Origin of the sequence: Natrarchaeobaculum sulfurireducens, from assembly GCF_003430825.1 — an archaeon.
GTDB classification, from domain to species: domain Archaea; phylum Halobacteriota; class Halobacteria; order Halobacteriales; family Natrialbaceae; genus Natrarchaeobaculum; species Natrarchaeobaculum sulfurireducens.
The window spans coordinates 2,991,088-3,102,435 of sequence record NZ_CP024047.1 but is presented as its reverse complement, the minus strand read 5'-3'; the positions used below and the strand labels follow the sequence as shown (position 1 = coordinate 3,102,435).

Sequence of the window (111,348 nt, the reverse complement as noted above, 5' to 3'; positions counted from 1 at the left end):
CGATACCTGTCCGCCGATCGCCATCTACTCGCCCGCGGACGTCGACGCCGACCTGGACATCGCCGTCGAGTGGTTCTTAGAGGAGAACGTCGGCTACGACGACGAGTCCGCCGCCGCGAGGATTCCTCGGCTCTTCAGACGGTACCGGGGCGACTTCGGCGGCAAACGCGGCATCGTCGAGTTCCTCCAGGAGTACAACGCCGTCCCCGCCGGCGTGACTCCCTCGCTCGAGTACGAGGCCCTGGACCGAGCCCCGGAGTTCGACACCGACCTCGAGTTCGACGATCTCCGTCCCTGACTTCGGCAAATCGGTACCACAGCCCGTCTCGAAGCCCGTCTCATTCCTCGTTCGATCGTTCGACGAGGCGTGCACTCGAGGCCGTCTGCATGACGCTTTTGACCGCCCGTTTGACGTTGTATTTCGAGGCGTATCCCTCACCGCCGTCGGCGACGACGTTTCCGTTCCAGTGGACCAGCCGCCAGCGCCACTCGCCAGCGCGGTCTTCGTACACTTCGAATCGACTTCGCCGCGCTGGATTTCCGGAGTCCTCAGCTTGTCGCATCCGCCGTTTTCGCGCGGAAACGACGGCGTCCGCCGGCGCTGCTGCTGAGCCTGCCTCGATCGGCGGCGTCGTGTCTGTCGACCCACCCGTCCCTGCTTGCGGTTCGATCACCGGTCCGTCGCCGGTGTCCGTCGACGCGGTTTCGTCCACGGCGGTGCCCCGGTCGACGCTCGAGCCGTCGTCATCCCACTGGAGATCGAACGTGAGCCCGGTCTGGGGTGGGTTGTCTGCCTGGTGATCGACTCGCAACCCGGCGGCGACGTGCATCGGGACCTCGAGCGTGACGCTCGTCTCGTCGTCGCTGAACGCGATCGGACCACCGCGTTCGAGCGCAACGGCGACGTCACGGAAGAGGCCTGCCAGCGCCTCGCGGTCGGTTCCCCACTCGAGCCGGAAGTCGGTCGGTGAGTCTCCCATAGTCGATCCAGGACGGCCTCGAAAATATGGTTTCGTGCTAGTGTCCCTCACTGCAGCGCGGTCAGTCGACGGCGCGGTCGGTGCGTTTTTGTCGATTCGCTGTCTTCGCTCGCTCGTGACTTCAGGCGAGTGGTCCGGCGATCGAGCCGCCGTGTTCGAGCGAGACGACGATACCTGCCGCCGGTGTGGAACGACGGCCGACGAGGACCCTGCGGGATTGTGCCTCTATCCCGTCGGCGGTGTCCCGATCGACGGCGACGTTCACGAGAGCGGGCTCGTGACCGTCTGCACGTCGTGTTTTGGGTCTTTGCACGTCGAGCCGATATCGGGGACCGTTCTCGAGCCAGCCCCACTGTTCGATCTCGTCCGGAAGACGACCGAACGCGAAGGCGTAACCGTCTCTGCGGTCGCCGCCTTCGCGTCACTGACCACCGGGCTTCCAGAGGCCGTCGATGCCGACGCGTCTGGCCTGCCAGCCGAGTCGGAGGCCGCCGCCGAGTACCGCCAGGCCCGCCGCGAGGTGTTGCTCGCGATCGACTCCGTTGACGCCGGCCTCGAGCAACTCCACGCCGTCGACGCCGACGCGCTCGAGCCGACCGTCGGCGACGCACTCGCCGGGTTCACCGGAACGGCGACGAAACTCCAATCGGAACTCCGGGGTATCGTCGCCCTCGGCGAGTCGATCGTCGTCGGCCTCGAGCGCTGTCAGGGCTGTTTCGAGCCAGTTCCCGGTGGCGACCGCGACCGCTGTTCGACGTGTGGGCTCGAGACGCGCGATATCGACGATTGGTGCCGTCCAGCCGACGACACTGTCGCGTTCGAGTCGCTGTACGAGGCGATCAACGAGACGCTACAGACGGCCTCCGGGACGACGGAAGCGTTGACCGACCGGACGACCATCGTCGCCGAGCGGTTGCACGACGCCTGATCGGCCGCACACGGCCGTATTGCGTTCGGTTTGTCGGCGTTTCACGCGTCGTTCGGGCTCGAGTCAGGCTGACGTATGGCTCGATTTATAGGTTCGTTGCGGCCTCGAGCGTGAGGTCGATGGCGCGGCCGACGTTGTTTTTGGCCTTTTCGGGGAGTTCGTCGTCCTCGGTGTCGGTTCCTTTCTGGGTCCCTTCCACGAGGTTGCCGTCGACGGTGCAGATCGCGCCAGCGCGCAGGCCCTTGCGACGTGCGAGCGTAAACAGTGCTGCGGCTTCCATTTCGACGGCGAGCAGGCCTGCGGCTTCCCAGTCGGCGACGTATTCGTCAGTTTCGGCGTAGTAGGCGTCGTCGGAGGCGATCGGCCCGACGTGGACGTCCTCGTCGTTGGCTTCGGCCGCCTCGACCAGCGCCGAGAGCACGTCGTAGTCTGGCACGGCGGGGTACTCGACGTCCTCGTAGCGTTTCGTCGTTCCCTCGTTTTTCGCGGCACCGGTCGCGACGACCATGTCACCGATCTCGATCCCCGACTGCAACGCACCGGTCGTCCCCACCCGGAGGAACGTCTCGACGCCGACGTTCGAGAGTTCCTCGACGGCGATTGCGGCGGACGGACAGCCGATGCCGGTCGAACAGATCGTCAGGTCGCGGCCGTCGTAGCTCGCGTTGACGACTTTGTACTCACGGTTTTCGGCGACGGTCTCGGCCGTCTCACAGTGGTCGGCGATGCGGTCGACTCGGCCCGGATCGCCCGGGACGAGCGCGAGATCCGTCAGGTCACCCTCCTCGACGAGCAGGTGCGGTTGCGTTCCCATACCCCCGGATTCCGGGGGTGATGAGAAAAAAGGTTCGAGAACTACGCGGCCGGCCGCGTTGCTGGTTCCCGGTTTTGCTCACTCCGTCGGTGTGATTTCGACTCGATCCGGACGAACGACGACCGTCACGTCTTCGACGACGAACTCGACGCACTGGACCGCCCGCGTGCTCCCGGTTCGCGTCTCGGCGAACAGGGCGTCTAGGGCCTCGGGATCGACGTAGTCGTACAACCGAACGGTCGAGGCTGTCACGTCTTCGCCGACGTACTCTGCAAGCGCCGTCGCCACGGCGATGCTCGGCGATTCTCCCGCAGGTGGTTCATACCGGGTGTGTCGATTACTCGAGCACCGATTTGACTCGCAGATCCTTCCTTCCGTCATGTCTCTCCGTCACGTCTCCGTGACTCTCTACTTGAGTGGCCAACGGCCCGACTCATATACGTACCGTCAGACGACACCTGCTGAGAACGACAGGGAAAGCGGTCAGTACCGTGTCCGAAGGTACTGGCCGACTTCCTCCGCGGTCGGTGCACTCCGGGCCCCCTCGCGGCTCGCGGTTAGCGCACCACAGGCGTTAGCGTACTCGAGTGCGCGTTCGACGTCGCCGCCGGCGAGCGTGGTTGCGATGAAGCCAGCGGCGAAGGCGTCGCCCGCTCCGGCCGTGTCGACTGGGTCGACGTCGAAACCCGGATGGGCGTACGAGCCCGCCGGGGTGTGGACTCTCGCGCCGTCGCTGCCGTGTTTGATGACGACGACGCGGTCGCTGAAATCCGAGCCAGCGTACTCGTCCGCGAGCAGGGTGGCGACCTCCCGGTCGTTCGCGAAGACGACATCGCTCGCCGCGAGCGCGTCGCTGTAGTCGCGACTCGCGAGCCGACGGCCAGGGTCGAGGCTGACAGTAACTCCTGTCTCCTGTGCGTAGTGGGCGAGCACTGCGGCGGTGTCGGGGCGCTGACTCGTGAGGTGGAGGTGCTCGACCGAGCGGACCCGCTCCGGGTCGACGTCTTCGGGCCCGACGGCTTCGTTGACGCCGTCGTTGCCGAGCACCGCGACCTCCCCGCTGTCGTCGACGAGCAGGTATTTGACGGCCGTTTCGGCACCCTCGACTACGCGAAGGCCGTCGAGTGAGACGCCCGCGGCCTCGAGTTCGCGACGGGCGAGCAGGCCGTTGTCGTCGTCGCCGACGCTGCCGATCAGGCTGGCATCGACCTCGAGACCGGCGAGTGCAGCGGCGACGTTGGCCGCACTGCCACCGCCAGACTGACACTGAGAGCTAATCGAGGATTCGCCGTCGGGAGCGGGCAACCTGTCGACGCGAAGCGTCACGTCCCAGTTGACGTGACCGGCAGAGAGCACCGAGAGCATACAGACTCGAACGGACGGGGGCAGCGGGCAAAAGTCTAGGCGATCATGAACAGCAACACGTTGTGGACGCCGGGACCGAGGCCGACCGCCGCGATGAACGCGAGCAACAATCGGGCCTGTCGCGGCGCTTCTTCGACGAACTCCCGAAAGAGCCCGAGGACGACCACTGCGAGGGCGACTTTGAGGAGGACGAACAGCCAGCCGGCGCCGATCACTTCGGCGGTCGGGAGTCCCTCGGCCGTCTCGAGGACGAACCGCGAGACGGGGACTTCCTCGTGGGCGCCGAGGAGATCGTAGCCGATCCCGGTCGAGACGCCGTCTAACGCGTGGCCGAAGACGACGATGACGCCGGTGAGGCTCGTGGTCGCGGCGACGTCGGTAAACCAGAGCCCGAGCCCGAGCCAGGCGAGTGCGGTGATGATTCCGGCGATGACGACGGAGATAACCGGCCAGAACGGCTCGAAGGTGCCAGCGTCCCAGCTCGTAAAGATGGCGAACATCGTGAACACGACGAAAAAGCCGGTGCCGACGATCCCCGGGAGCCGTTCGCTCGTCGCCTGGAGGCCGGCAGCGTGGAGAACGATCCCCAGCGCCCAGGCGATTCCGGCGGCGGTCGCGGTCACGAGATAGACGCCCGGCGAGGCGAACATGACTGCGATCTCGGTGGGATACGCCTCGAGCCGGTGGAGGACGTGAAGCGTAGAGCCAAACAGCATCCACGGCACGAACGCGAGCACCGTGCGGTCGGTCACCGGCGGATCGAGCGACCACAGAAACGCCACGACCCCACCCAGGATCACCAGCGTCGGCCCCAGGAGGTACCACGGCGGGAGCACGAACCCCTCTGGTAACACCATATCCCCATTGGCTCACACCAGCGACTAACCGTTTCCGATTATCACTCAGAACCTCGGATGGAATGGATCCCGAATCTGCCGACGGGACTCGAGTGCGACTCGGCTCAGGGCTCCCAGGGCTCGCCGGTGGAGCCGCCGAACAGCTCTCGCATGAGGACGACGATGCTCTCGGGTGGAAACTGGCCGCGTTCGGTTACGATCGCATCGACGTGGCGAGGTGGCGTGACGTCGAACGCCGGGTTCTCGACTCGCAGTTCCTCGTCGATGTCGCCCGCAATCTCGGCTCGCTCGGCCTTCGAGACGACCTCCGTTTCGTCGCGCATCTCGATCTCGACGGTGTGGCCGGTCATCGTATCCGGGTGCAGTTTGATCGTCTGGGCGGCGACCATCACCGCCACGCCACGCTCGCGGGCGGTGACTGCCAGTCCGCTGGTCCCGATCTTGTTGACGACGCTGCCGTCGGCGGCGATGCTGTCAGCGCCGACCAGAACGTGGTCCGTCCGATCGAGATAGCGCCGGGCGGCGTTGTCGACGATCAGCGTCACCGGAACGCCCCACTCGCGCAGTTGGCGGGCCGCGATGTGTCCCTGTTTGCGTGGGCGGGTTTCCTTGACGATTGCCTCGATCTCTTTGCCGTCCTCGAGGGCGGCCTCGACACACGCCAGTGCGTCGGTCGAGTGACAGTGAGTCATCACGACGTCGCCGTCACGCAGCCGGTTCGCTCCGATCTCGCCCAGTTTGGTCTGTGCCTGTGCGAGATCGCGCTGGAACTCCTCTGCACGGGCGATCGTCGAGGCCTGCAGTTCGGCGAGGGTTTCACCCGTCATCCCACGCAGGACGTAGCGTAACGCGTTCGGCAGACTCACCGCGGTCGGGCGAGTCTCGTAGAGGGTCTGGGCGGCCGCACGGAGGTCCTCACGAAACGCCTCAGGGCCTTCGGCCTGGGTCTGGTGGGCCTGCGTTGCGAGCGCCTCGGCAGCGGCGTCGGCGATCGTCGCGGCGCCGCGAATCCGCATCTCGGCGATGTCGGTCGCCGTAGATTCGACGGCAGGGAGCACTCCGACCCGGTCGTCTGTCATGACACCTCGTTACACCTCCCGGAACAAAAGGAATCGGGCGGGTTTTTGATGGTTCGACGAGTCGCTCCGCCATGGACCGCAGTGAACTCGCGTCGCTCATCGACCATACCGTCCTCGGGCCCGAGACGACGCCCCAGGACGTCCGAACCGTCCTCGACGAGGCCGCCGAGTACGGCATGAACGCCTGTATCCCGCCGTACGCCCTCGAGATGGCTGCCGACTACGCCCCCGACGTGACTCTCGCGACGGTGATCGGCTTCCCACACGGCCAGAACGACCACGACGTGAAACGCCGCGAGGGGGTCCTCGCCTGGAAAGCCGGGGCGGACGAACTCGACGTCGTGCTCAACGTCGGCCGCCTGAAAGCCGGTGAAGACGACGCCGTTCGGGCTGAACTGGCGGAACTCGTCGCCGCCGTTCCGACCCCCGTGAAGGTGATCCTCGAGACGGCGCTGCTGACCGACGACGAGAAACGCCGCGCCTGTGAGGCTGCCGTCGCGGCCGACGCAGCGATGGTCAAGACCTCGACCGGGTTTGCAAGCGTCGACCCGGCAGAACAACGGACGAACGGCGACGCCGTGACCAGTGGTGCGACCGTCGCGGACGTCGAACTCATGCGCGAGTACCTCCCCGTCAAAGCCAGCGGCGGCATCGGCAGCTACGAGGAGGCGATGGCCATGCTCGAGGCCGGTGCCGAGCGCATCGGGGCCTCGAGCGGCGTCGAAATCCTCGAAGGCGCGCCCGACTCGGAGTAAGCTGTCGACGCCGGTCTCACTCGGCGTCGCCGAGGATCCGTTCGATCAGTTCCGTGTCGTCGCCGCCGAGTGCCGACCGGATAAGCAGGTGACCCCCGAGCACCGATGGACTGATGACCGTGTCCGCGCCCGCCCGCTCGAGTTTCTTCGTGTTTTCACGGTCGGTCGCTGCGGCGACGATACGGGCGTCGGGGGCGAGTTGGCGGGCCGTCAGGATGGTGAGGGCGTCGTGGGCGTCGTGGTTGGTCGCGACGACGATCCCGCTCGTTCGGTCGATTTTCGCCCGTTGAAGTGGCTCCTCGTCGCTCGGATCGCCCGAGACGACGGCGAGGTCGCGGTCCGCGAGTTCGTTCGCCGCGTCCTGGTCTTTCGTGACGACGACGAACGGCTCGGCGTTTGCCGCCAGTTCGTCGACGATCGGTGCAGTCAGTTCGCCGTAGCCGAGCACCAGCAGGTGGTCCTCGAGCAGCTCGAGTTGTGAGTCGGTCATCTTTCCGAGTGTCTTGGTGATACGCGCCTGGATCGCCGGGCCGACGAGTGCCCCGATGGCGATACCGAAGCTGGCCACGCCGAGGACGAGCACGGACATCGTGAACAACAGCGCCTCCGTCGACTCCGGATCGGGCGTGATGTCACCGTAGCCGACCGTGCTCGAGGTGATCAGCGTGAAGTAGAACGCATCGAGGATGCTGTCGATCCCTTCGAAGTGTTCGCGGAGCGCGTAGCCGCCGATGGTTCCGTACAGTTGGACGCCGACGAGCGCCGAGCCGGCGGCAATCTGGGTCGCTGACAGCGACAGCGAGTTATCGAACCGCTTGCGGGTGAGCAGTAATACGGGGATCGTGACGAGCGAGAGGACGACCAGCGGCAGCGAGTACTGACTTAACTGGAGAAAGCCCTGGGCTGCGGTCAGGGGCAACAGAAGCAGCGTCGCCCACCAGCCGACGCGGAGTCCGCGCCGCAATGCGAGTGCGCTCCCGACCATCAAAAAGCCGGTTAGCGCGCCGGTGAAGCCCGCGGCGTCGCGAACGGCCTCCGGAATATAGGGCGCGAGCGGTCCGTAGACGACGTCGGTGCCGATGTTGATGATCGCCGTCGCAACCGATAACAACGCGACCGCTAGCGCGAGCGCGACGGCAACACGGGTCGTGAGTATCCGGTGCCAGTTGTCGGGCAAGCGGGATCGAGCTGTCCGGTCCGCGGCCATGTACTGCGGTGTGGGTCCCGCAATCATAAACGTCGCCTTGTCTACCGATCCCGGCCGCCGCGAGCGGTAGCTACTTGCCCCCGGCTCCGATACCGACACGTATGTCTACGGAGTGGAAACTGTTCGCCGATCTCGCCGAACGTGCGGGGGACAAACGCGTCACCGTCGAGGCGTCGGCCGGCGACACTGTCGGAGACGCGCTCGAGCAACTCGTCGACGACCGGTCCGATCTCGCCGGTCGCGTTCTCACCGACGACGGCGACCTGCGCTCACAGATCAACGTCCTTCGAAACGGCTCGAACGTCGTCGTGGAGGAAGACGGCCTCGAGACGGAACTCGAGGGCGACGACGAACTGGCGCTGTTCCCGCCGGTCAGCGGCGGCTGATCGGGAGTCGGTGTCCAGCCGGGTGCTCTGCACTCGCTCGAGCGACCCACGACGCCGATCGTCGTCGCGTTCGGTTCGACGCTTCGCTCGAGCATCCAGCGGAGTGCTGCACTGCCCGCCGTTCCTCCTCAGAGGGCGTCTGAATCGCCGGCGAGGACGCGATAGCTCTGTAGCGTCCCCGCCATCGACGGTGCCTCGTCGTCGTCTTTGCGCTGTGTGCCGTAATCCATCCACTGGCCACGGCTGTAGCTGTACATCTCGAAGGCCTCGGTCGTCTCGAGAACGACGTCGACGACTGCGTCGTCCGGCGCACCCGGCGGGAGGGCGACCGACCGAACGCCGTCGTCGTGGTCCATGACCCAGACGGCGACGACGTCGCCTTCGAGTAGGTCACTGGCGGCTGCTTCCGAGAGTGGCTCGTCGGGCCACCCCTCGGCTGGTTCTGGCTGCTCCATACTCGCCCCCACGTGCTCGACGCTCCTTCCACTTTCCCTCCCGCAGGACTCGTGGGACCCAATGACACGAAGACGCAGCCTACTGCCGTCGAGAGGCTCACTCGTTCGACCGGCGGTTCACGTGGTCGTGGAGAGCCCGATCTCGAGGACGAAATCCGGCTCGTCGGCCAGTCCAGCGCCCGCGTAGGCAGCGTCGGTGACGAACGTGGCCGTCTCCGGGATCATCACCCGTGTCCGATCGGCACCCACCGTGGCCCCATCTCGAGCGATCGCCGCGAACAGCGCGCGGGCTGCGTCGACGTCGTCCCAGGCGCCGACGCCGTACTCGGCCCAGGTCTCGGTTTCGCCGTCGTCCGTCTGTCGGTCGTAGATCCGCGTCCGATACGCCGTGCCAGCTCGTCCCGATTCGCCCTCGACCGCGAAAACGGCCGTCTCGTTGGCGAACGTCTCGACGTCCTCTCGAGTCAGTTCTCGCATCGCCCACGACTCCTCCGGGGCGAGTCCGAGGCCAGCCAGGTGCTCGCGTGCGTCACTGTGCGTCCAGTAACGCCACGCGGCCGTCGGATCGCTCGAGACCGAGTAGCCCGCGGGGGCCGTCGCGTCGGAATCGGGCTCGACGTGAGCGAACCGGAACTCGGTGCGCGGCTCGAAGCCCGCGGTCCGGGCAGCCGCGAACGACGCCGTGTTCCACGAGAAGATCATCACGCGGCCGACCGTCGCCCCCTGCTCGCGTGCCCACTCGAACAGCGCCTCGTTCAGCCGCTGGCTCACACCCTGGCGACGGTGGTCGCTCGAGACGCGCATGCTCTGGAACCAGGCTTCGTCCGCAGAGAGCATGACCGCCTGGACGATCCCCGCGACGTCGCCGTCGACCTCCGCGAGGAACGTCTTTTTACCCTCTCCGGGCCCGTCTTCGAGCCACTCGTGGTAGACGTCGGGGAGGTAGTCGCCTCCGCGGTCGGTCCAGATGTCGCTCGTCAGCTCCACAACCGCCTCGTAATCGTCCTCCGTTGCTCTCCGGATGTTCACAGAATCGTGGTTCGGGGGCAATCGTTACGGGACTATCGGTCCACGATCGGCCGCGATTTCGTTCGTCTGGGTACCCGGGAACACCCCGAAAGCCCCTGGCACGCTCGACGACTCTGAACACCTCGGAAGTCCCACCCAGCGGTGGCCAGCCCCATCAGCCGACACGGGTGGGACTGAAAGGGGCTTTCGAGGTGTTCGCAGTCGGTTCAGTCCGAGCTGTGATCAGAAACCCTGGGCCACAGTCCTAAGAACATCCGGAGAACGACGATCTTACTCCCAGGGAACGGACCGTTCCTGCAGTTCGCCGGCGAGCGAGGTCCCCATTGCCGCTTCGACGTCGTCGGCGTTCTCGAGCGCCCACATCAGCTTCACCTTCGCGGTGCCGGGGAGGGTGTCGCCGGCTTCGATCACGCCGGCGTCGAGTAGGTCTCGGCCGGTATCGTAGACCCGGTCGCAGACCCGACCCTCGAGACATTGACTCGTCATGACGACTGTCGTCCCGCCGTCGATCAGTTCCTCGATGCGAGGGATCAGGTCGGTGTGGACGTGGCCCAGTCCCGTCCCTTCGATGATCAGCCCCTCGCTTCCCTCGACGACGTCGAGGAACGCGGGGTCCATGCCGGGCGTGAACTTCAGCAGTTCGACGTCGGACTCGAGACCGGAGACGAGGTCGAGGTCTACGGCACCGCGTTCCTGATAGTCTCGGTTCCAGGTGAGTGCTTCCGTTTCGTAGTCGATCAGGCCCAGTGGCTCCGCGCCGACGGTCTCGAAGGCGTCCCGGCGGGAGGTGTGGTTCTTCTGGACGCGGGTGCCGCGGTGGAGTGCACAGACGTCGTCGGACTCGGAGCCGTGCATGCAGACGAGTACCTCTGCACAGTCGCTTTTGGCGGCTTCGACGGCGCAGACGGCGTTCATTACGTTGTCCGAGGAAGGCCGGTCAGCCGAGCGCTGACTCCCGGTAAAGACGACCGGCACGGGCGTCTCGAGCATGAATGCGAGCGCGCTGGCGGAATACTGCATCGTATCGGTGCCGTGCATGACGACGACGCCGTCGACACCCGCTTCGATCTCCTCGCGGACCGCCTCGGCGAGGTCCTGCCAGATCGGCGGTTCCATGTTCTCAGAGAGGATGTTCGCGACGACGCGGCCGCGATAGTTCGCCCGGCCCGCGAGATCGGGGACCGCACGCAGGACGTCTTCGGCGTCGAACTGCGCCGTCACCGCACCGGTTCGGTAATCGACCGTCGACGCGATCGTCCCGCCGGTCGAGATGAGCGAGATCGTCGGGAGGTCGTCGTCGAACGCGATCTCCGATGCCTCGTCGCCGACCGAGTCTTTCCCGTCGATCTCGTAGACGTCTTCCGCGAGTACGTCGACGTCCGCTTCGGCACGATCGACGCCGACGTTGTAGCCACCCTCGAGTTTCACCACGAGGTGCTCGTCAGAACTCGAGGGGAGCAAGACGCCCTCGTACGTGCGGTCGTCGCGGTCGACGCGAACGCGATCGCCTGGATTCATGCGTGGCCGTTACACGGCGTCGGACTTGAAGGCACGCTTTCGATTCGACACACGTGCCGTCGCCAACGAGGCGGAGCCGGCTACATCAGCGCGCCGACGAGTACGAGACCGAGCCCACCCAACAACAAGAGCGCGACGATGATCGCCGTCAACAGCCGGACCGACGCGAGCGCTTCGTCGACGAGCTCGAGTCGCGGATAAAGGTGGCGAGCGGCGTACAGGAGCGCGATACCGATCGCGATCGCGATGAGCCCGAAGACCACCAGTTCGACGTTCACCCGCGACGGTACCAGCCCAATCGTGATAAAACGCAGTTACGTTTCGAGTCGCGGATCGAACGGGTCCCGACTGATTCGCGTCGGTACCTGCCTAGACGTAGCCGAACTCCGAGGCGGCCCCCATGACCCCGAAAAGCAACACGAGCACCAGGCTCACGACGTAGTAGACGACCCACCCAGTCGATGGCTGGAACGCCTCGGGGAGATGTTCACGGACGATGTACCAGTTCGCCGGATAGAACAGAATCTCGGTGATCGCCAGGATCGCCGAGATCCAGATCAGGAAGGTGACGGGAACCGTTCCCAGCGCCACGACGACTGAACAACTGACGGCGACGATCCCGACGACGACGGCTTTTCTGATCCGCTCGCTGTCCAGTTCGGGGCGCTCGAGCGCCAGCGGCAGCGTGTCGGCAGTCGCCCGCGAGGCACCATCGAGCAGCGTGATGACCGTCGAGTACAGCGCTGCGAACGCGCCGATCACCATCGCGTAGTACGACCACTCGCCGAACGAGCCGCTGACGATGGTGCCGATCGTCAGCGCAAGGTTGTCGTCGGCCGGCGGCTCCGGATACAGGACGTTCGACGCCAGCACGACCATCGCGACGATCAGCAGGAAGCTGAACGCGTAGCCGATGTTGAAATCACGGCGGCCAGTCTCGATCCACTGGGCGATGTAGTCGTGGTACCGTTCGTCGGTCGGATCGAGGCCGTTCTCTCGGAGTTCGACGGCCCCGTCGCCTTTCGCCATACTCCAGCTTCCGATCAGGACGCTCGTGCTGAACCCCGTCGGGGCGAACCCGGCCGCGGCCGCGAACAGCCCGACGAACAGCGGCCCGGTCAGGTCCGGCGAGGTAAACGCCGTCGCTGCGATTACGTCGGCCGACGGCGGGCCGACGAGCACGGCGACGAGGATGAATACCCCGAGCGCGATGGTGAAGCCGATCAGGATCTTCTCGAGCAGCGAGTAGCGGGTGAAAAAGACGAGTACGCCCGCCAGGCCGACGAAGACGACGAACGACCAGGTGAACGACAGCGGCGTCAACGCCGCGACGAAGGCCGCGGTGCTCATGCCGACGGCAGCCGTAATCCCCGAGTAGGCGATCGTGAACACGGCGACGGTAAACCACTGCATCCAGTTGCCCGGCCCCGGCAAGTCGCCGTAGGCCTCGACGGGGTTACGCCCGACGCCGTAGTTGTACCGGATGCCGAGTTCCCACGCGCCGTACTTTGCGAGGTAGATGATCGCGAACACCCAGATCGCCCACAGCCCGAAGTGACCGCCGAGCGTCGGTGCGAGCACGATGTGACTGGCACCGATGCTGATCAGCGCCCATAGCATCGACGGCCCGAAGTGGTTCGCAAAGAAGCCCCGCCAGTCGGTCGCGGGATAGGTGAGGTCGGCCGCCTCGGTCACCTCCTCGGCGGACTTACTCGCCATTTTCGTCCCTCCACGTTCGTCGTCGCCCGAGTGTCACTCGAGGTGCCGACGATCGGTTCGACCCCTGTCCGTCCCCCATGTCAGCAGCGTGCATATGTCCTGACAAACTGGTCACCCACTATATATACTCTTCCAGAATATTTTGCAATCTCGGCGAACGTGATGGTGAAAAACCACGATCTGCTCAGTTTCACGTTACTGGGGGGTCGAACCAGCACGAGCCCCGAAGCGACCTGCCTCGAACGAGAGCGACCGTGGGGGAAAGGTCCATGGTTCCGGCGAGCATCCACTCGAATATGACTGATCGCTCGGAGGAACTCACCGAGAGTCGGGAGCCGGCCTCGACCGACGACCTCCTCGAGGAGACCGAGCGGCTGCTCTCCGACTCCGGCGGTGCCGACCAGGTCGACGACCACGCCGCCAGCGAACCGCTCGAGTCGTCCGACTCACGGACGGGTTCGGTCCAGCCGGCCAGTGACGCCGAAACCGACGCGACGGCGACCCGAACCGGGTCCCGACTTGGACGGCTCACCCCGTCGGTCTCGACTGGAGAGCTGTTCTCGCCGAAAGCGTTTCTCGCGTTCGTGCTCGTCCTCGGTGCCGGATTACTTCTCGGGAATACCGTGATCCCGCTCGCTGGCATCGGTAGCCTGATCGGCGCGTTCGGGATCGCGTTTCTCGCCGGGCTCGTCACCTCGAAACGGCGCTACCTCGAGTTGGCGACCGCGGGCGCTGCTGCTGGCGGTCTCACGTCGTTACTGACGACCGACCTGATGGTGGCCCTCGCGGTCTCACTCGAGATGCCGCTGCTCATCGGCGCGGCGGTCGGGCTCGTCGCGTCGCTCGCGGGCTACTACTTCGGCCGTGACCTCCGAAACGGGCTGTTCCGCGACATCGAGTAGCGCAAGTACAGTCCGTCCCCGATCGACCGTCTTCGATACTGGACGATTCGCCCGATTCATCCAGGACGATTCACCGACACAACCGGCTAGTGGGCCGACGATTTTTGACTGGAGCGACAGTAAGCGCCCGCTCACCGCGTTACTCGTATCGATACGCCGCTCGAGGGGCGACTCGAGGTCGAACCGTCGTTTCTGACGCCCCTCTATCGCTTCGTCGTCACTTCACAGCCGTCTTCGGTGACGATGACCGTGTGTTCTTTCTGGCTGACGAGACAGCCGTCGTCCTCTTTGAGGACGGGGTAGCCGTGGAGGACGTTGTTTCGCTTGAGCCGGCGCACTGCCATCTCGGCGCGGTCGGTTTCGAGCCAGCGCGTCGCGAACGGCAGCGTGCGGAACTCCTCGGTGATCTGCTCGAGCGCCTGGCGGGCCTGCCGGTTCCGAACGGTGCCTTCACGCTCGAGCGCGTAGATCTCTTCTTTGGCACCCTCGGTGACCTTCCCGCCGCCGTCGGTGGCGAACGGCTCGATGGCGACGACGTCGCCGACCTCGAGGGTCGTCCCCTGGGAGACCGCCCGATTCGGGATGTTGGGGCTGGTGTGTTGTTCCCAGTGGCCCAGTCCGTGACCGGTGAGGTTGACGACGGGGTTGTAGCCGTAGCCGTCGATGACGTCCTCGATTTCGGCACCGATGTCGCCGGTGTCGACGCCCGGTTCGACGACCTCGATAGCAGCCTCGAGCGCCTGTTCGGATGCTTCGGCGAGTTCGGGGGTTCCCGAGAGGTCGACCGTGATCGCCGTGTCGGCGAGCCAGCCGTCGACGTGGACGCCGATATCGAGGTTGACCATCTCCTCGCCGAAGGTCGTCTCGTCGTCGATCGACGGGGTCGCGTGGGCAGCCTCCTCGTCGATCGAGATGTTGACCGGGAACGCCGGCTTCCCGCCGAGTTCGCGGATGCGATCTTCGGCATACTCGGCGATTTCGAGGTGGCTCGCCCCGACCTCGACACGGTCTGCGGTCTCTTCGCGTACCTGGGCCAAGATCTCACCCGCCTCGCGGTGTTTCTCGTACTGCGTTGCCTCGAGGTCCACCTCGGATTCAGTCATGCACCGGGGTTGGACTGGTCGACAAAAAGAGGTTCCGCTCTCGAACGTTCCCGGCCCGATTTCGCGGCTCCAGTCGGCTGCGCCGACCGGCAGTGATACTGTCAGATGGCAGTTACTGAAGCGCATTCGGCGGACGGGAGCGACGAATCCTCACACGAGTTCCGTCTGCCAGTATGACTCTCGTGGTGGCCCCGTGTCTCAGATCTGTGCTCGTCGTTCGATCCACGCACATTCGGGACAGGCCGAAAGCCCTTGCACGTTCGATAGCCTTGCTCCACAGCTTGGACAGGTCCCAGTCGCACGGTTCGACGAGTTGGACATACTCGATGAGCTGTTTTCGACGATAATAAATCCCCCATACGATGATCGTCGAACTTCTGAGGCCGAACGATCGGTCAGTCCTGGTTTGCCCTCGGTCGACGATCCGGCGGTGACGGTTCAGTCGTCGCCGCTCGAGGCTCGAGCGGTCTGCATGGCGGTGCTATTGTACGCCGAACCCAGCGTTCCACGTGCGTCGATACAGATAACGCCAGCCGTCGAGCCGGTCAGTTCGGCGAACTCCTCGATGGCGAGTTCGGCGGCCACGCTGGCCTCGAGACCACGCTCGACGTGGCGTGCGACCCGGCGTGACAGGGTGACTCGGGCGATATCTTCGCCGGCTCCCGTCGCGCTGACCGCCGCCGCAGGACAGCAATAAAAGCCGGAGCCGACCTGCGGGACGTCGCCGACGCGACCCGCGAGCGCGAGCCATCGGCCACCGGTCGAGGTCGCCGCAGCCAGCGACTCTCCGTCGAAAGCGACCGCGCCGACCGTGTCGTGATCGAGGTCTGCAGGGGGCTCTTCGGTGCTCGTGTCACCGTCCTCGCGGCCGTCCGGGTCCGACCGTCCGTACTGCTCGCGGATCCACTCGAGTTCGGCGTCGACGCCCGTCGCTGGATCAAGCTCAGCCCACCGCTTGCGGGTGCGCTCGGACCAGAGGTCGACGCCGGTCTCGATCCCGTACGTTTCGGCTAGCCTGATGGCGTGCTCGCCGGAGACGAAGCCATGGGGGGTCTCCTCCATGACGACACGGGCGACGTTGATGGCGTGTTCGACGCCGGGCATCGAACAGGCTGCACCGACCGCGCGATCGTCGGTCATGATCCCCGCGTCGGTTCGGATCTCGCCGTCGCTCTGGACCGCGCCGCCCACGCCAGCGTTGAACCGCGGCGACGATTCGAGAACCCTGACGGCGGCCTCGACCGCGTCGACCGTGGTCGATTCCGCCGCGCCGTCGGCGGCCGCCTGCTCGAGAACGGCTCGTCTGGTTTCGGGGTCGTCTGGTTCGGTTCCGGCGCCACCGTGTACGAGCACCTGCATGTGACAGTGGTTCTCGAACCTGACGTATACGACGTTCGAAACGGCCGCGGTCGTCCGTCCCGAGCCACTCGAGAACAGTCGGGGTAAAACCCCCACACTTACGACGGACGGTTGTGAACCACGGCGACGATGACGCCGGTCGCCTTGCTCGTTGTCTTCTGTGTAGTGCTGGGCGTGATCGCACTGGGACGGCTGGCGTTCGATGCTGACCGGGACCGTGTAGACGTCGGGACGACGCTCGTTGTCTGGGGAATCTCCGCCCTTGCAATGCTGTGGGTGGCGCTCGAGGAGGGATGGCTGGCTGCGGGCCAGCTGGCACTGCTGGGTGGCCTCGGGATCATCCTCATCGTTACTGGCGTAGTGGTCATCGCCCGCTACTGGCGACACCCACGGCGGGACCCCGGCGAGGGGCTTCACGACGATATCCCGGACGACGTCGAGACGAGCCGCGAGTGATACTGCTGTCCGAAGCATACGCATAGTTCGTCTCGTACTCGGCAGTCTCACGTCGTACTGGACGGCGACCACTGTTCAGCGTGTACTGACATCCAACCCTCATTGCGTTTACAACCCATGGTCTCCGACGTTCCCGGATTGTCCTCCGTCAGACGACGTTTGGCCTCGCGACAATCGCCGAGACGCACACCGTCACCCGGCCTCCCGACGTTCACGATCGTTCGTCTTTTTTACCCGTCTGACGCCGGTGACGACTCGGTTTCCGGACGATTGGTGACCCCGTACTGGTTGGAGGCGGGATACCGGACCCCCTCACGGACGGAAATGGTAGGTCTTTTACCCACCGTCCGAGCACCGTACAGACGAAATGAGCTACGACAAGATCGAAGTCCCCGAAGAGGGAGAAAAGATCACGCTGAAAGCGGATTCCGAGACCGAACTCGAGGTCCCCGACAACCCGATCATCCCGATTATCTACGGTGACGGTGTCGGAAGCGACGTCGGTCCGGCCGCCCAGAAGGTCCTCGGCGCTGCCGCAGAAGCTACCGGCCGCGAGATCAACTGGATGCGCGTCTACGCTGGCGAGTCCGCCCGCGAGATGTACGACGAGAACCTGCCAGAGGAGACCGTCGAGGCGATCAAAGACCACCGCGTCGCCATCAAGGGTCCGCTGACGACGCCCGTCGGCGCTGGCTTCCGCTCGCTGAACGTCGGGCTGCGCAAGCTGCTCGACCTCTACGCGAACGTCCGCCCGACCTACCACTTAGACGGCGTTCCGTCCCCCGTCAAAGAGCCCGAGAAGATGGACATGGTCACCTTCCGTGAGAACACGGAGGACGTCTACGCCGGCATCGAGTGGGAAGCCGGCACCGACGAAGTCGAGCAAGTCAAGGCGTTCGTCGAAGACGAGATGGGCGCAACGGGCGTCATCCACGACGGCCCCGTCGGCATCGGCGTCAAGCCGATCACCGAGTTCGGAACGAAGCGACTCGTCCGCGAGGCCATCGACTACGCCCTCGAGAACGACCGTGACTCCGTGACGCTGGTCCACAAGGGGAACATCATGAAGTTCACCGAAGGCCAGTTCCGCGACTGGGGCTACGAGGTCGCCGAAGAGGAGTACGGCGACGAGGTCATCACCGAGGACACTCTCTGGGAAGAGCGAGACGGCGAAGCGCCAGAAGACGCCGTCGTCGTCAACGACCGCATCGCGGACAACATGCTCCAGCAGATTCTGACCCGCACCGACGAGTACGACGTCGTCGCGACGATGAACTTAAACGGTGACTACATGTCCGACGCCTGTGGTGCCCAGATCGGTGGCCTCGGCATCGCCCCCGGTGGCAACTTCGGCGAGGGCCGCATGCTCGCCGAACCCGTCCACGGTTCGGCACCCAAGTACGAAGGCCAGGACAAGGTCAACCCAACCGCGATGATCCTCTCGGGGCGCATGATGCTCGAGTACATGGGCTGGCACGACGCTGCCGACCTCGTCCGGGACGCCGTCGAGGAGACCATCTCCTCCGGGAAGGTCACCTACGACCTCGAACGACAACTCGAGGACGCCGAGAAACTCGCCACCAGCGAGTTCGCAGACGAAGTCGTCGCGAATATCGAGAAGCTCGCATAACCTCGCTTCTCGGGTGTTCGGCTTTCGACGGACTCATCGAAACACTGGCGTAAGCCAACTTTTCGCACCCGTACGGCACGGCCGTGATCTCTCTTCTCGTTTTTTCGTTGTGCTGTCGAGTGTAGCGACTCGTGTCGGTCGGCTCCGACTGTGAACAGTAACCAAAGCTTATGGGTCATAGTTCGTATTCGTGTGTATGTCATCTTCACCCGAGCCAGCAGACGAGATGCCGTCGTTTCTCGTCGAGCGGTTCGCCGAGCACTCACCAGCGGAACTGCAGACGATTGCGACCTACGCCGAGACGCGAGAGCCGGCGCTCGAGGTGCCCGATTACGTCGTACAAGCTGTCGCACTGCAAGACGACGCGGCGCGGACGGCGATCGCCGAGTACGCAGACCAGCTCGCGACGTACCTCGAGACGCGCGAGGAGACGGACGACCCCGACGATGAGAAAGACGTCTCCGGCGACCACGGTGGTCCTCGGATCGGTCGCTGGGACGCACTGAACATGGAGTGAGTCGGCATCGGTCCTGCAGCGGGACGGTCGTCCGTTTCAAAATCACGACGTACTAGCCACGTCGACCGGAAACGGGCGGCCCAACGCGCTCGTAGCTCGAGCGCCCGTCCGCTGAAACTCACGCATACACTACCTGGGACGTCCGGCGGCTCCAGCGACACCGATCGGCTCTCGTCGAACGTGTTTCGCTGGCCGTGAGAGTCGTAGGACCCACGACGTACGTTCTCGAAACGATCGAGTAGCGTTATCTTCGGACTCGTTGGATCGTTGTACTTACCATGCGAAATGACAACACACCATCGCCCTCGAGACGGACGTTCCTGGCCGGTGCTGCCGGGACTGCTGCACTCGGCACGGCTGCGACGGGCGGCGCGAGTAACGAATACGACCGTGAAACGCCCAAAACGGTCAACGACGGTGACCTGACGGAACACGACCTCACGATGGACGACGGCTATCGGCTCCGGGTGTGGGAGCGGACGGCCGCCGCCGATCCCGAAGAGGCGGTTATCTTCGTCCACGGGATGACCTACGGCGCGGTCCCGATGTTCGACCCGCCCGTCGCGCCGGAGTTCGGCTGGCTGCCGTACGCTGCCGAACGCGGCCAGGCCACCTTCGCTCCCGACATGCGCGGCTACGGCGAGTCAGACCGGCCACCCGAGTACGACGAACCGCCCGAGGCGAACATCCCTGGACTCTCTTTCGAACGCGAGGCTCGAGACCTCCTCGCCATGACGCACTGGCTGCGCGAGACACAGGGATTCGACCGCATTCACTACGTCGGGCTCTCGGGCGGCGTCTGGCGTGGTCGGGCCGTCTACACGCTCGGCGATCCAGAGTACGCGACCGTCACGCTCGCCGGGGGTTCGTTCGAGACGCTCGAGGTTGGTGTCGACCCTGACGGGCCGTTTTACCTTCCGCACACCCGCGACGAGTTCGACGCGGCGCTGACCGGTGAGCTCCCGGAGGAGGCGGCCGTCGACGACTGGCTCGGCGGCGAGGAATACACGGCCCAGGAGGTCTTAGATGGTGTCTGGAAGCCGATCGTCGAGTCGAACCAGCGACTCGCCGAACCGGACACGGTTGCCAACCCGCTCGTGCTCCAGCAAGCGACCTATCACCCCGAACATGTCGACGATCCGACGCTCGTCATCCGGGCCTCCGGCGACGGGACGATCGATCGCGAAGGAGCGTTGAACCTCTACGACGCCGTCGGCGCGGCCGCAGATCGCAAGCGCTACGTCGAACTCGAGGGCGGGACACACTTCGTCTTCCTCGAGCGTCGCCGGGAGCCGTTCTTCGAGGAGGTGTTCCGGTTCCAGCAACGATACTGACGGAGAGCGCGTCGGCTCCGACCGTTCCGGCTCGGTACCGCGCTCGATGTTTCAGGTCCGTAATGCTCTCGGGTTCCGGTCGCCTACGACCCGTCGATGGTCGACGTACGGGTAGTCGCCGACGAGGACGAACGGGCAGACGCGTTCGCGGTTCGACACGCGGTGTTCGTCGCCGAACAGGGCGTCGATGAGACACTCGAGTACGACGCATACGACGCCGATGCAGTCCATTTCGTCGCCTACGATGGCGACGAGGCGGTCGGTGCGGCCCGGCTCCGCGAGTACGAGCCTAAAACCGGAAAAGTCGAACGCGTTGCCGTCCTGAACTCACGGCGCGAGGAAGGGATCGGTCGCGCGCTCATGGCCGCCGTCGAGGACGAAGCCGTCGCACTCGACCTCGAGACGCTGGTGCTCCACTCTCAGACGCACGCCGCCGACTTCTACGAGGCGTTGGGGTACGACCGCTCGAGCGACGTGTTCGAGGAGGCGGGCATTCCACACGTCGAGATGCACAAAGCGCTCGTGAACTCGAGGCCGTGACGACCGTTTCGTCTCAGGGCTGTCCGGGTGTGCCAGTGTCGACACGATAGTATGGTCTGATTTTACCGGGATTCGGACTCGAGTGAGAACGCTCGTCGCGACCGGTTTACGGACATCGACGTTACGTGGTGACATACATGTCCAAGAAACTATAATTCGGCCCGAGTCGAACGATCTGGTACCATGAGAAGACGAGACAGCAACTCGAGAATCGACGACGACTGCGAACCAGTAGCGGGTGGCCGCTGATGTTCGAGACGACCGGTATGGATGTCCTCTTCTTGCTCGCGCGCGTCGCTTTCGGCGGCGTGCTCGCGTTTACGGGCGTGAACCACTTCCTCGACACGGACTCGATGGCCCAGTACGCCGAGTACAAGGGCCTTCCTGCCCCTCGGCTGTCGGTTCTGGGAAGTGGCGGGCTCTTGATCTTCGGTGGGCTCTCGATCGTGCTCGGCGTCGTGCCCGCGATTGGTGCAGGCCTGCTCGCCGTGTTCTTAGTCGCATCTGCAGTGTTGATGCACGACTTCTGGGCGGTCCCCGAGGAAGACACACAGGACGAACTGACCCATTTTCTGAAGAACGTCTACGGTGCGGGGGCTGCGCTCGCGTTCGTCGTCGCCGCTACCGTCCCATGGCCGTACGCGCTCAACGTCGGACTCTGACCGGCAGATGCGTACGCACTCCTCGAGAGCCCGCGCGTTTCACGTCCGGTCTACGCGTTCTCGAGCGTACTTCACGACGAGACCGCAGATCGCAAGCCCCATCGCGATCGCGAAGGCGACGACGAACGCCGAGACGGGCTCGGTGACGGTCTCGAGTTCCTCGAGAACGAACTCACCGGCGAGAATCGTTGCGACGGCGAAGAGGACGAGCCCGCCGACGTTCGCCACGGGCGAGTTCGTCTCCGGAACCACGTCGGGGTCGTTCAGCAGATAGAGTATCACGGCGAGCGCAAAGGGGGTGCCGACGAGCCCGAACGCGAGGACGAGAACGAGCACCTGAAAGAACGCACCACCGAGGAACGCCCCGACTGCGGAAGCGAGTGCAACGACGACGATCGCCCCGCGATATCGCGGATCGTCGATGGACTGTTCCCAGCCGAGTTTATCGGCGAGCAGGTACGGCGGAACGATCGTGTTTCCACCAAGTGTCGAGACGGCCGCACCCAGGAGACCGAGTAAGAACAACCACATCGCGTGATCGCCAGCGATCGGCCCGAGTGCTTCGGCGGCCGCGATTTCGTCGATCGTCGCTGGATCGACCCCGGCCGCGGGGAGGACGCTCGCCGCGACGAGAAAGACGGCGAGGCTGAAGACGCCAAAGGCGACGAGCATCGAACTCACGACGTCGAACGTCGCGATGTCCTGATCGTCGGCGGTCCAGCCTCGAGCCCGCATCGTGTAACTCTGCATGGTCAACAACGTGATGTGGACAGCACCGCCGAGAATGCCTGCCGCGACGACCGCACCGCCGACGCCGGGGATCTCGGGGACGACGCCCGTAGCGACCTCTGCCGGTTCGATCGGAACGACGGCGACCGACGCGACGAACGCGAGGACGACCAGCGAGACGAGCACCTTCGCGCCGAGTTCGGCGATCCGGTAGCCGCCACCGGCCAGCCCGAGTGCGAGCACGAGCGCCCACGTCACGCCCCAGAACCGAGCATCGGCCAGGAGCGCGATTCCGACGCCTGCGCTCCCGACCATCGTCGCGCTGACTTCAGCGAGCGTCAGCATGATCGCGAGCTGTGCCAGTCCTGCCGCGAGGACGACGTCGATCACGAGCACCCACGCCCAGAACGAGCCCAGATGCTCCTCGACGACCGAGACGATTCCCGCCTCGGTAAGCAACCCGAGCCGCATCGCGAGATACTGCCCGAACGTCCCGAGCACCGCCGAGAGGACGACCACCCACAACAGCGTGTAGCCGAAACTCGCCCCAGCGACCAGCAGACTGACCATCGTCGCCGGTCCGGCGGCGATTGCACCTGCAAGCCAGGTCGGCCCCAGTCGTCTCACGTACTCGCCGACGCGTCCGAACGTCACCGATCGCTGCTCGGTTGCCATCGTCAGTCCTTGTAACGGGGCGTATAAAACTCCGTGGTATTCGTGAGTGTTTGCTACGATGGCCGTGTCCTCGAACCGGTCAGTCGTCAGCCGCGGCCGTCGATTCGGCTCTTGCCAACCGACGCGACTGCGGACTCGAGACGGCCGCGAGCGTGAGACAGCCGAACGCAAGCATCACGAGAGCGACCGGGCCGGCCATAGCGCCGTAGCCAGCGGTCGGGTCGATCCCGATGACTGCTGCGCCTGCGAGGAACACGACGCCGACCGCGACAGCCGGCAGCGACGCGGCGGTCGGCACTGCCGGGGGACGAGCGGTCCGCCCGGCGACGGCGTCGAGACTGGCGTGTCGGCCAGCGAGCGTCGCCGCAACGATGGCGCTCGCGAACACGAGCGGGGCGAGTCGAACGAGTCCGAGCGCCGTCAACGCCGTGAGGTAGACCACCGCGACGGTGCCGGCGACTCGAGTTCGGTAACCGACCAGCAATGCGACGCCGACGGTGGTCTGGACGGCGGCGAACGCGAGCACCCAGGCGCTCATCGCCGGTAACACGGCGAGTTCGATGAACGCTCCCACCGGCGCGACGTGGGCCTCGGCGATTCCTGCGAACACCTCCGTCTGTGCCTCGACGCTCGCCCAACCCGGTAGGGCGTTCGCACCGGGTTCGGACCGGACGACGATCTCTTGGAGGAATCGGTAGCCGACGAACACCCGGAGGGCGTCAGCGGCGACCGTCACCGGTTCTCGGCCGCGATAGACGAACGAGAGTCCGCCGGCGACGAGTCCGGCGAGGACGGTCATCTCGAGTGCCGTGAGATGGACGCGGGTGTCGACCATCTCGGGAATCGTCAGCAGGTAGTAGACGCCGACGACGGCGGCGATGGCGGCGAGGCCTGGATACCACTCACGTCGAATCGGTAGCGGTGCGTTGACCGCTCGCGTCGCTCGTCCGAGTGTACAGTCTCGCTTCCAGAGGAGCCCGTCGAGGCCGTAGTAGCGCCCGGCGTTCGCGACGAACGCGAACGCGACAGGAACGGTCAATAGCGGCGATGTTCGGATCATCCCGAAGTGAAACACCGGCAGGAAGTACAGGATCGTCACGAGCGCGGCGGGCCGGGTCCAGAAACCGACGATCAACGCGATGGCTGCACCGAGCTGTGCGAGCAACGCGAGCGCCGCCCAGAGTTCGGGTGCCGGTAGGACCACTGCCTCGAGGAGCGTTTCGAACCAGCCGTACGTTCCCTGGTCGATGGCCTGTTCGGCGACCGATTGCACCTCGGCCCCGACGAACGGACCGAGGTCTCCCCCGCTGAGGTCGATCCAGTCGGGGTTCGCTCCGGTGGTCGGCCAGCCGAGTTTCCACCACCCCCCGAACGTGATCTCATAGAGGAGCAAGAGTCCGACGAAGACTCTGGCGAAGGCGATCCACGGACCTGCTCGTTGGTCGATCGACGACGTCTCAGTTTCGTCTACATTTCCTAGCATATTTGAATTCTATTTTAACTACTATTATTATCTTGAATATCAAATTTATTAATATAACGATTCGACTATCGGGGCTATCGCTGAAGTGAAGCTGTCAAAGCACACAGGACGCCCGAACGGTGGCAGGTTACATCGCTATAAAGTCAGGTTTAGCTAACTAAAGTATAGTTGTTCTGGTGTCGGCCGATCAACTGTGGCCCAGATCGTCCAGGCCACACTATGATCGCGAACCGATGGTCCAACGGAACGAACACAGCCACTCTCCGATGATCATCGGTGGGGGACACCGCACCCGACGGGCCTCAGTGGCTACTCGCTGTCCCCGACCGGACGTCGGTGCAGCGACCCGATTCAGTCGTCCTGCCAGCTCGGGTCGTCCCGCGGTGGACTGAAGACATCGATTCCACGGACGGGCTCTTCGCCGCGGTTTTCGGCCGCGTGGGGCTGTCCACCTGGAATCGCGTAGGCATCCCCCGGTCCGCAGACGACTTCCTCACCGTTGCTTTCGAAAACCACTTCCCCCTCGTAGATGAAACCGGTCTGTTCGTGCGGGTGGCTGTGTTCGTCGACTGTCGCGCCGGGTTCGATCTCGAAGTGCTGGACGTTCATCTCCTCAGCGCCAGCCATGAGCGCGAGGTGGACGCCGTCGGCGGCCTCCGACGGCTCACAGTCGGACAGTGAAATGCGTTCCATACACCTCGAGCGAGGGTCCAATCACCTATTATTCTACGGTTGCCCATCGCTCGAGCAGCCCTTCGTCGGCGACTCCGTTCACCGCGGTCGCCAAAGGTTGAATTACCGGCAGCCCGCACCTCGAGACGAGACATGTACGCGGTCGTCGGCTGTAGTGAGTGTTCGCACCTGTGGATGATCGAGGGTCGATCGAAGACGACGCAGTGTCCCCGCTGTGGCTCCCGTCGGGCCTACGAGAAGCGCAAGAAGTTCGTCGAGACCGACGACGCAGACCACGCCCGCGAGGTGCGCGCGTCGATGCTCGCGAACCGCCAGGGTGAGGGCGAGGCGTTCGCCGAACTGCCCTCGTTCGGGGACTTAGCGACCGACGTCGCCGACGGTGTCGTCGACGACGACGAGTACCTCGAGGCCTCCGGATTGGACGTCGACGAACTCGAGGCGGCGGGCGACCGTGACCCGCGGGGTTCGACGGCGACCGGGAGCAAGAAAGAAATCGTCGAGGCCGCCCTCGCGGATCTCGAGGAGCCGACCGAGGCGGACGTGATCGCCTACGCGGGCGAACGTGGCGTCTCGGCGGGCTACACCGAGCGCGCGCTCGAGAAACTGGTTCGACGGGGGGCGGCGAGCGAGAGTCGCGGGCGCTATCGGCTCCTCTGAGGACTCGACCCGGCCGACACTCGAACGGCAGGGCTTTGGGCGGGGCGACCCAACGAAACGCCAATGGACGAGTCGGAGGACGTACAGGGGACGGTCATCGGCATCGGAACGGTCGTCGCACTCGGCGCGTACGTTTACGGTCGGTTCGTCGGTGACTCGATTTTCGGTTTCGATCCGACGGTCGTGGCGATCACCGCCTTCGGCGCGACGTTCGCCGCCCTCGCCGTCCTCCACGGGGCCTACGGCCGCCGGGACTTCGCGCTCGCCTACGGTGTCGCTGGCGTCGGCCTCTTCTCGCTCGCGCCGGCCTCCAGCGGGCCGCGGATGCTCGCCGGCTACCTCCTGTTGCTCGCTGGCGGAGTCTACATCGCCGTCGTGACCCTGCGGGTTCGACGTGCCCAGCGCGACCTCGCCAGTTGACGACTCTCTGATCGGCCTTCGGCTGGCGCTGGCCGCCTCGTCGAATGTGGGAACGGCGTCGACGGTACTATCGTCAGTGGCTTCCCGTGTCGCCCTCGAGTCGGTCTTGCCACTCCTGGACCTTCGCGACGAGTTCGACGGGTGGCGTCCGGGTTACGTCGACGGACTCGAGGTCCGCGAGCACTGCCTCCGTCTCGGGATCGATCGGGGTGTCGTCTGCTGCCGATCCGTCGGCTCGCTTGCCGCCATCGGCGTCGACCGAACCGCGGAATTGGCCGCTCGAGAGGTCGAAGACGGTCTGGACGGGCTCGTTCGAGGAACTGCCTTTGGCTTCGATGGCTTTCTCCTCGCGCAGGCGCTCGAGGACGACCTCGGCGCGGTCGACGACGGGGTCGGGGACGCCCGCGAGCTCGGCGACGTGAACGCCGTAGCTGCGATCGGTCGGCCCTTCGCGGACGGTCCGAAGGAAGGTGACGTCGCCGTCGCGTTCGTCCGCAGCGACGTGGACGTTGGCGACGCGGGGGAGGGTTTCAGCGAGGCCAGTTAGCTCGTGGTAGTGGGTAGCAAATAGCGTCTTCGCCGCGATCTCGTTGTGTAGATACTCGGTCGCGGCCCAGGCGATCGAGATGCCGTCGTACGTCGCCGTCCCGCGGCCGACTTCGTCCAGAATGACCAGCGACTCCTCGGTCGCCGCGTGCAGGATGTTCGAGAGTTCGCTCATCTCGACCATGAACGTCGATCGTCCCTGGGCGAGCTCGTCGAGCGCGCCCACGCGGGTGAAGATGCCGTCGACGAGGCCGAGGTTCGCCTCACGTGCGGGGACGAAACTGCCGATCTGTGCCAGCAGAACGATACACGCGACCTGGCGCATGTACGTCGATTTACCGGACATGTTGGGTCCAGTCACGACCAGAAAGCTCCGTTCGCCATCCAACCCGACGTCGTTCGGGACGAACTCGGTGGTCTGTTCGACGACGGGGTGACGACCCTGGTCGATCTCGAGTCGATCCCCTCGGTGCAACTCGGGTTTCACCCAGCGGTTCGCCGCGGCGTGGGTCGCCAGACTCGCCAGGGCGTCGACGGTCGCGAGCGCCCGACCGACGTCCTGTAACAGTTCGGCACCCGCGGCGACGTCCTCGCGCAGTTCCTCGAAGAGGTCGTACTCGAGATCGCCACGTTGTTCTTCGAGTCGGAGGATCTCGCGTTCTTTGGCCTCGAGTTCGTCGGTGGTAAACCGTTTGGAGTTTTTCAGCGTCTTGATCTCCTCGTAGTGGTCGGGGACGCCGTCGGCGGCGGATTTACCGACCTGGATGTAGTAGCCGTCGGTCCGGTTGCGGTCGACGGTGACGTGTGAGAGGCCGTACTGGCGCTTTTCACGGTCGGCGAGGGAGTCGAGCCACTCACGAACCGCCTCGTGGCGGTCGATGAGGTCGTCGAGTTCGTCGTCGTAGCCACGCTGGAAGAGTTCGCCCTGGGTCACCGTCGACGGCGGCTCCGCGGCAATAGCCGTTTCGAGCGTCTCGCGTAGCTCGCGGGCGGCCGCCCGATCCGGCCGCTCGACGATCTCTGACAGCGGCGAATCGGCGAGGTCGGGCGTCGCGGCGATCGTCTCGGCCACGGCGGGCAGAACGGCCAGCGTCTCGCGGACCGCGATCAGATCGCGCGCGTCTGCGCTCCCGTGACTGGCCTTCGACGCCAGCCGCGCCAGATCGTAGGCCGCACCGAGGGCGTCGCACAGTTCGTCGCGTGCAAGCGCGGCCGACGCGAGCGCGGCGACAGACTCCTGACGGCGCTCGAGCACCTCGAGCGAGCGGCGGGGCCGACAGAGCCACTCCTTGAGCAACCGGCGGCCCGCGCTGGTCTCGGTGTGATCGATGGTGGCGAACAGCGTTCCGTCGCGCTCGCCCTGCATGGTCTCGGTTAGCTCGAGGTTGCGCTGGGTGGTCGCATCGAGCGTGACGTGGTCGTCGCCGTGGTGGGCCTGAACTCGCGTCATCGAGGCGAGCACGCCCGCGCCGGTCTCCTCGACGTACGAGAGAACGGCTCCGGCGGCCGCGACCGCTCGCTCGCCGACGGGGAGTCGATCGACGGTCTCGGCGCCGAACTGATCGCGAACCGCGTGGGCGGCGCGTTTCGGGGCGAACGCTTCCGTCTCGTGGAGTGACAGCGTTGCGTCGAAGCGCTCACGGACGGTCTCGAGCAGGCGGTCGTCGGTTCGGGCATCGGGGCCGGGGAGGACTTCGACCGGGTCGAAGCGGTAGAGTTCGGTCAGCGCGCCGTCGACGTCGTCGGCTTCGGCGACGAGAAACCGGCCGGTCGTCACGTCGGCGAACGCGAGGCCGTAAGCGGCGTCGGTGGACGACCCTCGAGCGGACCGTCCGTCCGAACTGTCGGCGGCGTCGCCGACGACTGCTGTGAGGTACTGGGCGTCGGCGTCGGTGGTCTCGAGCAACGTCCCCGGCGTAACGACGCGGACGACCTCGCGGGCGTGGCCGGAGTCGGTTTCGTACTGGTCGGCGACGGCGACCCGGTAGCCGCGTTCGACCAGCGCCTTGAGATACGGCGTCAGGTCGTCGAGTGGAACCCCAGCCATCGGATACGACTGGCCTTGTGAAGACTTCGAGGTCACCTTGAGGTCCAGTTCGTCGCCGACCAGTTCCGCGTCGTCGCCGAAGAACTCGTAGAAATCCCCACACTGCATCGCCAGCACGTCAGCGTCGGTGCCCGCTTTGAGCGAGAGAAACTCACCGACGATCCCCGTCGCCTCGGTCATACCCGGTGACTGTCCTTCCACCGCTAAAATCCTGCGGGTTCGACAGCGGTCGTGATCGGGCGACTGCTCGGGGCCGTCGGGGTACTATTAGGCCAGCCGTGGTAGGTCACACCTCCACCATGGCTGGGCCTCGAGATCATCGCGTTCTGCTCCCGATTGACGTCCTCGGCGGCGAGGCAGTACCCGAAACCGTCGTCGAGGCCTTCGCGTCGGTTCCCATCGTCTTGCTCGGCTACCGAGAGCTTCCCGACCAGGTCGGCACCGACCAGGCTCGCGACCAGTACGGCGAGCGCGCCCACACCGACCTCGAGACGCTCCACGACGTCTTCGAGGCCGCTGGCTGCCTCGACGTGACGACCCGACTCGTATTCACTCACGATCGGCTCAAAACGTTCGAACGCGTCGCGGTCGAAGAGCGCTGTGACGCCGTACTCGTGCTCAATCCCGCGCCCGTCCTCGAGTCGGTGCTCGTGGCCCTCCGCGGCGACGTCGCTCTCGAGTACATCGCCACGCTCGTCGGGACGCTCTTAGAGGGGACCGACCTCGACGTGACGTTCTTCCACGTCGTCGACGAGAGCAACCGCGAACACGGACGGACACTCCTCGAGACGGCAGTCGACGAACTCGCGGTCACCGGCGTCGACCGCGACCGAATCGACACTGCCCTCGTCGCCGATGGTTCGCCGACGCGACGGATTCTCGAGGCCGCAGCCGACCACGACTTGCTCGTCGTCGGTGAAAGTCGACCCTCGATACGCCGGTTTATCCTCCGTGATCGGGCGAAGACGCTCGCGAAGGGAACCGTCGATCCGGTGCTCGTGATCCGCGGTGAGTACCTCGAGCAGGACGGCACAGCAGCCGAGGGCGGTCACGACGCAGTCGAAGAAGAGCCGTAAGCGGGGTAAAAGACGCGATGGCAGCGACGAGACTCGAGCCCGGACCGAATCGTCGTCCGCGCAGCCTCCGTTCGACTACCGATCGACGCCGTGGTTGACCGCACCCGGCCCGTGCCCGACGTCGTAGTGGTGCTCGACCGCCCGGGCGAGGAAGTCCGTGGCCCCGCCGACGGCCCCCTCGAGATCCTCGCCGCGGGCCAGTCGTGCAGTGATAGCGGCGGCGAGCGTACAGCCGGAGCCGTGGGTCGCCTCGGTGTCGACGCGCTCGTGTTCGAACGTCGTCGTGCCCTCTGGGGTCACGAGGTGGTCGCGGACGGTCTCGCCGGGCACGTGGCCGCCTTTGACGAGCGCGGCGTCGGCCCCCAGCTCGAGCAGGGCCTCACCAGCGTCCCGTGCGCTCGCATCGTCTTCGACGGCGATGCCGGTCAGCACCTCGGCCTCGTCGGCGTTCGGGGTGACGAGCGCCGCCTCGGCGATCAGGGCCTCGTAGGCCGTTTCGGCGGCTTCGTCGAGCAGTCGATCACCGGTGGTCGCGACCATCACGGGGTCGACGACCAGCGGGAACGCAACGTTGCTGGCGCGCTCCGTGACGAGGTCGACGATCTCGGTGGTTGCGAGCATTCCCGTCTTCGCTGCGCCGACGTCGAAATCCCCGAGGACGGCCTCGAGCTGGGTGGCGACCTCCTCGGACGGCAGGACGAACGAGGATTCGACGCCGCGGGTGTGCTGGGCGGTCACGGCGGTGATCGTCGTGGTGCCGAAGACGTCGTGGGCGGCGAACGTCGCGAGGTCGGCCTGGATACCCGCACCGCCACCGGAATCGCTGCCCGCGATCGTCAGCGCGATGGGTCGGTGCTCGGGGGCTGGAGCTTTCATATGCTCGAATATTACGCGATTATACAAAGCGGTGATGGTCGAACATCGCGTCGGGAGCGACGGTCGATCGCCGACCCGTTCGGTCTTATGCGATTCCGAGCAGCGAGAGCCCGTACACCGAGGCGACGACGAAGACGACGGTCCAGACGCCGATGCTGACAGTGGTCCACCAGGCGACGGCTCGAGCCTTGCTCCCGGCGGCGAGTCCGACGAGTGCGGCGATATGGATGCCCGTAACGACCGGTCCCGCGAGGGCGAGTCCGGGCAGTCCGTACCGATCCCAGATTCGCCGGGCTCGAGCGCGTCCACCCACGCCGTCACCGTCGGCCGCCGTCCCACGTCGTCGGTGCCACCACGTTGCGAGTCGTTGCTGGAAGGCGACGAGTAACACGACCGAGGCGGTGTTGCCGGCGAACGCGGCGACGCCGGTCACGAGTGGATCGAGCCCGAGCCCGATCGCGATCGGGATGACGACGAAAATCTCGACGATCGGAATCGCGGCGAACAGCGCCACCAGCCCGTATTGAAGTAATCCCGACGTCTCCTCGAGTTGCGTGCCGACCTCGATGAATAGCTGTGTCGTCGTCATTCGTACGCTCCGTAGTCGCTGTGCCTGAACGCGAGGCGGACCGCGCTCGCTCGGTCGCAGACACTGTGCCTAGCCGAGCCGTCGCGAAGAATCATTCGGTTGCCAACTCTGCGTACGCATCCCACGACGGATCCACACCCGGATGCTCGAGTGGCTCGCCGTCGACGGAGACTCCCGGTGTCGATCCCGACGCGGACTCGACGCGGCCGACCTCGGCGACGACCGTCCCCCGGTCCTCGAGCGCGGCGACGACGTCGTCGGCCCCGTCGGGATCGACTGCGATCACGAGCGAGCCACAGCTCGTCGCTGCCCAGGGGTCGATCTCGAGGGACGCACAGACCTCGGCGACGCCGGGGCGCATCGGAACGGCCTCGCGGTCGATGGTAAAACCGACGCCCGCGCCGTCGGCCATCTCACACAGCGCGCCGGCGAGGCCGCCCTCGGTGACGTCGTGCATCGCCGTCACGGGACCCGCAGCGGCCGCCGTCAGCGCGTCCCGGACGCAGTACACCTCCTCCAGCCGGTCCTGGGCGTCGGCGACGACGTCGTCGGGAACCTCGAGCTGCTCGGGAAAGAGCGTACTCAGGAGTCCGACGGATTCGACCGCCGGGCCGGTCGTCAGGAGGAGTCGATCCCCCTCGCGTGCGCCGTCGGGGCGGACGATCTCGTCGTGGTCGCCGACGCCCATCGCGGTCGCGCCGCCGACCCATGGGTACGACGGGTCGGTGTACCGGGCCGTGTGGCCGGTGACGACGGCGACGCCGAGGTCCACACACTCGGTGTGAATCGTCTCCCAGACGGTGGCGAACTGCTCGTCGGTCAGCTCCTCGGGGAGCGTAAAACAGATCGAGAGGTGCGACGGCGCGATTCCGCTGACGGCGACGTCCGCGAGCACGAGATCGAGGGCAAATCGGGCGGCGCGCTCGAGGCCCAGCGGCGGGAGGATCGAGATGGGGTCGGTCGCCGTCACGAGGGCGCGGCCGTCGACGTCGACGACACCGAAGTCGACGCCGTGGGTTGGCTCGAGCGTGACGTCGTCCCGGTCGGCACCGAGTCGTGGGGCGATCGTCCGTTCGAAAACCGTCCGGTCGATCTTTCCGAGGTCGGTCATGGTGCACGACGGTTTCCGAGCCGTCTTAGGCGTGCTGATCACGGCTTCTCGTCGAGCCGGTCCACCACCCCTCGATGCGCTGTGAGTAGCTGCCTGTAATCGCGACCGTTCCCACGCGACTCTACCAGAAACCACCTTCGGTTTCTGCAAACAGTAATTAGTCTCGAGCAAATAATCTCACCAGATGGCGTACTCGTTCGGTTCTACGGCCGAAACAGGCCTCGAGTTCTCCACTCGAGAACTTACGGGTGCGCTAGGTGATTCGGTTACAGTCCTGCCGCTGATCGTGGCTCTTGCGATGACGACGAGCGTTTCGCTGCCCCACGTTCTGATCGGCTTCGGACTCTTCCAGATCGTCTGGGGGCTGTACTACGGGATGCCGTTGTCAGTCGAGCCGATGAAAGCCCTGGTTGGGCTCGCTATGGTTGGGGCCCTCTCGTATGCCGAACTCGCGGCGGCCGGGCTGCTTGCCGGCGGCGTCTTGCTCGTCGTTGGCCGACTCGGCCTCGTCGGTCGGCTTCAACGTGTCGTCGGCGAACCCGTCGTCAGAGGTGTCCAGTTCGCCGTTGCCCTGCTGTTGCTCGAGTCCGCCGTCGGCCTCTCGCTCGAGAACGTCTCCGTCGCCGTCGCCGGCTTCGCCGTCGTCGCCGGCTTCGCGCTCGTGGGACGCCAGCAGACCAGCGTGCTCGTCGTACTCGCCCTCGGCGGCGTCGCCGCCGTCGCGACGGCCGGCGTCCCCACGCCTCGCGTGCCCGAAGTCGCGCTGTTCCCCGCCGGTACGCCAACGCTGTCGACCGCCGCACTCGAGGGGACCGCCGCCCAGCTTGGGATGACCGTCGGGAACGCGGCCATCGCGACCGCCCTGTTGTGTGGCGACCTCTACGATCGGGACGTCTCGGCTGACTCGCTCTCACGGAGCATGGGCGTCACCTGCCTCGCGGCGGTTCCGATCGGCGGCGTCCCGATGTGTCACGGCAGCGGCGGGCTCGCGGGCAAGTACGCCTTCGGCGCGCGAACCGCCGGAGCGAACGTCCTGCTTGGCGTTGGCTACCTCGCACTCGCGCTGGTCGCCGCTGGCGCACTGCTCGCGGCGTTCCCGATGGCCCTGCTCGGCGTGTTGCTCGTGGTCGTCGCCCTCGAGCTCGGTCGGGCCGCGTTCGCCCGCGTCGACGACGGGCGCTCGTTCGCGCTCGTCGTCGGCGTCGGTGTCCTCGGACTTGCCGTCAACGTCGGTCTTGCGTTCGTTCTCGGCGCTATCGTGTTCTGGCTCCTCTCGCGAGACGAGTAGGCGTCGAATCGGTTCTCTCGCCTCCGGCTAACCGAGTACCAGCGATACGAACACTCAGCGGAACACTGTATCGAGGGCCGAGCAGCCGCCGTCGAACAGGTCCAACCAATTAGCGGCCGAGTTCTTCGTGGGCGCTGGCGAGGTGACGCGAGGAGAGGGCACCGAGCAAGGAGAGTTCGCCGGCGAGTGTACCGACGGCGATGACCTCCGCGAGGGCGTCGGCGTTCGAGCCGGCCGGATCGCCACCTCCTTGCAGGCCGAGGATCTCGAGCGCTTCGGCCTGAGTCGGCAGTTTCGTGCCGCCGCCGACGGTCCCGACCTCGAGGGAGGCGAGGGAAACGGCGGCATACAGGTCGTGTCCGCCGTCGTCGTTTGGCCGGGCGTCCATCGTCGTGATCGTGTTTGCGGCCTCGACGACCTGGGCTTCGTCCTGGCCGGTCGCGAGGAAGGCCGCGGCGACGACGTTCGCGGCGTGGGCGTTGAAGCCGAGCGCGCCGGCTTTGGCGCTGCCGGTGAGGTTCTTGCGGGTATTGGCCTCGACGATGGCCTCGGCCGTGGTGTGGAGTCGATCCTCGACGAGGTCGCCGGGAATAACGACGTCGGCCGTCACGGAGCGGCCACGACCTTCGACGGCGTTGATCGCGGCGGGTTTCTTGTCCGAACAGAGGTTGCCAGAGAGCGCGACGAGCGAGGCGGGGGTCTCCCGTTCGACGACCTCGCAGGCCTCGCCGGTGGCGATGGTGGCCATGTTCATCCCCATCGCGTCTTTGGTATCGTAGGCAAAGCGCAGGTAGACCGAGTCGCCGACCACGTAGGGTTCGACGCCCAGCAGTTCGCCGTGGCTGGTGGTCGCTTCGGCGGCCTCCCGAAGCGTCTCGAGGTTCTTCTCGACCCACTCGACCGTCTCGGCGGCCTCGGCGACGCCGTCGACGCGGAACACCGGCGCGCGCGTCATTCCGTTTTTCGTCACGCGGGCGGTTGCGCCACCCGCCGCGTCTATCACCGACAGCCCGCGGTTGACCGACGCCAACAGCGCGCCCTCGGTGGTCGCAAGCGGCAGGTAGTACTCGCCGTCGGCTGCACCGCCGTCGACGGTCGCGGGACCGACGACGCCCATCGGCACCTGGGCTGCGCCGATCATGTTCTCGATGTTGGGCTCGGCGGTCTCGGCCGGGAAGCCGTAATCGGCGATCGTCTCGAGGTCGACACCGGTCTCGCGTTCGACGACCAGCCGCCGGGCTTCGGCAGCAGTGTCGTGGTCGGCGTGTGCCTCGAGTTCGTGGATGCGAAGCTCGCCGTCGCGGACGCGGTCGGCGAGGTCGTCGGCGGTCGTCATGGATCAGCAGAGACAGCGCCCCGTCCTAAGGATTGCTGATTCTGGGCGACCGTCAGGTGCTCACGACCCTGCCGCGGTAGCCGGCGACGAACTCATAGCAGACGAGGCCGACGAGCGAGCCGACGGCGACGACGACGAGTACGGCGTGTTGGAGGGTCTCGAGGTCGGCGAGCAGCGCCGTCCCCTCGCTCCAGTCGACTGCGCCCGGTTCTGCGAACGTCAGCGCGAAAACGGCGCTCACGACGACGGCGAACCGGACCCGCGTTCGCGGCGAGATTTCCTCGTCGGTACGCGCGAGGTACAGTTGCGGACCGAGGACGGCCAGCCCGGCGAAGAGGACGAACGCGGCCAGCGGTTGGTCAGACAGCGCCAGTCCGAGTGTGTCCTCGGCTACCGGCAGGACGACCAACGCTATCGCGACCAGGAGGGCGATCGAGGCGCCGATGACACGATTTTCGCGGGAGAGCATACCGTTCGATCGGCCTACAGGTACATCGGCATTTCGCTCGAGCGAACCGAACGACTTTGCTGCTCGCGCGAGCCACCTCGAGTATGACTCAGGCTGCCGACCTGCTGTTGACGAACGCGGAAGTTCATACCCTCACGGAGCCCGATACCGTCCACGACGCGGTCGCGATCCGCGACGGCGAGATCGTCCGGGTCGGGCGGACCTATGAGATCCAGTTCCTCGAGGGCGTCGAAACCGACGTGATCGACTGTGATGGCCAGGTCGTCCTGCCAGGATTCATCGACGCACACACGCACGTCGAGAACCTCGGCCGATACCTGGTCCACGCGGACCTCTCAGGGGCGACCAGCGCCGATGAGTGCCTCGATCGGTTGGCCGCTCGAGCCGACGAGATCGACGACGAGTGGATCCAGGGCTTTGGGTACGACGAGAGCGAGTGGGACGACGCGGCGTATCTCACCCGCGAGGACCTCGATCTGGTCAGCGAGGAGCGTCCCGTCGTTGCGCTTCGAGTCGACATGCACGCCGCGTCGCTGAACTCGGTCGCACTCGAGCGTTTCGCCGACGACCTCCCCGAGGCGGACGTGCGTCGTGGTCCCGGCGGCGAGCCGACCGGGGTGGTCGTCGAAGACGCCGCCGAAACCGTTCGAAAGGGAATCGCGCCGGGATACGAGGAAACCCGAGCGCTAGTCACCGCCGGTCTCGAGTACGCCGTTGCACGCGGCGTGACCGGCGTTCACGACATGGTTCGCAACTCCAAAGCGCCGCGGGTCTACCGGGATCTCGACGCTGCGGGCGAGCTGCCGACACGGGTGCGGATCAACTACTGGGCCGACCACCTCGAGGCCGTCGCGGAGGTCGGATTGACGACGAACGCTGGCGGTGAGCTGGTTCGGACGGGCGCGATCAAGACCTACACCGACGGGAGTATCGGCGCTCGGACGGCGAAGCTACTCGAGCCATACGAACGCGACGGCGAGGGAGTCGACGACGCGAACACCGGTGAGTGGGTCGTCGATCCCGACGAACTTCGAGCCATCGTTGACCGGGCCGACGCCGACGCGTTCCAGGTGACTGCCCACGCCATCGGTGACGAAGCTATCGAGGAGACGATTACGGCACTCGAGCGAACCAGCGACCCCGCCGGATCGCGCCATCGGATCGAGCACGTCGAACTCGCAACCGACGACCACCTCGAGCGGATGGCCGCGGCAGGGATCGTCGCCTCGATGCAGCCGAACTTCCACCGCTGGGCCGACGAGGGCGGCCTCTACGACAATCGACTCGGCGACGACCGACGGCGGCGAACGAACCGATTCCGACGCGTCCTCGATGCGGACATTCCCCTCGCGTTCGGCTCCGACTGTATGCCGCTCGATCCCCTACTCGGGATCCACCACGCCGTCACCGCGCCGACCGACGACCAGCGGCTGTCGGTCACCGAGGCCCTGCGGGCGTACACTCACGGGGCGGCCTACGCTGGTTTCGACGAACATCGGCTTGGAACCGTCGAGGTCGGCAAGCGCGCGGATCTGGTCGTCCTCGAAACGTCCCCGTGGGAGGTCGACCGGATCGACGAGATCGACGTGATGGCGACCATCGTCGACGGCCAGCCGGTGTACGACCGACTCGAGGAGTAATCGTCCCTCGCCACCCGCGGTGTTTTCCCGCGGTGTTTTTTCCTGCGCTTCGATCGATAGCTCTCGCTCGAGACAGGTGTCGTTTCGCCGCCGCCGAGCAACCGATGTTCTGTTTTCGATGGGGCCATCACTCGATGGTACGCTGCCGAAATCGAGTATCGAAAGAAAAAGTTATTCGATAGCGGTCCGTGACGTGATGGTAACCACAGGTTCCGTGATATGGTCAAAATGGAAACCGCGGAGTTGGAAACCGATCTGAGTCTGTTCAAATACGACACCCTCGAGCAGCTCCCGAGGTCCTACCGGGGACTCGAGGAGGCCGAACGGACCGAACGCATCGAGGCGGCACTTGCCGAACTGGGTGACGACGTCGTCATCTTGGGCCACAACTACCAGCGCCGGGAGATCGTCGAGCACGCCGATTTCGTCGGGGACTCATATCAACTATCGCAACAGGCCGCCGAGGCGGACGCCGAGTACGTGGTCTTCGGCGGGGTGACGTTCATGGCCGAGAGCGCGGACATCATCACCGACGACGACCAGACGGTGATCCTCCCGTCGATGGAAGCGTCGTGTCCGATGGCCGGGATGGCCGAAGCGCTCCAGGTCGACGCCGCGTGGGCCGAACTCACTGATGCCGCCCCCGACGCCGAGATCATCCCGATCACGTACATGAACTCGTATGCCGACCTGAAAGCGTTCTGTGCGAGCCAGGGCGGTCTCGTTTGTACCTCCTCGAACGCGGCCGACGCGTTCGAGTGGGCCTTCGAGCGCGGTGATACGGTGTTGTTTCTGCCCGACAAGCACCTCGGGGAGAACACCGCCTACGAGCTGGGGCTGGAAGACGAACTCGCCACCTGGGACCCCTGGGATCCCGAGGGCAAAGACGGCGAGTCAGTCGCCGACGCCGACGTCATCCTCTGGGATGGCTACTGCCAGGTCCACGAGCGGTTCCGCGTCGAGCACATCGAGACGACTCGAACCGACCACCCCGAAGCCCAGGTCGTCGTCCACCCCGAGTGTCGCCGCGAGGTCGTCGAGGCCGCCGACGTCGTCGGCTCCACCGCAACCATCTGTGAGACCGTCGCCGAGGCCGATCCCGGCGAGACGTGGGCGATCGGCACCGAGATCCACCTCACCGAGCACCTCCAGCGCTGGCACCCCGAGGTCGAGGTCCTCCCGCTGTGTGGCGACGCCTGTATGGACTGCAACGCCATGCGCCAGATCGATCCGAACTACCTCACCTGGGTGCTCGAGGAACTCGTCGAGGGACGAGAACGCAACGTAATCGAGGTCGCACCACAGGAGAAAACACTCGCGAAGGTCGCACTCGACCGCATGCTCGAGATCTAAGATGACGGAGACACCAGCCCCATCGGCGTACGACACGGCGGACGTCCTCGTCGTCGGCAGCGGCATTGCAGGCTGTGCAGCCGCGTTAGCCGCCGCCCGCGAGGATGCCGAGGTTCGGTTGCTCACGAAAGCCACGCGCCCTGCTGATTCCAGCACTGACTGGGCCCAGGGCGGCATCTCCACCACCCGCGGAAACCCCGAGAGCCTCAAAACTGACATCCTCGAGGCCAGCGACGGGACGGCAGATCCGGACGCCATCGACGTCCTTCTCGAGGACGCCGACGACGCCGTATTCGACGTTCTCGTCGATACCCTCGGAATCGCGTTCGACGAAACCGACGACGGGGAACTCGACTACACGCGCGAGGCGGCCCACTCCGACCGGCGCATCCTCCACGTCGACGCCGCGACGGGCACCCACATCCTGCGGCCGTTTCTCACCTTCGTCGGCGACCACGACCGAATCGACGTCCACCAGGACACGGCCGCACTCGAGTTGCTCACCCACGAGGGTCGGGTCCACGGGGTCCTCAGCGACGAGGAACCGGGGGGCCGGCCGATCTACGCGGCGACGACGATCCTCGCCACCGGCGGCATCGGCGCGTGTTATACCCGGTCGACTAATCCCGACGGTGCGACCGGTGACGGCATCGCGATGGCCGCACTGGCGGGTGCCGACGTCGCCGATATGGAGTACGTCCAGTTCCATCCGACGGCGTACGCCGGGGGCGAAGCGCGAGGCGGCGGCGCTGCAGAACAGGACTCCTTCCTGCTCTCCGAAGCGCTGCGCGGCGAGGGGGCCCTCCTCAAAAACGGCGACGGCGACCGGTTCATGGACGACTACCACCCCAACGGCGAACTCGCACCACGGGACGTCGTCGCCCGCGCCGTCGGGACCGAGCGCGAGGCTACCGGCGAGGTCGTCCTCGACGTCTCCACCCTCGAGGGCGACTTCGAGGCCGACTTCCCGACGATCGCCGAGACCGTCCGCGAGCGCGGGAGCGACGGCGACGAGATTCCCGTCGCCCCCTGCCAACACTTCCTCTGTGGCGGGATCGACGTCGATTCGAGGGGACGAAGCACCCTCGATCGCCTCTACGCCGTCGGCGAGTGTGCCCGCACGGGCGTCCACGGGGCCAACCGATTGGCGAGCACCAGCCTCCTCGAGGGGCTCGTCTGGGGCTTGCGCGCCGGTAAAGACGCGGCGACGCGCGGGGCCGACCTCGAACTCGCCGAGGCCCCTGCCCTCCGGAACAGCGACCCAGCCCTCCCGCCGCGGTTTGCCGCCGAGAAGTTCACCCGGCTCCAGCGGACGATGGACGACTATCTGGGCCTCGAGCGTGACCCCGACGACATCGCCCGCGCGAGCGCCGTCCTCCGGCGACTCAAGGGGGAAGTCGACGCCTACATTCGTACGCGGACGGCTCGAGACCTCTACGAACTCCGAAATGCGAGCGTCACCGCGTTGCTGATCGCTCGAGCGGCGAGTGAGAATCCCGACTCGATTGGTTGTCACTACATCAAAAGCGAGCCCGAATCGGTGGCCGAACGGCCAGCGGACGACTGACGATGATCGAAACCACACAGGTCGAACGCTGGCTGCGCGAGGACATCGGCCACCACGACGTCACCAACCAGGTCCCCGGCAAAACGACCGGCCGTCTCGTCGCGAAAGAACCGGGCGTCGCCGCCGGCCTCGAGGCCGCCACCGCCGTCTTCGAATACCTCGGCGTTGACGTCCTCGAAACGCTCGAGCCGGGGACGACGCTCGAGTCGGGCGAGGAAGTCCTCCGCGTCGAGGGACCGGCCCGCGAGGTGCTTCGGGGCGAACGCGTCGCAGTAAACCTCGTCGGTCACGCCTCGGGTGTGGCGACCCGGACTCGAGCGGCGGTCGACGCCGCCAGCACGGTCGCCGACGACGTTCGGATCGCCGCAACCCGTAAGACGACGCCGGGACTCCGCGGCGTAGAGAAGCGGGCCGTCGTCGCGGGCGGCGGAGACACCCATCGGCTCGACCTCTCCCATATGGTGATGGTAAAGGACAACCACATCACGGAACTGGGTCTCGAGGAAGCGATTTCGCACTTTCAGGAGCGAACCTCGTTCGCGACGAAGGTCGAAGTCGAAGTCGAGACCGTCGCCGACGCCCCGAAGGCGGCCGCCGCCGGTGCCGACATCGTCTTGCTCGACAACATGACGCCCGCTGAAACTCGGGACGCGGTCTCCGCACTCGCCGAGTACGAAAGCGTTCTCTCAGAAGCCAGCGGGGGAATCACGCTCGAGGACGTCCCGGAGTACGCCACAACGGGCGTCGACGTCATCTCGATGGGGTCGCTCACCCACTCCGCACCATCGCTTGATCTGTCGTTCCGAACCGGCGACTGATTACGCCTGGGCCGGTCCCAGGCACTTCTCGAGCAGTACGATGCCGTATGCCACTGCGGGTTTGTCCGGGCAGTCGACCGTTCGATAGCCCCGTCGAGCGTACCACTCGAGCAAGAACGGGTGTTCGTCGAACGTCGCGAGTCGCAGGCGGTGCTCGCCGCGGTCGCTGGCGAGTCGTTCCGCCCGCTCGAGTAACTGCGCGGCGATCCCTTCCTGTCGCCGCTCGGGGACGACGGCGAGTCGTTCGACCGTCGGCGTCGCGTCCTCGAGTAAGCGAATCGTCCCGACGACCGATTCGGCTTCCGGGCCTACACCGGCTTCGACGGCCACGAGCGTTGCTCCATCGGCTTCGAGCCAGTCTGCGACGGTCTCGGCGTCGACGTCGGTTAGCCGGGTTCGGTAGCCACGCTCGGTGGCCGTCGCGTACGCCCGCCGGTAACAGCGGGCGATGTCGGTCGCATCGTCGGCGACCGCACGACGGATCTGCAGATCGAGGCTCACGACTGGACACAGGCGCTCGAGGCGCATAACCGTCTCGCGTACACATCGGGACTCGCCACGATACCGGCGCTCGAGGCGTCGATTGGTCGCTCACGCCGTTCGCAGACACGACTCTCACTGGCGCTCGAGTTGGTATGCGAGGGCTGGGATTCGAACCAGAGGGAGAGCAAAGCTCTCCCAACTCTCGATCGTTCGCTACGCTCACCCTCGAGACCACGGTCGGACGGTCTCGCTCACTGCGTTCGCGAGCATGCGGCCTCCCTGATTCGAATCCTGCGTTCGTATACACAGCTCTCACTGGCGCTCGAGTTGGTATGCGAGGGCTGGGATTCGAACCCAGGGACCTCTACAGGAGCGGGTCTTAAGCCCACCGCCGTTGGCCTGGCTTGGCTACCCTCGCACGGAATGCAAGCGATGGTTTGCTCTCGGTAGGAATGTGCGTTTCGATGTTCGCGTCGGTTCGTCGTCGCCCTCACGTCGCGTCCGTCGCGGGCTTTGGCTCGGGAAGGCCATAGCGAACGCCCGTAAACTCCCCCGAGACCGCCCACAACCGCTTGGCGCTTTCTCTGTCGTACGACGCGTCCGACGACGCCTGTCGCTCCGGCGTCCCACGCATACTCCCGAAGCCGCTTGGGCCGTAGTAGGCACCGCCCTCGACGTCCGCCGCGGTGGCCGCGTACAGCGTCGGTAATGCGCCTCGAGCCGCCGACTGAGCGAACACCGTGTTCGCCACTCGGCGGACGATCGTCTGGAACCAGCGTCCACGATCACCGATCCCGCGGAACTGTAACTGGGTATCGGCATAGCCCGGATGAACTGCGAGACTCATGGCGTTCACGTCGGCGGTTCGAAGTCGACGCTCGAGTTCGTAGGCGAACAGGACGTTCGCGAGTTTCGACTGGGCGTAGGCACCCCACCGATCGTACGATCGCTTGCCCTGGAGGTCGTCGAACTCGATCTCGCCGCGTTCGTGCATCCCGCTCGAAACCGTGACGATCCGAGCGGGAGGTTCGTCGTCGGCGCGCTCGAGGAGGGACTCGAGCAGGAGTCCCGTAAGCGCGAAGTGCCCGAGATGATTCACGCCGAATTGTGTCTCGAACCCGTCGTCGGTCTCCCGGCGCGGAATCGCCATCGTCCCGGCGTTGTTGACGAGGACGTCGATCGGTTCGGTGAGGTGGCCGGAGAACTCGCGGATCGACTCGAGGCTACTCAGATCACACGTTTCGACGCGAAGGTCGGCTGCGGGCACGTCCGCACGGATGTCTCGAGCTGCCCGTTCGCCACGGCCACGGTCTCGGCAAGCCATGACCACGCTTGCGCCGTTGCGTGCGAGTTCGCGGGTCGTCTCGAGGCCAATGCCGCTGTTAGCACCTGTCACGATGATCGTCTGACCGCGCTGGTTCGGGACGTCGGCGGCGGTAAAGCCCATATCTACGGCACAACGGCGAACGTCCTAAACCTGTAGCCAACGCTCGCGCGTGATCGTGACTCGAGCCGATCTGGATCGCCACCGCTCCGACCAAGCCGACCGTGTGTCGGGCGGTCGAGACGACGGATGCCGTGGCAGGCGGTCTCAGGCGTCGTGGACGGAAACCGATTCGAGCAGGATGTCTTCGGTGGGCCGATCGGCGTCGTCCGTCTCGACGCCCCCGATCTCGTGGACGACGTCCATGCCGTCGGTGACCCGTCCGAAGACCGAGTGGCGGTCGTCGAGGTGGGGCGTGGCCTCGAGCGTGATGAAAAACTGTGAGCCGTTCGTATCCGCCCCCGAGTTCGCCATCGAGAGTATTCCCGCGTCGTCGTGTCGCAGGTCGGGATGGAACTCGTCGTCGAACTGGTAGCCGGGGCCGCCGTGACCGGTGCCGAGCGGGTCGCCGGTCTGGATCATGAAGTCGTCGATGACGCGATGGAAGGGAACGTCGTCGTACAGCGGCTCGCCCTCGCGTTCGTCGCCGGTTTCGGGGTCAGTCCAGGTTCGATCGCCCGTGGCAAGTCCGACGAAGTTCTCGACGGTCCGGGGTGCTCGTTCGGCCTCGAGTTCGATGTCGATGTCGCCTTCGCTCGTATGCAACGTCGCGTGTCGGTGCTCCGGGTCGTCCGTCGTCTCTGTCCCGCTGGGTTGGTCGTCTTCGGAGGCTGGCTGGTCGTCGTCCGCGTCGGATCGCTGGTCATCGTTCCCGCTTCCGAGACAGCCGGCGAGGCCGACGCCGAGACTCGAGGCGGTCGCGACCAGGAGGGTTCGTCTGGATGGAATAATACCGGTCTGTGCGCACGACGGCAGAATAACGGTGTCGATCGAACCGATGCGGATCCGTCCGGTACTTACTCGTCGTGGACGGTGACCGACTCGAGCAGGATGTCCTGTTTCGGGCGGTCGTTGGCGTCAGTGTCGGTGCTCCCGATTTCACGGACGACGTCCATGCCGTCGGTGACCTTCCCGAAGACCGAGTGGCGGTCGTCGAGGTGAGGCGTGGCGTCGAGCGTAATGAAAAACTGCGAGCCGTTGGTGTTTGGCCCGGAGTTGGCCATGCTCAGGACTCCTGCGCCGTCGTGGCGGAGTTCGTCGTGGAACTCATCGTCGAACTGATAGCCGGGGCCGCCGCGGCCGGTGCCGGTCGGGTCCCCGCCCTGGATCATGAAGTCGTCGATGACACGGTGGAAAAGCACGTCGTCGTACAGCGGTTCGTCGGTGATGCGTTCGCCCGTCTCAGGGTCGGTCCACTCGCGCTCGCCGGTCGCGAGTCCGACGAAGTTGCCGACGGTTCGGGGTGCGCGGTCGTCGTAGAGTTCGACGTCGATGTCACCCTCGGTCGTGTGCAGGGTTGCAGTGAGGTCTCCCATACCCGCAGCGACGGCGGGGCGAGTGAAAACGGTAGTGGTCTCGTCCCGCCGGGCTGACACTGGTTCCCTTCGGCGGTATGCCAGTCGGTGGGTCGGCATTCGTTGCCCGCAGGTACATACGACCGGACGGTGAATCACTGGCCATGAGCGACGGGACACATTCGACAGAGAAGGTGGCCCTCGAAGTCCTCCCTTCGGGGATCACGTTGTCGACGACGGTTCACACGTACCGTGGAGCTGCAGACGGACCGACGCTCTACGTTCAGGCTGCCCAGCACGGCCGCGAGATCAACGGGACCGAGGCGTTACGCCGCTTTCACGATCGACTGCCGCTCGAGTCGCTCGCTGGGACCGTCATCGCGGTTCCCGTCGCGAACCCGCTCACCTTCGACCGCGTCTCCTATACCACGCCCGAAGCCATCGACAGCGTCAACCCCAACATGAATCGGGTCTGGCCCGGCGACGGCGAGGGAACGCTCCACCAGCGCATGGCCGCCCGTCTCTGGGAGTACGTCAAACGTGCCGACGCCGTCGTCGACCTCCATACCGGCAGCCCGAACATGCTCCCTCACGTCCTCTATCGTGAAACCGACACCCGCGCTCGAGCCCTCGCCTCAGCCTTTGGCACCGAGCTCCTCCTCGCGGAGGGGGCCGACGAGAACGCGTCCGAGGAGTGGCACCGACGCGGATTCGCCGGGAAGCTCCGTGTCGTCGCCGCCGAGGAGGGGATCCCGTCGATCACGCCCGAACTGGCCCACAACAAACAGATCGTCGAGTCAGCCGTCGAAATTGGCGTCGAGGGACTGCTCGACGTCTGTCGCCACCTCGAGATGCTCCCTGGCTCGCCCCCCGAGCGAACCCAGACGCTCGCTCGAAACCATCTCGGACAGGGTATCGCCACTGAATCGGGGCTCTTCCGACCGAAGCCGACACTCGAGGTCGGCGACGTCGTCTCCGAGGGCACGTCGCTCGGGACGGTGTACAATCCTCAGCAGTACGACCCGCTGCAGGAGGCTGTCGCCGACCGTGCGGGCGTCCTCTATGCACTCACTCAGGAAGCGACCGTGACCGCAGGCGACCAGCTCGCGAGTGTCGCGGTCGTCCTCGAGGAGTAGCCGGCTACGGCGGCCTCGTGACGTCTCAACAGGTCGAAAAACCGCCGTCGACGACCAGTCCGTGGCCGCTGACGAACGAGGCCTCTTCGCTCGACAGAAACACGATTGCGCTGGCGATCTCCTCGGGTTTTCCCAGTCGTTTGAGCGGATACTGCTCGGCCATCGCCTCACGGGCAGCCTCCGGGTCCTCTTGGATCGCGAGGTACTGCTCTAGCATCTGCGTCTCGGTGAACCCTGGACAGACGGCGTTCGCTCGGACGCCGTAGGGACCGGCTTCGGCGGCGATCGTCCGGGTCAGGTTCAACACGGCTGCTTTCGTCGTCGAATACACCGCCTGTTTGGGTAGTCCGAGGATACTCGCCAGCGAACCCACGTTGACGATCGAACCGTGGCCCTGATCTTTCATGTGCGGTAATGCGGCGTGACAACCGTTCCAGACGCCGTTGATGTTGACGTCGACGACGAAATCACGGATGCCGTCGTCGATCTCTTCGAGACTGCTACTCGGGTGGCCAGTTCCGGCGTTGTTGATCAGCACGTCGAGGCCATGGGTTGCAGCGACGTCGTCGATAACCTCGTGGACGCGATCGCTATCGGTCACGTCGAGGCGTCGATACTCTGCATCCCCACCTGCGGCGTCGATCGCGTCGACGGTCGTTTCACCGCCGTCGTCGTCGACGTCCGTCACGACGACGTGGGCCCCTTCGCTCGCACACCGTTCGGCCGTCTCTCGTCCGATCCCGGACGCCGCTCCCGTGATAAGCACTGTCTCGTCTTCGAGTCGCATACGTTCGTCATCACGCGACACACGTATAAATTCGTTCACCATTCGACTGCTGCACTGACCGACGTTTTGTATATGGCTGTCTTGAGCGAACGCTGGTAACCTCACAGCCGTTCAGCGGCGGGAGTCGCCGTCCAGGGGACCCCCTCGTGCGAGCCGACCCGGTCTAGCCGGTCGGTCAGGATCGTCGGCTCATCCGCATTTCTGATAGTCGCTCGAGCGAACGGTATCGGGGCGTTCGTCGATGTGCCGGTACGCCAGTAGCTCGCCGTCTTTGACCACCACGATCAGCAGGTCGCCCTCGTCGATCTCGTCGAACTCGTCGACAGATACGACCACCTGGTCGACCACTCGATCATCGTCCTCGAGCAGTAACACGACGTGCTCGCCATCGACGATTCGATCGACTGCGGCGACGTACCGTTCTGCACCGTCCGGTACGTCGTCTACGACACCGATTCTTCGGCCCGTGTCGCGCTGTTCGACGGTCGTTCGGTCTCTGGTCGAGCCCTCTCCAGACGACTGGGCACTGACAGCTGCTGCTGCCGGTATCGTTGCGACGAGCGTCCCAATCATCGTACAGACGGTCCGACGAGACGGAGCGGTTCGGTCCGACATACCCCCGTTGGCCCCCTCTTCGTATTTAAACTCTCGAGCAGCCGTATGCTGTGTGTCAGCGGGGGGTGCGTCTGCGCCTCCTCCACTTGAATATGTTGGAATGTAAAGACACTTCGGGATTATAAATAAACAACCATTATTTGGATTCGCCTCTCGACTCTGCGAGATTAGCTCACCCCGCAGTATTAGAGGCTCTACGGTCCTTTACTCGTTCTTCTATCGTGGCTGGCCAACGTTTGGATGCTCGTCCTGTCGAATGTGCTCGAAGCTATCTATTCAACATATTGTTTCTGTATCTGTACTGTCTATCGTCCAGCCCGTGTCGTTTCGGTTTCCGTTCGGTCGGCGACGTGGCAGGAGACGTCACTCCCTCCAAAGGTTTATCACTTCACTAGGAAGTAGTTCGACCAATGGCTACGCAGCACCCAGTCGCCCGAGAGGCGCGATTGCAGGCCCAAAACATCGGCGGTATCGACGAGACATCGGTCGAACTCGAGCCCGGTGTCACCGTTCTTGCGGGGCGAAATGCGACCAACCGGACGTCCCTTTTGCAAGCGTTTATGGCCGGACTCGGCGGTGAATCTGCCTCGCTGAAAGCCGACGCTGAAGCAGGCAGCGCCGAACTCGAACTGGGCGAGGAAACGTACCGGCGCACGCTGGAGCGAAACGGCGGCACCGTCGTGATGGGTGGCGAGCCCTACCTCGAGGATCCGGAACTGGCCGAACTCTTTGCGTTCTTGCTCGAGTCGAATCCGGCCAGGCGGGCGGTGACCACGGGCGACGACCTGCGCGAAATTATTCTTCGGCCGATCGACACCGACGAGATCGAGGCCGAAATCACGCTGCTCACGGCTGAGAAAGAGGACGTGGCGGACGAACTTGACCGACTAGAGTCATTGAAGGGCGAACTGCCAGCGCTCGAGCGCGAGCGGACTGACCTCGAGAACAAGATCGAGGACAAACGAGCCGAACTCGAGGAGATCACCGCGGAGATCGAGGCGGCCGAGACGCCCGACGACGAGCGCGAGGAGCGCGCCGAACTCGACGAGAAACTGACCACGCTACGAGAACGACGCTCCGACCTCGACGACGTCCGGTTCGACCTCGAGACCGAACGTGAGAGTCTCGACGCCCTCAGACAGGAACGCGACGATCTCGAGGACGATCTCGGGGAACTCCCCGAGCCCGGCTCGCTCGACCGAACCGACATCGACGAAGAGATCGACCGGCTCCAGCGACGATCGCAGTCGATCGACGGCGTCGTGAGTCAACTGCAGAGCATCGTCCAGTTCAACGAGGAGATGCTCGAGGGTGCACATCCCGAAATTCGGGAGCTGCTGGCAGACGATGCCGACGACTCGAGTGATGGTCAGGTCACCGACCGGCTGCTCGAGGACGAAGCGTCCGTCCAGTGTTGGACCTGTGGGAGCGAAGTGAACCGATCCGAGATCGAATCGACGATCGACCGGCTCCGGTCGCTTCAGGAGACGAAGCTCAGCGAGCGCGACGACCTCGAAGAGCGCATTCAAGAGCTTCGGTCGGAACGTCGTGAGATCGACCAGGCGCGCGACCAACGCGAACACATCGAACGTCGCCTCGCGGACGTCACCGACGAGATCGAACGACGCGAACGCCGTCTCGAGGATCTTTCGGACCGCCGTGAGGAGTTAGAAGGCGACATCGAGCGACTCGAAGCGGAGGCATCCGAACTCGAGGCGGAAGGTGACGACGACGAGAGAGACGAGGAGAGTCTCCTCGACCTCAACCGACGGGCCAACGAACTCGAGTTCTCGCTCGGCCGTCTCGAACGCGACCTCGAGACGACGATCGGCCGGATCGAGACGATCGAGTCGACACTCGACGATGAGGACCGCCTTCGTGACCGACGAGACGAGATCCGCGAGGAACTCGAAGAACTGCGGACTCGGATCGATCGTATCGAACGCGAGGCCGTTGATTCGTTCAACAAACACATGGACGCGGTTCTCGAGGTGCTCGAGTACGAGAACATCGAGCGCATCTGGATCGAACGGGTCGGTGAGACCGTCCGTGAAGGACGCCGGACGGTCGAACGAACTACGTTCGATCTCCATATCGTTCGGAGCACTGAGGATGGGCGGACCTACGAGGACACGATCGAGCATCTGAGCGAGAGCGAACGCGAGGTAACGGGTCTGATCTTCGCGCTTGCGGGCTACCTCGTCCACGAGGTGTACGACGTCGTCCCGTTCATGCTGCTGGACTCGCTCGAGGCACTCGATTCGAATCGGATCGCCGCCCTCGTGGAGTACTTCGAATCGTACACGGACTTTCTCGTCGTCGCGTTGCTCCCGGAGGACGCGGCGGCGATCGACGACGTTCACGACCGGATTTCAGAAATCTGAGGCCGCTCGACGGTGGCCAACCCATAACATTGGTACTGGTGTTATGGGTTCTGAACGATTCCAGTCTACGACGTTTCGCCGGACTCGAAACAATCACAGGTTCCGGACTCGAGTAGTCCGGTGATCTCGTACTGCTTTCCACACTCCTCACAGAGGACCTGAACGTCGACCAGAACGCGGTGTGGCCCGAGGTGTAGTTCGTCGGTCTTTCGCAGCCGCTGGAGTTTGTTCTCTGTGACCGTCCCCGTACGCCGCCGGAGTCCTTCGATGGTCTGTGCGGTCGACTCCCGGTTGATTCCGTCGGACGCAGACGGTGGGGAGACGCCCCGATGACCGACGAGATACGACCTGATCGCGCCGTAGGAAACGAACGTATCGGTGATCGCGTCCACGTCGAGGCCTTCGCGCTCGAGCCGGCGGCCGATCTGTGTTCGTTCGCCACGACTGCCCGTGTCGCCGGTGAGTATCGCGTACAGCCGTGAAACGTCTTCGGAGAGTACATCCACACTGGCTTCGGAAAGCGCCGCTCGAAGGAGTTGCTCGTTGAACCAGTCGGCCAGCGATCGAAGGCTCTCGCGGTCGTCCGGATGGCTCCAGCGGCGTTCGAGTTCGTCGCCGACTCCCTCGAGGTCGTACTGGTCGATGAGCCGGACGACTTTCGGTTTCGGGCCGGGACTGGCGTTCCCCTCGTCCATCGCCTGATCGTTCCCGCGAGGCGCCGAAGACTGTTTCGGTGACGGCCTGTCACACGCGAACGTTTCCGAGGCCGAAATCCGGTTTTGACGACCAGCGTCACTCGTAGGCTGTGATCCCGGTCAGATCTTCGTCGAGCACGAGCGTATTGCTGTCGTGGGCTCCCTCGTCGGTGTGGCCCGGCTCGAGGTTCGCCGTGTGGCACATCGGCGAGTAGTCAGTCATCATGCTGCGACTGCCGATCATCCCGCGAGCGATGCGGGCCTGTGTGAGACAGGACGGCGGCCCCTTCATCCCCGACTCCGGGAGCACGTTCTCCTCGGGAGCGTCGGCGTCATCGAAGTCGATCTCGTCCGTGACAGAGGCTCGCAGCGAGAACTTCTCGGTGAGGACGTCGCCGCGAAGTAGTCGAGTATGGCGAAGCTGTTCGCCTCTGAAATTTCGGTCGAGGTCGTCGACGAGGGTATCCAGTCTACGGTGGCTCGGGCTACGTGACCGACTACCCCGCCAAGCGTAACTACCGAGATGCCCGCATCACGAAGGTCTACGAGGGTACGAGCGAGATTCAGAAGAACATCATCGCAGATCGTATATCGTAGTTGCCATGAGTCGGTAAGCATCAGAATATGTTACTATCTCTGTCTACCTGAACGCTCACTTCTCGAGCACACGATTGGTTACTCGCTCGGCTTTGCGGCCGTTCCTTTCGTCTTTCGCACCTTCGTTCGATCAACCGATCTGGATGATACGATCGTCTGAAATCTACTCCCTCGAGACGAATGCGGCCTATTCCGATCGCTCAGTCTCGAAAGTTATATGTCTCATGTCATGTAGCATAATATCGTCATATATGTTTTATTTACTGCTATCTCATCAGATAGTTATCTGGGCGGTATCGATCCCCAGCGGTCGAACACGACTGAACCTACGTGAGTAGGGGAGGATTTTGTTGACTATCCACTGGTATGTCCGATGCCGTCTACATACCGTGGACGGTCGGAGTTCGGGGGCGCACGTGGGCCACCGTGCCACGGTCGACTCGATCACCATCGACCCCTGGACCCCGTCATGCCCTCGAGCGTGGCGAGTTCGGTTCGGAACTGTTCTACCGAACGTAGCGGCTCGAGCGCGCCGTTTCGGCGAGCGTCGTCGAACTGACCGGCCGCGGTTCGATCACAAAAGACTTGATAGACGCGCGTCGTCTTTCGATGACGGACGAGCCCTCCACTCACCATGTGTGCAAACGGACCCGACGATGTGACGACCAGACGACGCCTGTTGAGGCGAACTTCGCTTGCGGCCACTGTAGCCAGTTTTGGGGTACTGTCGGGGTGTCTCGGGGTGCGAGGTGATGATCGACCAACCGAGTGTAACGGTCACTCGATCGAACCTGGTGCCGACCTCGCCGGCGCCGACCTGTCGGGTTGTGATCTCGCTCGAGCCGACCTCGCCGGTGCGACTCTCTCGGACGCCGATCTGTCGGCTGCCGATCTCTTTCTCGCGGACCTCGAGGACGCTGATCTCACCGGCGCTGAACTCACTGACGCCGCCGTCCTGCCGAGCGTGCTCACCGTTGCGGACGTCCGCGGGGCCGACTTTACCGGTGTGTCGTTCACCGATGTCGACTTCTCGGACGTCGACCTCTCGAATGTCACGTTCGTCGGCGCCGAGCTCTCCGAGACTGACTTTTCGGGAGCCGACCTCTCGGAAGCCGATCTGACGGATGCCGACCTCTCGGCAGCTCTCTTCGACGACACGGATCTCACGGGTGCCGACCTCTCGGGGGCGACTCTCGAGGAGACGACCTTCGCGGACGCGACGATCACGGGCGCGACCGTCGGGAGTGTCGACCTCGCAGAGGAGGACCTTTCGGGGATCGACCTCTCCGGGACGGACCTCGCCGGAGCCGACCTCTCGCGTTCGGATCTGTCGGACGCCGATCTCTCTGGGGCGGATCTTTCGGACGCGGACCTTACGGCAGCTAATCTCACGGGAGCCGACCTCTCGGCGGCGAATCTCGAGGGGGCATCCCTCCAGAGTACGACGCTCTCTGACGTCGATCTGACCGATGCGACCTGGCACGACGGCGGCACACCTCCCGGCGAGGGCCGCTGAATCGGCCGACTGTCCTCGGCACTGATCCCTCGACCCGAGATCGGGCTTTCGCTCGAGGTCGGCAGTGTAGACCGACACGGCCTGCACGACGGCAACGTTCTTGAGGAGTCGTGACTAACGTACAGGCTGGCCGATGACGAAGAACTGCGGTGCCGAGGGTGTAGGGGCCGGACGGGATGTTCCCGTTCCTCGCATCCGGTGACGATCTACCCGAAGGCGCCGAGGCCACTACCTTTCGTCGCAGCTGCTGTCCGGAACTCGCTCCCCGGCAGCTACCAGTCTGTTGCCGTAGCGGATCAGTCCCAGCAACCGGGAACGCGAGGTATCCTTAGGCCCACTGTGGTCCAACTAGGGATATGGCCTCTGGCACCGATTCGCGGCCACAGCTTCCACGTCCATCGAAATCGTTCGTCGATCGTGAGGAGCGTCACGTAACCGTACGCGAGTATACCGGTGGTGCTGCGCCACTGGTAGAGATGTACGGTCACTTCGACACCGACTCACGCTCACAGGGGGTCCCGCCCAGACAGGAACACCGCGTCCGAACCTGGGTTGACGACCTCCTCCAAGACGGCCTGAACGTCGTCGCCCGACACGGAGAGACGGTGGTCGGCCACGCCGTGTTGATTCCGTACGACGAAACGTCTGAGCTCGCCATTTTCGTCCGTCCGGCGTACCAGGCAGCCGGTATCGGAACCCAGCTTATTCGGTGCCTGCTCGGTCTCGGTCAGGCGAACGGGTTGTCCCACGTCTGGCTTTCCGTCTCACGATCGAACCGGATCGCGATGAACCTCTACCGGTCGGCCGGATTCGAGATCACCTTGCGTGACCGAGGCGAGTACGAGATGGAACGCGCGCTCTAGGCCCCGCTCCGGTCCCTGTGTTGGTGTCGAAGCGGACGTTCGGGGTTCCGGCCGAGACGGACGAACGAAGTAGTTCGAGTCGTATCTCCAGTATATGCCACACGTTCGCGTGCTCAGCACCGGTGGAACGATCGCGTCGACGGCTGGACCACAGGGGGCGACGCCCTCGAAAGCCGGTGACGACCTCGTCGCTGCCGTTCCCGAACTCGAGGCCGTTGCGACCGTCGACGTCGAGTCTGTCTGTGATCAACTGAGTTTTCACCTCTCGTTTTCAGATATCGCGTCGCTCGCAGCCGCCGTCGACCGGGCAGCTGACGACGGCGTCGACGGCGTCGTCGTCACCCACGGTACCGACACGATGGAGGAATCGGCGTACTACCTCGATCTGGTGGTCGACGCGCCGGTGCCGATCGTGTTCACCGGTGCGCAGCGACCCGCCGACGCGCCGAGCGCGGACGGGCCAGCGAACCTCTTGCAGGCGGTTCGCGTGGCGGCCGACGACCGATTCACGGACGGTGCCTACGTTGCCTTCGGCGATCTCGTTCATGCGGCTCGGTGGGTGACGAAAGCTCGGGCGGGGCGACCGGAGGGCTACGCCTCACCCGACGCGGGCCCCGTCGCCGAGGTCACGGCCGACGGAGTAGCGCTTCGGCGTGAGCCACACAGTGAGTCGGTCTCGCTCCCGGCCGTCGAGACGACGGCTCGGGTCGAAATACTCCCCAGTGGGCTGGCCGTCGACGACCGACAACTCGAGCGCGCCGTCGCGGACGGTGTCGACGGACTCGTCCTTGCGGCCAGCGGTATCGGGAACACGACGCCCGAACTCGGCGACGCCGTCGCCGATGCCATCGACGCAGGTATCCCGGTCGTCGTCGCCACGCGCTGTTACGACGGTGCCGTCTCGGCGCGCTACGGCGGCCCTGGCGGTAGCCGGACGCTCCGGGACCACGGGACGATCCCAGCTGGTGATCTACCGCCGTGGAAGGCACGGATCAAGCTCGGGCTGGCGCTGTCGGCGTACGAAACTCTCGAGGACGTACGACAGGCGTTCGAACGCCAACGAGGGGTCGTGACGACCGACTAGATTCCGTCGCGCGGTAGGACTGTCTGAGTGACGGTTGTGCCGGAAACGGTACCTAGAGGTCCGTATCGCAGTTGTGCCAGACACGCCGTTCAGCACCCCATATCGGCGAGTAGTGTCGGTCGCGAACGTTCACGTCCTACCGGTGTCCGTCGCCTACCAGTCGAGCGTCTCGAGTTCGACGTCGTAGGTCTCGATATCGTCGGCCTCCTCGAAAACCAGAATCTCGAACTCCCAGATGGCCATCGAATCGAGGGTGTCGGTCTGATCTGAGTACGTGCCCAGTTTCGTCTCTGACTCGTCGTAGACTGTCGCGTCGACGACGACGCGCTCGAGCGGTGTTGCCGAGGCGTTCGCGACGGTGCCAGTGACGATGTTGCGCTGGACCTTGTTCTCCCTGTCGCCTGGCCCGGCTTCGAAGGTGCACGTGGCTCGTATGTGCGCCCGGCTGAGATCGTGGTCGGTGATCTCGACGTGGTCCGGCGGTGGACCGTCACCAGGCTCGCCATCGAGTCTCTCTCCGTCCGCGTCGTCGTCGTCTCCTCGAGCGACACAGCCAGCCAATGCAGTAGCCAAGGTGGCACCACTGGCCTGGAGAACCCTTCGTCGACCCGATAGTGGAGCGTTTTGTGGCCGACCCATGTTGAGGTAATACGAAATCGTCCGAATAAGACTACTGGTGCATACGTTGAACGCCGGCCGCAGTCCGCTCGCGGTGGGACCTGCGAGCGTCGTCTCCGGTGCCGACCTCGAGGGACCACGCGGTCAGTGAGCCATTGTCACCGGCGGCGGTGGTTACATATCAACCTCCCGTTTGACCGGCGTCCCGTCCCTCTCTCTATTTAGATGAGCGAAGAATCCGACACTCACAGTAGTATCGAACCGCCCGAGATCACCGCTGAGGCGATCCACCAACTCGACGATCCACGGTTCTCTCCGGAGAACGTCGCGATCGTAACCGGCGCGGCCTCGGGTATCGGTCGAGCGACGGCGCTCGTCCTGGCGGCTAACGGCCTGACGACGGTCGCGACCGACGTCGACGAGGACGGCCTCTCCGAGACCGTCGAGAAAGGCGAGGAACTCGAGATCGAAGGTCGTCTCGAGCCGGTCGGCTGTGACCTGACCGACGACGCCGAGATCGAGGCGTTAGTCGAGACGGCTGCCGACGCCGGACAGCTCCGATACGTCGCGAATATCGCTGGGATGCAGTACATCTCGCCGATCGAGTCGTTCCCGATGGAGACGTTCGACCTGATCTACCGGGTGATGCTCCGTGCGCCGATGTATCTGACACGACTGGCGCTCCCGCACATTCGGGAGTCGGACGACGGCGTCGGTGCGATCGCCAACATGGCCTCGGTCCACGGCCACTACGTGACCCGCGATAAGGTCGCGTACAACACGATGAAATTCGGCCTTCGCGGGCTCACCAAATCGACCGCAGCGGAAGGAAAGGGCGACATTCGGGCGTTCTCGGTCAGTACGGGCTACGTCAAGACGCCGCTCGTGTTGGACCAGATCGCTGATACGGCCAGGGAACGAGAAATCTCCGAGCGAGCGGTCGTCGAGGACGTGATGCTCGGGCAGGCACGGGCTTCGGAGATGATGGAGCCCGTCGAAGCCGGAAACCTGTTCGCGTTCGGTCTTTCCCGGCACGGCAAACATCTCAACGGCGATGACCTGCTGTGGGACGGCGGCTTCGTCAACACCTACGAGTGATAGACATGACCCGAACAACCGAAACACGGCGGCGACTCGAGCGGGGCGAATCGGTTCCCCGGAGGGCGGGGCGATGTTGAACGGTGAGATCGACGTCGAGAGCAGGACCTCGGAGCTGATGCTCGCGAGCGGGGTCCTCTGGGCTGTCGTTCTCGGGCTTGCCCTGGTGGGGCAGTGGTTCCCGGCGTTGTTGCTATCGGTGTTTCTCTTTCACCCGTGGTTCGTCATCGGCGCGAGTTCGAACGGAACGATCTCGACGAAACTGCTCGTCTATCCGCTGGGGATCTGGACGGTCTTCCAGCTGTCAGCGTACGTCCTGATCGAGTACTACGCGAACGCCTTCAGCGGCTCGCCGGAGTTCCTGATTACCGGGATGCACCCGTCGTTCGCTGCCGCCTACTGGCTGTACTGGGTCGGCGGATTCATGACGGTCACGCTGGCCTACGGCATCTACTTCCGCAAGCACTTCTTGCCGGAAGGCGAGTGGGACCGGTTCCTCGAGGAGGTCGAACGAGTTAACGCCGAAGCTGACGCCCAGGAAACGGCCGAATCAGCGGAGGTGCGTAACTGATGATCGATCTGCTCGTTCCGGGCTTCGTTGCCCTGTTTATTCTCTCGGTGTTCGGCGTCGGTCTCTACAGCAAGCGGTTGATCGACTCCTCGGACGAGTTCTACGGTGCGACGAAGATGTTCGGTGCGGCGGTGATTACCCTGGCGAGTATGTCAGGAATCATGAGCGCGTTCGGATTTATCGGCGGCCCCGGACTCGTCTACGAGATGGGGACTTCCTCGTTGTGGATGACTTTCGCCAGCGGGCTGGGCTTCGCGATGGCCTACTGGATCATCGGCAAGCGCGTCCGCGGGATGGCCGACGTCGCCGACATCGGGACGCTCGGTGACATCGCCGACGAGCGCTTTAACAGCGGTGCGATCCGCGGGATGCTCGCGTTGATCCTCTTTATCGCCTGCTGGGCGTATCTCGCGTCGCAGGTCGCAGGCGGTGGCTACGTCCTCTCGGTGATCCTCGGCATCTCGATGGAAGCCGCCGTCTGGACCGTCTTCGGCCTGATCATCGTCTACGTCGCCGTCGGCGGCATGGCTTCCGCCCAGCTCGCGGGAGCGTACACTGGCGCGGTGATGCTGGTCGGCGTCGTCGGTGTCATCGTCGGCTTCTTCCAGATCGCTGGTGGAATGGAGAACACGACCATGACGGTCGTCGAGGCTGGCGAACTCACCGGTGAGGACGTGACGAAAGCGTTCACTCCCGAAATGCTCGACGGCTGGGGGCTCGCAGAAAGCTCGGCACCCGGCCTGCTCTTGATCTGGCCCATCGTCTTCAGTATCGGTGTTATGGGCCAGCCACAGGTCCTCCAGCGGATGTTCTCGATCGACGATCCGAAGGGCCTGCGAACCGTCGGTCTCGTCAGTGGCGTCACCTACGCCGTCGGGAGCCTCCTCTGGTTGCTCATCGGTTTCGTTGCACTCTACATGGTTGCGGCAGGGACCATCGAGCCGCTTACGGATCCCGACATGGCGGCCTTCGAGTTCGTCGAACGGCTCCACATCGGTCTCCAGATGCTCATCTACGCGAGCCTGGTCGCCGCGATCATGTCCACCGCCGCGTTCTTCCTGTCGGTGGCCTCCGGTGCGATCGCCCGTGACTTCGTGCGGGCGATGGGCTGGGAGTTCTCCGAGAAACGCGAGACCTGGCTCGGCCGGGCTGCGGTGCTCGTCGTCGGTGTCGGCTCGGTGCTTTTCGGCCTCTACGGTGGACACCTCGTCGCCATTCTCGGAACCTTCGGCTGGGGGACGTTCGTCAGCGGGACGATTCCGGCGGTCGTCGTCGGCTTGCTCTGGAAGGGTGCGAGCCGCGAGGGCGTCACCGCCGGTCTCGCCTCTGCCCTCTTGCTCAACGTCACACTGTTGGCCGCGACGCAACTGGGGTATGCGTTCCCGATCGGGATGGACTTCTACTTCATCGCGATCGCCGTCTCGATCTCCGTGACGATCTTCGTCTCATACGTGACAGACGGTGCCAGCGGCGAGAACGTTCCAGACCACGTCGAACCCATCTTCAAACTCTAACGGAGGTGATGATATGGAACTCTGGCTCGTCGGCTTCGTCGCGATGGTGGTGATCAACCTGATCGTCCTCTTCCTGAAGATCTGACCCCCTGTTAGCCACCTTCTCTCTGGCCACTCACTCCCGTATCGGATAGCCACAGACAGTCTCTGTCGCTCGATCGCCGGTTCCTCACGTACATGGTCCCGGCCCGACGCTCGAGGAGAGCGGCTGCCCTCGAAACCAGAGCCGCTTTGTGTCTCACGCGCCCATCGGTGGACAGAATGGGACACGTCAGCGTTATCGGATGTGGAAACATGGGGAGTGCCCTCGTGCGAGGACTCTCGAGAACTGGAACCCACACGATCACGGCCTGCGACGTTGATCAACAGGTACTCGACGAGATCGAAGTCCACTGTGAAACGACCACGACTGACCTCGCGACTGCCGCCGAGTCGCCGATCGTCTTCGTCGTCGTCAAGCCGGACCTCACCGCCGCCATCGTCGAGGATCTCGACCTGTCGTCGGATCAGACGCTGATCTCTATCGCTGCGGGCGTTCCGACGACGGTGCTCGAAGCGCGGACGGACGCGGACGTCGTTCGGCTCATGCCGAACCTCGCGGCCGCGACGGGGGATATGGCAGCGGCTGTAAGCGCCGAGACGCTCACCGACGAGGTCGCCGACCTGCTCGAGGACGTCGGCGTGTTCGTCGAAATCGACGAGACGGAGATGCACGTTTCCACCGCAGTCAACGGGAGCGGCCCCGCATTCGTCTACTATTTCATCGGTGCGATGATTCAGGCGGGCGTCGACGGCGGATTGAGCCGCGACGATGCGACAGTTCTCGCCGCACAGACGTTCAAGGGTGCCGCCGAGACCGTCCTTCAGTCGGATGCGTCCATCGACGACCTCATCGACGACGTCTGCTCTCCGAAGGGAACGACCATCGAGGGAATGGGTGTCCTTCGAGAGAGTACGGCCGACGAGGCGCTGATGGCCGCGGTCGCCGCCGCAGAACGCCGCTCAGAAGAGCTGGCACGGGGAGTCGAGCATGAGTGAGGCGGCCGATCTCACCGATGCCGTCGAGCCAGCGGTTATCGACGATGCCCGACAGCTCGCAGTGGACGCCGAACTGGTCGTCGTCAAGGCGGGCACGAATTCGTTGACCGACGACCGCTCGAGGCTCGACGACGAGAAGGTGAATAAACTCGTCGAGGACGTGATGGACCTTCGCCAGGCGGGAAAGCAGGTCCTCCTCGTCTCGTCCGGGGCCGTCGGAGCCGGAAAGGGGCTAATTGGGTTGACGGACGAGACGGTCGAGGAATCACAGGCGCTGTCGACGGTCGGGCAATCACAGCTCATGCGACGGTACACCGAGGGATTCGAGCGGTTCGACCAGACCGTCGCCCAGATCCTGCTCACGGGACACGACCTCGAGAACCCGGACCGGTTTACCAACTTTACGAACACGGTCGAGACGCTCCTCGAGTGGGACATCGTCCCGATCATCAACGAGAACGACGCCGTTGCGACCGAAGAGCTTCGCATCGGTGACAACGACATGCTGTCGTCGTCGGTCGCGATCGGTATCGATGCCGATCTGTTGGTTACGCTCACCGACGTCGGCGGCGTCTACACCGGGAACCCAAAGCGCGACCCATCGGCCGAGCGCATCGAGGCCGTCGGGAGTAACTATACGACGGTTCAGGAGGTAGTTACCGAGAGCTCGAGGGACGCCTTCGGCGGCATCCAGACGAAGGTGGCTGGTGCCCGCTCGGCAAGTGAACACGGCATCCCGGCCATTATCGCCGAGTCGACCGAAGACGACGTCCTGGCCAAGATCACCGCCAAAGAAGCGGTCGGGACCCTATTCGTCCCCATCAACGGAGATGACGATGACTGAGAAAACGACCGAAACGAAAGTAGAGGAGGCACAGACGGCTGCACTCGAGATCGCAGGGACGTCCGACGAGACGCGATCGGACGCACTGGAGTCGATCGCCGAGGCGATCGACGCGAACCACGACGCGATCCTCTCGGCCAACGAGAAAGACGTTCGCGAGGCCGAACAGCTCCTCGAGGCGGGGGAGTACAGCCAGGCACTCGTCGACCGGCTTCGGCTCTCGCCGTCGAAACTCGAGAGTATCGCGGCGATGGTTCGGAGCGTCGCCGCCCAGGAGGATCCGCTCGGAAAAACGCAGACGGCTCGGGAACTCGACGATGGGTTAGAACTGTACAAGTGTACCGTCCCCATCGGCGTCGTCGGGACGATCTTCGAGTCCAGACCCGACGCGCTCGTCCAGATCGCGTCGCTCTGTCTCCGATCGGGGAACGCGGTGATCCTCAAAGGTGGCAGCGAGGCGAGTCACTCGAATCGCGTCCTCTTCGAGTTGATCCGTGAGGCGACGGCCGACGTCCCCGACGGATGGGCCCAGCTCATCGAGGCGCGAGCCGACGTCGACACCGTCCTCGAGATGGACGACGAGATCGACCTCGTCATGCCGCGGGGCAGTTCGGCGTTCGTGAGCTACATCCAGGACAACACGAGCATCCCCGTGCTCGGCCACACGGAGGGCGTCTGTCACGTCTACGTCGACAGCGACGCCGATCTCTCGATGGCGACCGACATCGCTTACGATGCGAAGGTGCAGTATCCCGCGGTGTGTAACGCCGTCGAGACGCTGCTCGTCCACGAGGCTGTCGCTGAGGAGTTCCTGCCCGAAATCGCGACCCAGTACGAGGACGCCGGCGTCGAACTGCGAGGCGACGACGCCTCGAGAGCGATCGTCCCGATGGAGACGGCGGACGAAGCCGACTGGGAGACCGAGTACGGCGACCTCGTGCTCGCCATCAAGATCGTCGACTCGCTCGCGGAAGCGACTCGCCACATAACGACGTACGGCTCGAAACACACGGACGCCATCGTGACCGACGACGCCGACCGAGCCGGGCGGTTCATGCGGAGTCTCGACTCGGCCAGTGTCTTTCATAACGCCTCGACTCGGTTCGCCGACGGCTACCGCTACGGACTCGGTGCCGAGGTCGGCATCAGCACCGGAAAGATCCACGCCCGCGGGCCCGTTGGCCTCGAGGGGCTCACCACGTACCAGTACTATCTCGAGGGCGACGGGCAGGTCGTCGGGACGTACGCCGGTGCCGATGGGAAACCGTTCGTCCACGATACGTTCGATAGCTCGTGGACGCCGGGGTCGCTCTCCGAGCGATAGAGCCGCGGCCCGCGACGACTGACGGCGGTTGCTCCGTTTCGGTGTCCGACGGCGGGTTCGCCCGGCGAAGAGGTATACATATCAACCCGGCGCTTTTGGGCGATAGCAGCCGTCCGTACTAGCAATGGCAGAGACACTGATAGCCGGTGTTGGCGCGACCGACTTCGGCGAACACGCCGGTCGGACCGGCCGAGAGCTGTTCGCCGAGGCGCGCTCGAGCGCGCTCGAGGCGAGCGGCGTCTCGGGTTCGGACGTCGACGCCCTCTACTATGGCAACTACATGGGCGAGACGGCCGAAGAACAGAGTCACCAGGCCCCGCTGATGGCCGCCGGGATCGGCACGACCAACCTCGAGGCCACGCGGATCGAGAACGCGTGTGCCTCCGGTGGCTACGCGATCGCCGACGGCGTTCGTGCGATCGAAAGCGGCGCAGCGGACGTCGTCCTCGTTGGCGGCGCAGAGCGGATGACGAATCTCGAGACCGGAGAGACGACCGCGGCGCTCGCCCGTGCGGCGGATGAACTCCACGAGGGGCGTCCCGGCCTGACGTTCCCCGGTGCGTATGCGTTGCTCGCTGACGCCTACATGGATCGCTTCGGCGGCTCACGTGACGCGCTCGCTCACATCGCCGTGAAAAATCACGCGAACGCGGCGACGAACCCGAAGGCGCAGTTCCAGAGCGAAATCGACGTCGCGGACGTCCTCGAGGCTCCGACCGTTGCTGACCCGCTGGGACTGCTCGATGCCTGTCCGATCACCGACGGGGCCGCTGCCGCCGTCTTGGTTTCCCGTGCGTACGCCGAGCGAAACGACCTCGAGGCTGCGGTCTCGATCGCGGGTTCCGGACGCGGGACCGACACCCTGGCCTTGCAAGCGCGCGAGGACGTCACCCGAATGCGGGCGGCCGAGTCGGCGGCCGATGCGGCCTACGACCAGGCTGGCATCGCTCCCGAAGACGTCGACGTCGCCGAGGTCCACGACTGCTTTACCATCGCCGAAGTCCTCGCTCTCGAGGCGCTTGGATTCTACGAGCCCGGCGAGGCGATCACGGCGGCCGCTGACGGCGAGACGACCGCCGACGGCGAGCGTCCGGTCAACCTCTCGGGCGGACTGAAAGCGAAGGGCCACCCCGTTGCGACGGGCGTTGGCCAGCTCGTCGAGCTAACGAAACTGCTCGCGGGTACGCATCCCAACGCCGATGCAGTCGCCGATGCGGAGGTGGGCGTCACCCACAACGCCGGTGGCACGGTCGCGACGGCTGCTGTTCACGTGCTGGAGGTCGACTCATGAGCGTCGAACGCGTTCTGCAGGCGGACTACGACAGCTGGCTCGATGCACTCGAGGAAGGTGACGGCTACTACCTCCGAACCGACGGCGAGGCAACCATCCCGCCGCTCGTGACGGGAGATGCCGACCTCGAGCGCGTGCCACTCGCTCGGACGGGAACGGTCGATTCGAAGACGGTCATCCGTGTGCCTCACCCCGACTTCGGGGAAGACGCCCCGTACGTCGTCGCGCTCGCGTCGTTCGGTCCCGTGACGTTGACCGGCCAGGTCACCGGCATCGACCCCGAGGCAGTCGAGACCGGACTCGAGGTCGAGCCGACGGTGCTCGAGTCCGGGACGGATGCCGAGCGATTCGTCGGATTTACGCCGGTCGACGGACAGGAGGTGACCGACGAATGAACGTCATCGACGAAGGGGAGGGCGAACTCGTCGGTTGGGAACACCCCGACGACGTGAGAGCCTGGAACCGTGAGCACCGTTCGCGAGCGTTCGAGGACAAGCGGATGACTGCGAGGGAGGCCGTCGAGCGCTTCGTCGACGACGGCGACTTACTGGCGAGTGGCGGCTTCGGCCACGTCCGCATCTCGACACCGATCCTCCACGAGATCGTCAGACAGGGCATCGAGGACCTGACGCTCTCCGGGAAGACCACCGTCTTCGACGCCGACCTGCTGATCGCGGCGGGTGCGGTCTCGAAAGTCGAGGCGGCCTACTGTTTCGCCCACGAGACCCGCGGGCTCGCCCCTGCAGGTCGTCGCCGGGTCGAGGAGGGTGACGTCGAGGTCGTCGCCGAAGCGAGTAACGCGACGCTCCAGTGGCGATTCCTCGCCGCGAAGATGGGCGTCCCGTTCATCCCCAGCCGGATTCTCGCCGGGACGGAGACTTTCGAGAAGAGTTCGGCGAATATCGTCGAGGACCCCTGGACTGGCGAGCCGATCACGCTCGTTCCCGCCTGTTACCCCGACGCCGTCTGCATCCACGTCTCGAAAGCGGATAAGTACGGCAACGCCGTCATCGACGGCATCAGCGTCGAGGACCCCGAGCTGGCGGCTGCGGCTAAACGACTGATCATTACCGCCGAGGAGATCGTCGACAGCGACGAACTCCGCGCGCGACCGAAGGAGGTCGAAATCCCCTACTTCCTCGTCGACGCCGTCGTCGAGGCCCCCTATGGGAGCCATCCCGGTGAGATGCCCTATCAGTACTACTTCGACGAAGCCCACCTCGAGGAGTGGATGGAGCTAACGGAGACCGAGGAGGGCCTCGAGGAGTACCTCGAACGGTACGTCACCGGGACCGAGGACTTCGAGGAGTACCTGGAGGTCGTCGGCGGCGAGGAGCGTCTGGCCGATCTCGAGGCGATCGAGAACTACGAGCGCCCGGAGACGGGCGGTCCCGAAGGAGGTGAGCGCACATGAGCGAGGAATACACGTCGACGGAACTGCTGACGACCGTTGCCTCGACACTCATCGAAGACGAGAGCACGATCATCGTCGGGACGGGGATGCCGATGCTCGCGGCGATGTTGGCCCAGAAGACCCACGCGCCCGACGCGACGATGATCTATGAGGCCGGCGGCATCGGCCCCGATGCGCCCGAACTGCCGATCTCGGTCGGCGACGAGCGAACCTTCCACCGCGGCGTGAAAGCCGCCGGGATGCACGACGTCATGTCCTACATGAGCGCCGGTTTCGTCGACTACGGCTTCCTCGGTGCGGCACAGATCGACCGCCACGGCAATCTGAACTCGACGGTCATCGGCGACTGGGAGCGCCCGACCGTTCGGTTCCCCGGCAGCGGTGGCGCGAACGACATCGGCTCGCTCGCCAACGAGACGATCGTCGCGATGCGCCAGGACGAGACGAGCTTCGTCGAGGAACTCGACTTCCTGACCACACCGGGCTATCTCGAGGGCCCAGGTGCACGTGAGGCGGCAGGCCTGCCCGCCGACACCGGGCCGAGCCACGTCATCACCCAGTACGGCGTCTACGGCTTCGACGACGACTGCAAGCTGACACTCGAGTTCTTACACCCGGGCGTCGAGGAGGCGACGATCAACGCAGAAAGCGGCTTCGAGATCGACGTGAGTGACTACGAGCACAGCCCCGAACCGACCGACGAACAGCTTCGACTGCTTCGCGAGGAGATCGACCCGCGCGGCGTTATCCGCTAACTCCGGCGGCGCTCACTTCTCCGTCCACTGCGAATCGGCTGCCTCTTCCTGTAACTCCATCTGGGCTTCGACGTCGTTCATGACCTGAACCACCTGCCGAAGGACCTTCCGCTGGCTTCGACGGAGGTTCTTCGACGCCCCCATCTTCGAGATGTCGAACTCCTCGGCGACGCCGTCCAGCGTCGTTCCTCGCGGCGTCGAGAAGTAGCCCTTTTCGACGGCGATCTCGAGCGTTTCTCGCTCCCTGTCCGTGAGGTTCTGGAGCGCCCGAAGCATTGCACCCAGAGATTCGACGTTCTGGAGGATGTCGAAGAAGTCGTCGATCTGAATCGAGTCGTCTCCCTGGACGGTAAACTCGTTCGACCCATCGAGTTCCGAGAGGGCATCGTCGGCTTTCATCGGTCGATCGAAGCCGACGTTCCAGATCTCGCTTCCGTTTCGGATCACGAACGGACCGGTTACGTAGCCGTCGTTTCGACGAATCGTCTGCATGGCGTCGGTTTCGTCGATCCGCGATCGAAGGAGTGCGGTGTTTTGCTTTCGTGACAGCAGCTCATAGCCCCGAAGCATCTCGTGTCCCTCGAGCGTCTCGAGAGCGCCGTGTAACTCCGTGGGCGTCTCACCGATGGCGAGCAGTCGCGTCTCGAGGGTGCGGTCGGCCTGGTTGAAATCCCAGTGCTGGGTGCGGAAGGCGACGTTGTGGGTTCGCGTGGTCCGGATGTACGGACAGTCGTACTGGACCATGTCGAGTTTCAGCGCCTTCATTCTACGATAGTATTCGACTCCGTCAGTATAGAACTTTCTAAACAGCTTCCTCAGCCGCTTTCGGTCGGGAATTCGTGAGAATTGAGCTACAGGATCGAGTCGGACGACGCCGCCCGGTCGGGGTTTTCGTCCTCGGTGTCTCGGTCGACACCACCGCACGAACTGACAATCGATCCCGAGTGGACCGCTCGACGAGCACCGACGGAGTATATCACCCCTGGCGACGACGTCTCACTGTGACAGCATCAGTAGACGAGCAGTACATCCGACAGGCGATCGACCTCGCTGAGCGAGCAGTCGAGAACGGGAATACGCCGTTCGGCTCGTTGCTCGTTCGTGACGGGACGGTCCTCAGAACGGCTGAGAACACGACAGTGACCGACGACGACCTCGCTGCGCATCCGGAGTGTAAACTCGCCCGGTGGGCGGGTCAAGAACTCGAGGCCGACGAACGTACTGACGTGACGATGTATACGAGTACCGAGCCGTGTCCGATGTGTGCGAGTGCGATCCACTACGCCGGACTCGGTCGGGTCGTGTTCAGCGTCGCCGGCAGCACGCTGAACGACCTGCGCGGTGGCGGCGTAATCGACGTCCCGTGTTCGGAGATCATCGACCGGGCTGGCGGCGAGACGACGGTCGATGGGCCTGTACTCGAGGAAGCTGGCTGTGCCGTCCACGAGTCGTTTTTCGGGTAAGGACCGGGCATCGTCGACTAGCGATCCCGTAGCGGAGACGGCGAGCAGTGACAGTGAACGGAACTGGACGCCCGAAGGCTGCTGCGCTGTGGGTCATCGACGGCAAGCGGTTGGCCCTCGAACTCGACGGTGACCAGCAACGACCACACGCTCGAGCGAGGGCGTCTCCACACTGTCAGAACGTGGGTGACTTCGGCGGTTCTCTGAGTAATGCGGTGAATCTCCACGATAGCTCCGCCCCGCAATGTCATCCTCCGCAAGGGACGACCGTTCTCGAGCGACGCGCCCCGTCGGCCTCGCGTTTTTGTAGCTCGGAGGGCTACAGACGGTATCGTGATCGTCCGAGGGGTAACAGAGGCTGTCAGAGGGTGGGTACGTTCGTTCCGATCGATCCACGGACTCGGTTCGGTGACCCCTGGCCGACGAGACGTCACACGCGACAGAGCCGCCATCGACCCGAGCAAGGGGCCGCTGCTGTCGGCGGACGCTCACCTGTCATGTTCGGAGAACGCGACCGTTCGACCCGAGCGCAGCCCTGTCTCGAGCGTCACGGCCAGCGACGGCTCCTCAGCGCGGGGCCGTGATGCGGCCGTATCTGTGACCGGACTGAGCAAGCGATTCGGCGACGGCGCAGATGCGATCACCGCCGTCGACGACGTCACCTTCGAGGTCGAACCCGGCTCGATCGTCGGCTTGCTGGGTCCGAACGGCGCCGGCAAAACGACCCTCATCAAATCGATTCTCGGCATGGTCCTTCCAGACGACGGGACCGTCGAGATCCGTGGCATCGACGTCTACGACCGCCCTCGCGAGGCCTACGCCTCCGTCGACGCGATGCTCGAGGGAGCGCGAAACGACTACTGGCGACTGACTGTGCGTGAGAACCTTCGATACTTCGCGACGATCAGCGGTGTCGACCCGAATTCGGTACGTGACCGTCACGATCGGCTCCTCGAGCAGTTAGGCCTGGCGGAGAAAGCCGACGTTCCCGTCCGCGATCTTTCGCGTGGCATGAAACAGAAAGTGTCGTTGGCGAGCGTTCTCGCCGGGGGAGCCGAGGTCGTCTTCCTCGACGAGCCAACGCTTGGGTTGGACGTCGAAAGTTCGCGAACGCTGCAGACCGAGTTGCGGCGACTGGTCGAAACCGAGGAGTTGACGGTCATCCTCAGCAGTCACAATATGGACGTCGTCGAGGCAGTCTGCGATCGGGTCCTCATCGTCTCCGAGGGCCAGATCATTGCAGACGACACCGTCGAGTCGCTCCTCGCTGGAGCTGGGTTACACTGCATCCAGATCACGAGTGCCGATCTCGATGCCGAGCTCGTTTCGACGGTCCAGAGCCAGTTCGAGACGAGCAGCGCCGACGCTCGTGATCGTGGCTATCAGCTCGAAGTAACGACCGACAGCGACGGGCTCTACGAGTTGCTTGACGAACTCCGTACCCACGACGTCTCACTCGATCGTATACGGACGGTCGAACCCGACCTCGAGGACGTGTTCGTCGACCTGACGACGGCCGACCGGGGGAATCGATGAGTTCCCGGTATCCCGACTCGAGCAGTGCTCCACGAAAGGCCGGTTACTCCCACCTTGCACGGGCCGTCCTCTATCGAGAGTATTTGATATTCGTTCGCTATCCGGCGAACGCCATCGGCGGCATCGTCATCTCGCTGTTCTTCTTCGGCGTGCTCTTTTACGGCGGCCAGATGGTCGCCGGCCAGGCACTCACCGACTCGATCGAGGGCATCATCGTCGGCTACTTCCTGTGGACGCTTTCGGTGGGCGCGTACTCTTCGATCTCGAACGACATCTCGAGTGAGGTCCAGTGGGGGACCCTCGAGCGCCACGTGATGACGCCGTTCGGCTTTGCTCCCGTGGCGCTGTTGAAAGGCGTCGCGAAGATCGTTCGGACGTTTCTCACGTCGGCGATAATCCTGGCTGTGATGATCCTACTCACCGGGTCAACGCTCCAGCTTCATCTCCTGACGATCTTCGTCGTTGCGACGCTCAGCATCGTCTCCGTACTCGGGCTCGGGCTCGCCGCTGGCGGAATCACGGTGCTCTACAAACAGATCGGGAACTGGCTCAACCTCCTCCAGTTCGGCTTCATCGTGTTGATCTCAGCTCCGGCGTTCGACCTCGGCTGGATGCAACTGCTGCCGCTCGCCCACGGGAGTGCGCTCCTCCAGCGTGCGATGGTCGACGGCAGCCGACTCTGGGAATTCACGCCGCTCGAACTCGCGGTGCTGGTCGGCGTTGCAGCAGGCTATCTCACGTTCGGATTCGTCGTCTTCCAGTATGCAACGCGTCGGGCGAGACGTCTCGGCGTCCTCGGCGATTACTGACGCCGACGCCCGCTCGAGTCTCAGGAGATCAGATCGAGCGTGAGCGGGTAGTCGTACACCCGATCGTTGCTGGCTCTGAGTATTGCGATGATGATCAGAGCGAACCACGCAAGCGCCAGGAGCGGGAGGAGCAACAGTCCGATCAAGACGAGCATCGACAGCGCTGCAATGGCCAGCAGAACGGTCCACGTAATCTGGAAGTTCACTGCCTGCTTTCCATTTTCGTCGACGAACCTGCTTTCGTCTTTTTTGATAGTCCAGATGATGAGCGGGGCTATACTGTTCCCCGAGGGATAATAAGCCCAATAAATGCCGACGCGTGGGCGATGATCGCCCACGTCCGATCGCTACTGCTTACTGGATAGTCGACACCTGCTTTGCCAGTAGAGGCATCGGCAGCGTGATTGGCATCGTTCGTGTCTATTGCCATACCCCTTGAACTGCTCTGCCAGCACAAAAACCCAGGTGAATCGATGCGCTAAAAAAGCGACTGGATGAGCTCTTTTGAACTGTACGTGTCGCCATCCGTGTTGTAGATGGCCCTCCCAGAGAGCAATTCAGCTGTCTTCTTCGACTCCACACTGATGTCTCGCGAAATTGTTCGCCACCAGAATATGGGCCAACTCGGATTTGAACCACCTGCAGACGGTCTCACTCGCTCCGTTCGTGAGCGTGCGTCTTCCGTAACTCAAACCCGAGTTGGATACAGAATTTGCTGCTCACGGAGTCGTTCGCAGCAAAATTATGGGCCAACTCGGATTTGAACCGAGAGCCTCCACCTTATCAGAGTGGCGCTCAACCTGATTGAGCTATTGGCCCGCGACTGCATCCTATCGTTGCCGGGTGGAACGTTTAAGCGTTTCTTTCCGCCGGAACAATGAGAACCCCTAGCGAGCGCCGGGGTCGGCGTCGGAGTCGTCCTCGCTCGAGCGGTCTGTCGTTCGTTCGTCGCCGAGGTCGACCGTGTACGTCGTCCGTCCGTCGCTGTCGACGCTGTAGGCGTCGGTGCCGAGGTCGTACGTTCCGCCAGCGCTCGAGTCGGTCCCTGGTCCGGGGGTCCCGGCGTCGTCGGGGAAACCGTAGGTCCAGACGGTACCGCTGACGAAGCCGTCGGCCTTCTGGTCCGCGTAGGGGACGATGACGTAGCGTTTGAGGCCAGCCCGGATCGGGATGCGCGTCAGCGGGACGACGAGCAGGAAGCCGATGGCGTCGGTCACCAGTCCGGGGGTGAGCAAGAACGCTCCGGCGGCGATCAGCAAGCCACCGTCGAGCAGTTCGTTCGTCGGGGCCTCGCCCTTAGCTAGCGTCCGTTGCATCTTCCGGAGGGTTCGCCGTCCTTCCGCCCGAACCAGCAACATGCCGATCAGGCCGGTGAGGACGACGAGTAGGACCATCCCGACCCAGCCGATGACGTCGACCTGGCTGACGACGATGGCCAGCAACAGGGCATCGAGAAAGGGGATGAACAACAGCGCGAAGATCCACCGGAGCATACCACGCTATTGCCGACCGAGAGTGAAAACGCTTTACTCTCGTCTCGAGTGCGAGAACGGCGTGCTCGTCCTGGATCACTCCTCGCCCGTCTCGGCACGTTCGGCACGTTCGGCGCGGCTCGGTTCGAGTGTGGGGAACGAAGGGCTTACCCTCGCGACTCGCTACCACCCGATATGGACGATCCAACGCGCGTCGAGTGGCGGGAGTGGGGGCAGGCGGCGTTCGACGAGGCTGCGGCGGCGGACGTCCCCGTCTTGCTCTCGCTGACGGCGACGTGGTGTGACCACTGCCACGAGATGGATGCGGAGACGTACGCCGATCCGCGGATCGCAGCGAACGTCAACGACAGCTTCGTTCCCGTCCGCGTCGACGTAGACCGCCGGCCCCGTGTCAGGGACCGGTACAATATGGGCGGTTTTCCATCCACGGTTTTTCTGGCACCTGACGGGAACGTCCTTACGGGCGCGGGCTATCTTGGCCCCGATGGAATGCGTCAGGTGGTCGACAGCGTTCGGACGATGTGGCAGACCAACGGTAGCGGCGCGGCCCGGGTTCCCCGTCCGCTTCGCGAGGGTGAGCCACCGGCTGGCGAGTTGAGCCCGGATATCGAGGCGGCGATGCTCGGTCAGCTCACCGAAAGCTACGACGAGGTCGCCGGCGGCTGGGGTGGCGGCCCGAAGTTCCCCCTGCCCGACGCCCTCGAGTTCGCGCTCAAACGCGACCGGGAGATGGCACTGCGTTCGTTCGATGCCGTGAGCGCGAACGTATTCGACGAGTACGACGGCGGCTTCTATCGGTTCGCGGCCGAACCCGACTGGTCTGGGCTACAACACGAGAAACTGCTCGACTCGAACGGTGCGCTCGTACGAGCGTTCGCGAACGCCTACCTCCATACCGGTGACGACGCGTACCGCGAACCGGCCGAGCGGACGATCGAGTACCTGACGACGACCCTCTGGAACGACGAGGTCGACGCCTTCGCCAACAGTCAGGCACCCGGCGAGCCCGCAGCCCACGGGATCGACGTGACCGACCGTGCGCTGGCTGATGAGCCGCCGGTCGACGACGGCGTCTTCGCCGGACCGAACGCTCTCGCGATCGAGGGGCTGCTCACCTACTACGCGTACACCGACGACGAGCGCGCCCGTCGGTACGCCGAACGCGCCCTCGAGACGCTCCGGACGGAGCTGATCGTGGACGGCGTCGTCGCCCACGATCTGGACGGGTCGCTCGAGGCCGACGGTTCGACGTGTCTCCTCGCGAACCAGGCGCGAACCCTTGCTGCGCTGACGACCGTCGCGAGTACGATCGACCCGGACGCTGTCGCAGATGCGTGTGCGGTTGCGGACGCGACGATCGATCGACTCCGCGACGGGGGCTCGTTTCTCGACGGGCCGACCGAAGGCGTCGGACTGCTCGAACGGCCGCTACGCCCGCTCGATTCAAACGTCGCGTTCGCCGACGCGTTGGTCGACCTCGCTGCGCTCACGGGCGAGAAGACGTATCGGACGTGCGCCCAGAAAACGCTCGAGGCCTACGCCGGCGCGAGCGATCGCTTCGGTGTCCAGATTGCCCGCTACGCGACGGCCGTTTCCCGGCTGCTCGAGGGGCCGCTCGTGATCCGCGTCGCCGACGAACCGGGTTCGGACCTCCACCGGGCTGCCTGGCGGCTCGCCGACCACGAGAAGGTCGTCGTTCCCGAGACCGATGGTGACCTCGAGTTCGGGACGGCCCGCGTCGAACGCCGCGAGCACGACTCTGCCGCTGCTGAAACTCCCGAACAGTTGAGCGACCGGCTGCAAACGCTCCTCGAGTAAGGTCTGGGTCCTGAAGGGAAAACCGGGCAACGGTGCAAACTACCCCAGTGTTTATGGTACTTCGGCCGCCTCCTTCGTGTATGGCCAGTCTCAGGGACCTCGGTCTCTCCGAGTACGAAGCTCGAGCCTACCGGGCGCTGCTGAATACAGGACCCACAACCGCCAAGGAGTTGTCGCGGGCGAGCGACGTCCCGATGGGCCGCATCTACGACGTGCTCAACAGTATCGAACAGCACAATCTCGTTCGCAGCCAGACTGCGAGCCGTCCGAAAAAGTACGTCGCGGTCGAACCTGCCACGGCACTCGACCGGCTCCTCGAGGACAAGAAGCGTGAACTCGAGGAGCAAGTCGACCAGTACGAGTCGATCGTCGACGACCTCTCGAGCGAACTCGACGCGGCTGATCCGGTCGAAGAGCAGTTCTGGACCGCCGCCGTCGGTCCCGAGGAGACCGTCGACCTGCTCCTCGAGCGACTCGCGGCCGCCGACGATCATATCGTGATGGTGACGGCCGATCCGATCCCGGAACGGGACGTTCAGGCCCTTAGCGAGGAAGTGACCGAACAACTCGAGAACGCACTCGAGCGCGGCGTTTCGGTCGACGTCCTGATGACTCGTGACATGGTGCCCGCGCTCTCGGAGAACGTCGGTCGACGCTATCGCAACTCCTTGCAGGCCCGTGATGACTTCGACGTCCGGACGAACGACGCCGTCACGGGCTCGTTCAACATTATCGACGGCGTCGAGGTCTGCATCCAGGTTCCCAATCCGCTTTCTTCGGGCGATGCCTTCGGTATGATCGATCTCAAAGATCCGGAGTTCGCCGCGAGCGTCCACGAGGAGTTCGTCCCGCGGTGGGAGGGAGCCGACCCCCTCGAGTTCTGACTTCGCTGGTAGAGTCCACTGATCGGAACGTTCCGTTCGTACTCGTACCCGATTCGATGTCGTACCCGATTCGATGCCGAGTCTCGGCGATCAGGCGTCGCCGTTGAGCTCTTCGCGTAAGGTTGCCATCTCGACGACGCGTTCGGCGTGGGCGTTGTGCTGGTGGATCGACTCGTCGTTCGACTGTTTCATCGTGATCACGGCGTCGTCCTCGAGGTGGCCGAACTCGGAGACGACCCCTTCGGCCATCGATCGTACACAGTCTTCGACGAACTTCGCGTCGCTGTGGGCGTCGAAGGTCATGTGGTCTTCGTCCGGGCGTTTCGCGAGGTTGTAGATCCGTGCGCTCATCGAGTCGCGGGCGACGTCGATGAGATCGTTTAGATCGACGTCGGGGTCACCGCTTGCCTCGATCGTCAACGTCGCGTGGCCGCGCTGGGAGTGGCCGGGCTGTGGGACTCGATCGAGAAACTCACTAATCGTTCCTTCTTCGACGCCGAGATCCTCGAGCGTCTCTTTCGCTCGCGAGGCCGACATCCCCTGTGAGCAGGGACAGACGGTCATCCCGGTCACGGTCGCACCGATCTCTTCGCGGGTTCCCTCGTCGGTCGCCGTCGCCGAGGCGATGATGTCGACGGTGAACTGGGTTTCGCGGTCGGTCGCTGGCGTTTCTTCACGGCGCATAAATTCTGCTGCCATCGACACCTCCGCTCGAGAAGTGTAATCGTGTTTCTCGAGCAGCCGTTCGGCGGCGTCGCCACAGACTTCCTCGACGCGGTAGGCCTCTTCACGGGTGGCGTCCTCCAAAATCTCGTCGATAACCTCCATGTTGCGGCTCATGTCCGCACCCTTTCGCCAGCCGGGGAGGTCGACGAACACCTCGAACTCCGCGGTAAACACGAGCGGGCGTTTGTCCTCGCGAGCGATCTTGACGAGCTTTTCGACACCGGTGACGCCGACCTGACTGAGGCCGACGGTGACCTCGGGCGACGTCGCCTGCACGTCCGGAAGCTGGTGACTCATTACTCGCATTCAGGTCAGGAATCGAATAGGGGTTTCGGAACCTGCATTTTGCGGGTTCACTTGAATGGCCTCTCCGTTCGACGACCCGCCGACCGACGCGCCAACTGCCCATCGCGGTCACACCGAGGCGACTGCTGTCATGTACCCGAGTCGTTTTTACACCGTTCTCGAGTACTCGAGCGTATGCTCTCCGGGACCGGGCTCTTTCTTTTCTTGTTGGTCGGCGGTGTCGTCGCGCTGTACGTCGGTGCGGAACTCCTCGTCGCCGGTGCCGGACGGCTCGCACTCGGTGTTGGCCTGCGGGCAGCGACTGTCGGCGTGACGGTGATCGCGTTCGCGACGACCGCTCCCGAGTTGTTCGTCGCCACTATCGGTGCGCTCGACGTCTCTTCGGATATCGGTCTCGGGACGGTACTCGGCTCTAACATCGCGAACGTCGGACTGGTCCTTGGGCTTGCAGCACTCGTCCGACCGTTGACGATCAGCGAGACGGTCATGTATCGTCACGTCCCGTTCATGGTGTTCGCCGCGGCCTTGCTGGTTGTACTCGGGCTCGACGGCACGATCGGTCAGCTCGAAGGAGTGATCTTTTTGCTGGTGCTCGCGGGCTTTACGGCGTATCTCGTCTACGCCGCCACTGTCGACTCAGTGCCGGCTGCAGAGCTCCCCGACGGCGGCAGGGACATCGATGTGAGAGATGTCTCGTTCGTCCTTGGTGGACTGATTGCACTCGTCCTCGGCTCGCGATGGCTTATCGCCGGTGGGAGCGGGCTGTTGTTCGAACTCGGCTTCTCGGAGCTGTTCGTCGGGCTCACCGTGCTGGCACTCGGCACATCACTGCCCGAACTCGCCGCGTCGGTCGTCGGCGCGATCCGTGGCGAGACGGGATTTGCGATCGGAAACGTCGTCGGTTCGAACATCTACAACGTGCTTGCGGTGCTCGGGATCGTCGCCGTGATCACGCCGATCTCGATCTCACCGTCGACGCTCCGATTCGAACTTCCCGCCCTCGTCGTCTTCACCGTCGTGTTGGTTGCGATGATGGGCCACGGACGACGGCTGAGCCGTCTCGACGGTGCGGCCCTTCTCGTCGGATACGCCGTCTTCATCTACCTGCTTTTCCCCTGAAACCCCTGTGTGCCAGGATCCGTCTCCCAGCGAGATCGGCCCCACGACCCACGATGATCGTCGACCGTCGCCGTGTCCGGCGAGTGAAACCGGCGGCTTAACGGCACCCGACGCTCGAGGACCGGTATGACCGAGCTGGCGATCGTCGAGAGCCGCGCGGACCGCGCGTCGGTCCACGTCTGTGAGCACCTGCGGACGCTGCTCGACTGGGAAGAACGCGTCGACGCGGAGCGTCCGGACGCCGACGGCGGCGGCACCTACTTCCGCGCCGACGGTGTCGAACTCCGGTCGTTCGAGCCGTTTCACCTCGAACTCGAGCGACCGGCCGCCGCGTTCGACTGCGATCCTGATCTGTTGGTCTTCGCCTCGAGACACTCCGGTGATACTGGTCCGCTGCTGACGGGCCACTTCACCGGCAACGTTGGCCCCGCGGAGTTCGGCGGCGCGGCGTACGCCGTCGCCGAGGCTGCCCCGAACGCGCTTGCCCGGCTTCTCGTCGCGTTCGACGAGTACGCTCCAGCGGCGTACGACGTCGGGATGGAGTGTACCCACCACGGCCCGACTGACGTCGGCTGTCCGTCGCTGTTCGCGGAACTGGGCAGCGACGACGAGCAGTGGGACGACCCGGCGGGTGCCGAAGCCGTCGCCCGGTCGATCCTCGAGCTTCGGGACGTCTCGCCCCACCGCGAGCGGGCGGTCGTCGGCTTCGGCGGCAATCACTACGCACCCCGGTTCGAGCGAATCGTCCGGGAGACGCCGTGGGCGGTGGGGCACATCGCTGCCGACTGGGGCCTCGAGTCGCTCGATCACCCTGGCGCTCACGAGCGCCTGCTCGAGGCGCTGTTCGAGGCGAGCGGTACCGAACTGGCGGTCATCGACGGCGAGTGGCCAGTGCTCGAAGCGACGCTCGACGAACTGGGCTATCGGGTCGTCAGCGAGACATGGCTTCGGACGGTCGGCGACCGGCCGCTCGACCTCGTCGACCTCGTCGAATCAACCCTCGGAGACGTCGACGACGGCGTTCGTTTCGGCGAGCGGATGGATCGGTCCGTCACGGTCTGTGACCTGCCGACCGACCTGATCGGAACCGCCGAGGGAATCGACCCCGAAGCCGTCAGGGCAGCCGTCGCCGCCTCGAGCGTTGCTTTCGAGACCGACAACGGCGGGAGTCGGATCGGCTCGCAGGCGGCGTTTCCTGACCCCGCTGGGGATGCCTACGACGACCTCGTGGCGACACTGGCTGCGCTGCTCGAGCGAACGTACGAGGCGGTCGTTCTCGAGGCCGATGCCGTCGTTGCTGAGAAGATGGCGTTCGATCCCACGTTGGCCCGCGAGGCTGGCGTTCCGGAGGGGCCGAAGTTCGGCACGCTCGCAGACGGCGAACCGGTTACCGTCGACGGAACCCGAATCGATCCGGATCGGGTTCGAACGCGTCGTACACATCGGTTCGAGATCTGAATAGTAAGATACCTTACTTTAGGAGGTACTTACTCGGTTTCGTCGCTCAGTCGATTGATCATATCTCTCTGTCAGGTAACAAAATAATAACCTGTCAGACACCTGGCTGACGTACAGGGGAAAGGTAATTACGCTTCGTCGTATAGGGACGGCCAAGAATGGACTCACTCATCGACGACGCCATCGACGAGGCCGAGGAGGGGGAGCCGCCCGAGGCACCCTCCGGCCAGGCACCTGACGAGTCTTCGGGTAGCCGTCCGTCGGGGACGATGACCGACGACGAACTGGAAGACGTTCTTCAGGACCTCCAGACCGACATCACGGTCGTCGGCTGTGGCGGTGCAGGTGGTAACACGATCAACCGGATGTTCGAGCAGGGTATTCACGGTGCGAAACTCGTCGCTGCGAACACCGACGTCCAGCACCTCGTCGAGATCGACGCCGACACCAAGATCCTGATGGGCGAGGAGAAAACGGGCGGGCGAGGCGCCGGTTCGCTCCCACAGGTCGGCGAGGAAGCCGCGCTCGAGAGCCAACAGGACATCTACGACGCCATCGATGGCTCGGACATGGTCTTCGTCACCGCCGGACTGGGTGGTGGCACCGGCACCGGCTCGGCCCCCGTCGTCGCCAAGGCCGCCCGCGAGGCCGGCGCACTGACGATCTCGATCGTCACGACGCCGTTTACTGCAGAAGGTGAGGTCCGCCGGACGAACGCCGAAGCCGGGCTCGAGCGTCTGCGCGACGTTTCGGATACCGTCATCGTCGTCCCGAACGACCGGCTGCTCGATTCGGTCGGCAAACTGCCCGTCCGCCAGGCGTTCAAAGTCTCGGACGAGGTGCTGATGCGCTCGGTCAAAGGCATCACGGAACTGATCACGAAACCCGGCCTCGTCAACTTAGACTTCGCCGACGTCCGAACCGTTATGGAACGTGGCGGCGTCGCGATGATCGGTCTCGGTGAGTCCGATTCGGAAGCGAAAGCCGAAGACTCCGTCAAGACTGCCCTTCGCTCGCCGCTGCTCGACGTCGACATCTCCGGTGCGAACTCCGCGCTCGTCAACGTCACCGGTGGCAACGATATGTCCATCGAAGAGGCCGAAGGCGTCGTCGAAGAGATCTACGATCGCATCGATCCCGACGCCCGCATCATCTGGGGTACCTCGATCGACGAGACCTTAGAGGGCAGTATGCGCACGATGATCGTCGTCACGGGCGTCCAGTCGCCACAGATCTACGGCCGCCCCGAGGGCGAGGCCGTCCAGCCCGAGATGGCCGACGATATCGACTTCGTCGAGTAATCGCACACTACTGGTACGCTGTTTTCACGGCATCGCGTAATCGCGTTCGCCTCCCCGACCTCGAGTCTTCGTCCGCGGTCAGTCGTCGGCCGTCGCGCCCGTCTCCCCACTCGCCTCGAGGTCGGCGTCGATGCTCGGGGGATACTTCCCACGCTCGAGTTTGAGATCCGACTGTGGGCGAGCCATACAGGTAAGCGCGTAGCGTTCGGCTTCGGCTTCGGTGAACCCACGGGCGGCCGGTTGGGTGACCTCGCCATCGAGAATCTCCGCCGAGCAGGCCAGACACATCCCGACGCGGCAGGAGTACTCCTGGGCGATTCCCTCTTCGAGACAACGACTGAGAATGGTTTCTTTCTCCGAGCAAGTGATGGTCTCGCCCGTCCCGACGAATTCGACGGTGTACTCTGTCATACGGCCGCCTACGAACGACTGCACCAAAACTCTTTATCGGCTGGTTGTCCCTGCAGTTGACCCGACGGTACCGGTGGTGTTCCGCGACGAGTTTCCGCCGTGTCGAGTCGAACGGCACGAAAAACGTTTTCTTACCGCGGTGTCGACACTGTCGATATGAGCACGCAGGAACAGTCGGCCAGCACCGCCACGCGCGAGACCCACTCGCCGGACGTGGTCGTTGTCGGGGCCGGGACCGCAGGCTGTTACGCCGCGGCGACTCTCGCTCGCGAGGGGTACGACGCCGTTCTCGTCGAACGGAAGTCCGAAGAAGAGGCTGGCCACATCGCCTGTGGCGACGCTCTCAAGGGTGCAAGCGCCTTCCCGGACTCGATTCCCAAATCCCAGATCGAACCCGCGTTCACGAACACCGACGTCGACCACGGTCGGTTCGAGATTCCTCAGGAGGACACCGTTCTCGAGATTCCCGTCCCTGGTGAACTCGCCGTCATCGACCGCTGGGAGTACGGTCGCCGGATTATCGAAGGGGCAATCGAGGCCGGCGTCGAGATCCACTACGATACCGTCGTCCGGGACGTCATCCAGAACGACGACGGCCGTGTTACCGGTGTCGAGGCGATCTCGAAGGGCCAGCCTCGCCGCTACGAGGCTGCGTTCGTCGTCGATGCTGCCGGCTCGCTGTCGGTGCTTCAGGACTACACTGACTTCTCCGAGTCGACGTTCGATACGAACGTCAACTACACGCACTTCTGTTCGGCCTACCGCGAGGTCGTCCACGTCGAGGAACCCGTCGACTGGCACGACGCGCTCGTGTTCAAGCCGACTGAGCGTGCTGCGGGCTACCTCTGGTATTTCCCGCGTACCGAAACCGAGATCAACGCCGGCCTCGGTTTCCAGATGACCGAAGAGCCGATGGAACTCGTCGAAGACCTCAAACGCGACCTCGAGAACCGTGCCGAATTCCAGGGTGCCGAAGTCGAGGACAAACTCGGGGCTGCCCTGCCCACCCGACGACCCTACGACTCGGCGGTCCACCCCGGCTACGTGGCCGTCGGTGACGCCGCAGGTCACGTCAACCCCACCACTGGCGGCGGAATCGCTGGCGCTGCCTACGCGGGCAAGTACGCCGCCGAGGCCATCGTCGACGGCCTCGAGGATGGCGACCACGGTGAGGCGGTCCTCTGGGAGTACAACGAACGCGTCATGGACCACTTCGGGGCGCGGTACGCCGCCCTCGACGTCTACAATATCCTCTCGACGGCGGTCGACGTCGACGATCTGATGGGCTTGCTTGCCGCCATGCCCGGCGAGAAACTCGCCGAAGCGCTCTACGAAGGCAGTGCGAGCTTCGGACCAAAACTCGCCGCCGAAAGTCTCTACAAAAGCCGCGGTCACTGGGGCACGATCTGGAACCTCTATCAGACCAAACGCCGGGCTGACGCCCTTCTCGCGCACTACGAGAACTACCCCGACCACCCCGCCGGACTCGAACACTGGCAACGCCGACGCGACGAACTCATGGACGCCGTCTACGAGACGACCGGCGCCGACCCCAAATACTAACGACGACCGGTTGCGCTGCGGTCTCTCGTGAGCGAGAGACAGGCGTCTCGCTCGCGACGTCCCTCGACCGCCTGGCGGCTTCGCCGCCACGGTATAGCTGGTCGGCGAAGCCGACCAACCAGTCGATCAACCCACTTTCCGCTCCGTTTCGGCTCGCGAACGGCACTCCCGTCGCGTGATCGGGTGGACACTGCCCTCTAGTGGCTACTGTCGGCCCGGGCGGGTCCGAGCCGGCGTCTCGGACTGCCTCGCTACCCTCGACCTGCATAGGTAGGTACTTCCGATATTGGGGAACGTTCCATAAACGTTATAATGTCGCAAGAAACGACAAGAAGGCGTGTACTGTCGATCGCGGGTGCAACCGGTGTGATCGCACTGGCGGGCTGTCTCGGTGACGACACCACCGAGGAGACGCCGGATGACGACCACGAGGAAGATCACGACGACGACCACGACGACCACGACGACCACGACGACCACGACGACGAGGGCGCGGACGAACGAGCGGAACTGGCCGAGGTCCGCGTGGCCCACCTCTCGCCCGACGCTCCGAACGTCGACGTGCTCGTCGACGGTGACGCGGTGCTCGAGGACGTTCCCTACCGCGCCGTCAGCGAGTACCTCGAGCTCGAGGCCGGCACCTACGCGGTGGCCATTCAGGCCGCCGGCGATCCCGACACGGTCGTCTTCGAGGAGGACCTCGAGGTCGAGCCCGGAGCAGTGACGGTCGCCGCGCTGGGCGAACTGGCCGAGGAGAACCAGCCCTTCGAGCCGGCAGTGCTCGAGGACGACCTGAGCGACCCGGGCGAGGACGCACGCGTGCGACTGGTCCATGCCGCCCCCGATGCCCCCGCGGTCGACGTGACGGTCGACGACGGCGAACTGGTGCTGTTCGAGGACGTCGACTTCGGCGAGGCCGGGGCCGTCGAGGTGCCGGCCGGCGCCTACGAACTCGAGGTCCGCCCGGCGACCGAGGACGTCGACGGCGACGTCGTCGCGACGTTCGAGGTCGAACCGGCCGCCGGCACCGTCTACTCCGCGTTCGCCGTCGGCTACCTCGAGCCCGAGGCGGCCCCCGCTGACGAGCCGTTCGACCTCGAGGTGGTCGTCGACGCGGAGGCGGACGCGGCCGACCACGATTCGGACGGCGACGACGAAGACGGGCACGAAGACGACGACGGATACGGAGACGACGGATACGGCGACGAGGAAGACGACGACGGCGGATACTAGACGGGTAGCCGCGTCACAGGGCTACTCGAGTTCGATCTCGAGGCCGGCCTCGAGCCGATTCGACTCGAGGCGGGACACTGCTACTGATCCGCACAGCCAAGCCTATTTATTCGGAGCACGAACACCGTGGGTATGGCTCTCACGACCGCACGCGACATCCTCGACGATGGCGTAACGGCGTTCGAGACGACGACATCGGTCGACGACGCGATCGATTCGATCCGTACGTCGACGGCGGACCCGGAGTATACGATCTACTACGCCTACGTGGTAGACGAAGACGGCGCGCTCTGTGGCGTCGCCTCACTGCGAGAACTGTTGAACGCCGACGGTGAGACGCCCGTGTCGTCGATCGCCACCGAGTCCGTTATTTCGGTGACGGATGCCGACCCGGCCGACCACGTCGCGAAGGTGTTCGCCCGGAACAAGTTCATGGCGTTGCCGGTCGTCGACGACGACTCGAGTGAGCTTCTCGGCGTCATCAGGCCCGCTGACGTCATCGAAGCGCTCGATGAAGAGTCTTCCAAGGCGGTTCTCGCGGAGACGTTTCGGGACATCGAGTACGACCCCGCCGCCGAGAGCACGTACGAGTGTTTCACCTGTGGCACGCTCATCGAGGCTGCCGACAACCCCGGTGCCTGTCCCAACTGCGGCGGCGACGTTCGCCACCGACGGACCACCATCGAGTAGCTCGGGTTTTTCGAGTCGATCACCGCTCGAGGTCGCCCGTACGTGTTTTGAGTCGCTCGATCCGCTTTTCGGTTCGCGGGTGGGTTCCGAACAGGCGTCGGCGGACGAACCGTCGCGTCCGATCGAAAAAGCGGTGTTCGTCCCACGGCGGCGGGACGATCGAGAACGCCGCCGTCGATCCGTAGCCGCGCAGGTCACGTTCGGGACGTCGAGTCACGTCTCGGTCGAGCGTCTCGAGGGCACTCGCCAGCGCAGCAGGGTCGCCGGTGATCGCGATGGCGGCCTGATCGGCGACGTACTCGCGGTATCTGGCGAGCGAGGCGATGGCGAGGGTGGTGACGAGAAAGACCGGAACCATCGGGACGATCATGAATCCCTGGTGGGGTCCAACCACCGGTGACTCGCCAGTCGCCTCCGTGCTTTCGTCCTCGGCTGGCTCGTCCTCTTGATCCTCCCCAACCATCATCGCTTTGAACTTCGTCGCCGGGAGCGAAAGCGCCGTCAACACCGCAGCGTCACGGTTGATGACGTGAGCGAGTTCGTGAGCCAGGACGGCCTCGAGTTCGCGTTCGGACAGGCGCTCGACGAGCCCGCGGGAGACCACGATCGTCGACGTCGACGGACGGTAGCCGACGGAGGCCGCGACGGGAGCGCTCGACCGGCCGAGCGCGACGGTTGGCGACGGGATGGTAGCCTGAGCCGCGAGTCGATCGACGCGTCTCTGGAGGGCCGCTCGTTCGGCCTCGAGGTCGTCGTCGGGGTCGGCCTCGCGGGGGACGCGGGTGGCCTCCGTGACGGTCTCGCGGACGGCTCCGTCCGCGGTCCACTCGTTGTAGACGAGTCTCCCGGTCCCATAACAGACCAGGCCCACGCCGACGACGAACCCCAGCAGAAACGGCGTAAGGTGAGGGAGATGATCGATCGCCAGATAGCCCGCGAGTGCGATCGACGGGATGCCGACGGCGAGTGTGGCCTCACGGCGGGTGAGTGGAACGGGCGGACGAGTCAGCCCGCGTGCGAACCACTCGAGTACGTCGGCCACGCCGTCGTGATCGATTCGGCCGACGACGAGCGATACGGGCAGCAAGCGCCGGTAGACGGCGGCGATCGAAATCCAGAGCCCGAATCCGACGGTAGCGACGACTCCGACCGCGAAAAATGGGATGACGATACCTGGGATCGATTCGATAAACGCCGCTGCCATGAGCGCGGCGAGTCCGACCTCGACGACGACCAGCGTCGTCATGCCGACGACGGCGACCAGGGTAGCGACGAGCATCCGCAGCCACAGGCCGAGCGTGAGCCGAAGTCGGTCGAATCGCATTGGTGGAGTCGAAGACGACGGAGCGGAATCTTCGTATCGGACCGTTCGTGTCGACGAGGATTACTGTTCGGGTTCGTTCGTACCGACGGTCGACCGGTCGACGATCCGCCGATCAGCCACCACCGTTCTTCGAGACGCGGCTTCGAAGCCGCTCGAGTCGCTTCGTCGTCGCTGGGTGCGTACCGAATATTCTGCGGGCGACGAACCGACGTGTGCGGTCGAAAAACCGGTGGTCCTCCCACGGTGGCGGGACGATGGCGAACGCGGCCGCCGTCTCACCCTCGCGGAGGTCCGTCGACGGGCGAGACTCGAGGTCGGCGTCGAGCGTTTCGAGGGCGCTCGCCAGGGCGGCTGGATCGCCGGCGATCGCGACCGCGCCGTCGTCGGCGGCGTACTCCCGGCCCCGCGAAACGAGGGCGACGTACCACCGGCTTGCGAGCCGGACGCCCATCGCGAGCGGCTCGACGACGGGATTGTAGCCGTACCGGCTGCGAGCGAGTCGTGCGACGGCGCCGGGTGCGGACAGCGCGGTGAGCACGGCTGCGTCTCGGTTCGCGACGTGGGCGAGTTCGTGGGCGATCACGGCCTCGAGTTCCCGGTCCGAAAGCGTCTCGATCAGCCCTCGTGAGCAGACGAGCGTCGATCCGACGGGCCGATAGCCCACCGTCAGGGCGATAGGGGTCTCGTGTTCGAGCACCCTGACGTCGGGAGCCGGGAGGTCGGCCTGTCCGGCGAGTCGGGTGACGGTCGACCCAAGCGAGGCGTGGGTCGAGTCGGGCTCGGCCGACAGGTCGGTGCTCGAGCCCGCTCCATCGGCGACCTGCCGTGTCGAGTCGTCCGTCCTGAGCGTCTCGAGGTCGAATCGCGCCTCGAGATCACGGAGGACGGCGGTGTCACCGGCGAATTCAGCACGGATCGCACCGCCGACGTGGATGCCGATGAACGCGATGGCGGTCACAACAGCGAACGAGGCTGCAATCGTCTCCGCAGAGACGATGGTCCCCGCCCAGTACCCGGCACCGACCGCGACGAGCACGACGACGGTCACCGGAAGGGCTGGATGCAGACCGACAGTGCGCTCGAGTTGCACGCGCAGCCGTCGAACGTCGTCGGTGATCCCGTAGACGTCGTCGGAATCGATGGGGTCTTCGTCGGCACGTTCGGCAGCGTGGCCCTCGACGGCGTCTCGAATCCGGTCGACGTGGTCGGGCGCGACCATCGAACCGACGACGAGCCAGCAGAGCGCGGCCACGACGAGCAGGCCGAACCCTGCCCAGTAGGCGACGCTGAGGTAGCCGACGGCGAAGACGCCGAGGACGAGCCAGGTGCCGCCGGTCGTGCGCTCGTCGTCGACGTCGTCTCTCGAGCGGACCCACTCGTGGGCGGCCCAGGCGTAGCCGACCGTCAGCAGGTAGAAGAATCCGAGCAAGACGAGGAGTGCGAACGCCGACTCGGGCAGCACCGACCGTACGAACGGCAGCGCAGCCAGCGCGATCAGCAGCGACGAGACCAACAGCACGTACGAGGCGAGTTCGACGGTGCCCTGTGCGAGCGCACCCGCCGGTGCCGAGCGCTCGCGAGCGGTCCGGATGGTTCGAAGCGACAGTTCGACGGCCAGCAGGCAGGGAATCGCAACGGCCACGACGACCGCTACGGCGAGCGGTTCGCCGACGAGTCCAGCGTCGACACCGGGACGTAACTCGGCTGACGAAAGCACCGCCACGCCGTAGCGAGCGCCCCCGTAGACGGGGACGGCGACCAACAGAAGGGCTGCAACGACGACGGCGCTCGAGAGGATAAGACAGCAGCCGGCGGCGACAGCCGTCCGCACGAGGAGGCTCACACGAGTACGGATCGACGTCACGGCGGGGCCACCTCGAGTAGCGTTAGCACAACTGGGCAGCGACCGACAGTCGAAGGGACCATGTCGGCTACGTGATCTCTCTCGAGAGGCAAATAGCTATTCAACTGATCCCTGAATGATTCCGGGATGGTGGAGAACCCGCTTTCAGTCGTTGCGAGCGGTGGAACTGGTCGTGTCGACGTTCCACTCGACGATCGACTGAAACGTGGCCCAGAGCAGGAGCCACGCCGCCGCCCAGATGATGACGAGGGCAGTCGTCGACAGCCCACCGAACGACTGTGTCAGTGCCACCGCCTCCGAATACAGTCCGTATCCGACCGGGAGCGTGAGCCCGAACGCGATCAGACAGGTCACGACGTTCAACCGGTGCCGGAGACGATCACGGCCCGTGCTTCGGGGCTGTGGTGAGCGATACGGGTCTGCGCTGGATTCTGGTGCGGTCATACATACCCTCCCCTGTTTCGATATTTCTGGGAGACCGCCTAATAGCTCGCGTCGATTCTTTGAACGTTAGAATCTCTAGCCTCAGGGGTTCTCGAGTCCGATTTGCTCGATTGCTCCAGCAAGAACGTCGACGCCGTGGTCGATCGTCGGCTCGTCGACGTCGAACGTCGAGGTGTGGTGGCCGCCGGGATGATTCGTCCCAATGCCGACGTAGGCCGCGACACCGCCGTTTTGCTGTACTTCGCGCATCAGGAACGTGGCGTCTTCGCTGCCGCCGAGTTCGTCGCGCTCGAGAACTCTTTCGACGTCGGCCGTCTCGCTGGCCACGTCGGCGACGATCGAGACGAGTTCCTGGTCGCTCGTTGCGCTCGGGGCCTCGGCGCCCGTCTCGAACTCGACCGCACAGTCGTGCATCTCGGCGGCGCTGCGGATGACTTGCGTTGCGTGTGTCCGCATGTACTCCATCAGCTCGGTCGTCTCTCCTCGGACTTCGGCGACGATGCGAGCGTGTTCGGGGATGATGTTGGCCGCACTGCCGCCCTCGACGACGCCGGCGTTGATCCGCGTTGCACCCTCGTCGTGGCGAGGGATGCCGTAGAGGTTCTGGACGGCCGTCGCCATTGCCTGGACGGCGTTGCGTCCCTGTTCGGGGTGGCCACCCGCGTGAGCTGGCTCGCCCGTGAACTCGGCCTCGAGATGCGAGACAGCGAGGAAGCCGTCGATGCCGGCGATGACCTCGCCGGTGGGGTGGTCGAGGCCGACGTGGACCGCGAGCAGGTAGTCGACGTCGTCGATGTGGTCGCTTTTGGCCATCGACTTCCCCCCGCCGATGACCTCCTCGGCGGGCTGGAAAAAGACCTTCAGCGTTCCCGAAAAGTCACTTTCGGCGACTCGCTCGAGGACGCCGACCCCGATGGTCGCGTGAGCGTCGTGGCCGCAGGCGTGCATCGCGCCCTCGTTCTCCGAGCGAAAGCCCTCGGCAGCGGGGACGTGATCGGGGTCGTCGGCCTCCTCGCGGGGCAGGCCGTCGATGTCGACTCGCAGGCCGACGGTCGGTCCGTCGCCCATCTCGAGGACGGCGACGGCACCCGTGTAGCCGCCCTCGAGCCGCTCGAGGATCGTCTCGTCGGCACCGGCCTCGCGGGCTCGCTCGTACCAGGTCGCGAGTTCGGCCTCGTCGGGGACGGCCATTCGGTGATCCCCCGCGATGGCATCCGGGCCGACGTGGAGTTCGTCGAGGTCGACTCGCGACTCGAGTTCCGCGACGAGCGTCGCGGTGGTGTAGAATTCGCGCCAGGCGGGTTCGGGTCGTCGGTGAAGCTCTCGTCGAAGCGAAACGAGGTCCGGGTCGGGACGTGACATGCCCCTCTGTTACTCGAGAGACACTAAAGCAGTGGCGACACCAGCGATTCAGGACGGGTCAATTTCACTGGCATTATACCACACACTCCGTTGTTCGATCTTCGCTGTCGTTTGTCGCTGGTCGCCCAGCGGTCGTCGCGGAGGGTCGTTACTCTCCGCTCGTCGGTTCGGCTCCGGGCTCTGCGACCGATGCCTCGAGGTCTGAAAGCGCCCAGCTCACGACGTGTGCTTGCACGAGATCTCGATCCGATGGTGGATACTCGGTGTCTCCCCCGAGCACTCGTTTGCTCTCGCGCCAGAACCGTTCCTCGATGGGGTCTTGATTGGGCTCCTCACGGGTTCGGCCGGTGAACGCCTCGAAGTCCTCCCGGAGGTCGAACGACGCGCGGGCGACGTTACAGCGAGGCAACGGCGTCATTCCGGTCTCGAGGACGAGGTCGCGGACGGTCTCCCAATCGTGTTCGCAGAAGTAGATCGAAACCTCGCCGACGACGTCCTGCCAGGCGATCGCGTCGCCGTGTTTGAGCTGCTGGATCGCTCGTGGCGGAAGGTCGATCCGATGGTCGACCTTCGGAGCGTCACAGAGACAGCAAGGCTTCTCGGTCTTGCCAGTGTACATTGCTCGGAAGTTGGGTGCGTACGGACAAAAACGGCGAGCCAAACGGCGGTAGCCGTGCTGGTAGGTCAGTTACCGCGACCGGCACCGTGGATCTGCTCGACGTGGGCTTCGATGTGGACCGAGTCGGGGAAGTTCTGGGAGGCGATGTTGCGCGCGAGGTTGTCGTGGCCGTGGATCTCGAGTTCGCGGGTGAAGACGGTGTACTCCCAGGAACTAAACCGGCGGTCGTCGTCGGCGTGGAGTCGACAGCGCTGGGGAACCGACAGTCGTTCGGGCGGGTGGGTGTGCGGACCTTTAAGTGCCGCACCCTTTCGTTCCGCGGTCGACTTGATGTCATCGACGATCCGATCGAGAACGGCCCGGTCGCCGCTCTGGAGCGTGAGACGGGTGACGAAGGTCATGGCTGTGTTGTCACATCGTCCACGGTCGGCGCGTAAAAACCTGCTGAGATTCGTCGCACCCCATCTGATCGCTGGTCGAGGGGAAACCGGTTACCCGATTCGGTCGTGAAAATAGCAACTCCAATCTGGATACGATTTACGAACAGTCCGATATTCTCTTAACGTCGTACCTATTATGTCGAGTAATGGCAGTCGAAGCTACGAGCGCAGGCGCAATCCTCTTTCGCGATACGCGGGGCCGGCGCGAGTATCTTCTACTCAAGAGCCGCCCAGGCGATTGGGAGTTTCCCAAGGGCGGTGTCGAAGGAGATGAAGAGCTACAACAGACGGCGATCCGCGAAATAAAGGAAGAGGCAGGTATAGAGGAGTTCCGACTACTCGACGGCTTTCGTGAAGACTACGACTACGTCTTCGAGGCGAACGGCAAAACGATCCACAAGACCGTTCACCTCTTCATCGCGAGGTCGTTCGAGGCGAGTGCGGAACTCTCGAACGAACACCGCGACCTCCAGTGGCGTGATTACGAACAGGCCGTAAACACCGTCACGCAGGACGGCCCCCGTGAGATTCTCGAGGAAGCACACGAGTTCCTCGACGAACTCGAGGACGACGAGGAGTAGCCGACCCGACTGGCGACTCCACGCTCGACCATCCGAAGTTCCCGAGCCTCCACACCGGTGTCGAACCCGGCGAACACAGCGACTGCGCTGGCCGAGCTCGCCCGGTGGTCGACGCCGGCGAGAAGGTTTATCGGTCGCCTGTGAGACGATACGTCCGAATCGATGTCGAACGCCGATGTCCTCTCGTACCCGATCCGTGGCCAGTGGCTCGAGCGGACGATCCTCGGAGGGCTCCTCGTCTTCGGTTCCGTCCTGGTCGTCCCCGTATTCGTCCTTGTTGGCTACTTCGTGCGGGTCGTAGAGACGACACTCGAGGGGGCCGACGAACCACCATCGCTCGAGGGGTGGTCGACGCTCGCAAAGCGAGGAATCGGGGCCATCGTGATCACAGTCGCGTACCTCTTGGTGCCGCTAGTGGCTGGTATCCTCCTGGCGATCGGGATCGGGGCGATAGGATATGCCGGACTCACCGGGCTGGCTCCGCTCGTCGGCGGTCACGGGGAACTCGTCTGGGGAATCAGTCTCGTGGCTGCACTGCTGGCCGCGTTGCTCTCGGTCGTCGTCTTCGGAGTAACACTGCTGGTCTACTATCTCCTGCCAGCGGCTCTAACACGGTATGCGCGCGTGGGGACGACCAGTGCGGCGTTCGATCGGGACGGCGTCGCGTCGCTCGCGCTGACCCGAGACTACTTCTTCGCGATGGCCGTCCTACAGGTCCTCCCACTGGCCGTCCCGGTGATCGTACTCGTCTGTTTGCTGACCGTCGTCGGGATCGTCGCCCTGCCAGCGATCCTGTTTCTCTTCGCGCTGGCTGGCTGTCGGGTGCTCGGTACCGCTGGCGTCACCTCGAGTGTCACAAACGGCGGGCGGACGGACGGGAAGTCAGCCGCTCAGATGGAACCCGAGTAGCGGACGGCTCGTGTTGTCGTCCCGACGTCGTCACAGGTTTCGGGGCCGTCGTTCGAACCGGCGTACTCGGAGCGGACTCTTGGGTCAGGATTCAAGAGCCGTGGTTCCGATGGAATCGATAGATCGATGCCAAGGAATCGGCGGCGGGTGGCCGACCGTGATCTCGCCGACGAGGAGGCGACGCTCCCACTCGAGGCGGATATTCCCTCGCCAGCCGAGGCCGTCGGCGATCCCGACGCGACCGGGCACGTCGTCTGGCTCCGCAGTCACCTCCGGATCGACGACCAGTTGGCGCTCACGCGGGCGGTCGCTGACGGCGACGTGATCTGTCCGCTGTTCGTCTTCGACCCGAGTTTCTACGGCGACCGTGGCCTGGCCTGTGATGCCCGGCTTCGCTTCCTGCACGAGGCGGTAGCGAGCCTCGATCGGCTGTACGAGACGCTACCTACGGAGACGAGTCTCCACCGGGCGGCGGGCTCTGAGCCACCCCTCCGCGAGGCAGTTCGGCCCGAGTCGCCGGATGCGACGGAACCGCCAACCGTCGAGACGCTCGCCCTCGCCGAGTCGCCGGGGCTCACGCTCGGCTACGGCGATCCCGTGTCGTTGCTCTCCCGATTCGTCGAGCGCGGCTGGGCCGTCGTGACGATGGCCACACCGACGAGTCGGTACGGAAAACGCCGCGACGACCGGGCCAGGGCGGCCTGTGGGTCCGCACTCGAGTTCGTCTCCGGCGACGGCCTCGTTCGGGATCGGGAGCGGACGCGAACCGGCTGGGCGGACCACGCCCAGTCGTGGCTCGAAGCGCCACAACACACGCCAGCCTGGGACGCCCTCGACGTGACGCGTTTCACGATCGAGACTGGCGTCACTCCGACAGCGGTGGAAGCGGCGTTCGATGTCTCGCCGACGAAGACGGAGGTGCCGACGGGCACACACCGTGTAGCGGCCAGACGCTTGCGATCGTTCATCGATCGAATCGAGTCGTACCCTCGACGGATTTCCTCACCGCAGGACGCCCGCCACGGGACGAGCGGTCTCTCCCCGTATCTCACCTTCGGTCTGGTTTCGGTGCGACAGGTGTATCAGGCGGTCAAGACGCACGCATCACCGTCTCGAGGACGCGAGCTGTTTACCGACCGGTTGTTCTGGAACCTCCATTACAACCAGAAGCTTGCGGACTGGCCGGGCTGGACCGAGCGGGCGGTCAACCCGGTGTTCGAGGGGATCAACGAGGATCGACACGATCCGTCCCTCGTAGATGCGTGGAAACGCGGCCGGACCGGGTTTCCGATGGTCGATGCCGCGATGCGTTGCCTGCGCGAAAGCGGGTGGCTCAACTTCCGAATGCGGGCGATGGCAGCTTCCTTTTTCGCCCACATCCTCCAGCAACCGTGGTGGATCGGGGCTGACTGGTACCATCGACACCTCATCGACAGCGACGTCGGGATCAACTACACGCAGTGGCAGAGCCAGGCCAGCCTGGTCGGAACCCCTGCCCAGCGGGTGTACAACCCGCGAAAGCAGGTCCGCGATCAGGACCCTGACGGGGAGTGGATCACCGAGTGGGTGCCCGAGTTGGCCGCGCTCCCGAGTCAGTTTCTCGACCGGCCTGAGCGAACACCCCTCGCGGTGCAACAGGAGTGTGGCGTCCACATCGGTGACAGCTATCCGCGGCCGGTAGTCGACTTCGAGGCTCGCCGAAGCGCCTTCTGGTCACGGTACGACCGCCGCCGGGCCGCGGCCGCACGCGCGCTTGCCCGCCCGGAGGTCGCCCGCCGGGCCTCGTTTTCCGGCGGCTACGACGCTGCTAAGGCTATCGTGAGAAAGTACGGCTCCGACCCCAAGCACGCCTCGGACGTCCAGCTCTCACTTTCCGATGCCATCGAGCAACGCGGGACGTCCCCGGAGCCATCTGGCGAATCGACGACGGCCGAAGCCCAGACGGAAACCGAACGCGATCGGTCGGAGCCGCCGACCGATACGGGTCAGCGCTCGAGCCGCCACAGCGATACGGACTCCGCATCACACGCGGCTGCCGATGGCCCACAACGAGACGAGGAGGACGAGCGAGACGAGCAGACGAGGCTCCATCGGTTCGAGTGACGGCCGACGGCGGGCGTTCCGGGTCGATAACCGAGTGATGGCCCTTTACTCGTCGGTTTCCGCCCCGACCCGCTCGAGGCGGCCATCGACCTCTCGCACTCGCCGTCCGACCTCGTCGACCGCCCTCTCGGGGACCGTCACGGAGAGTTCGATCCGGTCACCGTAGGAAATCGCCGTCACGTCCCCGCGATCGTACAGCCAGGAGACCGCGGCATGGGCGCTGTCAGTGGCGGGAAACGATAGCTCGAGGACGGTCGTGGTGAAATAGTCGGCAAGCGTCGCCCGGAGCGTATCCGCCTCGTCGGCGGGAACGACCACCGGATCGGCGTCGAACCGGGCGGCCAGATGGGTGGCGAGGTCGTCGGTACTCGAGCAGATGAGATCCGCGCGCTCGAGAGCTGCGATCGCGCCGGGAACGACGGGTTCGAACCAGTCGGGCACCGAACCCGCCCACGGGATCGATGGAACGTCAGTCATCGCGAGCCGGTGTGTGCCGACCGTGACGACGGTCGTTTCGACGCGCGTCGACGGTGTGGCTCCCCGCCCTTCGAGCACTATCCCGCTGTGGATCCGCGGCGCGGGCTCGAACTCGTCGACCAGTACGACGTAGCCGTCGACGTCAGTGTGCGCCGATTCGATGCGAGTCCGTTCCGCCCGTTGTCGGTCCTCGAGCCGAGCGCGTACTCGATCACACTGGCGCTCGAGGTCGGCTACCCGAGTATCCGCTCTGGCCGGTGAGCGACTTCGATCCCCGGCCCGTTCGGCCAGCCGACGCTCGAGGCGGGCCTGTCGAAGGGCGAGGCGCGCCTCTGCGGCCGGATTCGTCGCTTCGAGCCACGCCCAGACGACGCTTCGACGGTCGTGAACTGTGACGTCGCCGAGCCGTTCTGTGAGGTCGGCAAGCTGGCCGACGTGCACCCGGCCGTCGACGACCAGCATCGACCCGTCGGCTCGCTCGAGTGCCAGTTCGACCTGCTCGAGGGCTCCCGGCGGGAGGTGGTACTGTCCGTCCTCGGGACGGTCGGTGAGCACCGTCGTGGCCACCTCGAAGCCGAGTGCGGAGACGGCGGGGGCCAGCCACGGAGACGGCGGTCGGCGTCGGCCTACGAGGATCACCCGCTGGGACATAGGTTGTACGGCTTCTCACTTCGGCAGGTCCGTCTCGGGGTTCATCCCGCCGCTTCGACGGGCGATGACGATGCCGATGACGAAACAGACTACGGCTATCGCGAACAGCGCTCTCGTAAGTAGCTGTCCGGAGACGACGATCCCTGCACCGATGAGGACCGTTCCTGTCGCGTGTGAGACCGCAGTCCATTTCATACCGCTCCTAGCGACTCAGCGTCTAAAACCGCCTCGGTCGACTACACGATCCCACACACGACGCGCTCGGTCCGTCCACTCGGATCACCCCCTACTCCCAGAGCAGGACCGGCACGTGTGACCGGTCGGAGGACCGATCCGAGAGCGTTTTTCACTCTCGTTTCGTAGCACGCCCGTGAACGACGCGGGCGAATTCGGCTTCGAACTACGGACCTGCCGGTGGGCCGAACGCCAGTGGCCACTCGAGGCGACCAGCGACCGTGCCGTCATCGTTGCCCGCCAGCTCGGTACCAGGGATCGGCGCTGGGACACCATTGTTCTCGAGTGCGACCCCGACGCCCTCCGCAAGCGGGCCAACTTCGGCTCTAACCGTCTCGATAGCGACCTCCTGCACGTCGTCCGAAACGCGCCTGCGGACTGGGCGTACTATCGCGACGCGCTTCCGGACCCTGGCTACCCGTGGCGCTACGTCCGCGAGTCGATCCACCGCGCGGACGACCGGGGAATCCTCGAAACCCGAAAACGAGCCAATCGCATCGAGATCCGCCGGAAGTGGCCCTATCCGGACTGGCTCGAGCGCGTGGTCGCCATCGAGAACAAACCCGACCTCGACGCGAGCGCCGCCCGCGCACTCGGCGCACAGCTCGAGTACGACGTCGCCGTGGCGCTGGCTGATGAGGTATGGGTCGCGACCCGACCGACCGGCGAACGCGTCGAGCCCGTCCTCTTCGAGGACCTGCCGATCGAAGCGGGCGTTCTCGCGCTCCAGCCCGAGACGCTGTCGGCGTCCGTCGAGTGGTACCCACGCAGCCTCGCCGTCGACGAGCCCGGAACGCGAATCCTCGAGCGCCCAGCGGGCGGTGCCCGCGACGGCTCGGCTGCCCGCTTCGAGTACGTCGACCCCGCCGAGAAACGACAGACCCGCCTCGAAATCGCCGAACGAGCCTACGAACGCGGCTGGCGCTCGTTCGTCGAGACGATGCGTCCCGACTGTCGACACTTCGAGTTACGGGCTCGAACCGGCGGACAGGCGATGCCGTACTGTCACGCCCACGGCGGCTGCCAGACGGCGGCGGCGTGTTCCGGCTCCTGTCCGGAGTTCGAGCCGGAGCCACCGACCTGGCGAACCCATGGCTGGCCGATCGAGGGTGGGCCTGGCACCCGACTGCAACAGCTGCTCGAGACGCGACGCCGACGAAACCGGCCGGGCGCTGACTGACTCAGGCCCGGTCTCTTCGACGGCCGATGAAGGCCTTCGAGTGGACGGGACACGCTCGTGGGCCGCCACTCACTCGGAGACGGAGACCTCGAGATCGTCGGGGTCGACGGCCAGTCGGAACGTGGGGACGGTGAGGTACTCGACCTCGACGACGTCCTTCCGACGGAGGCTCTGGAGGCTCGAGCGGACGTCTTCGGCCTCGGGGTCGATGTCGAACGCCTCCCGGAGACTGTGGAGAACCGAGACGACGCTCTCGGATCGGTCGTCCGGCCCGGCGAGTACCTGGACGATCTGGGCGTGTAACTCGGGGACCCGAATGCGAGAGGGTGCGCCTTCGGTGTCGGGATCGCTCTCGATCCCCGGCTCGACGTCGACCAGTTCGGCCGCCTCGCTCGTCGCCCGGATCAGGCTGTTGTCGTCGCGAAAGTAGTAGTCGCCCAGTTCGTTCTCGAGGAACTGGTGGACTTCGCTCCCGCTTTCCATTCCCCACCGCTCCCCGAGTTCGGCGTTCTTCGTCGGCTGTAGCTCCACCACGTCGGCTAACCGGTCCTGGGCCTCCTCCGAAAGCGTCATCGTCGACACCTAGGCGGATGCGCTACTTTTGCGTTGTGACCCGTCGCAGTCGAGACGGCATCGCTTCTTCGAGTGGCGTCTTTCCGAGGGGAGACACTCTGGACACATCCCGAAAGCGCCGTCAGTCGTCGCCACCGATGGCGAACGGCAACGGGGCGCGCCGCTCGAGGGTCTCTTCGATCTGCGTGTAGACGAGCACCGTTCCGACGGCGGCGAGAACGGTGCCGAAGACGAACGGGTACTGGAAGCCATAGCCGATCAACGCGCCGGAGGCGAGCGGCCCGACGGCGATGCCGAAGCCGAAGGCCATGGTGAGCACCGACAGCTTCGAGCCCGACTCACCCTCACCGGCGAGGTCGCCAGCCAGCGCCAGCGACGGCGCGAACACCATCGCCCCTGCGATGCCCTGTGCCAGTCGGGCCAGAAACATCACCTCCGAGGTCGTGACGAACCCCTGGACGAGCGTCGTAGGGATCAAAAGCGCCATCCCGCCGACGATGAACGGCCGACGACCGTACAGATCACACGCCCGACCGATCGGCGTCTGGAGGACGACCTGGGCGACGATGAACGCCGCGAACTGGAGGCCAAACCAGGTCGCCCCCTGCTCGAGTCGGGCGTTGACCTGTGGTTGAATCGTCGCGAACAGCGCGATGGCGGCGGCCATGAACAGCGACGCGATCCCGAGCGTGAAGATGGGATCGAACAGATTGCGTCCCGTCGGATCGCGGACCGCGATCGAGAGGTCGGCTCCTGCGTTGGCTTTCGTCGCTTCGGGGTCGGTGATCAGGACCGTCACGAGTAGATAACTGACCGCGGCAGTGATCGCCGCGACGTAAAAGGCAGCGTCGAACCCGCTGACCGTCACGCCGCCCGGCAGCGTGTATGGTCCGAGATTGACGACGGCCCCGGCGGCGACCGGCCCGGAGCCAAAGCCCACGAGCCGAAAAGTGTTGTAGACACCCATGTTTCCGCCCCGGTCTTCGGTCGTCGCGAGTTCGTTCACCAGCGCGATCGACGCCGGGACGATAAAGGCGACGCTGACGCCCTGTAAGCCGCGGATGACGACCAGCGAGAGGTACGACTCCGCGAAAATGTACGCGACGTTCGTCGCGGCGAGCCCGCCCAGCCCAACCAGGATGAACGGTTTTCGGCGGCCGAATCGATCCGACAGCCGCCCCGTAGCCGGCTGGAAACTGCTGTTTAAAAAGCCGAACAGCGAGAGGATGATCCCGATGATCATCGCCTCCTCGAGGCCGAACGTCGCGCCGCCGACCACGTCACTGGCCACGTACAGCGGGATCACGATGATCAGAAACGAGTTCCCGATCCCATCGGCCATCCGCGCGAACGCCAGCGCGAGCACCCGCCGATCGACGGCGAACTGCGCGACGATCCGGCGGGCGAGCCTCTGCATGCCGACTAGCTGTGTGACCTCCGACAATCATCGTTTCGGATCGAAATGCGTCACCTGTCACGCCTCGCGACTGTCACCGCCATCGACGGTGAAGTACAAGCCGACTCCCAGTGTCCCCCACCATGGTCGACCACCTGAAACGCAACGAGACCGACGCCGCGTTCGCACCCTCGAGTATCCTGTCACTCCGTCGGCGGTCGCCGCCGAGTACGACGACGTGACGCGCTTGCTCGCAGACGGCGAGTGCAATCCGGGCGCGCTCGTCGCCCGGAGCGAGGTCGATCGGTTCGAGTCGCCTGAGGACCTCACTACGGAGCTTCACAACCAGCTCCCGCGAAAGGCCGTCGGCGAGCCGTTCCAGTCCGAAGGCGAGGGCTAACTCCCTCGCTCGAGTGGCCTGCGACGTTCCGGTGAGCATCCAAACGCGTGGCTTAAGTCGTTCGACCGATGTATCCCCGACACCGATGGAATTCTGCGACGACTGCGGTTCGATGATGAAAGCCGACGACGGGACCTGGGAGTGTGGGAGCTGTGGCTTTACGAAGCCGACAGGGGATGCCGCCCAGTACACCGTTACGGAGGACCAGGAAGTCGGCGAAATCATCGAGTCCTCCGAGGAGACGGCGCTGCCCGAGACCGACGCCATCTGTCCGGAGTGTAACCACGACCGCGCGTACTGGTACATGCAACAGATTCGCTCGGCCGACGAGTCCGAGACGCGCTTTTTCATCTGCTCGGAGTGTGAGCACAAGTGGCGCGAGGACGATAACTAACAACCTTTTACGCTGCGGTCTGCCGCGAGCGAGCGGCGGAGCGGCTCGCTCGCGACGTCCCTCGGCCGCGTGGCGGCGAAGCCGCCACGTTGTAGGTGGTCGGCGGAGCCGACCACCCTGTTGATCAAAAGCACTCCTCCCTCCCCGTCACTTCGTTTCGGGTCGGTCGTCGGCCCGCTCGCTCGGCCTACGGCCTTGCTCGCGGTGAGGTAGGTGGACGCCTGCCCTTCCCCGTTGAGCGGACGCTCTGCGTCCGCGATGCTCGGAAGAGCTTGCTCTTCCGTCGGGTCGCGGACCCCTCGCAGCGCTCGGAGTCCGCTCCCGGCCAGTACTCGGATCCGTTCTTCGGAATGAGATCAGTCGGTGAGAACGCGGACAAAGAAGTCGGACGACGGTGGAATCGACTACACGTTCCGGGCGATCGTCAGATAGCCCGTGTGGCCGACCGGGGCCGTCGAGGGCCTCGAGCCGCGATCGTCGAACTGCATCTCTCGCTGGATGGTCTCGCGGGTGGTAACGTTCGAGAGCCCGACCTCGCACGCGGCGTCGACGACGGCGCGGGTCGACTCGATAAAGGGACTGTAGACCGCGACGAAGCCGCCGTCGACCAGGAGATCGGGCGCGTGGGCGACGATCTCCGCGGCGTCGCCGGTGTCGAGCGTGAGCACGTCGAACGACGACGGCTCGAGGGTCTCGAGTTCCTCGCTGAGATCGCCAGTGCGGATGTCGACAGCGTCGGCGACGCCGCCCAGTTCCATGTTCTCGCGGGCGACGTCGGCGAACTCGGGATTGCGCTCGTAGGTCACGACGGACGCCCCAGCGCGGGCCATCGAGGCCGAGAGGACGCCGGTGCCAGTGCCGGCGTCGAGGACGCGGTCACCCTGGGAGATGCCGGTCTCGCCGATGACGAGGCCGACGTCGCGGGGAACCATCGGCGCACCCGTCCGCTCGAAGTGATGAAAGAGGTCCGGGCCGCGAAGCCGGCGGACCTCGAACGCGTCGCCGAGATGCGTCTCTATCGTCTCGCCGGCCTCGACGTCCTCGGGAACCTCGAGAACGCCGAGGTCGGTGCCCATCTCCTCGCCGGGTTCGACGAGGAACTCGCGGTCGCCACGGACGAGCAACACGGGGAGACGGCTCTCGTCGTCCCCGGCGTCACGGTCGGCGTCGGTCACGTCCGTCACTCGAGATCGGCGATGGCTGCGGCGAGGTCGCCGTCGTTGGCCTCGAGGGCCTCGCGGGCCTCGTCCTCGCTGACGTCGGCGCGCTGGGCGACGAGGTCGACGTCCTCGTCGGGGACACCGGCTTCGGCCTCGCTTCCGGCGTCGTCGGCAGTGCCGCCGGCCGATCCGGCTTCAACCTGCTCGGGCGAGCCGATGATCTGGTAGGTCTCCTGGCCGCGAGCATCCATCTTCGTGACCTCCGCGTCGCCGAAGACGAGGTCGTACTCTGCGGTCCGGATGATGACTTCCTCGGCCTCGACGTCCTCGACGTCGATTCCCATCTGTTTCATCATCTGTTCCATCTTGCGCGGGTTGAGTCCGCCGCCTCCTCCAAACATAGGCGACACGTCGGCGCGGGCGACCTTTTAGTTTGTCGTTCCCGGGACGAGCGGCGACGGTCCGGCGGCGAGATCCGACGAATTGAACCGGACGCCGACCGCACCCCTCTGACCATGGACGACGAACTCGAGTCGCTTTCCGAACTGCTCGCGCTGAAAGACGAAACCCGGACGGGCTGGGAGTTGCGGGGGATCGACGACCCGGAGTCCGTGGCCGCCCACACCTGGGGGACCGCAACGCTGTGTCTGCTCTTCGCCGACAAGGCCGACGTCGACCGCGACGACGCCGTTGCGATGGCGCTCGTCCACGACCTCCCAGAGGCTCGAACGGGCGACGTCGCGATCCGAGCCGAGGACGGCAAACAGCGCGTCTCGAGCGAGGAGAAGACCAGACGTGAACGGGACGCGCTGACCGACCTGCTCGAGCCGTTCGCAGACCGCAGGCTCGAGTCGCTGTGGGAAGAATACGAGGGTCGCGAGAGTTCGACTGCACAGTTCGTCAAGGACATGGACCTGGTGGACAACTGCTTGCAGGCCCTCCGATACGAACGCGACGGCCGTTACGACCCCGAGGTGCCGAACGAGGCCTTCGACCAGTACGAGAACGTAGACGAGTTCTTCGCGACGGCCGCACCGCGAATTCGGACCGACATCGGCACCGACCTGTTCGAGCGGACCAAAGCGGCCTACGAGCAGGAGATCGGTCGGGAGTGTCAGTGCTGATCGGCGTTCTGGTGTCTTGTGACCGGGGGATGTTCTGATTCAGTCGCTGGCGGGCGCACCCTCGCGAATCTTCACAGCCATCCCGCTTTCGAACTCATCGATCGCTCTGGCGCCGAGTTCCGCCCGTCCCACGGCGAGTAACTCGCCGCGCTCGTGGACGACCAGTATCTCGTCACCAGGGCGAATCTCGTCGCCAGCCTCGAGGACGAACTTTGCGAAGACGTTCTTGCCGTCGCGGACGAACGGCTCGCTCTCGTCGTCGACGACGACTCGGTAGGAGGGGGAAGGAAGCGCCGCGGCGAGTCGACGGCCGCCCTCGAGACCGAGGGTGAACCGGCCGTCGGTACCGAACGACGCGAGTCGACCGGACTCGGCGTGGACCTGCTGGGGTCGCCCCGAGGTCGTTCGCTTGACGGTCAACGACTCTTCGGGCGGGAACAGCGCCTCACCCGCGCCGGCACCGAACTGGTAGTCCGCGATCGTCCGGAGACTCGAGAGGCCCGCGTCTCCGTCGGCTGACTCGCTCATCGGTCGAGATTGGAGCCGCCGTGTCGAAAGGCCTTCGACCCGCGTCGAGGAGTGATTCGTCGCCGCTATAGTAACACCTGCACCGACTCACACACTGATCGCCGATCCGTCTGGCGATCCGATGCACACTGCCGTGCAATGGCTACGATAGCCACCCGCTGGCCGTGCACCACGACAGTTATGTAGGGCGGGTCTCAAGGTCCGATCGAATGGATGTGACGCAGATCACGATCGGGATCGGGCTGCTTGCAGTCAGCGGGCTGACGTTCGTCGGCCCGTCGGAGCTCGATTCCGCCGTCCTGTCGGTGTTGATTGGGACGGCACTGCTACTCGGCGCGGGCGCACTGTTCAGGACGCTCGCACGCGAAACCCAGTGATCTGGGCTCGAGGCGATCTCCGCTCCATCGACGCGAACTGAGGCTCGTTTAGAGCAAGAACGTCTCGTGGCGTTCTCCGAGATCGAGGAATGTTTCCGCTTCATCGATGAGTTCGTCCGCCGTCGACGCCTCGAACGCCATCACCTCGACGCGGACGCCTTCGTGTCGCAGATGCGAACAGAGCCGCGAGAAGTCGCCGTCGCCCGTACAGAGGACGATCGTGTCGACGTGGTTCGCGAGGGTCACCGCATCAAGGCTCATCCCCACGTCCCAGTCGGCTTTCTTCGAGCCGTCGGAGAACGTTTTGATGTCTTTGATTTTCGTCTCGAAACCGATGTCGACCAGCGCGTCGAAGAAGCTCTCCTCATCGGGGGCATCGGCCCGAATCACGTACGCGATCGCCCGCGTGAGCTGGCGATCCTGCACGGCCTTCTCGAGGAGGGCGGAGTAGTCGATGTTACGGCTGTAGAGGCTCTGTGCCGTGTGATAGAGGTTCTGCGCGTCGACCAATACGGCGACGCGTTGACCGGGGTGGATTTCCGTCACACCTGATGCTATGAGCGAGATACCCTAAAAAACGTCGTTCGGTACAACGAACGCTTCGTCGTCAGCTTCGGAGCTTCTCGATGCGTTTTTCCGCCGGTGGGTGGGTTGCGAAGATCTGTTGAAGCAGGCTTCGGTCGGCGTTGAAGATACACAGCGCGTTGACGCCGCTGTCGTCGATTCGGGATTCACGACCTTCGGCTCCACTGGAGATCTTCTCTAAGGCACGAGCGAGTGGGTCACCGGTGCCGATGTACTGTCGGGCGGTGTCGTCGGCGACGTACTCGCGGTATCGCGAGATGGCCATCAGGAAGATCATCACGATCATGTTCGCGATGATCGAGGCGATCCACGCGACGACGAAGCTTCCGGGGTTGTCCTCGCCCAACATCTGGACGAGGAAGAACACGGCGTAGCCGACGACGGTCGCGATCGACTGGCCGAGCACCATCATGACGGTATCACGGTTCTTGAGGTGGGCCAGCTCGTGGGCGACGACGCCCTCGAGTTCGTCGTCGTCTAAGATGTGCATGAGTTCGCTCGAGACGACGACGACACCGGCCCCCTTTCGTCCGGTCGCGAAGGCGTTGGGGACGCCCATCTCGGCGACCATCAGACGGGGTTTCTTCATGTTCATGTCCCGACAGAGCGAGTCGGTCATCTGGTGGACCTTCTGGAATCGGGGGTCGTCTTCGGGCATGTCCTCGGCGCCGGCGCTCCGGATCGCCAGCCACTTGCCGAGTTTGTACTGCCCGGCAGGCAGGAGGACGATACTGACGAGCAGGATGGGCAGCAGCGAAACGTTGAACAGCGCCGAGAAGAACAGCGCCGCGGCCAGGTAGAGGCCGAAGAGGATGGTTCCGACGACTGCCATCCGCAGCTGTAAGCCGGTCGTATTCATGTGTGGACGGTATTTCGTCGTCACTGGTAAAAAGCCACCCGGTCTGTGACGGGTGCGCACCCGCTTTCGTGTCGCGTTTCCGTTCTGGGCTGCTGTAGTCAGCAACCTTTCTTCTGGTTGATAGCCTGCCCAATCGAGTTCACGACCGGGACTGACCGTCTGGTCTCTCGACCTGCGGGTCGTAGACGTCGCCAAAGACCTCGAGGACGGCCTTGAACGTCGCCAGCAGGACGGGTCCAAGAAACAGTCCGAGGATGCCAAAGAGGTAGACCCCGCCGATGACGCCGAGCAGGACGACCGCCGGGTGAACGCCGGATTCGATGTCGACGAGGATGGCCCGCAGATAGTTGTCCACCACCGAGAGGACGGCGACACCGTATGCGAGCAACAAGACGGCGTTGAGAGGTTCGCCGATCAGGACGAGGTAGCCGACCGCCGGTGCCCAGACCAGCCAGATGCCGATCGCCGGGAGAAAGGAGACGACGATCATCATGACGGTCCAGAAGGCGACGTTCGGCACGCCCACGAGGTACAGTCCGAGGCCACCGAGGACGCCTTCGACGAGCGCGACGAGAACGTGACTCTTCATCACCGCCCACGTGACGCCGTCGACCTCGGCGAAGAGCGACTCGCGAACGTCGTCGTCGATCGGTGCGACCGACCCGGCCCACGCGACCAGTCGCCGTCCGTCGACGAGCAGGTAGTATAGCAAGAAGACCAACACCAGCAGCCCGAGGCCGACCTGCACGCTCAGGTTTACCAACCGGAGCAGTTCCTGTAACACGAGTTCGACGCCCTGCTCGAGCATGCCGTCGACTTCCGTGAGCAGGTGGCCTTCTAACTCGGCGATCGTCGTCTCGTCGAGCCCCAGTTCTCGGGCGAAGGCTCTGATCTCTTCGATCGTCTCTGCCTCACGGACGTCCTCGAGAAACGAGAGGGTCGTCTGGAGCAAAATAACCGAGAGGAAGAGCACGGGTAGCACGGCGGCGACGATGCCGAAAGCCGTCACCACTCCAGCCGACACCCGTGGATCGATCGTGACCTCACGATTGCCCATGCTGACGGGTCTGGACTCCAGTCGCTCGTGCAGTGGGAAGAGGACGAACGCGAGCAGGGCAGCCGCGAGCACGTACTGCAACAGCGGAAGGACGAGGAGGGCACTGACTGCCCCGAGAAACGCGAGCAGCACCAGCAAAAACCCGAGGCGGAGATTCATACCCGCGAATTCCGAGAAGGTCTATTTAGTCGTTGATATTTCAGCCGCCGTGCGAGCGAGTCTGTTTACGTATCACTGGCCGGTCGGCTGCCAGGCTCGCTCGCTCTCGAGGTCCTCGAGGTATCGCTCAGGAACGTACGGGTACGCACTCGCTGGGAGCACGCCCACGACGACGGTGGCGAGGTCCGCGAGGACCCGTCGAAGTGCGGTGTAGACGATCCCCACGGCGAGAGCCGCGATTACGAGCCACTGCAGGACGCCCTCGAGGGCGAGCACCAGCGGGACCGCGAGCGTGATCGACAGGAGGAGGTCGCCGGGCGAACCGTCGTAGGCGACCGCTCGCCGGGGTGCGATCCACGTCCCACGGTAGTGGTCGTACACGGCCCGCTCGGAGGTTCCCTCCCACGGCCGGAGCTCGAGGCCACTGCCGAATACGTCGGTCAGACAGTGAAGCGCAGCCCCGAGGAAGAAGAGTGCAACAGCGACGGTCGCCGTCGAGGGAGCAATGACGGCTACGACCGACGCCGGGACGGCGAGGGCGCTGTAGTACACCGGGAAGTGGAGGGTCTTGCGGTGGCCAGCGTACATGTCCAGGTCGGGGACGATCCCGCCGAGCAGTCCCGCCACGAGCCCAACAGGTGCGAGTTCCGGGGCCACAGCTACCAGCGGCAGCGCGAGTACCATCCCGCCCAGGGCGTGAGTCGGCAGCATCATCGTGTCCTAGTGCAGGCGACAGAACTATTTTAGGCTGTCGTCGATTCTGAACGCCGCTCACACTCCCTCGAGCCACCGAACGATCGCCGGATTCGGCTTTGTCGGGGTCGATCTCGGCTTCGATAGCTCTCGTCGCCACAAGTCAAAACGGATAAGTCGGTTCAGGTCGCCTCCTCGAGTATGCACCGCGTCGCTCGATCGTGCGTCGGCTTCGACGTCAGCGGCGCGTCGGCTCGTTTTTCGAAACGTAAGCGTGTGTGAGTGCGCTCGCGGCGGGAGTGGCACCCCGTCTCGGGCGCGGTTTGGCTCGCCACGTTCGATCGACGACTACTCCCCCGATCGCAGACGACTCCGTCCTAGCGATCACGGTCACGCACGTGACCAACCCACCACACCACGATACCAATGACAGCTCTCGACCTTTCGGGCGTGTTCCCCGCGATGTGCACGCCCTTCGACGACGACGAACGCATCGACTTCGAAACACTGCAGACGGATGCCCAGCGCCTCGAGGCGGCGGGTGTCGACGGGCTCGTCCCTGTCGGTTCGACGGGTGAATCGGCGACGCTGACCCACGACGAACACGTCCAGGTCGTCGAGGCCGTCATCGAGGCCGTCGACGACGTTCCGGTGATCGCCGGGACCGGCTCGAACAACACCCGCGAAGCGCTCGAGCTCTCAGAACACGCCGCGGACGCGGGCGCAGACGGCCTGTTGCTCATCTCGCCGTACTACAACAAGCCGGAACAGCGCGGACTGGTCGAGCATTACCGGACGATCGCCGACGCGGTCGACCTGCCACAGATCGTCTACAACGTTCCCTCGCGGACGGGACGGAACATCGAGCCGGAGACGGCGGTCGAACTCGCCTCCCACGAGAACATCACGGGTTTCAAGGCTGCAAGCGGCGACCTCGGCCAGATCGGTGAAATCGCCGAACGAACCGTCGACGAGGAGTTCGCCGTCCTCTCGGGCGACGACGCATTGACGGTGCCGATCATCTCGGTCGGCGGCACGGGAACCATCAGCGTCGCGGCCAACATCGAGCCCGAACGTACCTGTGCGATGGTCGGCGCGGCCCTCGACGGCCACTACGAGCAGGCCCGCGAACTCCACCACGAACTCGGCCCGCTGTTCCGCGAGCTGTTCGTCGAGACCAACCCCATTCCCGTCAAGGAAGCCATGGAGATGCGCGGCTACGGCCCCGCCCGGATGCGCCTCCCGCTGACCCGACTCGCCGAGGAGTACCGCGACGACCTCGAGGCCGTCCTCGCCGACCTCGAGGACGAGTCCGTGGCCGTCGCCAGCGCGGACGCGGAGGGCGATCGATGACGGTCAGGATCGGTGTCACCGGCGCGACGGGCCGGATGGGCCGGGAAGTGATCGCCGCGGCGAGCGACCACGACGACTGCGAGGTCGTCCTCGCGGTCAACCGCGACCCCGACGTCGACCGCGTCGACGGCGTCCCCGTCGAGTCGGCCGCCGAGTTCGACTCGCTGCTCGCCGATCGCGAGCCGACGGCCGTCGTCGACTTCACCGGCCCCGAGTCCGCGGCGGACTACGCCCGGACCTGTGCCGACGCCGGCGTCGCGTTCGTCACCGGCACGACCGGCTTCGCGCCGGTCGACCGCCAGGCGCTCGAGGACGCGAGCGAGACGATTCCGGTCCTCCACGCGCCGAACTTCGCCCGTGGCGTCCAGGCGCTGCTCTCCGTCGTCGGCGAGGCCGTCCGGAACCTGCCGGGGTACGATGTCGAACTCGTCGAGACCCACCACAACGCGAAACGCGACGCCCCGAGCGGGACCGCGAACCGGCTGCTCGAGGAGATCGAAGCCCACGGCGACTTCACGGGCCGCAAACACGGCCGCGAGGGGTTCGACCCGCGCGAGGACGGTGAGATCGGCGTTCATGTACTCCGTGCGGGCAACGTCACGGGCGAACACGAGATCGTCATCGCGGACAACCACGAGGAAGTTCGCCTGACTCACCGCGCGGAGGATCGAGGCGTCTTCGCCGCAGGCGCAGTCGACGCGGCGGTCTGGATCGCAGGAGCAAAGGCCGGCTGGTACGACTTTGCGGACGTGATCGACGAATGAGTACGCTCGAGACCGACATCGACGAGCTGTGGGCACGGAAACAGAACGACGAGATCGACGCCGAGAGCGCGGGCGAAGACGCCCACGCGACGCTCGAGGCGTTCCTCTCGGCGCTCGAGGCCGGCGAGATCCGCGCGGCCGAGAAACGAGACGGCCGGTGGGAGGCAAACGAGTGGGTCAAACAGGGAATCCTACTCAACTTCGGCCTCCGGGAGAACCAGGCGTTCGCTTACGGTGACGTCGACCACTACGACGTGTTGCCGCTGCGTGAGACCGACGACCTGGGCGCTCGTGGCACCCGGAATACCCCCGACGGGACGACGATCCGTCGCGGTGCCTACCTCGGCTCGGACTGCATCATGATGAGTCCGAGCTTCGTCAACATCGGCGCGTACATCGGCGACGGCACGCTCGTCGACTCCTGTGACACCGTCGGTTCCTGTGCACAGATCGGCGAAAACGTCAAACTCGGCGCGAACACCCTCATCGGCGGCGTCTTAGAGCCCGTCGAGAGCGCCCCGGTCATCGTCGAGGATGGCGTCTCGCTGGGCGCTGGCTGTCGCGTAACATCAGGCTTCGTCGTCGGTGAGAACAGCGTCGTCGGCGAGAACACTCTGCTTACCCCCCGAATTCCGGTCTACGACCTCGTCGAGGAGGAGGTGCACTACGGCGAACTGCCCGCCGAACGCCGTGCCTTCACGCGGTTCGTCGAATCCTCGGTCAGCGACCACGACCTCTTCGAGGGCGGCGCCTACAAGCCCGCCGTCGTCGCGACGGATCTGGAGACCGAGACGCTCGAGGCGACCGAGCGCGAGGACGCGCTGCGGGAGTAACCGGACGACCATCCGTTTTCGCGTTATTTCCACCCGCCGCTGCCGGCGAGCGACGCATCAATCCAAACGCTTGAATCCGCGCGGTCACTTGAGATGGACAATGACTGCTCTCGAGGAGTCGCCGGCAGTTCGCCGGCTCGACGACTGGGACCTGTCGCGACTCGAGTCGCTCGCCGACGAGTACGACACGCCGCTGTACGTGATGGATCTCGATCGCGTGAAAGAGAACTACACCCGTTTTTCCGCGGCGTTTCCCGACGCCGAGGTGATGTACGCTGCGAAAGCGCACACGGGCAAAGCCGTTCTCGAGGCCGTTCTCGAGGCTGGCGGCGAGATCGAGTGTGCGGCCTGGGGTGAACTGCAACGGTCGATCGACGCTGGCGCGGACCCGAACGAACTGCAGTATACGGCGGTTAACCCGCCGGATCACGACCTCGACTACGCGGTCGATCTCGCGGCCGACGCGCCAGGGCTGACGATCACGATCGGTGCGACCGACACGCTCGACCGGCTGGCCGAACGGGACTACGACGGTCGAGTCGCTATTCGGATCAACCCCGGCATCGGCACGGGCCACCACGAGAAGGTCGCCACCGGGGCCGACGCGAAGTTCGGCATTCCCTACGAACAGGTGCCCGAGGTGGCCGACCGCGTCCGCGAGGAGTTCGACCTCGTCGGCCTGCACGCCCACGCCGGCAGTGGCGTTCTCACCGACGGCCTCGAAGAGCACTGTCGGGCGATCGAGCGCGTCGGCGAGATGGCTCGCCGAATCGACGACTCGGACCTCGAGTTCGTCGACGTCGGCGGCGGCTACGGCGTTCCCTACCGCGAGGACGACGCGCCGCTGGACCTCGAGAAGACCTCAGACATGGTTCGCGAGGCCGTCGGCGACCTCGAGGCGACGCTGAAACTCGAGCCAGGTCGCTACGTCGTCGCGGATGCGGGACTGATCCTCACCGAGGTCAACACGATCAAGGAGGCTCCCGATTCGACCGTCGTCGGCGTCGACGCCAGCCTCGCGACGTTGATCCGACCGGCGATGTTCGGCTCCTATCACCCCATGTTGAACGTCAGCGCGCCCGACCGCGACTCGATCGAAGCGACCGTCGGCGGCCCCGTCTGTACCAGCGCGGACGTCTTCGCCCACGACCGGCCCATCGCCCGCCCGGAACGCGGCGATGTCCTCGCGATCGGGAACGCCGGCTCGTACGGCTACGAACTCGCAAGCCAGTTCCACTCCCAGCCCCGGCCCGCCGAGGTCGCCCTCGAGGACGGTGAGGCCCGCGTCGTCCGCCGACGCGAGACGCTCGAGGACGTCACCCGCGTCGAGCAGTAACGTCGGTCGCTCACCGCTGGGTCGACCACGTATCGCTGCGGCGAACTCGGTTGTGTTCGATTTCGCGAACGTCGGCACTCACGTCGCCCCACCGGCGGATGAGGTCGTAGGTCGTGACGATTCCACACATTTCGAGGCGGTCGACGACGACGAGTTTCTTGATCCGTTCGGTTCTCATCCGATCGATCGCGGTTCGGATCGGCTGTTTCGGATCGACCGTCACCAGCGGATGACTCGCTACCTTCCGTGTCGGAAGCTCCGCGAGCGGCCGTCCAGTATGGTAGGCTGCGAGGATCAGGTCCGATTCGGTGACGATGCCGTACGGGTCGCCTTCGGTCGTCACGACGACGCTTCCGACGTCGTGGCGGAGCATCGTTTCGGCGACTGTCTCGAGCGAGGTCTCGGCGGCAGCCGTCACCACGTCTTCGGTCATGACGTCTTCGACGCGAGTTCCCATATCTCCGATTTCGAATGCGTGCGTACTGAACTTACTGCCCGTCAGGGAGGTGTCGGCCGAATCCGGAGCCTTATCTGCCGGTGGGGGAAACTGGCGCGTATCGAACCGACGCCGTTCATCTCACACCATGGCTTTCGACATCGCCACGTTTCACGCCGACGCCGTCTCGATCCCGTCCCACGAGGACGTCACGGAAATGCGCGAGTTCCTGCTCGAGACGCTCCGCGACGCCGGGCTCGAGCCCCAGGTCGACGACCTGGGAAACGTCCTCGCGAGCAAGGACGGTGCTGCCGACGGTCCACACCTCGTCTTGAACACCCACATCGATACGGTTGCACCGCACGTCCCCTACGAGCGCGACGGCGACGTCGTCCGGGGACGCGGTGCCTGCGACGCGAAGGGACCTCTCGCCGCCTTACTGGCGGCGTTCCTGCGGGTCGACCCCGAAGCCGGCACGCTGACGCTGGCGATCACGCCCGACGAGGAGACGCTGATGACCGGCGCAGCCGGGCTCCAGGATCGGCTCGCCGCCGACGGCGTTATCGTCGGCGAACCGACCGACCTCGACGTCTGTATCGCCGCCCGTGGCCAGTGTGAGGGGACGATCACGGTCGCCGGCGAGAGCGGCCACGCCGCGAGCGTTCCCGCCGAACGAAACGCCGTCTTTGGCCTCTCGAGCGTCCTCGAGGTCCTCCGCGACTACGACACCGAGGCCGGCCAGGGCGCAGACGACGTCCTCGGAGCGCCGAAACTGACGGCGACGATGCTCGAGGCCGGCGAAGCTCCCAACCGCGTGCCCGACGTGTGCCGGCTCACGTTCGACCGCCGCAGCGTCCCGCCGGAGACGAGCGAGTCGTTTCGCGCCGATCTCGAGGGGGTTCTCGAGGGGCGCGTTCCCGACGCGCTTTCGGTCTCGGTCGACCTCATCCGTCCCGACACGCCGTTTCCCCCGGCGTTCGTGACCGACGCGGACGCCGATCTGGTTCAGACCCTACAGGAGGCAAGCGGCGGCGAGGTGCGACCGTTCAGCGCGGCGACGGAGGCCGGCTTCTTCGCGGCTGACGCCCCGACGGTCGTTTTCGGGCCCGGGGTGCTAGCCGACGACGAGGGCGGCGTCGCCCACGCCGAACGCGAGTACGTCCACCTTTCGGCCGTCGAGGACGCTGCCGACGCGCTCGAGGCGACGCTCCGTGCGGTTTGTGTCTCTCCACTCGAGAACTGACCGGACGTCGTATCGCCCACCTGTCTGGGGAGGGCTACAGCCAGCCGACCGCTACTGTGCTCGTCCCGCATTCAGTTTGGCGACCCACGCTGGGGCGACCGAGACCGACTTCTTTCGGACAAGCACGGAGTCCTGAACTGCAGTTGTGCTCGCACTCGAGAGGTTCCCGTACTCGACCGGCTCCCGTATTCGCTGTCTCCTGTACTCGACTGTCTCTCTCGCTGTCTCCTCTGCCCGACTGTCTCCGCGTTCAGTGGTCGTTTCCGATCTCGAACTAATTCGGGAAACTCACAGATTTATGAGAAAAGTGATAGGGTGTACCATGGTATGGTCTACGTTGGATCAATCGTAGTTTTAGCCGATTTTAGTGTGTGTTGTATGGTAACTCCCGTCAAAACATATTCGTAATCTGAAAGCTTTTACCTGTGGAGGATATACGGGCTAGTACCCACAGCGATCCCCCCAAACCTATGCCCCGAAACACACACTACCCGATCGGCGTACAACCCACAGCAACCACGCTCAAGTCCTACTTCGCGCTCTTTCTCATGCTCTATGGTACTTTGCTCGTCGCTGCGTATCCGACGCTCGGAGCGGCGGTGATCGCCACCGCTGCGATCGTCCTCGGCGCAGTCAGTTACTACCGTCTCGACTGAGCCCGTCCGTTCGACGACGCTCTCCCTATTATTCGTTCGAAGGTGAGTCTCCCTTTTCGAGGCTGTTCGCGACCGGTCACTCTACGTTCGCAACGCGTTCGAACCGACGTAACGGCTTTGCGAGCCGTCGATGTACGACCGGCAGATGCTTCCGCTCGGTCATCTCGGCGTCGCGTATCTGTTGTACTCGCTGTACGCACACGTCAGGTTCCGCCGGTCTCCGCGACCGGAACCGGTGCTGGCGGTCGTCGTCGGCTCCCAGTTTGCGGACCTGATCGACAAGCCGCTCTGGGTGATCGGCGTCTTCCCGACCGGCCGCGATCTCGCACACTCGTTGCTGTTCGCCGTCGTCCTGCTCACGGTCGTCTATCTCGTCGCGATCGCACTCGAGCGCGTCGAGACGGCGACGGCGTTCGCCATCGCTCACCTCTCTCATCTCGCCGCCGACCTCCCGCCGAGGCTCGCACTCGGTTATCCGTTCGGCACCGAATTCTTACTCTGGCCAGTCGTTTCCCACCACACGTTCGGCTACAACGAGCGACTGTTCGACCCGCCTACCACCGTCGAAACGGTTGTAATGCCGTTGACAGACCCCACGACGTTCCTGGCTTTCGAGTTCGTTCTCTTCGGCCTCGCGGTTGGACTGTGGCTCCTCGATGGCCGTCCCGGCCTCGAGTACGCTCGCAATCTACTTCGCCGCTGACGTAGCTGTCCACGCTCGGCCACCGCGATGGGACACAGGCGGCCGGTTCCGCGCCGTCCGACCAGCCGTGTGGCATACATTTACAATCACGTATGTCTCTATCACGCGACATGGATTCGACTCCGTTCGACCGGGCGTGCACCCACGACGCGGACACGACGAGCGCGGATGGGACGGCCGACCACGCGTCGCTCGAGAGTGGGGTGAGCGATGGTCGACGCTGAGGCGCTCTCGAGCGACGATCTCACCGTCTCGGTTAGCGACGACGACCTCGTGATCAGGGCGACGATCGACCGGATCGATCGACGGAACGCGCTGGACGACGGCGTCATCCAGGGACTTTCCGACGTGCTCGAGGCGGCCAACGCAGGGCCGGCTCGCGTGGTCGTGATCTGCGGGGCCAGCGGCACGTTCTGTTCGGGCGGCGATCTCCAGGAGTTCCCGATCGGCCAGGGAACCCAGGCCTACCGCGAGAACTTTGGCGCGCTATCGGGGCTGATCGAGCGCCTCCAGTCGACGAGTGCGCTCACGGTCGCTGCCGTCGAGGGCCACTGTCTCGCCGGCGGGTTAGGACTGGCGACGGCGTGTGAGTTCGTACTCGCGAGCGAGGACGCACGGTTCGGGACGCCGGAGGTCGAGGTCGGCCTCTTCCCGGCGCAGGCGATGGCGCCGATCACCCGCGCGGCGACGGAGAAGGACGCACTCAAGCTGCTGTTCACCGGCGAGCACGTCGATGCTGGTGAGGCTCGAGCCATGGGGCTCGTCACCGACGTCGTCGCGGCCGACGCGTTCGAGGCCGAACTCGAGGACCTGGTCGACACCCTCGCGGCGAACAGTCCGGTCCTGATCGAGATGGGCAAGGAGGCCTACTACGAGCAACGGGGCATGGAGATGGGCGCGGCGCTGACGTACCTCAAGGAGATCATCGCCATGATCGCGATGAGCGAGGACACCGAGGAAGGGATCGACGCCTTCCTGACCGATCGCGAGCCCGAGTGGCGGGGGCGCTAGTATGACTGGGACCACCGACTTCTACGCCCGGCAGGCCTCGACGAAGGGGAACGACCCCGAGACGGTCGTCGTTTCGGCGGCGCTGACCGGCGCGCTGACGACCCGCAAGCAGTGTCCGGCGATCCCCTATACGCCCGCGGAGATCGCCGAGGAAGCCGCCGCCGCACGCGAAGCCGGCGCCGCCGTCGCCCACATCCACGCCCGCACCGACGAGGGTGCGCCGACGTTCGACGTCGATACCTATCAGGAAATCCACGACGAGGTCCGCGAGCGAACC

At 64.8% G+C, this 111,348-nt stretch carries 115 protein-coding genes, 2 tRNA genes and 3 pseudogenes (2 of these 120 cut by a window edge); 63 read left to right on the top strand and 57 right to left on the bottom strand.

The genetic code is table 11. The features are described 5' to 3' along the window. Window positions 1-298 carry the final stretch of a DUF547 domain-containing protein gene (locus tag AArc1_RS16390; protein WP_117365380.1) on the top strand. 440 nt of this gene lie to the left of the window's left edge, so only the last 298 of its 738 coding nucleotides appear in the window; its start codon lies beyond the left edge, outside the window; its stop codon occupies window positions 296-298. A 40-nt stretch (window positions 299-338) separates the two neighbouring features. On the opposite strand, the gene AArc1_RS16385 is transcribed toward AArc1_RS16390, so the two are convergent. Further along, the gene (locus AArc1_RS16385) at window positions 339-980 is read right to left on the bottom strand and encodes an amphi-Trp domain-containing protein (protein WP_228442350.1); all 642 of its coding nucleotides are present in this window, start codon (window positions 978-980) and stop codon (window positions 339-341) included. Window positions 981-1,095: 115 nt separating this feature from the next. Here AArc1_RS16385 and AArc1_RS16380 point away from each other — a divergent pair, with 115 nt between their 5' ends. Next, window positions 1,096-1,908: an HNH endonuclease gene (locus AArc1_RS16380; RefSeq protein WP_117365937.1), complete on the top strand. Its 813-nt coding sequence runs from the start codon at window positions 1,096-1,098 to the stop codon at window positions 1,906-1,908. An 85-nt stretch (window positions 1,909-1,993) separates the two neighbouring features. Here the strand turns inward: AArc1_RS16380 and AArc1_RS16375 are convergent, their stop codons facing one another. From AArc1_RS16375 to AArc1_RS16355, 5 genes are all read right to left on the bottom strand, one after another. After that, a complete protein-coding gene (locus AArc1_RS16375) occupies window positions 1,994-2,722 on the bottom strand; it encodes a nucleoside phosphorylase (RefSeq protein WP_117365379.1) in 729 nt (242 codons plus the stop codon). Window positions 2,723-2,800: 78 nt separating this feature from the next. Further along, on the bottom strand, window positions 2,801-3,103 hold the full coding sequence (locus tag AArc1_RS16370) for a HalOD1 output domain-containing protein (protein ID WP_117365378.1): 303 nt from the start codon (window positions 3,101-3,103) through the stop codon (window positions 2,801-2,803). 102 nt (window positions 3,104-3,205) lie between these two features. Beyond that, entirely contained in the window at window positions 3,206-4,087 is an 882-nt protein-coding gene (locus AArc1_RS16365) for a carbohydrate kinase family protein (protein ID WP_117365377.1), read from the bottom strand. Between the two features lie 35 nt (window positions 4,088-4,122). Next, on the bottom strand, window positions 4,123-4,944 hold the full coding sequence (locus tag AArc1_RS16360; protein WP_117365376.1) for a DUF63 family protein: 822 nt from the start codon (window positions 4,942-4,944) through the stop codon (window positions 4,123-4,125). Window positions 4,945-5,048: 104 nt separating this feature from the next. After that, window positions 5,049-6,023 carry a ribose 1,5-bisphosphate isomerase gene (locus tag AArc1_RS16355; protein WP_117365375.1) on the bottom strand — a complete coding sequence of 325 codons (975 nt, stop codon included), beginning with the start codon at window positions 6,021-6,023 and terminating at the stop codon, window positions 5,049-5,051. 71 nt (window positions 6,024-6,094) lie between these two features. Between AArc1_RS16355 and deoC the strand changes: the two genes are divergently transcribed. Then, a complete protein-coding gene (gene deoC, locus AArc1_RS16350) occupies window positions 6,095-6,778 on the top strand; it encodes a deoxyribose-phosphate aldolase (protein ID WP_117365374.1) in 684 nt (227 codons plus the stop codon). A gap of 16 nt (window positions 6,779-6,794) precedes the next feature. Here the strand turns inward: deoC and AArc1_RS16345 are convergent, their stop codons facing one another. Further along, window positions 6,795-7,985: an NAD-binding protein gene (locus tag AArc1_RS16345; RefSeq protein ID WP_117365373.1), complete on the bottom strand. Its 1,191-nt coding sequence runs from the start codon at window positions 7,983-7,985 to the stop codon at window positions 6,795-6,797. A gap of 101 nt (window positions 7,986-8,086) precedes the next feature. On the opposite strand from AArc1_RS16345, the gene AArc1_RS16340 reads away from it, so the two are divergent. Then, window positions 8,087-8,371 (top strand): ubiquitin-like small modifier protein 1, encoded by a 285-nt coding sequence (locus AArc1_RS16340; protein WP_117365372.1) that lies wholly within the window; start codon window positions 8,087-8,089, stop codon window positions 8,369-8,371. Between the two features lie 128 nt (window positions 8,372-8,499). Here AArc1_RS16340 and AArc1_RS16335 read toward each other — a convergent pair whose 3' ends face one another. The 5 genes from AArc1_RS16335 to AArc1_RS16315 all read right to left on the bottom strand — a co-directional run bounded on the left by AArc1_RS16335 (window position 8,500) and on the right by AArc1_RS16315 (window position 13,092). Next, window positions 8,500-8,826 (bottom strand): hypothetical protein, encoded by a 327-nt coding sequence (locus AArc1_RS16335; protein WP_117365371.1) that lies wholly within the window; start codon window positions 8,824-8,826, stop codon window positions 8,500-8,502. 117 nt (window positions 8,827-8,943) lie between these two features. Further along, window positions 8,944-9,855 (bottom strand): GNAT family N-acetyltransferase, encoded by a 912-nt coding sequence (locus AArc1_RS16330; RefSeq protein ID WP_117365370.1) that lies wholly within the window; start codon window positions 9,853-9,855, stop codon window positions 8,944-8,946. Between the two features lie 270 nt (window positions 9,856-10,125). Beyond that, the gene (gene gatD, locus AArc1_RS16325; protein WP_117365369.1) at window positions 10,126-11,373 is read right to left on the bottom strand and encodes a Glu-tRNA(Gln) amidotransferase subunit GatD; all 1,248 of its coding nucleotides are present in this window, start codon (window positions 11,371-11,373) and stop codon (window positions 10,126-10,128) included. Window positions 11,374-11,453: 80 nt separating this feature from the next. Continuing rightward, window positions 11,454-11,651 (bottom strand): hypothetical protein, encoded by a 198-nt coding sequence (locus AArc1_RS16320; RefSeq protein WP_117365368.1) that lies wholly within the window; start codon window positions 11,649-11,651, stop codon window positions 11,454-11,456. 91 nt (window positions 11,652-11,742) lie between these two features. Next, window positions 11,743-13,092, bottom strand: coding sequence for an Nramp family divalent metal transporter (locus AArc1_RS16315; protein WP_117365367.1), 1,350 nt, complete (start codon window positions 13,090-13,092; stop codon window positions 11,743-11,745). 296 nt (window positions 13,093-13,388) lie between these two features. Here AArc1_RS16315 and AArc1_RS16310 point away from each other — a divergent pair, with 296 nt between their 5' ends. Beyond that, entirely contained in the window at window positions 13,389-13,994 is a 606-nt protein-coding gene (locus AArc1_RS16310; RefSeq protein ID WP_186336615.1) for a hypothetical protein, read from the top strand. Between the two features lie 203 nt (window positions 13,995-14,197). Here AArc1_RS16310 and map read toward each other — a convergent pair whose 3' ends face one another. Beyond that, a complete protein-coding gene (map, locus tag AArc1_RS16305) occupies window positions 14,198-15,097 on the bottom strand; it encodes a type II methionyl aminopeptidase (RefSeq protein ID WP_117365365.1) in 900 nt (299 codons plus the stop codon). Between the two features lie 438 nt (window positions 15,098-15,535). Then, window positions 15,536-16,456, bottom strand: a complete 921-nt coding sequence (locus tag AArc1_RS16300; protein WP_117365936.1) for an isoaspartyl peptidase/L-asparaginase — start codon at window positions 16,454-16,456, stop codon at window positions 15,536-15,538. A gap of 129 nt (window positions 16,457-16,585) precedes the next feature. Between AArc1_RS16300 and AArc1_RS16295 the strand changes: the two genes are divergently transcribed. The 6 genes from AArc1_RS16295 (at window position 16,586) to AArc1_RS16270 (ending at window position 21,595) form a co-directional block, all read left to right on the top strand. Continuing rightward, entirely contained in the window at window positions 16,586-16,912 is a 327-nt protein-coding gene (locus AArc1_RS16295; RefSeq protein WP_186336614.1) for a hypothetical protein, read from the top strand. Window positions 16,913-17,279: 367 nt separating this feature from the next. Further along, window positions 17,280-18,542: an isocitrate dehydrogenase (NADP(+)) gene (icd, locus tag AArc1_RS16290; protein ID WP_117365364.1), complete on the top strand. Its 1,263-nt coding sequence runs from the start codon at window positions 17,280-17,282 to the stop codon at window positions 18,540-18,542. Between the two features lie 196 nt (window positions 18,543-18,738). Next, on the top strand, window positions 18,739-19,059 hold the full coding sequence (locus AArc1_RS16285) for a hypothetical protein (RefSeq protein ID WP_133412292.1): 321 nt from the start codon (window positions 18,739-18,741) through the stop codon (window positions 19,057-19,059). Window positions 19,060-19,337: 278 nt separating this feature from the next. Next, the gene (locus tag AArc1_RS16280) at window positions 19,338-20,393 is read left to right on the top strand and encodes an alpha/beta hydrolase (RefSeq protein WP_117365362.1); all 1,056 of its coding nucleotides are present in this window, start codon (window positions 19,338-19,340) and stop codon (window positions 20,391-20,393) included. A gap of 96 nt (window positions 20,394-20,489) precedes the next feature. After that, entirely contained in the window at window positions 20,490-20,933 is a 444-nt protein-coding gene (locus AArc1_RS16275) for a GNAT family N-acetyltransferase (protein ID WP_117365361.1), read from the top strand. A gap of 248 nt (window positions 20,934-21,181) precedes the next feature. Further along, window positions 21,182-21,595 carry a DoxX family protein gene (locus AArc1_RS16270; protein WP_117365360.1) on the top strand — a complete coding sequence of 138 codons (414 nt, stop codon included), beginning with the start codon at window positions 21,182-21,184 and terminating at the stop codon, window positions 21,593-21,595. 39 nt (window positions 21,596-21,634) lie between these two features. On the opposite strand, the gene AArc1_RS16265 is transcribed toward AArc1_RS16270, so the two are convergent. The 3 genes from AArc1_RS16265 to AArc1_RS16255 all read right to left on the bottom strand — a co-directional run bounded on the left by AArc1_RS16265 (window position 21,635) and on the right by AArc1_RS16255 (window position 25,175). After that, window positions 21,635-22,999 (bottom strand): NRAMP family divalent metal transporter, encoded by a 1,365-nt coding sequence (locus AArc1_RS16265; protein WP_117365359.1) that lies wholly within the window; start codon window positions 22,997-22,999, stop codon window positions 21,635-21,637. A gap of 79 nt (window positions 23,000-23,078) precedes the next feature. Then, window positions 23,079-24,482, bottom strand: a complete 1,404-nt coding sequence (locus AArc1_RS16260) for a DoxX family membrane protein (RefSeq protein ID WP_117365358.1) — start codon at window positions 24,480-24,482, stop codon at window positions 23,079-23,081. A 351-nt stretch (window positions 24,483-24,833) separates the two neighbouring features. Beyond that, complete coding sequence (locus AArc1_RS16255) at window positions 24,834-25,175, bottom strand: cupin domain-containing protein (protein WP_117365357.1); 342 nt, start codon at window positions 25,173-25,175, stop codon at window positions 24,834-24,836. Window positions 25,176-25,307: 132 nt separating this feature from the next. On the opposite strand from AArc1_RS16255, the gene AArc1_RS16250 reads away from it, so the two are divergent. Both AArc1_RS16250 and AArc1_RS16245 read left to right on the top strand, forming a co-directional pair. Then, complete coding sequence (locus AArc1_RS16250; protein ID WP_117365356.1) at window positions 25,308-25,832, top strand: DUF5817 domain-containing protein; 525 nt, start codon at window positions 25,308-25,310, stop codon at window positions 25,830-25,832. Between the two features lie 63 nt (window positions 25,833-25,895). Continuing rightward, on the top strand, window positions 25,896-26,252 hold the full coding sequence (locus AArc1_RS16245; RefSeq protein ID WP_117365355.1) for a hypothetical protein: 357 nt from the start codon (window positions 25,896-25,898) through the stop codon (window positions 26,250-26,252). Between the two features lie 73 nt (window positions 26,253-26,325). On the opposite strand, the gene mutS is transcribed toward AArc1_RS16245, so the two are convergent. Continuing rightward, window positions 26,326-29,025, bottom strand: coding sequence for a DNA mismatch repair protein MutS (gene mutS, locus AArc1_RS16240; protein WP_117365935.1), 2,700 nt, complete (start codon window positions 29,023-29,025; stop codon window positions 26,326-26,328). A gap of 119 nt (window positions 29,026-29,144) precedes the next feature. Between mutS and AArc1_RS16235 the strand changes: the two genes are divergently transcribed. Next, a complete protein-coding gene (locus AArc1_RS16235; protein ID WP_117365354.1) occupies window positions 29,145-29,921 on the top strand; it encodes a universal stress protein in 777 nt (258 codons plus the stop codon). A gap of 81 nt (window positions 29,922-30,002) precedes the next feature. On the opposite strand, the pseudogene thiD reads toward AArc1_RS16235, so the two are convergent. The 3 genes and pseudogenes from thiD to AArc1_RS16220 form a co-directional block, all read right to left on the bottom strand. Then, window positions 30,003-30,797 (bottom strand): annotated as a pseudogene (gene thiD / locus AArc1_RS16230) (bifunctional hydroxymethylpyrimidine kinase/phosphomethylpyrimidine kinase); the annotation flags it as partial. A gap of 85 nt (window positions 30,798-30,882) precedes the next feature. Next, entirely contained in the window at window positions 30,883-31,386 is a 504-nt protein-coding gene (locus tag AArc1_RS16225; protein WP_117365352.1) for a small multi-drug export protein, read from the bottom strand. Between the two features lie 91 nt (window positions 31,387-31,477). Further along, window positions 31,478-32,497, bottom strand: a complete 1,020-nt coding sequence (locus AArc1_RS16220) for an AIR synthase family protein (RefSeq protein WP_117365351.1) — start codon at window positions 32,495-32,497, stop codon at window positions 31,478-31,480. Between the two features lie 184 nt (window positions 32,498-32,681). Between AArc1_RS16220 and AArc1_RS16215 the strand changes: the two genes are divergently transcribed. Next, window positions 32,682-33,785, top strand: a complete 1,104-nt coding sequence (locus AArc1_RS16215) for a putative sulfate/molybdate transporter (protein WP_117365350.1) — start codon at window positions 32,682-32,684, stop codon at window positions 33,783-33,785. A 109-nt stretch (window positions 33,786-33,894) separates the two neighbouring features. Here the strand turns inward: AArc1_RS16215 and hmgA are convergent, their stop codons facing one another. Both hmgA and AArc1_RS16205 read right to left on the bottom strand, forming a co-directional pair. After that, the gene (gene hmgA / locus AArc1_RS16210; RefSeq protein ID WP_117365349.1) at window positions 33,895-35,121 is read right to left on the bottom strand and encodes a hydroxymethylglutaryl-CoA reductase (NADPH); all 1,227 of its coding nucleotides are present in this window, start codon (window positions 35,119-35,121) and stop codon (window positions 33,895-33,897) included. A 52-nt stretch (window positions 35,122-35,173) separates the two neighbouring features. After that, window positions 35,174-35,590, bottom strand: a complete 417-nt coding sequence (locus AArc1_RS16205; RefSeq protein ID WP_117365348.1) for a hypothetical protein — start codon at window positions 35,588-35,590, stop codon at window positions 35,174-35,176. 83 nt (window positions 35,591-35,673) lie between these two features. Between AArc1_RS16205 and AArc1_RS16200 the strand changes: the two genes are divergently transcribed. The 4 genes from AArc1_RS16200 (at window position 35,674) to nadC (ending at window position 40,968) form a co-directional block, all read left to right on the top strand. Beyond that, window positions 35,674-37,230, top strand: a complete 1,557-nt coding sequence (locus AArc1_RS16200; protein ID WP_117365347.1) for an amidohydrolase — start codon at window positions 35,674-35,676, stop codon at window positions 37,228-37,230. A gap of 219 nt (window positions 37,231-37,449) precedes the next feature. Continuing rightward, window positions 37,450-38,583, top strand: coding sequence for a quinolinate synthase NadA (nadA, locus tag AArc1_RS16195; RefSeq protein ID WP_117365346.1), 1,134 nt, complete (start codon window positions 37,450-37,452; stop codon window positions 38,581-38,583). A 1-nt stretch (window position 38,584) separates the two neighbouring features. Continuing rightward, complete coding sequence (locus tag AArc1_RS16190) at window positions 38,585-40,150, top strand: L-aspartate oxidase (RefSeq protein WP_117365345.1); 1,566 nt, start codon at window positions 38,585-38,587, stop codon at window positions 40,148-40,150. 2 nt (window positions 40,151-40,152) lie between these two features. Beyond that, the gene (nadC, locus tag AArc1_RS16185; RefSeq protein WP_117365344.1) at window positions 40,153-40,968 is read left to right on the top strand and encodes a carboxylating nicotinate-nucleotide diphosphorylase; all 816 of its coding nucleotides are present in this window, start codon (window positions 40,153-40,155) and stop codon (window positions 40,966-40,968) included. Here the strand turns inward: nadC and AArc1_RS16180 are convergent, their stop codons facing one another. The 5 genes from AArc1_RS16180 to AArc1_RS16160 form a co-directional block, all read right to left on the bottom strand. Continuing rightward, window positions 40,969-41,469 carry a GNAT family N-acetyltransferase gene (locus AArc1_RS16180; RefSeq protein ID WP_161958302.1) on the bottom strand — a complete coding sequence of 167 codons (501 nt, stop codon included), beginning with the start codon at window positions 41,467-41,469 and terminating at the stop codon, window positions 40,969-40,971. A gap of 315 nt (window positions 41,470-41,784) precedes the next feature. Continuing rightward, window positions 41,785-41,869: transfer RNA gene (locus AArc1_RS16175), tRNA-Leu, on the bottom strand. A gap of 72 nt (window positions 41,870-41,941) precedes the next feature. After that, window positions 41,942-42,898, bottom strand: coding sequence for an oxidoreductase (locus tag AArc1_RS16170; protein ID WP_117365342.1), 957 nt, complete (start codon window positions 42,896-42,898; stop codon window positions 41,942-41,944). Window positions 42,899-43,042: 144 nt separating this feature from the next. Next, window positions 43,043-43,540 carry a peptidylprolyl isomerase gene (locus AArc1_RS16165; RefSeq protein ID WP_117365341.1) on the bottom strand — a complete coding sequence of 166 codons (498 nt, stop codon included), beginning with the start codon at window positions 43,538-43,540 and terminating at the stop codon, window positions 43,043-43,045. A 251-nt stretch (window positions 43,541-43,791) separates the two neighbouring features. Then, on the bottom strand, window positions 43,792-44,310 hold the full coding sequence (locus AArc1_RS16160; RefSeq protein ID WP_117365340.1) for a peptidylprolyl isomerase: 519 nt from the start codon (window positions 44,308-44,310) through the stop codon (window positions 43,792-43,794). A gap of 143 nt (window positions 44,311-44,453) precedes the next feature. On the opposite strand from AArc1_RS16160, the gene AArc1_RS16155 reads away from it, so the two are divergent. Beyond that, window positions 44,454-45,425, top strand: a complete 972-nt coding sequence (locus tag AArc1_RS16155) for a succinylglutamate desuccinylase/aspartoacylase family protein (protein WP_117365339.1) — start codon at window positions 44,454-44,456, stop codon at window positions 45,423-45,425. 25 nt (window positions 45,426-45,450) lie between these two features. On the opposite strand, the gene AArc1_RS16150 is transcribed toward AArc1_RS16155, so the two are convergent. Next, the gene (locus AArc1_RS16150) at window positions 45,451-46,212 is read right to left on the bottom strand and encodes an SDR family NAD(P)-dependent oxidoreductase (RefSeq protein WP_117365338.1); all 762 of its coding nucleotides are present in this window, start codon (window positions 46,210-46,212) and stop codon (window positions 45,451-45,453) included. Window positions 46,213-46,401: 189 nt separating this feature from the next. Beyond that, entirely contained in the window at window positions 46,402-46,827 is a 426-nt protein-coding gene (locus AArc1_RS16145) for a hypothetical protein (protein ID WP_117365337.1), read from the bottom strand. Window positions 46,828-47,237: 410 nt separating this feature from the next. Between AArc1_RS16145 and AArc1_RS16140 the strand changes: the two genes are divergently transcribed. Further along, window positions 47,238-49,211, top strand: coding sequence for an archaea-specific SMC-related protein (locus AArc1_RS16140; RefSeq protein WP_117365336.1), 1,974 nt, complete (start codon window positions 47,238-47,240; stop codon window positions 49,209-49,211). Window positions 49,212-49,276: 65 nt separating this feature from the next. Here AArc1_RS16140 and rdfA read toward each other — a convergent pair whose 3' ends face one another. After that, window positions 49,277-49,906, bottom strand: a complete 630-nt coding sequence (gene rdfA, locus AArc1_RS16135) for a rod-determining factor RdfA (RefSeq protein WP_117365335.1) — start codon at window positions 49,904-49,906, stop codon at window positions 49,277-49,279. Window positions 49,907-50,003: 97 nt separating this feature from the next. Further along, window positions 50,004-50,294: pseudogene (locus AArc1_RS19160) on the bottom strand (hypothetical protein); the annotation flags it as partial. Between AArc1_RS19160 and AArc1_RS16130 the strand changes: the two are divergent. The 4 genes and pseudogenes from AArc1_RS16130 to AArc1_RS16110 form a co-directional block, all read left to right on the top strand. Further along, a pseudogene (locus AArc1_RS16130) lies at window positions 50,295-50,503 on the top strand (acyl-CoA dehydrogenase family protein); the annotation flags it as partial. Window positions 50,504-51,245: 742 nt separating this feature from the next. Next, on the top strand, window positions 51,246-52,019 hold the full coding sequence (locus tag AArc1_RS16120) for a pentapeptide repeat-containing protein (RefSeq protein ID WP_228442349.1): 774 nt from the start codon (window positions 51,246-51,248) through the stop codon (window positions 52,017-52,019). Between the two features lie 356 nt (window positions 52,020-52,375). Further along, window positions 52,376-52,882, top strand: coding sequence for a GNAT family N-acetyltransferase (locus AArc1_RS16115; RefSeq protein WP_117365332.1), 507 nt, complete (start codon window positions 52,376-52,378; stop codon window positions 52,880-52,882). A gap of 94 nt (window positions 52,883-52,976) precedes the next feature. Further along, window positions 52,977-53,966, top strand: a complete 990-nt coding sequence (locus AArc1_RS16110; protein ID WP_117365331.1) for an asparaginase — start codon at window positions 52,977-52,979, stop codon at window positions 53,964-53,966. Window positions 53,967-54,119: 153 nt separating this feature from the next. Here the strand turns inward: AArc1_RS16110 and AArc1_RS16105 are convergent, their stop codons facing one another. After that, the gene (locus tag AArc1_RS16105; protein WP_117365330.1) at window positions 54,120-54,539 is read right to left on the bottom strand and encodes an FxLYD domain-containing protein; all 420 of its coding nucleotides are present in this window, start codon (window positions 54,537-54,539) and stop codon (window positions 54,120-54,122) included. 270 nt (window positions 54,540-54,809) lie between these two features. Between AArc1_RS16105 and AArc1_RS16100 the strand changes: the two genes are divergently transcribed. The 10 genes from AArc1_RS16100 to AArc1_RS16055 all read left to right on the top strand — a co-directional run bounded on the left by AArc1_RS16100 (window position 54,810) and on the right by AArc1_RS16055 (window position 64,433). Further along, window positions 54,810-55,682: an SDR family NAD(P)-dependent oxidoreductase gene (locus AArc1_RS16100; RefSeq protein ID WP_117365329.1), complete on the top strand. Its 873-nt coding sequence runs from the start codon at window positions 54,810-54,812 to the stop codon at window positions 55,680-55,682. Between the two features lie 73 nt (window positions 55,683-55,755). Next, window positions 55,756-56,253, top strand: a complete 498-nt coding sequence (locus tag AArc1_RS16095; protein WP_117365328.1) for a hypothetical protein — start codon at window positions 55,756-55,758, stop codon at window positions 56,251-56,253. Further along, a complete protein-coding gene (locus AArc1_RS16090; protein WP_117365327.1) occupies window positions 56,253-57,767 on the top strand; it encodes a sodium:solute symporter family protein in 1,515 nt (504 codons plus the stop codon). The genes AArc1_RS16095 and AArc1_RS16090 overlap by 1 nt, the downstream gene beginning before the upstream one ends. Before the next feature lie 294 nt (window positions 57,768-58,061). Further along, entirely contained in the window at window positions 58,062-58,805 is a 744-nt protein-coding gene (gene proC / locus AArc1_RS16085) for a pyrroline-5-carboxylate reductase (RefSeq protein ID WP_394341225.1), read from the top strand. Continuing rightward, a complete protein-coding gene (gene proB, locus AArc1_RS16080) occupies window positions 58,798-59,649 on the top strand; it encodes a glutamate 5-kinase (RefSeq protein WP_117365326.1) in 852 nt (283 codons plus the stop codon). The genes proC and proB overlap by 8 nt, the downstream gene beginning before the upstream one ends. Beyond that, complete coding sequence (locus AArc1_RS16075; RefSeq protein WP_117365933.1) at window positions 59,642-60,973, top strand: glutamate-5-semialdehyde dehydrogenase; 1,332 nt, start codon at window positions 59,642-59,644, stop codon at window positions 60,971-60,973. Before proB ends, AArc1_RS16075 begins: the two co-directional genes overlap by 8 nt. A 124-nt stretch (window positions 60,974-61,097) precedes the next feature. Continuing rightward, window positions 61,098-62,264 (top strand): thiolase domain-containing protein, encoded by a 1,167-nt coding sequence (locus AArc1_RS16070; protein ID WP_117365325.1) that lies wholly within the window; start codon window positions 61,098-61,100, stop codon window positions 62,262-62,264. After that, the gene (locus AArc1_RS16065) at window positions 62,261-62,659 is read left to right on the top strand and encodes a Zn-ribbon domain-containing OB-fold protein (RefSeq protein WP_117365324.1); all 399 of its coding nucleotides are present in this window, start codon (window positions 62,261-62,263) and stop codon (window positions 62,657-62,659) included. The genes AArc1_RS16070 and AArc1_RS16065 overlap by 4 nt, the downstream gene beginning before the upstream one ends. Next, complete coding sequence (locus AArc1_RS16060; protein WP_117365323.1) at window positions 62,656-63,678, top strand: CoA transferase subunit A; 1,023 nt, start codon at window positions 62,656-62,658, stop codon at window positions 63,676-63,678. The genes AArc1_RS16065 and AArc1_RS16060 overlap by 4 nt, the downstream gene beginning before the upstream one ends. Then, entirely contained in the window at window positions 63,675-64,433 is a 759-nt protein-coding gene (locus tag AArc1_RS16055; protein WP_117365322.1) for a CoA-transferase subunit beta, read from the top strand. The genes AArc1_RS16060 and AArc1_RS16055 overlap by 4 nt, the downstream gene beginning before the upstream one ends. A gap of 12 nt (window positions 64,434-64,445) precedes the next feature. On the opposite strand, the gene AArc1_RS16050 is transcribed toward AArc1_RS16055, so the two are convergent. After that, window positions 64,446-65,198 (bottom strand): helix-turn-helix domain-containing protein, encoded by a 753-nt coding sequence (locus AArc1_RS16050; RefSeq protein WP_228442347.1) that lies wholly within the window; start codon window positions 65,196-65,198, stop codon window positions 64,446-64,448. 236 nt (window positions 65,199-65,434) lie between these two features. On the opposite strand from AArc1_RS16050, the gene AArc1_RS16045 reads away from it, so the two are divergent. From AArc1_RS16045 to AArc1_RS16035, 3 genes are all read left to right on the top strand, one after another. After that, window positions 65,435-65,896: a nucleoside deaminase gene (locus AArc1_RS16045; RefSeq protein WP_117365321.1), complete on the top strand. Its 462-nt coding sequence runs from the start codon at window positions 65,435-65,437 to the stop codon at window positions 65,894-65,896. Between the two features lie 408 nt (window positions 65,897-66,304). Beyond that, window positions 66,305-67,432, top strand: a complete 1,128-nt coding sequence (locus AArc1_RS16040) for an ABC transporter ATP-binding protein (RefSeq protein WP_228442346.1) — start codon at window positions 66,305-66,307, stop codon at window positions 67,430-67,432. Beyond that, window positions 67,429-68,241, top strand: coding sequence for an ABC transporter permease (locus AArc1_RS16035; protein ID WP_117365320.1), 813 nt, complete (start codon window positions 67,429-67,431; stop codon window positions 68,239-68,241). Before AArc1_RS16040 ends, AArc1_RS16035 begins: the two co-directional genes overlap by 4 nt. 20 nt (window positions 68,242-68,261) lie before the next feature. Here the strand turns inward: AArc1_RS16035 and AArc1_RS16030 are convergent, their stop codons facing one another. From AArc1_RS16030 to AArc1_RS16020, 3 genes are all read right to left on the bottom strand, one after another. After that, complete coding sequence (locus tag AArc1_RS16030; protein ID WP_117365319.1) at window positions 68,262-68,579, bottom strand: DUF4870 domain-containing protein; 318 nt, start codon at window positions 68,577-68,579, stop codon at window positions 68,262-68,264. Between the two features lie 407 nt (window positions 68,580-68,986). After that, window positions 68,987-69,060 (bottom strand) — tRNA-Ile (locus AArc1_RS16025). A 68-nt stretch (window positions 69,061-69,128) separates the two neighbouring features. Further along, window positions 69,129-69,734, bottom strand: coding sequence for an FxsA family protein (locus AArc1_RS16020; RefSeq protein ID WP_117365318.1), 606 nt, complete (start codon window positions 69,732-69,734; stop codon window positions 69,129-69,131). Window positions 69,735-69,908: 174 nt separating this feature from the next. Between AArc1_RS16020 and AArc1_RS16015 the strand changes: the two genes are divergently transcribed. Next, window positions 69,909-71,552, top strand: coding sequence for a DUF255 domain-containing protein (locus AArc1_RS16015; protein WP_117365317.1), 1,644 nt, complete (start codon window positions 69,909-69,911; stop codon window positions 71,550-71,552). An 80-nt stretch (window positions 71,553-71,632) separates the two neighbouring features. Further along, entirely contained in the window at window positions 71,633-72,436 is an 804-nt protein-coding gene (locus AArc1_RS16010; RefSeq protein ID WP_117365316.1) for a TrmB family transcriptional regulator, read from the top strand. Window positions 72,437-72,526: 90 nt separating this feature from the next. Here the strand turns inward: AArc1_RS16010 and mptA are convergent, their stop codons facing one another. Then, window positions 72,527-73,459 (bottom strand): GTP cyclohydrolase MptA, encoded by a 933-nt coding sequence (gene mptA, locus AArc1_RS16005; protein ID WP_117365315.1) that lies wholly within the window; start codon window positions 73,457-73,459, stop codon window positions 72,527-72,529. 183 nt (window positions 73,460-73,642) lie between these two features. Here mptA and AArc1_RS16000 point away from each other — a divergent pair, with 183 nt between their 5' ends. From AArc1_RS16000 to ftsZ, 3 genes are all read left to right on the top strand, one after another. Then, window positions 73,643-74,587 (top strand): calcium/sodium antiporter, encoded by a 945-nt coding sequence (locus AArc1_RS16000; RefSeq protein ID WP_117365314.1) that lies wholly within the window; start codon window positions 73,643-73,645, stop codon window positions 74,585-74,587. 126 nt (window positions 74,588-74,713) lie between these two features. After that, window positions 74,714-76,045, top strand: a complete 1,332-nt coding sequence (locus AArc1_RS15995) for a D-aminoacyl-tRNA deacylase (protein WP_117365313.1) — start codon at window positions 74,714-74,716, stop codon at window positions 76,043-76,045. A gap of 158 nt (window positions 76,046-76,203) precedes the next feature. Continuing rightward, complete coding sequence (gene ftsZ, locus AArc1_RS15990; protein ID WP_117365312.1) at window positions 76,204-77,346, top strand: cell division protein FtsZ; 1,143 nt, start codon at window positions 76,204-76,206, stop codon at window positions 77,344-77,346. A gap of 78 nt (window positions 77,347-77,424) precedes the next feature. Here ftsZ and AArc1_RS15985 read toward each other — a convergent pair whose 3' ends face one another. Beyond that, window positions 77,425-77,757 (bottom strand): 2Fe-2S iron-sulfur cluster-binding protein, encoded by a 333-nt coding sequence (locus tag AArc1_RS15985; RefSeq protein ID WP_117365311.1) that lies wholly within the window; start codon window positions 77,755-77,757, stop codon window positions 77,425-77,427. A gap of 156 nt (window positions 77,758-77,913) precedes the next feature. Here AArc1_RS15985 and AArc1_RS15980 point away from each other — a divergent pair, with 156 nt between their 5' ends. The 3 genes from AArc1_RS15980 (at window position 77,914) to AArc1_RS15970 (ending at window position 81,243) form a co-directional block, all read left to right on the top strand. Next, window positions 77,914-79,320: a geranylgeranyl reductase family protein gene (locus tag AArc1_RS15980; protein ID WP_117365930.1), complete on the top strand. Its 1,407-nt coding sequence runs from the start codon at window positions 77,914-77,916 to the stop codon at window positions 79,318-79,320. Between the two features lie 312 nt (window positions 79,321-79,632). Then, on the top strand, window positions 79,633-80,553 hold the full coding sequence (locus AArc1_RS15975) for a DUF4397 domain-containing protein (protein WP_117365310.1): 921 nt from the start codon (window positions 79,633-79,635) through the stop codon (window positions 80,551-80,553). A gap of 132 nt (window positions 80,554-80,685) precedes the next feature. Further along, window positions 80,686-81,243, top strand: a complete 558-nt coding sequence (locus tag AArc1_RS15970; RefSeq protein ID WP_117365309.1) for a rubrerythrin-like domain-containing protein — start codon at window positions 80,686-80,688, stop codon at window positions 81,241-81,243. A gap of 19 nt (window positions 81,244-81,262) precedes the next feature. Here the strand turns inward: AArc1_RS15970 and AArc1_RS15965 are convergent, their stop codons facing one another. The 6 genes from AArc1_RS15965 to AArc1_RS15940 all read right to left on the bottom strand — a co-directional run bounded on the left by AArc1_RS15965 (window position 81,263) and on the right by AArc1_RS15940 (window position 87,257). Continuing rightward, the gene (locus AArc1_RS15965; RefSeq protein ID WP_117365308.1) at window positions 81,263-82,567 is read right to left on the bottom strand and encodes a M48 family metallopeptidase; all 1,305 of its coding nucleotides are present in this window, start codon (window positions 82,565-82,567) and stop codon (window positions 81,263-81,265) included. Window positions 82,568-82,679: 112 nt separating this feature from the next. Further along, a complete protein-coding gene (locus tag AArc1_RS15960) occupies window positions 82,680-84,431 on the bottom strand; it encodes a M48 family metallopeptidase (RefSeq protein ID WP_117365307.1) in 1,752 nt (583 codons plus the stop codon). Window positions 84,432-84,575: 144 nt separating this feature from the next. Then, window positions 84,576-84,875 carry a hypothetical protein gene (locus AArc1_RS15955; protein WP_117365306.1) on the bottom strand — a complete coding sequence of 100 codons (300 nt, stop codon included), beginning with the start codon at window positions 84,873-84,875 and terminating at the stop codon, window positions 84,576-84,578. A gap of 81 nt (window positions 84,876-84,956) precedes the next feature. Then, window positions 84,957-86,237 (bottom strand): amidohydrolase, encoded by a 1,281-nt coding sequence (locus tag AArc1_RS15950; protein ID WP_117365305.1) that lies wholly within the window; start codon window positions 86,235-86,237, stop codon window positions 84,957-84,959. A gap of 148 nt (window positions 86,238-86,385) precedes the next feature. Beyond that, complete coding sequence (locus tag AArc1_RS15945) at window positions 86,386-86,856, bottom strand: hypothetical protein (protein ID WP_117365304.1); 471 nt, start codon at window positions 86,854-86,856, stop codon at window positions 86,386-86,388. Between the two features lie 65 nt (window positions 86,857-86,921). Next, window positions 86,922-87,257 carry an uS10/mL48 family ribosomal protein gene (locus tag AArc1_RS15940; protein ID WP_117365303.1) on the bottom strand — a complete coding sequence of 112 codons (336 nt, stop codon included), beginning with the start codon at window positions 87,255-87,257 and terminating at the stop codon, window positions 86,922-86,924. 185 nt (window positions 87,258-87,442) lie between these two features. Here AArc1_RS15940 and AArc1_RS15935 point away from each other — a divergent pair, with 185 nt between their 5' ends. The 3 genes from AArc1_RS15935 (at window position 87,443) to AArc1_RS15925 (ending at window position 90,889) form a co-directional block, all read left to right on the top strand. Continuing rightward, the gene (locus tag AArc1_RS15935; protein ID WP_117365302.1) at window positions 87,443-87,877 is read left to right on the top strand and encodes a bis(5'-nucleosyl)-tetraphosphatase; all 435 of its coding nucleotides are present in this window, start codon (window positions 87,443-87,445) and stop codon (window positions 87,875-87,877) included. A gap of 162 nt (window positions 87,878-88,039) precedes the next feature. Then, complete coding sequence (locus AArc1_RS15930) at window positions 88,040-88,786, top strand: DUF4013 domain-containing protein (RefSeq protein ID WP_117365301.1); 747 nt, start codon at window positions 88,040-88,042, stop codon at window positions 88,784-88,786. Between the two features lie 126 nt (window positions 88,787-88,912). Then, window positions 88,913-90,889 carry an FAD-binding domain-containing protein gene (locus AArc1_RS15925; protein WP_117365300.1) on the top strand — a complete coding sequence of 659 codons (1,977 nt, stop codon included), beginning with the start codon at window positions 88,913-88,915 and terminating at the stop codon, window positions 90,887-90,889. Window positions 90,890-90,934: 45 nt separating this feature from the next. Here AArc1_RS15925 and AArc1_RS15920 read toward each other — a convergent pair whose 3' ends face one another. Further along, complete coding sequence (locus AArc1_RS15920; protein ID WP_117365299.1) at window positions 90,935-92,017, bottom strand: hypothetical protein; 1,083 nt, start codon at window positions 92,015-92,017, stop codon at window positions 90,935-90,937. A gap of 15 nt (window positions 92,018-92,032) precedes the next feature. Then, window positions 92,033-92,212, bottom strand: coding sequence for a hypothetical protein (locus AArc1_RS15915; protein ID WP_117365298.1), 180 nt, complete (start codon window positions 92,210-92,212; stop codon window positions 92,033-92,035). Between the two features lie 175 nt (window positions 92,213-92,387). Here AArc1_RS15915 and AArc1_RS15910 point away from each other — a divergent pair, with 175 nt between their 5' ends. Continuing rightward, a complete protein-coding gene (locus AArc1_RS15910) occupies window positions 92,388-93,431 on the top strand; it encodes a DUF5787 family protein (protein ID WP_117365297.1) in 1,044 nt (347 codons plus the stop codon). A gap of 69 nt (window positions 93,432-93,500) precedes the next feature. Here the strand turns inward: AArc1_RS15910 and AArc1_RS15905 are convergent, their stop codons facing one another. Both AArc1_RS15905 and AArc1_RS15900 read right to left on the bottom strand, forming a co-directional pair. Continuing rightward, window positions 93,501-94,004: a DUF5797 family protein gene (locus tag AArc1_RS15905; RefSeq protein WP_117365296.1), complete on the bottom strand. Its 504-nt coding sequence runs from the start codon at window positions 94,002-94,004 to the stop codon at window positions 93,501-93,503. A 121-nt stretch (window positions 94,005-94,125) separates the two neighbouring features. Next, the gene (locus AArc1_RS15900) at window positions 94,126-95,421 is read right to left on the bottom strand and encodes an MFS transporter (RefSeq protein WP_117365295.1); all 1,296 of its coding nucleotides are present in this window, start codon (window positions 95,419-95,421) and stop codon (window positions 94,126-94,128) included. An 88-nt stretch (window positions 95,422-95,509) separates the two neighbouring features. Here AArc1_RS15900 and AArc1_RS15895 point away from each other — a divergent pair, with 88 nt between their 5' ends. Next, window positions 95,510-95,800, top strand: a complete 291-nt coding sequence (locus tag AArc1_RS15895; RefSeq protein ID WP_228442345.1) for a DUF5789 family protein — start codon at window positions 95,510-95,512, stop codon at window positions 95,798-95,800. Window positions 95,801-95,885: 85 nt separating this feature from the next. Further along, the gene (locus tag AArc1_RS15890; protein ID WP_117365294.1) at window positions 95,886-96,194 is read left to right on the top strand and encodes a transcription factor S; all 309 of its coding nucleotides are present in this window, start codon (window positions 95,886-95,888) and stop codon (window positions 96,192-96,194) included. Between the two features lie 404 nt (window positions 96,195-96,598). On the opposite strand, the gene AArc1_RS15885 is transcribed toward AArc1_RS15890, so the two are convergent. Both AArc1_RS15885 and AArc1_RS15880 read right to left on the bottom strand, forming a co-directional pair. After that, window positions 96,599-97,369, bottom strand: a complete 771-nt coding sequence (locus AArc1_RS15885; protein ID WP_394341268.1) for a methyltransferase domain-containing protein — start codon at window positions 97,367-97,369, stop codon at window positions 96,599-96,601. Between the two features lie 5 nt (window positions 97,370-97,374). Next, window positions 97,375-97,755, bottom strand: coding sequence for a nascent polypeptide-associated complex protein (locus tag AArc1_RS15880; protein WP_117365292.1), 381 nt, complete (start codon window positions 97,753-97,755; stop codon window positions 97,375-97,377). A gap of 114 nt (window positions 97,756-97,869) precedes the next feature. Between AArc1_RS15880 and AArc1_RS15875 the strand changes: the two genes are divergently transcribed. Next, window positions 97,870-98,478: an HD domain-containing protein gene (locus AArc1_RS15875; RefSeq protein WP_117365291.1), complete on the top strand. Its 609-nt coding sequence runs from the start codon at window positions 97,870-97,872 to the stop codon at window positions 98,476-98,478. Between the two features lie 39 nt (window positions 98,479-98,517). On the opposite strand, the gene AArc1_RS15870 is transcribed toward AArc1_RS15875, so the two are convergent. Then, window positions 98,518-99,006 (bottom strand): PUA domain-containing protein, encoded by a 489-nt coding sequence (locus tag AArc1_RS15870; RefSeq protein ID WP_117365290.1) that lies wholly within the window; start codon window positions 99,004-99,006, stop codon window positions 98,518-98,520. A gap of 209 nt (window positions 99,007-99,215) precedes the next feature. Between AArc1_RS15870 and AArc1_RS19155 the strand changes: the two genes are divergently transcribed. Next, on the top strand, window positions 99,216-99,383 hold the full coding sequence (locus tag AArc1_RS19155; protein ID WP_186336613.1) for a hypothetical protein: 168 nt from the start codon (window positions 99,216-99,218) through the stop codon (window positions 99,381-99,383). A gap of 48 nt (window positions 99,384-99,431) precedes the next feature. On the opposite strand, the gene AArc1_RS15865 is transcribed toward AArc1_RS19155, so the two are convergent. The 4 genes from AArc1_RS15865 to AArc1_RS15850 all read right to left on the bottom strand — a co-directional run bounded on the left by AArc1_RS15865 (window position 99,432) and on the right by AArc1_RS15850 (window position 102,757). Then, on the bottom strand, window positions 99,432-99,929 hold the full coding sequence (locus AArc1_RS15865; RefSeq protein ID WP_117365289.1) for a LabA-like NYN domain-containing protein: 498 nt from the start codon (window positions 99,927-99,929) through the stop codon (window positions 99,432-99,434). A gap of 61 nt (window positions 99,930-99,990) precedes the next feature. Then, window positions 99,991-100,827, bottom strand: coding sequence for a M48 family metallopeptidase (locus tag AArc1_RS15860; RefSeq protein WP_117365288.1), 837 nt, complete (start codon window positions 100,825-100,827; stop codon window positions 99,991-99,993). 139 nt (window positions 100,828-100,966) lie between these two features. Then, window positions 100,967-102,043, bottom strand: coding sequence for an AI-2E family transporter (locus AArc1_RS15855; RefSeq protein WP_117365287.1), 1,077 nt, complete (start codon window positions 102,041-102,043; stop codon window positions 100,967-100,969). A 72-nt stretch (window positions 102,044-102,115) separates the two neighbouring features. Next, window positions 102,116-102,757 carry a metal-dependent hydrolase gene (locus AArc1_RS15850; RefSeq protein WP_186336612.1) on the bottom strand — a complete coding sequence of 214 codons (642 nt, stop codon included), beginning with the start codon at window positions 102,755-102,757 and terminating at the stop codon, window positions 102,116-102,118. A gap of 405 nt (window positions 102,758-103,162) precedes the next feature. Here AArc1_RS15850 and dapA point away from each other — a divergent pair, with 405 nt between their 5' ends. From dapA to lysA, 4 genes are all read left to right on the top strand, one after another. Next, complete coding sequence (dapA, locus tag AArc1_RS15845) at window positions 103,163-104,089, top strand: 4-hydroxy-tetrahydrodipicolinate synthase (protein WP_117365285.1); 927 nt, start codon at window positions 103,163-103,165, stop codon at window positions 104,087-104,089. Continuing rightward, a complete protein-coding gene (gene dapB, locus AArc1_RS15840; RefSeq protein ID WP_117365284.1) occupies window positions 104,086-104,853 on the top strand; it encodes a 4-hydroxy-tetrahydrodipicolinate reductase in 768 nt (255 codons plus the stop codon). Before dapA ends, dapB begins: the two co-directional genes overlap by 4 nt. Further along, window positions 104,850-105,686, top strand: a complete 837-nt coding sequence (locus tag AArc1_RS15835; protein ID WP_117365283.1) for a 2,3,4,5-tetrahydropyridine-2,6-dicarboxylate N-succinyltransferase — start codon at window positions 104,850-104,852, stop codon at window positions 105,684-105,686. Before dapB ends, AArc1_RS15835 begins: the two co-directional genes overlap by 4 nt. Before the next feature lie 100 nt (window positions 105,687-105,786). Next, window positions 105,787-107,022, top strand: coding sequence for a diaminopimelate decarboxylase (gene lysA, locus AArc1_RS15830; protein WP_117365282.1), 1,236 nt, complete (start codon window positions 105,787-105,789; stop codon window positions 107,020-107,022). A 10-nt stretch (window positions 107,023-107,032) separates the two neighbouring features. Here lysA and AArc1_RS15825 read toward each other — a convergent pair whose 3' ends face one another. Then, entirely contained in the window at window positions 107,033-107,479 is a 447-nt protein-coding gene (locus AArc1_RS15825) for a CBS domain-containing protein (protein WP_117365281.1), read from the bottom strand. Window positions 107,480-107,606: 127 nt separating this feature from the next. Here AArc1_RS15825 and AArc1_RS15820 point away from each other — a divergent pair, with 127 nt between their 5' ends. The 5 genes from AArc1_RS15820 to AArc1_RS15800 form a co-directional block, all read left to right on the top strand. Continuing rightward, window positions 107,607-108,701, top strand: a complete 1,095-nt coding sequence (locus AArc1_RS15820) for a M20 family metallopeptidase (protein WP_117365280.1) — start codon at window positions 107,607-107,609, stop codon at window positions 108,699-108,701. A gap of 470 nt (window positions 108,702-109,171) precedes the next feature. Then, window positions 109,172-109,357 (top strand): hypothetical protein, encoded by a 186-nt coding sequence (locus AArc1_RS15815; protein WP_117365279.1) that lies wholly within the window; start codon window positions 109,172-109,174, stop codon window positions 109,355-109,357. Between the two features lie 130 nt (window positions 109,358-109,487). Further along, window positions 109,488-110,060, top strand: coding sequence for a metal-dependent hydrolase (locus tag AArc1_RS15810; protein WP_394341223.1), 573 nt, complete (start codon window positions 109,488-109,490; stop codon window positions 110,058-110,060). A gap of 210 nt (window positions 110,061-110,270) precedes the next feature. Beyond that, complete coding sequence (locus tag AArc1_RS15805) at window positions 110,271-111,071, top strand: enoyl-CoA hydratase/isomerase family protein (protein ID WP_117365278.1); 801 nt, start codon at window positions 110,271-110,273, stop codon at window positions 111,069-111,071. Window position 111,072: 1 nt separating this feature from the next. Then, window positions 111,073-111,348: the 5' portion of a BKACE family enzyme gene (locus AArc1_RS15800; RefSeq protein ID WP_117365277.1), read on the top strand. 627 nt of this gene lie beyond the right edge of the window; only the first 276 of its 903 coding nucleotides appear in the window; the start codon lies at window positions 111,073-111,075; its stop codon lies beyond the right edge, outside the window.

Bases quoted from the DNA above. Each gene is read 5' to 3' on its own strand.
- AArc1_RS16015 (WP_117365317.1), top strand. From the start codon at position 69,909: ATGGACGATCCAACGCGCGTCGAGTGGCGGGAGTGGGGGCAGGCGGCG.
- deoC (WP_117365374.1), top strand. From the start codon at position 6,095: ATGGACCGCAGTGAACTCGCGTCGCTCATCGACCATACCGTCCTCGGG.
- AArc1_RS16260 (WP_117365358.1), bottom strand. From the start codon at position 24,482: ATGCTAGGAAATGTAGACGAAACTGAGACGTCGTCGATCGACCAACGA.
- AArc1_RS16255 (WP_117365357.1), bottom strand. From the start codon at position 25,175: ATGGAACGCATTTCACTGTCCGACTGTGAGCCGTCGGAGGCCGCCGAC.
- AArc1_RS16275 (WP_117365361.1), top strand. From the start codon at position 20,490: ATGGTCGACGTACGGGTAGTCGCCGACGAGGACGAACGGGCAGACGCG.
- AArc1_RS16155 (WP_117365339.1), top strand. From the start codon at position 44,454: ATGAGCGACGGGACACATTCGACAGAGAAGGTGGCCCTCGAAGTCCTC.
- AArc1_RS16355 (WP_117365375.1), bottom strand. From the start codon at position 6,023: ATGACAGACGACCGGGTCGGAGTGCTCCCTGCCGTCGAATCTACGGCG.
- AArc1_RS15825 (WP_117365281.1), bottom strand. From the start codon at position 107,479: ATGGGAACTCGCGTCGAAGACGTCATGACCGAAGACGTGGTGACGGCT.
- AArc1_RS16200 (WP_117365347.1), top strand. From the start codon at position 35,674: ATGACTCAGGCTGCCGACCTGCTGTTGACGAACGCGGAAGTTCATACC.
- AArc1_RS15810 (WP_394341223.1), top strand. From the start codon at position 109,488: ATGTACGACCGGCAGATGCTTCCGCTCGGTCATCTCGGCGTCGCGTAT.
- AArc1_RS15970 (WP_117365309.1), top strand. From the start codon at position 80,686: ATGGCTCTCACGACCGCACGCGACATCCTCGACGATGGCGTAACGGCG.
- AArc1_RS15820 (WP_117365280.1), top strand. From the start codon at position 107,607: ATGGCTTTCGACATCGCCACGTTTCACGCCGACGCCGTCTCGATCCCG.
- AArc1_RS16095 (WP_117365328.1), top strand. From the start codon at position 55,756: ATGTTGAACGGTGAGATCGACGTCGAGAGCAGGACCTCGGAGCTGATG.
- AArc1_RS15815 (WP_117365279.1), top strand. From the start codon at position 109,172: ATGCCCCGAAACACACACTACCCGATCGGCGTACAACCCACAGCAACC.
- AArc1_RS16090 (WP_117365327.1), top strand. From the start codon at position 56,253: ATGATCGATCTGCTCGTTCCGGGCTTCGTTGCCCTGTTTATTCTCTCG.
- AArc1_RS15975 (WP_117365310.1), top strand. From the start codon at position 79,633: ATGTCGCAAGAAACGACAAGAAGGCGTGTACTGTCGATCGCGGGTGCA.
- mptA (WP_117365315.1), bottom strand. From the start codon at position 73,459: ATGAGTCACCAGCTTCCGGACGTGCAGGCGACGTCGCCCGAGGTCACC.
- AArc1_RS16215 (WP_117365350.1), top strand. From the start codon at position 32,682: ATGGCGTACTCGTTCGGTTCTACGGCCGAAACAGGCCTCGAGTTCTCC.
- AArc1_RS16245 (WP_117365355.1), top strand. From the start codon at position 25,896: ATGGACGAGTCGGAGGACGTACAGGGGACGGTCATCGGCATCGGAACG.
- rdfA (WP_117365335.1), bottom strand. From the start codon at position 49,906: ATGGACGAGGGGAACGCCAGTCCCGGCCCGAAACCGAAAGTCGTCCGG.
- AArc1_RS16190 (WP_117365345.1), top strand. From the start codon at position 38,585: ATGACGGAGACACCAGCCCCATCGGCGTACGACACGGCGGACGTCCTC.
- AArc1_RS16310 (WP_186336615.1), top strand. From the start codon at position 13,389: ATGACTGATCGCTCGGAGGAACTCACCGAGAGTCGGGAGCCGGCCTCG.
- AArc1_RS16160 (WP_117365340.1), bottom strand. From the start codon at position 44,310: ATGGGAGACCTCACTGCAACCCTGCACACGACCGAGGGTGACATCGAC.
- AArc1_RS15925 (WP_117365300.1), top strand. From the start codon at position 88,913: ATGCCAAGGAATCGGCGGCGGGTGGCCGACCGTGATCTCGCCGACGAG.
- AArc1_RS16035 (WP_117365320.1), top strand. From the start codon at position 67,429: ATGAGTTCCCGGTATCCCGACTCGAGCAGTGCTCCACGAAAGGCCGGT.
- icd (WP_117365364.1), top strand. From the start codon at position 17,280: ATGAGCTACGACAAGATCGAAGTCCCCGAAGAGGGAGAAAAGATCACG.
- AArc1_RS15860 (WP_117365288.1), bottom strand. From the start codon at position 100,827: ATGAATACGACCGGCTTACAGCTGCGGATGGCAGTCGTCGGAACCATC.
- nadA (WP_117365346.1), top strand. From the start codon at position 37,450: ATGGTCAAAATGGAAACCGCGGAGTTGGAAACCGATCTGAGTCTGTTC.
- AArc1_RS15805 (WP_117365278.1), top strand. From the start codon at position 110,271: ATGGTCGACGCTGAGGCGCTCTCGAGCGACGATCTCACCGTCTCGGTT.
- AArc1_RS16365 (WP_117365377.1), bottom strand. From the start codon at position 4,087: ATGCTCTCGGTGCTCTCTGCCGGTCACGTCAACTGGGACGTGACGCTT.
- AArc1_RS16065 (WP_117365324.1), top strand. From the start codon at position 62,261: ATGAGCGTCGAACGCGTTCTGCAGGCGGACTACGACAGCTGGCTCGAT.
- AArc1_RS16010 (WP_117365316.1), top strand. From the start codon at position 71,633: ATGGCCAGTCTCAGGGACCTCGGTCTCTCCGAGTACGAAGCTCGAGCC.
- dapA (WP_117365285.1), top strand. From the start codon at position 103,163: ATGACAGCTCTCGACCTTTCGGGCGTGTTCCCCGCGATGTGCACGCCC.
- AArc1_RS15835 (WP_117365283.1), top strand. From the start codon at position 104,850: ATGAGTACGCTCGAGACCGACATCGACGAGCTGTGGGCACGGAAACAG.
- AArc1_RS15980 (WP_117365930.1), top strand. From the start codon at position 77,914: ATGAGCACGCAGGAACAGTCGGCCAGCACCGCCACGCGCGAGACCCAC.
- AArc1_RS16340 (WP_117365372.1), top strand. From the start codon at position 8,087: ATGTCTACGGAGTGGAAACTGTTCGCCGATCTCGCCGAACGTGCGGGG.
- AArc1_RS16300 (WP_117365936.1), bottom strand. From the start codon at position 16,456: ATGCAGGTGCTCGTACACGGTGGCGCCGGAACCGAACCAGACGACCCC.
- AArc1_RS15985 (WP_117365311.1), bottom strand. From the start codon at position 77,757: ATGACAGAGTACACCGTCGAATTCGTCGGGACGGGCGAGACCATCACT.
- AArc1_RS16205 (WP_117365348.1), bottom strand. From the start codon at position 35,590: ATGCTCTCCCGCGAAAATCGTGTCATCGGCGCCTCGATCGCCCTCCTG.
- AArc1_RS15890 (WP_117365294.1), top strand. From the start codon at position 95,886: ATGGAATTCTGCGACGACTGCGGTTCGATGATGAAAGCCGACGACGGG.
- AArc1_RS15965 (WP_117365308.1), bottom strand. From the start codon at position 82,567: ATGCGATTCGACCGACTTCGGCTCACGCTCGGCCTGTGGCTGCGGATG.
- proB (WP_117365326.1), top strand. From the start codon at position 58,798: ATGAGTGAGGCGGCCGATCTCACCGATGCCGTCGAGCCAGCGGTTATC.
- gatD (WP_117365369.1), bottom strand. From the start codon at position 11,373: ATGAATCCAGGCGATCGCGTTCGCGTCGACCGCGACGACCGCACGTAC.
- AArc1_RS16295 (WP_186336614.1), top strand. From the start codon at position 16,586: ATGACGCCGGTCGCCTTGCTCGTTGTCTTCTGTGTAGTGCTGGGCGTG.
- AArc1_RS16100 (WP_117365329.1), top strand. From the start codon at position 54,810: ATGAGCGAAGAATCCGACACTCACAGTAGTATCGAACCGCCCGAGATC.
- AArc1_RS16385 (WP_228442350.1), bottom strand. From the start codon at position 980: ATGGGAGACTCACCGACCGACTTCCGGCTCGAGTGGGGAACCGACCGC.
- AArc1_RS16150 (WP_117365338.1), bottom strand. From the start codon at position 46,212: ATGCGACTCGAAGACGAGACAGTGCTTATCACGGGAGCGGCGTCCGGG.
- AArc1_RS16225 (WP_117365352.1), bottom strand. From the start codon at position 31,386: ATGACGACGACACAGCTATTCATCGAGGTCGGCACGCAACTCGAGGAG.
- AArc1_RS16335 (WP_117365371.1), bottom strand. From the start codon at position 8,826: ATGGAGCAGCCAGAACCAGCCGAGGGGTGGCCCGACGAGCCACTCTCG.
- AArc1_RS16370 (WP_117365378.1), bottom strand. From the start codon at position 3,103: ATGACGGAAGGAAGGATCTGCGAGTCAAATCGGTGCTCGAGTAATCGA.
- AArc1_RS15950 (WP_117365305.1), bottom strand. From the start codon at position 86,237: ATGTCACGTCCCGACCCGGACCTCGTTTCGCTTCGACGAGAGCTTCAC.
- AArc1_RS16235 (WP_117365354.1), top strand. From the start codon at position 29,145: ATGGCTGGGCCTCGAGATCATCGCGTTCTGCTCCCGATTGACGTCCTC.
- AArc1_RS16115 (WP_117365332.1), top strand. From the start codon at position 52,376: ATGGCCTCTGGCACCGATTCGCGGCCACAGCTTCCACGTCCATCGAAA.
- AArc1_RS16020 (WP_117365318.1), bottom strand. From the start codon at position 69,734: ATGCTCCGGTGGATCTTCGCGCTGTTGTTCATCCCCTTTCTCGATGCC.
- lysA (WP_117365282.1), top strand. From the start codon at position 105,787: ATGACTGCTCTCGAGGAGTCGCCGGCAGTTCGCCGGCTCGACGACTGG.
- proC (WP_394341225.1), top strand. From the start codon at position 58,062: ATGGGGAGTGCCCTCGTGCGAGGACTCTCGAGAACTGGAACCCACACG.
- AArc1_RS19155 (WP_186336613.1), top strand. From the start codon at position 99,216: ATGGATGTGACGCAGATCACGATCGGGATCGGGCTGCTTGCAGTCAGC.
- AArc1_RS16360 (WP_117365376.1), bottom strand. From the start codon at position 4,944: ATGGTGTTACCAGAGGGGTTCGTGCTCCCGCCGTGGTACCTCCTGGGG.
- nadC (WP_117365344.1), top strand. From the start codon at position 40,153: ATGATCGAAACCACACAGGTCGAACGCTGGCTGCGCGAGGACATCGGC.
- ftsZ (WP_117365312.1), top strand. From the start codon at position 76,204: ATGGACTCACTCATCGACGACGCCATCGACGAGGCCGAGGAGGGGGAG.
- AArc1_RS16280 (WP_117365362.1), top strand. From the start codon at position 19,338: ATGCGAAATGACAACACACCATCGCCCTCGAGACGGACGTTCCTGGCC.
- AArc1_RS15940 (WP_117365303.1), bottom strand. From the start codon at position 87,257: ATGACCTTCGTCACCCGTCTCACGCTCCAGAGCGGCGACCGGGCCGTT.
- AArc1_RS15905 (WP_117365296.1), bottom strand. From the start codon at position 94,004: ATGACGCTTTCGGAGGAGGCCCAGGACCGGTTAGCCGACGTGGTGGAG.
- mutS (WP_117365935.1), bottom strand. From the start codon at position 29,025: ATGACCGAGGCGACGGGGATCGTCGGTGAGTTTCTCTCGCTCAAAGCG.
- AArc1_RS16170 (WP_117365342.1), bottom strand. From the start codon at position 42,898: ATGGGCTTTACCGCCGCCGACGTCCCGAACCAGCGCGGTCAGACGATC.
- AArc1_RS16270 (WP_117365360.1), top strand. From the start codon at position 21,182: ATGTTCGAGACGACCGGTATGGATGTCCTCTTCTTGCTCGCGCGCGTC.
- AArc1_RS15870 (WP_117365290.1), bottom strand. From the start codon at position 99,006: ATGAGCGAGTCAGCCGACGGAGACGCGGGCCTCTCGAGTCTCCGGACG.
- AArc1_RS16285 (WP_133412292.1), top strand. From the start codon at position 18,739: ATGTCATCTTCACCCGAGCCAGCAGACGAGATGCCGTCGTTTCTCGTC.
- AArc1_RS15875 (WP_117365291.1), top strand. From the start codon at position 97,870: ATGGACGACGAACTCGAGTCGCTTTCCGAACTGCTCGCGCTGAAAGAC.
- AArc1_RS15955 (WP_117365306.1), bottom strand. From the start codon at position 84,875: ATGACCGCACCAGAATCCAGCGCAGACCCGTATCGCTCACCACAGCCC.
- AArc1_RS15995 (WP_117365313.1), top strand. From the start codon at position 74,714: ATGACCGAGCTGGCGATCGTCGAGAGCCGCGCGGACCGCGCGTCGGTC.
- AArc1_RS15880 (WP_117365292.1), bottom strand. From the start codon at position 97,755: ATGTTTGGAGGAGGCGGCGGACTCAACCCGCGCAAGATGGAACAGATG.
- AArc1_RS16050 (WP_228442347.1), bottom strand. From the start codon at position 65,198: ATGAAGGCGCTGAAACTCGACATGGTCCAGTACGACTGTCCGTACATC.
- dapB (WP_117365284.1), top strand. From the start codon at position 104,086: ATGACGGTCAGGATCGGTGTCACCGGCGCGACGGGCCGGATGGGCCGG.
- AArc1_RS16075 (WP_117365933.1), top strand. From the start codon at position 59,642: ATGACTGAGAAAACGACCGAAACGAAAGTAGAGGAGGCACAGACGGCT.
- AArc1_RS16220 (WP_117365351.1), bottom strand. From the start codon at position 32,497: ATGACCGACCTCGGAAAGATCGACCGGACGGTTTTCGAACGGACGATC.
- AArc1_RS15900 (WP_117365295.1), bottom strand. From the start codon at position 95,421: ATGCAGAGGCTCGCCCGCCGGATCGTCGCGCAGTTCGCCGTCGATCGG.
- map (WP_117365365.1), bottom strand. From the start codon at position 15,097: ATGACTGAATCCGAGGTGGACCTCGAGGCAACGCAGTACGAGAAACAC.
- AArc1_RS16070 (WP_117365325.1), top strand. From the start codon at position 61,098: ATGGCAGAGACACTGATAGCCGGTGTTGGCGCGACCGACTTCGGCGAA.
- hmgA (WP_117365349.1), bottom strand. From the start codon at position 35,121: ATGACGACCGCCGACGACCTCGCCGACCGCGTCCGCGACGGCGAGCTT.
- AArc1_RS16060 (WP_117365323.1), top strand. From the start codon at position 62,656: ATGAACGTCATCGACGAAGGGGAGGGCGAACTCGTCGGTTGGGAACAC.
- AArc1_RS15915 (WP_117365298.1), bottom strand. From the start codon at position 92,212: ATGAAATGGACTGCGGTCTCACACGCGACAGGAACGGTCCTCATCGGT.
- AArc1_RS16000 (WP_117365314.1), top strand. From the start codon at position 73,643: ATGCTCTCCGGGACCGGGCTCTTTCTTTTCTTGTTGGTCGGCGGTGTC.
- AArc1_RS16145 (WP_117365337.1), bottom strand. From the start codon at position 46,827: ATGTCGGACCGAACCGCTCCGTCTCGTCGGACCGTCTGTACGATGATT.
- AArc1_RS16315 (WP_117365367.1), bottom strand. From the start codon at position 13,092: ATGGCGAGTAAGTCCGCCGAGGAGGTGACCGAGGCGGCCGACCTCACC.
- AArc1_RS16375 (WP_117365379.1), bottom strand. From the start codon at position 2,722: ATGGGAACGCAACCGCACCTGCTCGTCGAGGAGGGTGACCTGACGGAT.
- AArc1_RS15935 (WP_117365302.1), top strand. From the start codon at position 87,443: ATGGCAGTCGAAGCTACGAGCGCAGGCGCAATCCTCTTTCGCGATACG.
- AArc1_RS15920 (WP_117365299.1), bottom strand. From the start codon at position 92,017: ATGTCCCAGCGGGTGATCCTCGTAGGCCGACGCCGACCGCCGTCTCCG.
- AArc1_RS16265 (WP_117365359.1), bottom strand. From the start codon at position 22,999: ATGGCAACCGAGCAGCGATCGGTGACGTTCGGACGCGTCGGCGAGTAC.
- AArc1_RS15930 (WP_117365301.1), top strand. From the start codon at position 88,040: ATGTCGAACGCCGATGTCCTCTCGTACCCGATCCGTGGCCAGTGGCTC.
- AArc1_RS15945 (WP_117365304.1), bottom strand. From the start codon at position 86,856: ATGTACACTGGCAAGACCGAGAAGCCTTGCTGTCTCTGTGACGCTCCG.
- AArc1_RS16140 (WP_117365336.1), top strand. From the start codon at position 47,238: ATGGCTACGCAGCACCCAGTCGCCCGAGAGGCGCGATTGCAGGCCCAA.
- AArc1_RS16055 (WP_117365322.1), top strand. From the start codon at position 63,675: ATGAGCGAGGAATACACGTCGACGGAACTGCTGACGACCGTTGCCTCG.
- AArc1_RS16110 (WP_117365331.1), top strand. From the start codon at position 52,977: ATGCCACACGTTCGCGTGCTCAGCACCGGTGGAACGATCGCGTCGACG.
- AArc1_RS15855 (WP_117365287.1), bottom strand. From the start codon at position 102,043: ATGAATCTCCGCCTCGGGTTTTTGCTGGTGCTGCTCGCGTTTCTCGGG.
- AArc1_RS16250 (WP_117365356.1), top strand. From the start codon at position 25,308: ATGTACGCGGTCGTCGGCTGTAGTGAGTGTTCGCACCTGTGGATGATC.
- AArc1_RS15850 (WP_186336612.1), bottom strand. From the start codon at position 102,757: ATGATGCTGCCGACTCACGCCCTGGGCGGGATGGTACTCGCGCTGCCG.
- AArc1_RS16345 (WP_117365373.1), bottom strand. From the start codon at position 7,985: ATGGCCGCGGACCGGACAGCTCGATCCCGCTTGCCCGACAACTGGCAC.